We start from the raw sequence: 115343 nt of genomic DNA on the forward strand, positions 1-115343 counted from the left end.
GCCGTCCTTTTGAATGGGGCGCAGACATCGTAACACATTCTACAACAAAATACATGGATGGACATGCCACCAGCGTAGGCGGCTGTATCGTTGACAGCGGAAACTTTGACTGGGAGGCTCATGCTGAGCGGTATCCGGGGCTTACCTCACCCGACGAATCCTACCATGGCATTGTATATACCCAGAAGTTTGGAAAAAAGGCCTATATTACGAAAGCGACTACTCAGCTGATGCGAGATCTTGGTGCAATTCCCTCCCCAATGAACTCCTTCCTTTTAAACCTTGGTCTGGAAACCCTGCATCTTCGGGTTCCCCGTCATTGCGAAAATGCGTTAAAAGTGGCGCAGTATTTAAGCTCAAGGGAAGATGTGGCCTGGATCAAATATCCGGGTCTTGAGGGGGACGAATATCATGAACTGGCAAAAAAATATATGCCTGATGGCACTTGCGGCGTAATCTCTTTTGGCTTAAAGGGAGGAAGAGAAGCTGCGGTTAAGTTTATGGATGGACTGAAACTGGCGGCTATCGTGACTCATGTGGCAGATGCGCGTACTTCCGTTTTGCATCCGGCAAGCCATACCCACAGACAGCTGACGGATGAACAGCTTGTAGAAGCAGGAGTTGATCCGTCCATGATCCGGCTGAGTGTTGGGATCGAAAATGCAGAGGATATTATGGAAGATATCAGACAGGCGCTGGAACAGTAAAAGAAAAGTATGAGGAGCGGGAAGACTGCGATATCAGCGGTTTTCCCGTTGTTTTTGACGTCTTTGAAAAGGATACAGAGCCTTCCGGATGTTGCAAGATAAAGAGGCAGGCTGTATAATTAAAAAGATGTGATTGTTGAATTGGCAGCATAGGAGGTGCACAAGATGAAACTGATCAGGAGAATGCTGAGGATTATTTTTGGCCGGACTACATTTGCGGTCATTTCTCTTATCATACAAGTGGCTATTCTTTTTGCGGCATACCGCTTTTTAAGCCGTTACCTCGCCTATTTCTATGGTGGTTCTGCTCTGCTGGGTGCATTTGTTATCATATATATTCTGAACAAAGAGGAAAATCCCAGCTTTAAGCTGGCCTGGATGATCCCAATCGCGGCTGTTCCTGTGTTTGGAACATTCTTTTATCTGTTTGTGGAGCTGCAGATTGTGGGAAAACTGGCAAATAAACGGCTGCGGGTCAACATGGAAGATACGGAAACCTATCTGACCCAGAGCCCAAGGGTCATGGAGGATTTGTCCAGAATCAGCAGGCGAAATGCCAATCTGGCTTACTATATCAAACATTCAGGCCATTACCCGGCATATAAAAATACGAATGTACAGTATTTTCCGCTGGGTGAGACCATGTTTGAAGAGATGAAGAAGGAACTGGAGGGTGCAAAGCGGTTTATTTTTATGGAATTTTTTATTGTAGAACGCGGAGAAATGTGGGAAGCCATATTGGAAATTCTGGAGAGAAAGGCAAAAGAGGGGGTGGAAGTCCGGTTCATGTATGATGGCATGTGTTCCCTGACCCTGCTTCCATTTAGCTATCCAAAGGAATTACAGGCAAGGGGAATTAATGCAAAGATGTTTTCTCCCATTAAGCCTGCGTTCACCACTTACCAGAACAACCGGGACCATAGAAAGATCCTGGTGGTGGACGGCCTTACCGCTTTTACCGGAGGAGTAAACCTGGCAGATGAATATATTAACCGGCGTGTGCGTTTTGGCCATTGGAAGGATACTGGAATCATGCTGAAGGGGGATGCCGTTACCAGCTTTACCATGATGTTTCTGCAGATGTGGAACATTTCTGAAAAGGGGCCTGAGGACTATGGGAAATATTTAAGAGATCCGGAATATTTTTATCCCTTGGAGCTTAGCATGGATGGATTTGTGATTCCTTACGGGGACAGCCCTTTGGACCAGGAATCGGTTGGGGAACAAGTTTATTTGGACATCATAAACTCTGCCAGACATTATGTCCACATTATGACGCCATATCTGATTCTGGATTATGAAATGATCCAGGCTCTTACGTTTGCCGCCAAGCGGGGCGTGGAGGTCGTTATCGTTATGCCGGGGATACCGGATAAGAAATACGCGTTCCTGCTTGCAAGGTCTCACTATAGGGAACTGATAAGGGCCGGGGTCCAGATTTACGAGTATATGCCAGGCTTTGTCCATGCAAAGGTATATGCAAGCGATGACATCAAGGCAGTAGTCGGAACTATTAATATGGATTTCAGAAGCCTTTATCTTCACTTTGAATGTGCAGTCTACCTGTATCGGAATGAAGTTATTCGGGATATACAGAGAGATTTTCATGACACTCTGGCCCAATGCCGCAGAATTACCATGGAAGATTGCAGGAATTATCCCTGGTATGAAATTTTGGCAGGACGGGCGCTCAGACTGTTTGCACCGCTTATGTAGAACAACAGGAAATATACTGCAGTTTATGTAAAAACGCGTCGGAAGTATAAACTTCCGACGCGTTTTTAAAATCATAGATTTTTAAAAATACTTTGCATCAGTAATTATTGGGAAACCTGGAAAATGGTCATGTGTGCCTGAACTGGGGTCGCACCGTAAGAAACGGTCTGCCCTGTTGTGTTAACGAGTGCAATGGTAGATGGGATTGCGCCTACAGTAATCAGGGTGATTCCGCTTAACTGGCCTGTTACGATTGGCGAGCATGATGCTATACCGCTGCTTCCATTGATCTCTAAAGAAAATTCCACAAAAGTAGCTGGGCCTGCGCCATTAGTAGTTACCCACCATGATACATAGTAATTTTGCTCTGCATTAAGTGTTGCAACGCCTGTTGTTGTATTATAAGAAATATTAAGGCTCTGGTTGTTTAAAATGGTATTGAAAATTACACGGTTTCCATTTGCTACTGAGGTACCTCCAGTGAGCTGCAGGTCAAATCCACGTAATTGCGTAAATGGTCCTGCAGGTCCAGTAGGTCCGGTAGGTCCAGTTGGCCCCTGAAGTCCTTGAGGTCCCTGAGGTCCTTGCGGTCCCTGAGGTCCTTGTATTCCTTGCGGTCCCTGAGGTCCTTCTGGTCCTTCTGGTCCTTCCGGTCCTTCCGGTCCTTCTGGTCCTTCCGGTCCTTGCAGTCCTTGTGGTCCCTGAAGTCCTTGTGGTCCCTGAGGTCCTTCTGGTCCTTCCGGTCCTTCTGGTCCTTCTGGTCCTTGCAGTCCTTGTGGTCCCTGAAGTCCTTGTGGTCCCTGAGGTCCTTCTGGTCCTTCCGGTCCTTGCGGTCCTTCCGGTCCTTGCAGTCCCTGTGGTCCCTGAGGTCCTTGCGGTCCTTCCGGTCCTTGCAGTCCCTGTGGCCCCTGAGCACCAGTAGCACCGGTTGGTCCAGTCGGTCCAGTTGGTCCCTGAGCGCCAGTAGCGCCGGTTGGTCCGGTTGGTCCAGTCGGTCCCTGAGCGCCTCTAGGTCCAGTCGGTCCAGTTGGTCCCTGAGCGCCGGTAGCGCCGGTCGGTCCGGTTGGTCCAGTTGGTCCCTGAGCGCCAGTAGCGCCGGTCGGTCCGGTTGGTCCAGTTGGTCCCTGAGCACCGGTAGCGCCGGTCGGTCCGGTTGGTCCAGTTGGTCCCTGAGCGCCAGTAGCGCCGGTCGGTCCGGTTGGTCCAGTCGGTCCCTGAGCGCCAGTAGCGCCAGTCGGTCCGGTTGGTCCCTGAGCACCGGTAGCACCAGTCGGTCCAGTTGGCCCCTGAAGCCCTCTAGGTCCAGTCGGTCCAGTTGGCCCAGTTGGTCCCTGAGCACCGGTAGCGCCAGTCGGTCCAGTTGGCCCCTGAAGCCCTCTAGGTCCAGTCGGTCCAGTTGGCCCAGTTGGTCCCTGAGCGCCAGTAGCGCCGGTCGGTCCAGTTGGTCCCTGAGCGCCAGTAGCGCCAGTCGGTCCAGTTGGCCCCTGAGCACCAGTAGCGCCGGTCGGACCAGTCGGTCCGGTTGGTCCCTGGGCACCAGTAGCACCGGTCGGTCCAGTCGGTCCCTGAGCACCGGTAGCGCCGGTCGGTCCAGTCGGCCCAGTTGGTCCCTGAGCGCCAGTAGCGCCGGTCGGACCAGTTGGGCCCTGAGCACCGGTAGCGCCGGTCGGCCCAGTTGGTCCCTGGGCACCAGTAGCGCCGGTCGGACCAGTTGGTCCCTGGGCACCAGTAGCACCGGTCGGTCCGGTTGGTCCAGTTGGCCCCTGAGCGCCAGTAGCACCGGTTGGTCCGGTTGGTCCCTGAGCGCCGGTAGCGCCAGTTGGTCCGGTTGGTCCGGTTGCGCCGGTCGGTCCAGTTGGTCCTTGTATTCCCTGGGGTCCCTGCGGCCCTATTGGTCCCTGTGGTCCGGCAGGTCCCTGCGGCCCTTGAGGTCCTTGCGGTCCAGTCGGTCCAGTCGGTCCCTGGAGGCCTCTAGGTCCGGTCGGCCCAGTCGGTCCCTGAGGCCCAGTCGGCCCAGTCGGTCCCGTGAAGCCCCTAGGTCCAGTTGGCCCGGTCGGTCCCTGAGGGCCTCTAGGTCCAGTCGGTCCGGTCGGTCCCTGAGGGCCTCTAGGTCCAGTCGGTCCGGTTGGTCCCTGAGGGCCTCTAGGGCCTGTTGGTCCTGGACAGCCTCGGGGGCCTGGGCAACAGCATTCATCACAGCAGCGTCTATCATCCCAATTTCTGCAATTATTCATTATAACTCCCTCCTGTTAAGGTGTGATATTGTGATTTTCTGCTTATAAGCGTTCTATACAAGATAAAAATCAGAATATAAAGGACTTTCGTTCTCCTTTATACCTTATGATATGTATTAAATGACAAGTTTGTTAGGAAATGGTTGAACTTAATAATAGCGTCAAAATCACTGCGAATTGGAAAGGAAATATTCCGGATGATTGTAGGTGGATTACTGGATTTATAGATAGCGCGAGCGTCAAAGCCAAGGCTTGCCCCATAGGCTTATAGAATTTGTCACAATATAAAATACTCCTTTTCGATAAGCGCAAAACTTATCAAAAAGGAGTGTCTATCATAAACGAACAAGCCGTTTTATTCTTATGGTATAAGGTCAAAAGAACTTTCATAATAGATACCGATCAATAGATATTAGCTTTTATTTCATCAATCAGAGCATTTAGCCCCAATTCATTGCAATCGTTAATAAGTCCCATAGTAATAAAATTGCCGAAGAATTTTTTTGCCTCAGTTTTATCATTCATATTTAATGATTGGATTGTTTTTTCAATCAAACTCAAAATTTCATTATTAATTTCACTATTTTTAGTATAGTGCATAGATAACTTTTGCAGTTCCTTGATGACTGGTTCGTTCAGACCGCCTGCCATAAGGTTCATCGTTTGTGTACCGGAAGAAGATTCCTTTTCTTTGTCGGAATTATCTATGATCTTTCCATCCCCAAGAAAGCTGATTTGAAGGCTTGAGTTCGTATACCTTTTTGAAATAAGATCGCTGATCAGGTCGTAGGCCTGACGGGTAAATTCCTCATTATTACAAACAAAAGAGTAAATTTTACCGGAGCTGATTTCAAAATTGATACCTAAGGAACTTTCCTGCTTCCGATTCCAGTAAAACCAGGCGGCGGGGTAAAGGATCAGAGCCAGCAGTATACCGATGATGCTTGCAGGGCTGGTACCAGACAAAGCTATGAGTAATAAGATGAGAACAAAATGGAATGGAAAAGTTTTATCCGAGCAGCAGTTTCCCAACCATATATGAGAAATATTTGCGGTTTTGATCATATGATTTTCCCATCTAATCGTATTTTCTTCAATAGTTATGGTAGAGTCTGTAAATCTTATATTTGTTTGATTTGTCATGAAATTCCCCTCTATACAATTCCACTATTATTTTCAATGATAGATGCTATAAGAACTGGATTTGTAATCATAATGGTGCCAATGGTATCAAAGCCCATAATTTCCACATAAACGCTGTAATTGCAGCATCTGCACCCCATGGAGTCAAGATCATAGGCTATGAAAGAAAAAGTATTTGTTTCCCTGCTATTCTCATTTCTGCTGTAAACCAGGCTGGAACTGACAGGAGTCGGAGCCGCCTGATTGCTATCTTGCTTAAACAATTGAAACCTTAGATGCATGCGGGCGCTGGAGGTAAGTATATTGCAGGAAAAATTTAAATGAATTACAAAATTCCTGTAGCTGCTGGTATTTATATTAAGTGAAGCTACGTTATATGTAGCGTTTTTTTCTGTATGTTCAGGTAAAATGATTCCTCCCTTAGCGGAACTCTTTATTAAAACCTGGTCTTCGGGGGGTAAATCACAAGAACTCATCTGATTATTTTGTATATACTGGCTTTGGTTAGGTTTTTTGGGCTGGATTGGCTGGGGAAACTGCGGATTCCTATTGGCTGTACTGCGATATGAAAAATTAGGACGGCATGACATACTGAATAAGCGGTTATACATAATGGGCCCGGCTCCTTATTTGAATGCTCATAGATAGAGCATTCAGCCGGGTTTGGCCAAATACTCTATCTATGATAGAAAGTTATTTTATGCAGCTATTGGACATACAGCCCTTGTACCCATCATTTGAACCCGGAATTAGAAGCAGTCGTTATCTACGATAATTGCAGCAAGGGTTGCATTGTGAATTGCAGTAACACCAACCGTAGCAACGCCGGCAACTGTAGCAACAACGCTGTAAGTGCAGCAGTCATCGTCGCACATATCACAGTCACAAACGAAGAAGGAGAAGGAGTCGCTTTCAGTAACAGCAACAAGCCGTGAGAAAGTCCAGATAGGTCCTACGGGAATAGGAGTCAGCACACCTCTGCACTGTTTGAATACCTGGAAATTCAGAGTTAAAACAGCAGCTGTCGTTACGATATTACTTGCAAATTCAAATTTAATGCAAGGGTTCTTTAAACCTTTTGTATCTACGTTTACCGTAGCCAAAGTAAATGCTGCGCCTGCTACTGTTGCTACTGGCAGGGTTACGCCTCCCTGGCTACCGCATTTTAAAATTGTCCTGTTTGGCTTTAAGTGCTTTCTTGACCGTTCACATGTTAAATTACATGTGCAGTCTTCACATTCATCACAATCGCATTCACATATTCTCATATCAAGATCATTCATGATGTGACCTCCATTTTGCTTAATAATTAGGAATGTTTCGTTATACCATCATGGTATACTACATTATATTATAAAGAAGAAAATATGCTACAACTCAATAGACAATATCTCTTACGATGTCATAATTTGGCCACTATTTTCTGCAACTAGCGGATCTTTAAGGTCAAATCCTTATGATCCATAGTAACCAGTAACCGGTAAACATCATGTTTCCATGAAGTTTTTAAACGTTCATCCGTTATTGGTATCACTTCTTTTTGTATCCTTAATGCACCTTCGATAATAAGGCTGCCCAAATCACCGATCTGTACGGTATTTTCACTTATCACTGGTTCCTCGTAGAACATAAGGGACAGAACAGGATATGGGATATCTCCTTCGTAATGATCGGATATAGTGATTTCTTTTCCCTTTTCCAGTACAGCGTTTCTGGTGTAGGATTTAATCCGTTCATCCGGGTAGGCAGCTTCTAAATCCATGGAAATATGGCAGACAGAGGTTCCTAATTGATGGGTCACATGTTTTGCCCGGTAATCAGATCCATCCCTTTGCATGATCTGGGTCCCGCCGTCAAAAAAGGTAGGCAGATTGTGATACCGGGACTGCATGGTCCAAATGTCATACCGGTCTTTTGAAAAGGTTTTTTTCGTATAGGTCTCTACCCCAACGTCTATAAACATGGGTTTCCCATCCTTGTAAATGGTAAAGCTCCCTGTGTCGTTGTGATTATGGCTGTCGTCATTATCCCCGGCTTTTACGGCCAGATAAAGATGCTCATCTCTGGCGATGAAAAGCCCAACGCTTTCATACCAGAAATCCCGGTGGGCAATGGGAGATTTGGCAAAGGAAGTCATTTCCTTATGGGTAAATACAGTCTGTAAACGGTAAAACAGGTTATGCTCCTCAACCGTTAAGGGATCTTCACTGCTTTGGTAATCCTCTGCGGCAAAAGACATAAGCTCCTCATTTTTCGTCCGCTTGCCAAAGAGGTATTCCCTGGCTCCGCATCGTCCGGCAATGGGAGAGCAGTCGGCGAAATTCACGTAATAAACATCATGAATGTGAGCGGTCAGTATGTAGGAGGCAATGTTCCTGATTTTTTCGACTTCGTACGCAGGATTAAAGGCATTATCTGAAATTCCATTTAAAACTTCAAGGCAGTTAAACAGGCATAATCCTGCGTGACGGTAGTATTGGGCGCCTTCATCGCAGCAACCGTCTTCTCCATATTCATCCAGAAAATAATCAATACTTTTGCATGCCTTTTTAAATATATCCTCTTTTTGGTCTTTTGGCAGCTCTCTTGTGAAGGCGGAGAGAAGTACGTTCTGGGTACACCAGACTGTCCAGTTATTCATGTGGCTGGCCCCGTCACCCATCCACCAGAAGTGTTCATTAAGGTAAGGAGTGAAAATCCTCTCCTCAAGGTTTTTATTGATCATCTTTGAGAGGAAGGGAGTGACGGAATCCAGCTCCTGCCTTAAAAGATACTCTGCCACGGCCAGTACGGAGGCGGTTTCCGCTGCAAACAGATCAATGACAGGGCGGGTAACATCAGGAAGGATAAAGGGTGGTGTGTCGCGGATGTAGGAGTTATGGGCAGGAAGCTGCCATGCGTTTTCTTCGCAGATCAAAGAAAGCCCGTTGATGATATCATCAAGAAATCGTCCCCTATATTCTGCGCATTCAGCCAGGACCAGAGCATCAAGAGCGGTCCTTCTTAAGAACAACTTATCCTGAAAACGGCTTCTGTTTCCGTTTCTGGTAAACTCCATGTAATCCACAGCAGTCAGTGAAGGATAATCGAAGTTTAAAAATGCTTCTCCGTTTTTAATGAGGCGGCTCATGAGATCCTCAGGCAGAGAATTCCAGGTATCCCGGTCAGAGGCCTGGGGAAAGGGAGAAAAGCAGGACAAAGGTTTCTTTAACGCATTTGCAAGTTCTGTAATCATGGCATGTACACTCCTTATTTGTTTTCGTCAGGGTTGACGGTATTTTGCTGTATAAATTCACGGGGAGAAAGCCCGGTGACTTTTTTAAAAACTTTACTGAAATAAAAGGCGCTCTCAAAGCCAAGCTGATCAGCGGCCTCATAGATTTTCATATCCTGCTCCAAAAGGAGGGCCTTGGCCCGGTTGATCTTAGCCTGGGCAATGTATTCTGAAAAGCCGGTCCCGCAGTTTTTCTTAAACAGGATGCTTAAATAATTGGGACTTAAGCCGAATACTCCGGCCACTTCGTTTAAGGTGAGTTTTTCTGATACATGGTTATTGATGTACTTTTGTACATTGGTTATAACATGAGCTTTGTAGGTTTTTCGTTTGGATTTCAGCACTTCACAAAGGCCGTCCCGGAAAATCGTCATCCACTCGGCGATCTGCTCCACATTGGTAAAACGATATATGGAGCGGTACCCGTCACTGTAGGAAGAAAAGATCTCTGACATATTTTCTTCTCCGTCGGGAAGAAGGGAAAGCGCTAAGTAAAGAATGTTGCAGGCTCCGTCTGCGGCCTGGGAAAACCGAAGGGGATGTGTTTCAAACAGCTGGATGATTTCGGTCAGGGTACGGAATAAGACATCTGTATCAAACTCATTAAAGGCCTTGGTTATCTCGCTTTTAAATACGGAGATGTTAAAAGCATTGCGGATCGAGGCTGCATCATTGCCGGTGAACATCACGATGGGCTGTGCGGTACCGGTACGTCCAAATGCCTGGCGGGCTTCCTGGTAGGATTCGCTGATTTTTAAGGGCTGGCTGACCGGAGTTCCGATTCCCGTGAGAACCGAAACGTTAAAATAATTCCGGATCATATCTGCCACATTGCGAAATGCATCAAAAACAGCTTCTGTTCTATAATCTGCCAAATCGGAGAGGTGAAATACCACTGCAAAGTGCTTCATATCAAGACTTACCACATAGGCGGGAAGATGCCTGCTGATAATTTCCTTTGCCATTTGCAAAGCGCTGTTATAAAGGTTCATGAGTTTTCCATAATCCATTTCCCTGCTGGTTTCTTCCTGGATTTGGCAAAGGGCGGTAAAATAACAGGTTTCCGTAAAGTCCAGCCTTAAATCTCTGGACTGAAGCTCAAACTGTTCCTCACTGTCAAAAAGGTTATGCAGGAGCCGCATAAAAAATTTCTCATAATAGCTCTGTAATAAGGGACGTCCTGTATCCCTGTATCCCATGGAGACCTGAATGGTTTCCAGGCGGGAGAGGGCCTTTTTTACGGCTTCCTCCAGGGCCTTTGCATTTAATTCCAGCTTGATTAAGTAGTCTACGGCCTCATAGGTCATAGCTTCCTTGATGAGCTGGAATTCCTCATAGCTTGTTAGAAAAATAAACAGGGGGATCTTTCCATAGGTTTCCCGGCAGGTCTTTGCCAGGGTAAGCCCGTTCATAATTGGCATGCGGATGTCGGTAATGACAATTTCCGGTGAATATTCTGTGATCATCTCAAGGGCATCCTGCCCGTTCATAGCGGTACCGCAGATCTCAATGCCGTAATCCGTCCAGTTTATCATGGATTTTAATCCGATCTGAACCAATGGCTCATCATCTGCAATCAATAGTTTTATCATATATATTACCTTTCGGCTGTTTGATTTTCTGTATAAAGGGCATAAGGTATTAAAATGGTCATGGTAGTGAAGCTGCCAGGACAGCTGTCAATGGTGATTCCATATTCCGGGCCAAAATCATATTGGATGCGCCTGTTTACGTTGCTGATCCCAACTTGCCGGAAAAATTCTATTTTGTTCTGGCTGTCGGTCTTCTCATGGAGAACCTTATCAATGGTATCTTTGGACATTCCTATGCCGTTATCGGTTATATCAATTTTAAGTGCTTTTTTGAGACCCAGATTTATGCTACGGGCTGAAACAGTGATCTTTCCAGCTGTTTTCGCAGGCTCTATTCCGTGGAACAGAGCATTTTCAATGATGGGCTGGAGGGTAAAACGGTGAATTTCACAATTGTATAGATCCTCTGTCTCAATGAAATATTCGATGGTGACACTTCCGCCGTAGCGATATTTCTGGATCAGGAAATAATCCTTTACCAGTTCCAGCTCTTCCCTTAAGGGAATCATGGAAGTGGTACCTTTTGAGACATTTTTAAGGAGCCTGGCCAGGGCTGTGGTCATATCTGCAATTCCGTCTGCATTCTGAATGGTTGCCATCCACTTGATGGAATTTAATGTATTATATAGGAAGTGGGGATTGATCTGGCTTTGCAGAATCTGGTATTCCAAATCCTTTTTCTGTTTTTCATCCGTTACCCGTTTTTCCATCAGGGTATTAATGTTTTCTGACATATTATTGATTCCCTTGCCGACTTCTCCCAGCTCATGATTCCACTCAATGGCCGAATCCCTGGAAAAATCCCCGGTTGAGATATCATGGATTTTACTGCTGAGCCTGTGAATGGGGTTCATGATGATCTTATTTAACAGGAAGGCGAGGAGGACGCCCAATGAGACAATGGTAAGGCAGATTCCAAGGATTAATAGGGTGTATAAGTTTTTCTGTTGGCCAAGCTGCTGCTCAGAAAGTACCTGAGATAAACTCCAGCCGGCCATACCCTCGATGGGCCGTTCCACCAGGGTCCGTTTTTTTCCATCGTTCATGGTAACGGAGAGAACACTGGTTCCTTTGGAGAGAGAATCGTTTCCGGCCAGTTTTACCGGATTGGTGTAGGGCATTTCCATTTCCTTTAAGCCGTTTGAATTAAAACCATAGATTTTATCTCCCATGGTAATAAATAGAATACTGTCCTCGGGAAGAGGATAGGAGGCCAGATAATCGGTGAAGATCCGGGAGGAAATTTCCACATAAGCCCAGCCAATGACTTCAGAATTAAATATGTTGGAAACCGGACGTACTATGGGAATAAATTGGTCCATGCCTATATTGGAAAATGGATCTTTTACCAGGCCGATCCAGAGAAAATCGTCGGATCTGTAAAGCTTATCAAAGAAAGGTTCATTTTTAATAATCCTGGCTGCGTAGGAGGAGGAGGAGTTTGCCAATGCCGCTATTTGAAGGAAATTGTTTTCATTGGAAGAAGAAACGATGACCCGGGACATGTATTCATAAGACCTGGTGTTGTAATATTCTTCCTTTAAACGGCTGTGGGAGGAAAGGGCTATAGGGCGCAGATTATCAAAGTCCCTGGCGGCGGTGGCAAGCTTTGGCTGGTCCTTAAACGCTTCCAGATAATCCTGAACCGCACTGTTGGAGCAGCACCATTTGCTGAAATAGATGATATCCTTCATATCAGCATCAATGTTGTTGCTTACAACTGAAAGGCTGAATTCCGCAGACTGAATCTGGTTTTTTCTTAAGAAGGACTGGAAAACTGAGAAACAGACAGTTGTAGTCAGAACGGTGATGAGCAGCGTAATGGCTGCCGTCAGTACCATGATTTTTCCTCTCATGGTCTTTGGGATGAGCTTTTTCCACATGATAAAATAAAGTCCCTTCTTTCAATGGATAGCTTGTGATAATGTTTTTAACATCTACAAAGGTAGCCTATTTAATGTAAAATGTCAATGAAAAATCGGCTGCTTTTTATATACAAACGTGTTAATTTGTATACAAAAGAGAAATATTACTGCTTATCATAAAAAAGTGCATGTTTTAACAAAGTGTAAAAGAAGTGTGAATAAAAAGTGAATATTATGAAAGATAAATTCCATTTTTAAAACCGAAATCCAGCGTTATAATAAGATCCATGGTAAACCACGGGAATTATGCTGGGTTTACTGAAAAACAATCAAATCAGGAGGGATTACAATGAAAAAAAGAACACTGAGTATTGTTCTGGCCTGTGCTATGGCAGCAGCCAGTCTGGCCGGATGCGGCGGCGGTTCCAAGGAAACCACGGCAGCTTCCACAGAAGGTGCTGCAGCGGATGCGACGAAAGCCTCAGAGGCAGCAGGAGGGCAGACTACATTAAAATGGTCCGTATGGGATATCGGCTTAACAACCTATTACCAGCCTCTCATCGATGCTTTTGAAAAGGAGCATCCGGATGTGAAGATAGAAATGGTTGATTTAGGGTCCACCGATTATCAGACGGTTCTGGCAACAGAGCTTACCGGAAGCGGTTCTGACTTTGACGTAGTTACCATAAAGGATGTTCCTGGCTATATGACGCTTGTGAACAAAGGTGTTTTAGAACCCCTGGATAGCTATATCCAGTCTTCAGATGTTGATCTGACACAGTACAAAGGCCTTACGGATCAGATTACGGTTGACGGAAAATTATATCAGCTTCCGTTCCGCAATGATTTCTGGGTGATATTCTATAATAAAGATATCTTTGACAAAGCAGGCGTTGCTTATCCAACCAATGATATGACATTTGAACAGTATGATGCTCTGGCAAGAAGCCTGACCGTAGATACTCCCGGACAGGAGGTTTATGGCGCTCATTACCATACATGGAGATCCGCCGTACAGCTTTTCGGCGTTCTGGATGGAAAGAACACCATTCTTGACGGAAAATATGAATTCTTAAAACCGTATTATGAAATGGTTCTTGGAGAGCAGGAAGACGGAGTATGCCAGGACTATGCTACTTTAAAGACCAGCGGCTTACATTATTCCGGCGCATTTGCCCAGGGAAATATTGCAATGATGAACATGGGTACATGGTTTATCTCCACCTTAATGGATAAGGTACGCACCGGCGAGTACACAGACTGCACCAATTGGGGTATTGCTAAATATCCACATGCAGATGGAGTAGAACCAGGCTCCACCCTTGCGACCATTACCACTTTAGGAATTCCGGCCAAAGCTCCTCATAAGGATCTTGCCTGGGAATTTATCAACTTCGTATGCGGAAAAGAAGGCGCAGAAATCCTTGCATCTACCGGTACGATTCCGGCCGTTATGAACAGCACAGTTTCTGATCTGGTATCCAGTGCAGACGGATTCCCTAAGGATGACGGAACCAGCGTAGAAGCTCTTAACACCTCTAACTTGTACTTAGAGATGCCTGTAAATGCAAAGAACTCCGAAATTGAGACTGTATTAAACGAAGCCCATGATGCGATCATGACAGGCGGCATGTCCGTAGATGAAGGCATTGCCCAGATGAATGAAAAGGTAAGTGCAATTCTGGCTCAGTAACAGGTAAACAAAAACGATATCACAGAGGCGGGCAGCAAAAAGCCCGCCTCATTTAAAGAAACTTCCGATTTGATTTGACGATTGAAATAACAGCGTGCCCCGCTTCATCGGGCGTCAACGGATATGAAAGCATATCCAGTTGATTCTATAGACGATAAAAACGGGAAAAGGAGGATAAGCAATATGGCGAAGACAATAACAGAAGCGCAAAAACAGGAAAAAATCGCGGAGTTAAATAAGAAACGGGATGCTTTAAGCCTTTTATTGAGAGAGACTGAAGGAACCCGTAAGCGGGATGTCCTGATTGCGAAAATCGAGACAATAGATGAGAAAATAAAAAAGGTGAGGACAGGGGAACGGTTCACACGTCAGGAAAAGAGGGATATGGTTGCATACTCCTTCATCGCCCCCAACTTTATCGGATTTGCAGTATTTACACTTGGCCCCATTATTTTTGCTTTTATTCTGGCATTTATGAAATGGGATGGCAACAGCCCCTTGGAATTTGCCGGACTTAAGAACTTCATTGATATGCTTGGAAGTGCCAGATTCCATTCGTCCTTTATCAATACCATTGTATACTGTATTGCAACGGTTCCTCTGACACTGGCCTGTGCCTTAGGACTGGCCGTGGTCTTAAACCAGAAAGTAATGGGAAGAAATTTCTTCCGTACGGTGGGATTCTTTCCCTATGTGGCGTCTTTAGTGGCGGTGGCAGCTGTATGGAATATGCTGTTCAGCCCCCAGAAAAGCGGTCCCATAAACATGATCCTTTATCATCTGGGCGTCAATGCAAAAAGTCTTCCAAAGTGGTCCGCGGATCCTCACTGGGTGATGTTTACCATTGTACTGTTCAGTGTCTGGAAAAATATGGGCTACTACATGGTTATCTATCTGGCCGGACTGCAGGGGATCAATGGAGAGCTTTATGAGGCGGCAGGCCTTGACGGCTGCAATTCCTGGCAAAGGTTCCGGTATATTACATGGCCCCAGCTTCAGCCCACCACCTTCTTTGTTACCATCATTCTGACCATCAACTGCTTTAAGGTTTACGACATCGTTTACATGCTGGCAGGGGGTTCCAACGGTATTGTAAGTTCCCAGGCAATGGTTCTGGTTTACCACATTTACGAAGAGGCGTTCCGCAACTGGAATTTAGGTTATGCAAGTGCGGTAGCAATGGTGCTGTTCTTAATGGTTCTTGCCATCACGCTGGTTCAGTTCCGCGGCGAGAAGAAATATGCAAACTAAAATAAGGAGGAAACGAAATGAAAGTAAAAAGCACAAATTATAAAATCAGCAGATGCCTCCTCTATGTGGTTTTGATCATTCTGACAGCTGTTATGCTGATTCCATTTGCATGGATGTTCTCGGCTTCCTTAAAGCTGGATAAGGACGTATTTATTTTCCCGATCCAGTGGATACCGGAAAATCCAAGATGGCAGAATTATCTGGATATCTGGACAAAGATCCCGCTTATGACCTTTGTATTAAACACGGTGAAGATCACATTGATCGTTACCTTTTTACAGCTTTTGACCAGCAGCTTTGCTGCCTATGCATTTGCAAAGCTGAAATTCAAGTACAGCAATCTCTTATTCATGGCTTACATTGCAACCATTGCGGTTCCGTGGCAGGTATACATGGTTCCCCAGTTCATGATGATGAGAAAATTCGGGCTGAATGATTCCCATCTTGCGATCATTTTCCTTCAGGCGTTCTCTGCCTTCGGCGTATTCATGATGCGCCAGTTCTATCAGGGGATTCCCGATGAACTGTGCGAGGCTGCCAGAATCGACGGCATGAGCGAGTATCAGATTTATGGAAGGATCATGCTTCCATTGTCAAAGCCAGCACTGTCTACCTTGACCATCTTTACCTTTGTAAGTACCTGGAACGACTTTTTAGGGCCCCTGATCTATCTGAAAACAGAAGCGAAAAAGACCCTGCAGTTGGGGCTTAAGATGTTTATCAGCCAGTACAGTTCCGAATATGGCCTGATCATGGCTGCATCGGTACTTTCCCTGATCCCGGTCCTAATTGTGTTCCTGTCCCTGCAGAAATATTTCGTAGAAGGCATTGCAGCAACCGGAGTGAAAGGATAAAGAAATGGAAACAATAAAAAATTTCGTGGATAACATCCATAACGAGGCTTATAAGGACAGCTACGCCTCCCCCTGCCTGGGGACCGATTCCTATGTGATCCCAGGCGGCAGGACAGAGCAGTCCCTGGACGGAGCCTGGAACTTTTCCGTCGATATGTATGATAACTGCTTAAGGGCTAAATGGTTTCTGGAGCAGGAGGTGAATCCGGAGGGGCTTAGGGTTCCTCTGGATTATGGCTTTGACGACTGGGAGGAGATCCAGGTACCGGGAGTATGGAACCTTGCGAAGCCGGAATATTTTTATTATGAGGGACCGGCGGTATACAGCCGCCGGTTCTCTTTTAAGGATTCTTCCAAAGGGCATGTGTTCTTGCGGTTCGGGGCAGTATCCTATGAGGCCAGGATCTTTTTGAACGGAAAATTCCTTGGTGTCCATAAAGGGGGGTCAACCCCATTTTGCGTTGAAGTTACGGAAGACTTAAAAGAGGATAACAGGCTGATCGTGGTTGCTGACAACACCAGACGGCAGGATCAGATACCAAGTGAGAATACGGACTGGTTTTTATACGGCGGCATTTACCGGAGTGTATCTCTTCTTTGCGTACCTCAGACTTATATTAAGGATATGAAGGTATCCCTTGCAGATCGGGAGAAAAAGGAAATCAGTGTATCCGTGACTCTTGGAGGTTATGAGGACTTTGAGGAAAGGGAAGCAGTATTTTCCATACCAGAGCTTCAGGTGGAAGAAGCAGTTCCCCTGGGAGCGGATGGACGGGGACAGCTGACGCTGGAACTCAGCGGACTTTCTTTATGGAGCCCGGAAAATCCTAAGCTGTATGAGGTTTTCCTGAATATTCGTTCCGGCAGTAAAGCACTGGATCAGGTGAAAGACCGTGTGGGCTTTCGTACCGTGGAAACCAGAGGCAGAGAAATTCTTTTAAATGGTACGCCGGTTTTCCTTCGGGGTGTCTGCCTTCATGAGGAGACAGAGGACCGTGGAAAGTCGGTTACAAAGGAGGACATCCGTCAGGCATTTGACTGGGCCAAAAAGATGAACTGCAACTTCCTCCGTCTGGCTCATTATCCTCATACGGAGTGGGTTTCGGAACTGGCAGATGAGGCGGGCCTTCTTCTATGGGAAGAGATTCCGGTTTACTGGTGGATCGATTTTACAAATCCCCGGACCTTAGAGGATGGGAAAAACCAGCTGACCGAAATGATGAACCGGGATTATAACCGGGCCAGTGTGATTATCTGGTCCGTAGGAAATGAAAATCCTGATACCGATGAGCGCTACCACTTTATGAAGGAGTTAGCAGAAACAGCAAAGGAATTTGATTCCAGCCGCCTGGTATCTGCCGCTTGTCTGGTGGATGCGGTGAACTTAAGGATCTCCGACAGACTGGAAAAGCATTTGGATGTCATTGGATTTAATGAATACTATGGCTGGTATGATCCGGATTACGAAAAGCTGGCTGATATTTTAGAAGGGTCCAGGCCTGAGAAACCGGTTGTCATCAGCGAATTCGGCGGAGATGGGTATCTGGCTTCCGGTACGGAAGGCAGCAAGGTACGGGGCTCTGAGGAAGAACAGAAGGAAATTTATAAAAAGCAGGTTGAAATGTTTGGAAAGATCGATTATATTCAGGGTACTGCGCCCTGGATTCTATTTGATTACCGGACGCCGAAACGGCTTGGAAAGTATCAAAAGGGATACAACATCAAGGGTCTTGTAACAGCGGACCGGATGCGGGAGAAGCCTGCCTTTTTAATCATGAAGGAATATTACGAGGAGGTAAGAAAACGTGAACAGACAGATGGAGACTTTGCTTAAAGAAAAAAAGGAGCTCACAGAGGTAAAGTGCCTGGAGGCCATGGATTTCGCTGTAAAGCAGGTGAAGGATAATTTAAAAGAATTTACGGATTCCTTTAAAAAAGCTTACAGCGAGGATGGATTCTATCATCCAACTCCCAATGTAAACTGGACCACCGGCTTCTGGACCGGACAGATATGGCTGGCTTATGAGTGGAGCAAGGCAGAAGAACTGAAAACAGCCGGACAGATCCAGGCGAAAAGCTTTTTAGACCGGATCGACCGCAAGGTGGAAGTGGATCATCATGATATGGGGTTTTTGTATACCCCTTCCTGTGTGGCTGCCTATAAACTGGTGGGTGATGAAACCGCAAAGGAAGCGGCAATCAAGGCGGCAGACCAGCTGATCAGCCGTTTTCAGCCGGTGGGTGAGTTTATTCAGGCCTGGGGGCCCATGAACCAGCGGGAAAATTACCGCTTTATCATTGACTGCTTATTAAACCTTCCTTTATTATACTGGGCCACGGAAGAAACCGGAGACCAGAAATACCGCGGGATAGCAGAAAAGCACATCCATACTGCCATTGCAAATGTCATAAGGGAGGACTATTCCACCTGGCATACGTTTTTCATGAACATGGAGACAGGGGAGCCGGATCATGGGGCCACCTGCCAGGGATATAAGGATGGCTCTGCCTGGGCCAGAGGACAGGCCTGGGGAATCTATGGATGCGCCCTTGCTTACCGGTATACAAAGCGGCCGGAATACATTGAAGATTTCAAGCATGTGACCGGATATTTCTTAGACCACCTTCCTTCAGATCTGGTACCTTACTGGGATCTGGAATTTGGTGAAGGCTCTGAGGAGCCGAGGGATTCTTCCTCAGCTTCCATTGCAGCCTGCGGAATGCTTGAAATGGCAAAGTATATGGATGAGTCTGCCGCCGCCTGCTACGTATCCATAGCAAAAAAGATCATGGATTCCGTTGTGGAACATTATGCGGTTAAGGATTTACAGGAATCCAATGGAATGGTGCTTCATAGCACGTATTCCAAGAAATCTCCTTACAATACCTGCACACCGGAAGGTGTGGATGAGTGCAATATCTGGGGAGATTATTTTTACATGGAGGCCTTAACCAGGCTGTCTAAGGATTGGAATCCATATTGGTAATAATCGAAATAATTCGAAACGAGGCGAATATAGATGAAACTTGAAACAAAACAGGATTTTAGGCAATGGATGTTCCAGGTGTTAAATCCTTTAAAGCCATTGTACAGCAAAGGGTGTGCCAGGCTTTCCCTTGGAGACAGCGGTGTCACATATCCTAAGGTGAGCATAGAGATGGAGGCATTTTCCCGGCCATTGTGGGCACTGGTTCCCCTGTGGCTTGGGGGAGGCAAGGGATTTGAGGAGATTTATCAGAAAGGCCTTGCAAGCGGCACCGATCCTTCTCATCCGGAATACTGGGGCGGTTTTAAGGATTATGACCAGCGGTTTGTGGAAATGGCGGCCATTGCCAGCGGCTTGATTTTTACTCCGGAAAAATTATGGGAGCCTTTAAGCGGGGAAGAAAAACAGAATCTGGCAAAATGGCTTTACGGAATCAATGAATATATCATACCTGACTGCAACTGGCAGTTTTTCATGATTCTGGTGAACGTTGCATTGCAAAAGCTGGGCTGCCGGTATAGCAAAGAACGGCTGGCTTCCGGTCTTGAAAAAATCGAAAGTTATTATATAGAGGATGGCTGGTACCGGGATGGAGGTTCCAGTCAGAAGGATTATTACATTTCCTTTGCCATTCATTATTACGGGCTTTTGTATGCGGTGGCAATGGAGGAGGAAGAGCCGGAACGGTGCCTCCTGTTTAAGGAACGGGCAAAGTGGTTTGCCAGAGATTTTATATATTGGTTTGACGAAAACGGATCCGCTCTCCCTTACGGAAGAAGCCTGTCCTACCGTTTTGGAGAAGCAGCCTTCTGGTCTGCCTATGTATTTGCAGGCCTTGATGATATTCCGGCAGGAGTTGTAAAGGGAATCCTGGCACGCCATTTGAACTGGTGGACGGAGCAGAAGATCTTTGACCGTGACGGCGTGCTGACCATTGGGTACGGATATCCCAACTTAGTCATGGCGGAACGCTACAATGCGCCAGGCTCCCCTTACTGGGGGATGAAGACCCTTTTGTGCCTGGGGCTTCCCGATGATCATCCCTTCTGGTCTGCAAAGGCGGAGGACTTACCAAAGCTGGAGACGGTTAAAATGTTAAAGCAGGCGGATATGGTGATGCATCGCCATGGAAAGGATGTGATTGCCTACCCGGCAGGAGTTTGCGAGAAATACGGACACGGCCATGTACCGGAGAAGTACTCCAAGTTTGCCTATTCGACCCGGTTTGGATTTTCCGTTGCAAAAAGCCAGATCGTGCTTCATGAAAATGCTCCGGATTCTTCCCTGGCCTTTGTCATTGACGGAGATGATTACGTATTCGTCCGGAAATACAGTGACTCCTTTGAGGTTTTGGAAGACCGGGTGGTCAGCAGATGGCATCCATTCCAGGGGATTACGGTTACCTCTACGATTATTCCGAAAGAGTACGGCCATTTAAGGATCCATGAAATTGAGAGCCAGTATGACTGTACCGCCTATGACTGCGGTTTTTCTGTGGAAAAATTCACAGAAAATTATGAGCAGAAGGAGGAAGGGAAGGGAGCATTTGCATCCTCTGGAGAACAGGACTGTATGGTATCCGGCGAAGGCCCGGAGGCGGCAGGCCTGATAATAGAGGCTGATCCCAATACCAATGTGCTTTATCCCAATGCTTCCATACCGGCAGTTTCCTATCGCATTAAAAAAGGGGAAACCATTCGGCTGGAAACAAAGGTGGAAAGTATGATCCGATAGAATGATGCATTGATTTTAATGTTTTTCCGCTGTATAATAAAGTCATAAACAGGCAGCAGCGAGGAGGGCGTAAGAAGATGTGGATGAATAAAAAGCAGAAATTAAAGGCTTCTTATTATAACAGCTTCTTCGCCCTCATCGTGATTCCTATTCTTTTTATAATCTTACTATCCATCTTCATTATCCGTACCATGATGGTGGATTCCGCAGTTTCCAACATCCGGCGTGCCCAGGATAATATCGCCTCCACTCTGGGCGGCGAAGTAAAGGATGCTTCTCTTCGTTTATCCCATTTCGTATATGTCAACGACAATGAAGTTATAAAAAATGCAGCAAAGACCAATACAAAAGATGTGGCTGAAAAATACCTGTATACGAAGATCCTGACCGAATCCTTTCACTATGCCATGGTTCCGGTGCAGGACATCCTGTCTGCCGTATTTTATATGAAAGACGGGGACCATACGTATATGAAGGATGACATCACCTTAGGCATGGAGGAACTGAGGGCCTCCTCCTGGTATCAGGAGGCTTTGGCAGCACCTAACGTTGTAAAGGTAGGTTTTTATGACCGCAGTGTAACCAATTCCAGAAAAAATGCCTATACCCTGACCATTGCCGCAGGCCTGTCACCCGGAATGGATGTAGACCGGGACGGGGTCATAGAGATGACGGCGCTGTTTGTCTCTTCCAGGACCGGAGGGCTGATAAAAGATTATAATAAGGAACGGCTGCTTGGATCTACCATGATTGTGGACAAGTCAGGAAAGGTTATTTTCGACGCAGAAGGTACGATGGCTCTTTTGCCCCGGAATATTTCCCTGGAGCAGTCCAAATTCCGGTATCAGGCAAATGGAAGACGATTTATGGGAGTGGTGACCGAAGAACCGGTAACCGGCTTAAAGATCATCAGCGTCGTGTCATATGAAGCCCTTATAAGAAGCTTTAACAGGACTGCAGCCGTTATTGTAGCGGTTACACTTTTCCTGTTTGCACTGTTTTACCGTTTTTCCAGCTATTTCTTAAAAAGCATCATTGACCCCATCCATCATACGGTTGAGGGCATGAAAAAGGTGGAGGAGGGAAATCTTCTGGTTCATGTGGAACCAAAAGGGCAGGAAGAGCTGCGCCTGATGATCCATTCCTTTAACCGTATGACAAGACGTTTAAAGCAGCTGATACAGGAAAATGAGGAACAGCAGCAGAAAAAGCATGAGGCAGAAATCAGGGCGCTGCAGTCTCAGATCAACCCTCACTTTCTGGTGAATTCCTTAAATTCTATCCGGTTTATCGCACAGATGTCAAAGTATGAGTCCATTGCCCGCATGGCGGAGGCGCTCATAAAAATATTATCCTGCTCCTTCCGCAGCAATACGGGATTTTATTCATTAAAAGAGGAGCTGGAGGTTTTAGACAGTTTTATCTATCTGATGAAAATCCGTTATTCCGACGGGTTTGATATAAAATATGAAATAGAGGAATCCTGCCTTTCCTGTCTGGTTCCGCGGCTTATTTTACAGCCTGTGGTGGAAAATTCCATAGTCCATGGTTTTAGCGGCCTGATGGATGAAATGGGAATCATCTGGATGACGGCTCGTGAAGCAGATGGATTTCTGTTCCTGGAGATCCGGGATAACGGAAAGGGAATGTCTGAAGAAGAGTTGAGCCGGATCCTGAATGGGGAAGAGGAAAAGGAAGGGAAAAAGGATCATGTAAGCATCGGAATCACTAATGTAAAAACCAGGCTCACGCTTAATTATGGCGAAAGCTGTGAATTTGAGATGGAAAGCGGAAAGGGCCGGTTCACAAGAACCTCCATCCGCATTCCCATAAGAAGAAAGGAACCGGAAGACCAATGAGAAATGTCCTGATCGTGGATGACGATACTATAGTACGGATTACCCTGCGCTCCCTGATCAACTGGGAAGAGATGGGGTATCAGATTGCCGCGGATGCCATTCATGGCCAGCAGGCATTGGAATATATCAAGGATCATCCGGTGGATTTAGTAATCACCGATATGAAAATGCCGGTTATGGATGGGATCGGCCTATTAGAGGAGTTAAACCGCTTAAAAACCATGCCGGCAGTACTGGTTTTAAGCGGTTATGATGATTTCAAGCTGGTCCGGGATGCCTTCCGTCTGGGGGCCTGTGATTACCTGTTAAAGACCGGATTAACAGAGGAAATCCTTGCAGCCATGCTGAAACGTTTGGATGAAGAGGTCTTTCACGATCACAGCAATGAAACAGGGGAGGAGAAAAATCCGGTGGTAAAAGTCCCGGATTCTGTCCTTCTGGTAGATATGGCCATGGGAAGACGGTCCCTTGATGAGACTTTTTTTTACCAGGAATATCTGGTGATGCAATTTGAAATAGAAGACTTTCATAAGGCATCTGCCCGTTTTGGAGAGGATTTTGAAGAAGAACTTATTAAGCCCATGTTAGAGCTGGCCGGACAGATCCCCAGGGTGGCTTCCCGCTGCATTCTTGGAGCAGTGGCGCCTTCCCGCTATTGTTTGCTGTACCGCATCACCGATCCGGAGCAGTATAGGGAAAATGCAGTTTCCGCCTGTAAGCAGTTATGCAATGTATGGAAGCACTTTATGAACCTCTCCGTTTCCGCAGGGATCAGCAGGCCGGGAAATGGCACAAAGGATTTCTTAAACCGGTTTGAAGAGGCGGGAGAGCAGTTAAGGCTAAAGTATTTAAAAGGGAAAGGGAAGATCTGCGATCCATGGGAAAAAGATACGGTCTCCTTCCAGCAGGTCCGGCAGGCCGGACAGGATTATGAAAAGCTTTTAAAGGGTCTGATGGTAGGCGATGAACTGGCCGTATGGACGGAAAAGAAAGGCTTCTTTTCAGAACTTTATAAAATGGAATTAAAAGCTGCCAAAGAGGTCTGTCTCCATCTCATCTGCAGCATAGCCTGGCAGCTTTCGGATAACCACGATGATATCAGCGCCCTGTTTGCGGAAGAGGTCAATTATTATGAGAAAATCGGCCGTTTGGATGAAATGCGGAGCCTGGAATTATGGCTGAATAATTATTTCCGCTGGATCATGGATTATAATGCCCACCATGCAGACCGGAAGCAGGCGGATATGATGATCCGGGCAAAACGGTTCATTATGGACAATTATGCCAATCCGGAGCTTACACTGGGAAGTGTGGCAAGTTTTATTGGTTTGAATGAAAAATATTTCAGTACCAGATTTACGAAAGAAGAAGGGATGACCTTCAGCAACTATTTGACCGAGGTCCGCATTCGAAAGGCAAGGGAGCTGATGGAGACAACGGATCTAAAGATTTATGAAATCAGTCAGAGCGTTGGCTATAACAGTGTGGAGCATTTTACCAGAGTATTTAAAAAACTGTGCAAAGTAAGTCCGGGCGGGTACCGGAAATAAAGACCTGACGATAGATCAAGTTTTCAAACCATATCTCATGGAGAAGGCTGTTTTGAAATGGTAAGATAATATCATCAAAACAAGGGAGGTATTACAGAAATGAGAAAACGAGTGTTGGCTTTGGGGCTTTGTGCAGCAATGGTAATAGGGGTTATGACCGGCTGTTCCTCATCAAATGGAACCGGGGAAACTCCAAAAGAAACCACGGCGAAAGGTCAGGATGAGGCCCCGACAGAAGCGGGAAAGCCGGAGGCAAAGGAAGACTTAAAAGGCAGTCTGGTATTTGCCATATGGGACAATAACCTGATGGATTATATTGATGAAAATGATATGGTTGGGAAATTCCAGGAGAAGTATCCCAATGCAGATATTGAAGTAGAAAAGATCAAGGATGATTCCGAGTACTGGAATGCCATGAAGATGAGAACATCAGCAAACCAGCTTCCTGATGTTATGTTTAACAAGCCCTTCACCTTATCCAGGTTCAAGGACTATCTGGTGGATTTATCCGGGCTGGGAGCAGCGAAAAACAACGAGCTGGCCTCCGGATACGCAATGGATGGCAAGGTTTTGGGAATCCCGATGACAGCGGGTTATGAATACGTTTATTATTGGAAAGACATGTTTAAGGAAGCCGGTGTAGAGGTTCCCACCACATGGGAAGATTTTGAGAAAACAGCTCAGACCCTTCAGGATTATTATGGGAAGAACGACCCGGATTTCATGGCTATCGCTCTTGGCGCAAAGGATGAATGGCCGGATTATCCTTACATGGAATTTATGCCTGCACTTCAGGGCGGCAATGGACAGAACTGGAACGACATGGCAAAGACAGACGCTCCGTTCGCAGATGGAACCGACATTAACAAGGCATACAATAAGGTTAACAGCTTATTCAGCAAAAATGTGTTCGGCAAAGATCCACTTGGCATGGGCAACGATCAGGTAACATCCCTGTTTGCCCAGAAAAAAGCGGCTATCATTGCTCTGGGAGACTGGGGCCTGCAGAACATTCAGAGCGGTACCGATGATGCTTCGGAACTTGGAACCTTCTACCTTCCGGTAAGAGATTCCAAAGACGATCCTTTCCGTGTTATCGTACAGGGCGACTCCTTTATGGGAGTAACCACTCACAGCAAGAATCCGGAGCTGGCAAAGGCTTTCGTAGAATGGTTTTACAGCGAAGAATGGTACCCGGGATATATCAATTATGTAACCAGTGCATCTTCCATGAAGAACTTCCCCAAGGAAAAGGACCCGATCCTTGCCCAGGCAGATGAGCAGCAGCCGGATAGGGTACTGGTTATGTATGATGGCGGCGGAGATAATTTCCAGGCGATCCAGAACGATATCGCATTTGATTACAAGAAGCTGGGTGCCCAGATGTTTACCAATGGCTTTGATTTAAAAGCGGAACTGGATGGACTCAATACAAAATGGGCGGAAGCCAGAACCAAGCTTGGAATAAAATAAACAGAGTGGAAAGGGGGACAGGGTGATGGAAGCCCTGTCCCCCTTTTCTTCCAAGGACTTAAATCAGGAGGTATCTATGAATTCTCTGGAAAAACAGAAAAAAAGATTTATTGTATGCGCCCTTGTCGTTCCTATGGTACTGCTCATCGGTTTTGTGGTGTTTCCGGCCTTTGACTTAATCCGCATGAGCTTTACAAACTGGGACGGATACTCCAAAACCTATGATCATATCGGTTTTGGCAATTACACAGCCATGTTTCGGAACAGGGACTTATGGTTGTCCCTCCGCAACAATGGGGTGTATTTTTTCGGGCATCTGATATTCATTCCCATTGAGCTGATGTTTGCAGTGCTTTTAACCTCAAGGCTTAGGGCGTCAAAATTCTATAAAACCATGGTTTTTATGCCATATATCATCAACGGGGTTGCTATTTCCTATGCCTTTTCCTATTTCTTTTCTCCTATAAACGGAGCATTTGATGAGATATTAACCTTATTTCATCTGGAGAGCCTGATAAGAAACTGGCTGTCCGACCCTAAAATCGTCAATTTCGTGCTGGCCTTTGTCTCCCTGTGGAGATTTTCCGGGTACCATGTCATCCTTTTTATGGCCGCCCTGCAGTCTCTTCCCCAGGATGTACAGGAAGCAGCCAGAGTGGATGGAGCAAATGCGTGGCAAATGTTCAAGTACATTCAGATACCGTCTATTATGCTCATGGTGGATTTTGTCCTTTTCGACAACATCCGGGGCGCTCTTCAGGTGTTTGATATCCCCTATGTCATGACCAGCGGAGGACCGGGATATGCCTCCTCCACCTTTACGCTCTATACCATTGATACGGCCTTTAAATACAGCAACTTTGGCCTTGCTTCCACCATGGCGGTGGCGATTATGGTCATGATCGTTGTCATTTATCTGGTCCAGAACAAGATCATTCACGGAATTCTGAAGGGGGGAAGAAAATAAGATGAAAAGACGAACAATGGAACAGGGATTAAAACAGATCATCTGCATGGGAATGGTCCTGGTCGTTCTGGCACCTATCCTTTTAACCCTGTTTGCCGCTTTCAAGACAAAGGCGGATATGGTGAATACCTCTCCCCTGCTTTTGCCGCCTATGGAACGGATCACATTTTCAAACTTTCAAAAGGTGGTGGGAGATAAATATCTCCTGATAGGTTTTAAGAATACGGGCATCATACTTGCAGTCAGCATTCTGTTTAATGTGCTGTTTGGAACTATAACCGCATTTATTCTGGAGCGTTTTGAGTTTAAGCTTAAAAAAGTGATCATGAGCCTTTTTTTTCTTGGCATGCTGATTCCCAGCTTTGTAACGGAAATTGCCAGGTTTAAAATCATTAACGGCATTGGCCTTTACAATACGCTTGGGGCACCCATCGTGATTTATGTGGCATCGGATCTGATGCAGCTTTATATTTACCGGCAGTTCATTTCTACCCTTCCGGTGTCTCTTGATGAAAGCGCGCTCCTGGACGGCTGTTCTTATTTCGGTCTGTTTACGAGGATCATATTTCCTTTGTTGGCGCCTGCAACAGCTACCGTGGTGATCATCAAGGCAATTACCATCATCAATGATATGTATATTCCATACTTATATATGCCAAAGAACAAGCTTCGTACATTAACAACCTTTTTGATGAATTATGCCAATGCCCAGCAGGGATCGTGGCAGAAGCTGGCGGCAGGCATCATCATCATCATGCTGCCGACGATCCTTATCTATATTTTCTTTCAGAAATATATTCTGGCGGGAATCGCTGCCGGGGCGGTGAAAGAATAAAAGATATAGGAAATCGTAAGAAATGCCATGGATTCTTTTAAAGTGGTGGATTATAATGGACTTAATATTTATAGAAGGAGGTTTCTTTCAATGGATCAGAAGACCGCAAAACTGGAATGGCTGGAGGATCCGCGGGTTTTCGCGGTAAACCGGCTGGCTGCCCATTCCGATCACTGCTATTATGAAACGGAAGCAGAAGCTCTAAGGGAGATCATGAGACTGCGCCAATCCTTAAATGGGACATGGAGATTTTCTTATGCAGAGAATCCCGGGGAGCGGAATGAGCATTTCTACGAAAGTGATTTTAATCTGGACAGCTTTGGCACCATTGAGGTTCCGGGACATATGGAGCTTCAGGGATATGGCGGATGCCAGTATATCAATACCATGTACCCATGGGATGGTCTGGCTGACATCAGGCCTCCCCATGTTGACTGGCAGAATAATCCGGTAGGAAGCTACTTAAGGGAGTTTGAACTGGAGGAACCGCTAAAAGGGAAACGACTGTTCCTGTCCTTTCAGGGAGTGGAAACAGCCTTTTATGTATGGCTGAATGGGACCTTTATCGGATACTCAGAGGATTCCTTTACACCCTCTGAGTTTGAGATTACGGATGCGGTACGGCCAGGATCCAACCGCCTTGCCGTGGAGGTTTATAAAAGAAGCAGCGCCAGCTGGATCGAGGATCAGGATTTCTTTCGGTTCTCCGGGATTTTCCGGGATGTATATTTATATGCAACTCCCGAATGCCATGTGGAGGATTTATTCATTCATGGGGACGTATCCGATGACTACCGGGATGGCCTGTTCCGCGGAGAACTGACCCTTACAGGAGAAATAAAGGGAAGTATCCGTGCTGTATTAAAGGATAAAGCTGGAGAAACAGTTGCCTCCTGGGAACCTATTCCGGCAAAGAAAGTAGTGGAATTTACCGCCTGCATATCCAATGTCCATCTATGGAGCGGTGAGGATCCATACCGGTATGAACTCACCATCATCTTGTACGATGAGCAGGGAAATGTGAAGGAGATCGTTCCTCAGAAGGTGGGATTCCGCCGTTTTGAAATGAAAGACCGGCTGATGTGCTTAAACGGAAAGAGAATCGTATTCCGGGGAATCAACCGTCATGAGTTCAATGTAAGAAGGGGCCGCTCCATTACAGAAGAAGATATGATGTGGGATATCCGGTTTATGAAGCGCCACAACATCAATGCGGTCAGGACCTGTCATTATCCGGATCAGAGCCTGTGGTATGAGCTTTGTGATGAATATGGAATTTACCTCATTGATGAGGCGAATTTGGAAAGCCATGGTTCCTGGCAGAAGATGGGAGCCTGTGAACCATCCTGGAATGTACCCGGAAGCCTGCCTGAGTGGAAGGACTGCGTGGTGGACCGGGCAAAGTCAGTGCTGGAACGGGACAAAAACCATCCCAGTGTGCTGATCTGGTCCTGCGGAAATGAATCCTATGCAGGAAAGGACATTCTTGCTATGTCAGAGTTTTTCAAAGAACGGGATCCCTCCAGGCTGGTTCACTATGAGGGCGTGTTCTGGAACCGGGAATTTGACCGTACCAGCGATATGGAAAGCCGGATGTATGCCAAACCATTTGAGGTAGAGGAATACTTAAATACAGATCCAAAGAAGCCCTTTATCCTTTGTGAATACATGCATGCCATGGGCAATTCCCTTGGCGGGATGAAAAAGTACACGGATCTGGAAGACAGGTATGAGATGTATCAGGGCGGCTTTATCTGGGATTATATTGACCAGTCTCTGATGAAAAAAGACGCTTACGGCAAGGAGCATATGACCTATGGCGGGGATTTTGGCGACAGGCCCACGGATTACAGTTTCTGCGGAAACGGGATCGCTTATGCAGACAGGACCATCTCTCCAAAGGCTCAGGAGGTAAAATACCTGTATCAGGATATCCGCCTGATTCCTGACTCCAAAGGTGTTTCCATAGAAAACAGAAGATTATTTACAGATACCTCTGACCTTGAGTTTGTATATTCGGTCTTAAAGGACGGGGAACCGGTTTATCAGAAGAGCTTTGATGCATCGGTAAAGCCTTTGGATACAAGGTATGAAGCCGTCACGGTACCTGATTTCACAGAGCCGGGGGAATACGTCTGCCAGGTTTCGGCTCTACTTAAAAATGATACCTTATGGGCAGATTCCGGTTATGAAACAGCCTTTGGCGAGGCGGTCTCAGTCATAGAAGGGCAGCAGGAGAAATGCTGCGGACAGCCTTTGAAAATAATTCATGGCGACGTCAACCTCGGCGTTATGGGAGATGGCTTCCGGATCCTGTTCTCCAAGCAGGAAGGCGGTATCGTTTCCCTGGTTTATGACGGAAAAGAATGGGTCGGAAGACCGATGATGCCGGTGTACTGGAGGGCGACTACGGATAATGATAAAGGAAATAAGTTTTCCGTGGCAAGTTCTGTGTGGTATGGAGCAGGCAGGTTCCCTTGTTATGAGAATTGTGCGGTGGAAGAGAAGGAAGGAAGCATAAAGGTGACCTATACCTATGAGCTTTCTACTGTTCCCAAGGCATCAACAGAGGTTACCTACGAAGTAGATGGAAGGGGAACAATTCATGTAAGGGCCGTATTCCGGGGGCAAAAAGGATTGCCAGAGCTTCCTGCCTTTGGAATGAGGCTCATCACACCGGAAGCAGCTAAGAAATTCACCTGGTATGGAAGAGGTCCTGAGGAAAATTACTGCGACAGGAATGAAGGGGCGAGGCTGGGAATCTATGAGGATACTCCGGATAACAACCTTTCCCGTTATCTGGTGCCTCAGGAGTGCGGCAACAGAACCGGAGTCCGTTGGCTTAAGGTATCGGACATGGAGGGTCATTCCATCAGTTTTAGCGCAGCAGGTCAGGCGTTTGATGCTTCCGTACTTCCTTATACGGCGGAGGAACTGGAAGCGGCTACCCACAGAGAGGAGCTTCTGTCACCAAGATATACGGTAGTGAACATTTTTGGCGCCATGAGAGGCATCGGCGGCGATGACAGCTGGGGAGCGCCGGTTCACCGGGAGTACTGCATAAGCGGGGAAGAAGAGCTTGTAACAGAATTTATTATTGAAAGAAAATCATAAATGAATGCGGCAGACGGCAGGGGTTTGAGAAAACACTTACGGTCTGCCGTCTTTATTTTTTGTGAGAGAAAAAATTAAGTTGTTGATAAAAACAATCAGGTAATCGTGTCCTTTTTTCATGATATTGTATTATAATAGGATTGGAATGGCTGGGGTGGCTGGAATGGGTTGCTGAAAGAAATAATCTTACAATCTTGAGTTCATGAGCCGCATACCACGCTTTACCAGGCATCAACCGGATAGGAAGGTATATCTCAATGATGCATTCGTGTATAAACTGAATTAAAAGGACAGAGGAGGATACAGGATGTCTACTGCAATTATTTGTGCAATTTTAATTGTACTTTGCTACTTTGGATTAAGGAGCACCATAAATAGGACGAAATATGGTTGCTGCGGAAGCGGCGGCAGCGAAGTGAAGAAAATTAAAGCTGCTGATAAAAATATTTCCCATTATCCCTATACGCGAACCCTGGAGGTAGAAGGAATGACCTGCGGCAATTGCAAAAAGAGAGTGGAGAATGAGTTTAATAGCCGGGAAGGATTATATGCTTCCGTGGATTTGAAGAAAAAACTGGCAGTCATACATATGAAAGATCAGATGCCAGAGGAGGAGCTGAAAGAGATAGTGAGAAAAGCTGGGTATACTCCCGGGATGATCAAATAAATGCATTGACTGGTATGATAGGATAGACAGGTCATAAGATATACGAAAAAAGATTGATTGCAGTAAGCAGCGGACAAAAAAGGTTTTATTTCAAATCCATGATTGCCTGCTGCTTTTTTGTTTTTATAGTCCTAAATTATTAAAAAAATAGATTGTTTTTCCTTTTCATACATGGTAAGTTGATATCAGACAGGAGGGGATCTGATGATAAAAGTAACATTTTATGATTCTGTTGAAGATCATTTACTGGAGTATGCAGTCATTGCTTCACGGTATCAGAATAAATGGATATTCTGTAAGCACAAGGACCGGGACACCCTTGAAATCCCTGGAGGACACCGGGAAAAGGGGGAAGATATCGTAACGACTGCCAACCGGGAACTTTATGAGGAGACGGGAGCAACAGAATATATCCTGAAGACGGTCAGTGGATATTCGGTTCGGAATCTTGATGAGAGCGAGGAGAGCTCAAAGGAATCTTTTGGAATGCTGTTTTATAGTGAAGTCAAAGAACTTGGAGAAATGCCGACGGGGTTTGAGATAGAAAAGATACGGCTATTGGATGAGATGCCTGATTCCCTGACGTATCCTGAGATCATGCCGGTATTGATGGATAGGATTCTTCTCTGTTTTCTTAATGGCCGGGTAGAAAAGCCGCAGATACTGGATAATTAAGATTAAGAAGGGCTGGATGATCATGATTATTAATTTTGACGAGATAGAGGAAACCATACTTCCCCGTTTTAACGGCGGAGAAAAAGAATTTAAGGCAAAAATGCTTGTAGATAAGAACAATAAGATTCTCTATGGAAAGCTGGAGCCGGGCGCATCCATAGGAATGCATACCCACGATACAAGCAGTGAAATCATATATTTTCTAAAATGCTGTTTGACGGCGGAGAAGAAGCCATACAGGCAGGACTGTGTCACTATTGTCCCAAAGGCTATGCTCACAGCATGATCAATGACAGCGGGGTTGACCTGATTTTCTTTGCGGTTGTTCCTCAACAATGACATACTGTTGTCATATTTGGGATGGTATAATGCCAAAATATGAAGGTTGTATGCAAACGTTTTCAAGACAGTGGGCTGACCGTGAAGAAAACGTCAAAGCGAAAGGATGCACCGGTAACCTATGCACGTAAAACCTATTGAGTGAGGGGATATTATGCTGGAAAAGATACCATCACAAGAAGAAATGACTTCCCTGATAGGGGAGACTTTATTAGAAGCATGGAAAGACCTTTGTGAAAGAATCGAAGAGAAGTATGATATGGAACGCCAGTGGAACAGCGGCGGCAAAAGGTGGAAGTACGAGTACAAATACCGCAGAGGCGGGAAAACCCTTTGTGCATTGTATGCCAAAGAGGACTGCTTTGGATTCATGGTAATTCTGGGACAAGCGGAACGGGAAACCTTTGAACGGGAAAGGCAGAACTATTCCCCGGAGGTCCAGAAGGTATACGATGATTCAACGACCTACCACGATGGAAAATGGATCATGTTTATGATAAAGGATCAATCGCTTTTTGATGATATGATGCAGCTGTTAAAGATAAAAAGAAGGCCCAATAAAAAGTAATAAAAATGATTCGGAGGAAATATATGAGGTATCAGTGGATTGATGAATACTTGAAATCAATGAAAGGTGTATCAAGTGATTTTAAGGAGGAATGGAATTGGACCAGGTATCTTCTTGGTGATAAGATGTTTGCGGCGGTGTGCAAGGATGACCAGGGCAGGGACTCTTTGATCACATTAAAACTGGAACCGGTAGAAGGGCAGTTTTTAAGGCTGCAGTATGAGGATATCATCCCCGGCTATTACATGAATAAGGTTCACTGGAATTCCATAAAAGCAGATGGAAAGGTTCCTGATGATTTGTTGAAAGATTTACTGGAAAAATCATACCGTCTTGTATTAACCGGGCTGACGAAGAAGAAACAAAGGGAATTGCTGGGAGAGTGAACTTTCTATAGAATTCCCCGGTAAATAAAGAGGGGAATACAGGTGGAGCACATATGAAATACTTTGGAGAAAGTTTAAGCGATGTGCATAAAGCTTTAAATAAAATAATCCGTAAGGAAGATGAAATCGAGCGAGCAAAATTTCTCTTTTTAGACCTGCACAGGGAACTTCACCTTTCAGAAATGTCAGAAGGGGAAGAAAACGAAGTGGACAGACTTTTTGGAGATCTAAAAGCAGATGAGTACGCCATCATGCCAACCGATAAGGATGAAACCATAGCATGGGTTTTATGGCATATTGCCAGGATCGAAGATCTGACCATGGGGATCCTGGCGGGAGGCGGGAACCAGCTCTTTGATGACGGGTGGAAACAAAGAATGAACTCTCCAATCACTGACACCGGCAATTCCCTGTCAGACGACGAGATCATGGACCTAAGCCGAAAAATCAATGTTGCAGAGCTTCTTCATTACAGGAACGAGGTCGGAATCAGAACCAGGAATATAGTTAAAAATTTATCATCAGCTGATATGAGAACGAGAGTTCCGTCATCAGGTCTTGATAAAATCCTTTCAGAAGGCGGAGTGACAAAACAGGAAGATTCTGTTTGGCTTTTGGATTTTTGGGGTAAAAAGGATGTGGCAGGGATTTTACTGATGCCGCCTACCCGCCATGTTATGCTTCATCTGAATGACTGCTGCAAGTGGAAGGAATTTTTCCGGACGAAGAAGCGGTATCATGGGGTGGGTGACGGCTCTAATCAGGAGCTGCTTCAATAAGTTTTTGACCGCAGTCAGGAAGAACTGCGGTTTTTTATTTAATGAGAATACCCTAAAAATCTTATGCTGAAAAAGAAGTGAAAAAAATATCATACTATTAATAAAATCAACTCGAATTGGGATAGAAGAAATTCAATAGCATTGATAAATTGAATCCTGTTTAAGAGATAGGTTTCTGAAAGAATTTATTTAATATGGTGAAATAATTTATAATGTTAAAAAAATAAACATTAAAAGATAATTAAATATCAATAATGTTAAAAATATATTTAAATTGACAGATTAAATTGCAGGGGTATAATGGATACATAAATAAAGATATCTGAACCAAAGAAAATAAAAGAGAGGAGATAAAATTATGCAGAACGTAGAGCTTCAAAAGAAATATCAGTTATTCATAGGCGGACAGTGGAAGGATGCTTCCGATGGAAAAACATTTCCAAGTATCTGTCCGGCCGATGGTAGGGTGCTGACTGAGTGCGCAGAGGCAACAAAGGAAGACGTTGATGAGGCGGTCCGGGAAGCATGGAAGGCTTTTGAGACCTGGAAGCATGTACCGGTAAACCAGAGAGCTGCCATTCTGAATAAGATTGCGGATATCATAGATGAAAATAGGGAACATCTTGCCATGGTGGAAACCCTGGACAACGGGAAACCCATAAGGGAAACAATGGCGGTCGATATTCCTCTTGCAGCTCAGCATTTCCGTTATTTTGCAGGCTGCATTCTTGCGGAAGAGGGCAGTGCCAATATGCTGGGAGAAAATACCCTGAGTCTGATCCTCAAAGAGCCTATCGGCGTGGTTGGGCAAATCGTTCCCTGGAATTTTCCTTTCCTGATGGCAGCCTGGAAGCTGGCACCGGTACTGGCAAGCGGCTGCTGTTCAGTCTTTAAGACCTCCAGCACCACTTCTCTCAGCGTTCTGGAACTGGCAAGGCTGATCCAGGATGTGATCCCGGCAGGGGTGTTTAATGTTATTACCGGAGCAGGTTCCAAGTCCGGGCAGTATATTTTGGAACATGAAGGTTTCCGGAAGCTGGCATTTACCGGCTCAACGGAGGTAGGAAAGAACGTGGCCCTTGCAGCAGCGGAAAAGCTGATTCCGGCTACTTTGGAGCTGGGAGGTAAATCAGCTAATATTTTCTTTGAGGACTGTAATTGGGAGATGGCCATGGATGGCTTACAACTGGGCATTCTCTTTAACCAGGGCCAGGTGTGCTGTGCGGGTTCCAGGGTCTTTGTGCAGGAAAGCATTTACGACAAGTTTGTGGAAGAAGCGGTTAAACGGTTTAACCAAGTAAAGGTCGGCCTTCCGTGGGATGAAAATACCCAGATGGGAAGCCAGATCAGCAAAGGGCATATGAAGGAGATTTTAAGCTACATAGAGATAGGAAAATCGGAAGGTGCTGCTGTACTTTGTGGCGGAGAGCAGATTCTGGAGGATGGACTGGAAAACGGAGCATTTTTAAGGCCTACACTCCTTGGCAATGTGACAAACGACATGAGGGTAGCGAAGGAAGAGATCTTCGGACCTGTGGCATGTATTATTAAGTTTAAGACAGAGGATGAGGTTGTGGCCATGGCCAATGACAGTCAGTACGGACTGGGCGGAGCAGTATGGACCAGGGACATCAATAGGGCAATACGGGTTGCCAGGGCGGTGGAGACCGGACGTATGTGGGTTAATACCTATAATTCCATTCCTGAGGGAGCTCCTTTCGGAGGATACAAGACTTCGGGAATCGGCCGTGAGACACATAAGGTCATTCTGGAGCACTACACCCAGACAAAGAATATCATGATTAATTTAAGTGAATCTCCTTCAGGTTTTTATCCGGTTAAATAAATAGAAAGAAGGCAGAAAGCGGCTTTGGTGGGCACAGTTCCTAAGCCGCTTTTTTGCATGGAAAAAGGATTGACCGAATCGAAAAAATGTAATAGAAAAAGAAAAGTGATATATTGCTTGACAAAATAAAAAATTGGCAGTATTCTAGTAATTGTACAATAAATACCAATAATTCTAAGAAAAGGAGGCAGATACTATGAAACGCAACTATTATGCAAATGGAATGAATAGAATAGAAAAATTATTTTATATTAATTCAGTCTGCCTCAGTGAAGATAGAATCTCGTGATGATCGACGTCAAGGGATGAGTGACGGCTCTAATCAGGAGCTGCTTCAATGAGTTTTAACCGCAGTCTGAATTGACTGCGGCTATTTTTTTGTAATTTACCGAAAAAGACCGCACTATGCAGTTTTTTTCGGTTTTTTTTTACATATAAGGGCTGAAAACCCATTCATGCTTGCAGTAAATAAAGGAGGAAAAGTATGAAAAATCTATGGAAGTATGGAAAGAAGTACAGTTTTCTGTATGTTTTGGCGATTGTGGCTATGGTCGTCAGCATCCTTTTGGATGCAACGGCTCCCCAGATCACAAAGCATATTATTGACGATGTGATTGTGGGGGGAGAGATGCAGATTCTCATGAGGCTGCTTTTAGGGCTTGTGGGAATTGGACTTGGAAGAGCGGTACTTCAGTACACAAAGGAATTTATATTTGACTATGCCGCATCCGGGATCGGATGCAATTTGAGGAAGGATTTATTTGACCACATCCAGACCCTGTCCATGGGGTATTTTGACAGCCATAATACAGGAGAATTGATGGCCAGAATCAAGGATGATGCGGAACGAATCTGGAACGCTTTCGGATTTGTGGGAATGCTGGTGTTAGAATGTTCCATTCACACGGTCATTGTTATTGTCTGTATGTACCGTCTAAGTCCCAGTCTTACTCTGATTCCGCTGGTAATTCTCCCTCTGATCGCCTGGTATGCGGTTAAAATGGAAAACGGTTTGGGAGAGGTTTACGATAAGATCAGTGAGCAGACTGCCGAATTAAATACGGTTGCACAGGAGAATCTGGCCGGGGTCCGTACCGTTAAAGCCTTTGCCAGAGAAGGTTACGAGATCGAGAAATTCAGGAAGCACAATAAGCGGTATTACGATTTAAACATGAAGCAGGCCAAACTGATCGTCCGCTACCAGCCTAACATCTCCTTTTTGTCTAAGGTTCTTTTAATGGCAGTAATTGTTGTAGGCGGTATTTTGGTCATTAACGATAAGATGACCATTGGAGATCTGGGGGCATTTTCCGAGTATGCCAATAACATTATCTGGCCAATGGAAATGGTGGGCTGGCTCAGTAATGATATTGCAGCAGCGGTGGCCTCCAACAAAAAGATCAAAAAGATCATGGAGGAGCAGCCGGTCATCCGCAATCCAGAGAACCCGGTCCTGCCGGAGACGATCCAGGGAGAACTGGCCTTTCAGCATGTAGACTTTGAACTGGATGGAAAGAGTATTTTAAGCGACATTGATTTTACCTTAACAAAGGGAAAAACCCTTGGCATCATGGGAGTCACCGGTTCCGGAAAAAGTTCCATTGTCAATTTGATCGAACGTTTCTATGACGTAACAAAGGGAGAAATCCTTTTAGACGGGATCAATGTAAAGGATCTTCCTTTAGCATTTTTAAGAGGCCAGGTATCGGTGGTCATGCAGGATGTATTCCTCTTTTCGGACAGTATTACGGAAAATATTAAGACTGGAAATAAGGATGCAACGGAATGGGAAAGCGTGCAGCAAGCTTCCATTTCTGCAGGAGCCCACGGCTTTATTCAGAAGCTTTCCGAGCAATATGATACGGTAATCGGGGAGCGGGGAGTCGGGCTTTCCGGGGGACAGAAGCAGAGGATCAGCATAGCCAGAGCCATTGCAAAAGAAACGCCTCTGTTAATCCTTGATGATTCCACCTCAGCTCTTGATATGGAGACAGAGAAAGAGATCGAGGCCCATCTTACGGAATTAAAGGACAGTTCGAAAATCATTATCGCCCACCGCATTTCAGCAGTGCGCCGTGCCGATGAGATCCTGATCTTAGATGAAGGACGGATCGTGGAACGGGGAACCCATGAGGAGCTTATGGAAATGCGTGGACAGTATTATAAAACCTATCAGGTACAGTATGGAGAGGAGGAGATGAAATGGCAGTCAATTCAAGCAGAATAGATGAAGATCAGAAGGAAGTTTTTAAAAAGGATACCCTGCTTCGCCTGTACCGATATCTCCTGGATTTTAAAAAGGAGATCGTCATCGTTCTTTTTATCATGGCTGGAACCATAGCCATCAGTATGTCAGCACCCCTTATGATGGAATATGCCATCAATTCCTGTGTGGCTAAAAAGGATATGACAGGCCTTTTATGGCTGGGATCTGGTGCAATCGTGCTGTTCCTTTTATTCCTTGCAGGCACCAAGATGCGTATGCGCCTTATGGCGGACGTATCAAACCGTGTGCTTTTGAATATCAGGGAAGAGCTTTATCAACATATTCAGACCCTTGGTTTTGGCTTTTTTGACAGCCGGCCAACGGGAAAGATACTTGCAAGAATTATTGGAGATGTGAATGCTTTAAAGGATGTGTTATCAGACAGTGTGACTCAGCTGATACCGGATCTGATTACGGTCGTCTGTGTGGCTGTCATCATGCTGATAAAGAATTACCGCTTGGCGATGGCGGCACTGCTGACGCTTCCTATATTGGCTGTTGGCATGTTTCTGATTGAGACCACGGTTCATAGAAGATGGCAGATCTACCGTAAAAAAACATCAAATTTAAATGCTTATGTACATGAAGATTTATCCGGGATCCGGATCATACAGAGCTTTGCGGCAGAACCAGAGACAAAAGAGGTATTTCATGACCTGGTTAACCAGCATTATAAATCCTTCATGGATGCGGTTATTGTAGCGGATGGCTTCGGCCCTCTGGTTGAAGTAACCTGGGGACTGGGCGGTTTCCTGCTGTATTTTATAGGAATCCGGATTGTTGGAGTGGAGAATATCGGAATCGGTACATTTCTTGCGTTTTCAACCTATATCGCTATGTTCTGGAGCCCGATCCGGAATCTGGCTAACTTTTATAATAAACTGACCACCAATATTTCCGCAGCAGAACGTATTTTTGATATCATTGATACGGAAGCGGAAATTACTGATCAGGAGGGAGCAGAGATCTTACCGGAAGTTAAGGGTGAGGTGGTCTTTGAGCACGTATCCTTTGCTTATGGAGATGAGCCGGACCGGCTGATTCTTGATGACGTTAATTTTTCCGTTAAGCCTGGAGAAACCATTGCGTTAGTAGGGCCAACAGGCGCAGGAAAGACCACAATTGTAAATCTGATCAGCCGTTTTTACGAAACAACTGGCGGAAAGATTTTTGTTGACGGACACGAAATAAAAGAAGTGACCTTAAATAGCTTAAGGAGTCAGATGGGAATCATGACCCAGGATAATTTCCTGTTCTCCGGAACCATACGGGATAATATCAAATACGGACGTCTGGATGCGTCTGATACCGAGGTGACAGAGGCGGCCAAAGCAGTCAATGCCCATGAATTTATCATGAAGCTGGAAAACGGATATGATACGGTAATCAGCGAGAGAGGGGCAGGCCTTTCTATCGGACAGAGGCAGCTTCTGGCGTTTGCAAGAACCATGGTTTCAATGCCTGGGATTTTGATCCTTGATGAGGCTACTTCCAGCATTGACACCCATACTGAGCTTTTGGTACAGCAGGGAATCGATGCACTTCTGCGGGGCAGGACCTCCTTTGTCATTGCCCACCGCCTTTCTACGATCCGCAAGGCTGACCGTATATTTGTTATTGACCAGGGAAATATCATGGAGGCCGGAAGCCATGAGGAACTCATGGAACTAAAAGGCGCCTACTACAAACTCTACCAGAGCCAGTTTTCCTAGGGCGTATCTGGAAACTGCTTATTGCAAGATGTGCGCATACTTTGTGGGGGATTTGTTCCAATTGAAGGTGTTGCAGTTTCTGTACCAGCTGAATTAGGGGCTAATATACCACAAAGTGGGCGTGCGGATTTAGGCAATGATCTTTCAAAAATACCATGGTTTGGAAAAAGGATTGACCGGACGGTCGAAATGCAATAGAATAGAAGGCGAGGTGATATAAGATGACAGAAGGAGCATTGGTTTTAGAAGGGGGTTCCCTAAGGGGCGTATTTACGGCCGGGGTTTTGGATGTATTTATGGAACAGGGAATTGAGATGTCCTATGTGAACGGAGTATCAGCCGGTTCTATGTGCGGCATGAGCTATGTAAGCAAACAGATCGGCCGTACCATTAAAGTGGATTTGGATTACGTCAATGATAAACGGTTTTTAAGCTTTCGGAATATGGTAAAAAACCGCTCCATTTTTAATTTTGATTTCCTGTTTGGGGAATTGTGCGATACACTGGTTCCCTTTGATTATGATACTTTTGAGAAGTCCCAGCAGACCTTTGAGGTGGTTGCCACCCGCTGTAAGACAGGTAAGCCGGAATATTTTGAAAAGAGTTCCTGCGATGATTTTATCAGCGCTGTAAAGGCTTCCAGCAGTCTTCCTATTTTATCCAGCATGATCCCGATAAAAGGAAAAAAGTATCTGGATGGAGGCTGCTCCATGTCCATTGCATATCAGAGAGCCATTGATCTGGGATATGATAAGATCGTTGTGATTCTCACCAGGGAGCACGGATATCGGAAACCTCAGCTTGACAAGTGGACGAAAAAAGGGTATGAACGCTATTTCGCCCCTCTGCCTGAGCTTATGAAGGTGTTAAATGAGGTCCCGGACCGGTATAACCGGATGCAGGAGGAGATTGACCGGCTGGAAGAAGAGGGAAGAATCTATGTCATCCGTCCGGATAAGCATGTTACAGTTCAGAGAACTGAAAAAGATAAGCGAAAGCTGGAGGCCCTATACGGGGATGGGCGGCGTCTGGCGGAAGAACATATGGGGAAGCTGAAAAAGTATTTAGAGATTGAAGAGTGAGAATGAAAGAGAAACACCTTGCAGGCATACCTTTATGCCCTTGAAAGAAGGGCAGTAAAGTGGGAACACCTTACAGGCATACCTTTATGCCCTGAAATGATGGGCATGAAAGAGGAAAGGAAAGTACGGTATAATTTATGAGCATTTATGATACATTGAATCCAATGCAAAAGGAAGCGGTACTCCAAACGGACGGACCGCTTCTTGTGCTGGCAGGAGCCGGGTCCGGTAAGACCAGGGTTCTTACACACCGCATTGCCTATTTAATAGAAGAGAAAAGCATCAATCCATGGAATATCCTGGCCATCACTTTTACCAATAAAGCGGCAGGTGAGATGCGGGAGCGTGTAGACCGTCTGGTGGGCTTTGGTGCGGACAGCATCTGGGTATCCACCTTTCATTCATCCTGTGTGCGCATTCTCAGGCGGCACATTGAAAGCCTTGGTTATACGACGAATTTCACCATATATGATTCCGATGACCAGAAAACTCTGATGCGCCATGTGCTAAAGGGTCTTGATATGGATCCCAAGATATATAAGGACCGAGCGATGCTTGGATTTATTTCCACGGCAAAGAACGATCTTGTGACGGCCCAGGAATTTGAACTGAATGCCGGCGGTGATTTCAGGCAGAAAAAAGTGGCGCAGATTTATAAAGAATATCAGAGCCAGCTAAAAAAGAACAATGCCCTGGACTTTGATGATTTAATCATGAAAACCGTGCAGCTGTTCCAGAACAATCCGGAAATCCTGGATTATTATCAGGAACGTTTTAAATACATTATGGTGGATGAGTATCAGGATACCAATACGGCCCAGTTTAAGCTCATAAGCCTGCTGGCTGGAAAATACAGAAATCTCTGTGTTGTTGGAGATGACGACCAGTCCATCTATAAATTCCGCGGCGCTAACATTGAAAATATCCTAAACTTTGAAAAGGCTTATCCGGGAGCAAAGGTGATTAAGCTGGAACAGAACTACCGGTCCAGTCAGAGCATTTTAAATGCAGCCAATGAGGTGATCCGCCATAACCGGGGGCGAAAGGATAAAACTTTGTGGACCGCCAATGAGGAAGGTCCTCTGGTACAGTTTAAGCAGTTTGATAACGCTTCGGAAGAGGCAGATGCCATTGTCCGGGATATTTTAAACAGCGCTTCTGACTACCAGGACTGTGCTGTCCTTTACAGGACCAATGCCCAGTCCCGTCTGATAGAAGAAAAATGCCTTCAACATAATGTTCCGTACCGTATGGTGGGAGGCGTAAATTTCTATCAGAGAAAAGAGATTAAGGATATCCTGTCCTATTTAAAGACCATTGCCAACGCACAGGATGATTTAGCCTCTTTAAGAATCATCAATGTGCCCAAGAGGGGGATTGGAGCGACCAGTCTGGGAAAAGTGCAGGCTTTTGCTTCTGAACATGGATTTTCCATTTATGATGCTTTTTGCCGTGCAAAGGCTGTGCCGGGACTTGGTAAAACGGCGGAGAAGGTTCTTAAATTTACGGTACAGATCGAGGATTTCCGTGGAAGGCTTGAAGAAGAAACGTATTCGATCCATGAACTGATCGAAGATGTCCTTGATGAAACCGGATATCAGAAGGAATTAGAGGCTGAAGGTGAAATCGAGTACCAGACACGTCTGGAAAATATAGAAGAGTTGATCAATAAGGCGGTCAGCTTTGAAGGGGAGCATGAGCATCCCAACTTAAGTGAGTTTCTGGAAGAGGTAGCCCTGGTAGCTGATGTGGACCGGATGGATGACTCGGAAAACAGAGTAACACTTATGACTCTTCACAGCGCCAAGGGACTTGAGTTTCCAAGAGTGTATTTAAGCGGCATGGAAGACGGGCTGTTCCCAAGCATGATGTCCATTTCCTCAGATGATAAGGAAGATGTGGAAGAAGAACGCCGGCTTTGCTATGTGGGAATTACCAGAGCTCAGAATTTCCTGATGATGACGGCGGCGAGACAGCGTATGGTCAATGGAGAAACCAGATATTCCAAGGTCAGTCGATTCATAGATGAAATTCCTGATGTGCTTTTGGATTCAAAAAAGCTGGAACCAAGACTGTCTGCCTCTCGTACGGATTACGATGACAGCGGTCTCCCATGGGGAAAAACGAAGTCATCCGGCCGGACGGCGAGTGTCAGCAGTTTTGGACCTGGAAACAACTCATATGCATCAAAAACCGCAACGCCCATATCAACCCCTGGCTTTGGCAAGGCATTTACCGTAGAAAAATCAGCTTCTTTAAATTATAAAGAAGGGGACCGGGTCAGCCATGTGAAGTTTGGGGAAGGCGAGGTGTTGGAAATCAAGGACGGCGGAAGGGATTTTGAAGTCACAGTCCAGTTTGATCAGGCCGGCATCAAAAAAATGTTTGCTTCCTTTGCCAAGCTGAAACTTGTACGAGTTTGATCTAAAAATACATAATTTATTAAAAAAAAGCAAAAATGATAGTAAAAGAATCAATATAATGGTATAATAACTGCGACAGGCAGAGAGACTAAAACTTAGCCGGAAGATATGAAGGAAATGCCTTACAGGCATCCCTTTACACCCAATAACGTGTGGTGGGTTCTGCCCTGAACAATGGGCATAAAATAGCAAGGCTCTCAGAAAGGACGTGGAGTTATGAACAGATTTGATGCAATGAGTAAAGAAGCCATGAGTAAGCTGGAAGATCTTATGAGCTCAAGCAGAGTAAATGAATTGCTTCATAGAAGGGAACAGGAAGAAAAGAAGAAAAACTGTATCCTCTGGATACTGGCTATCATAGGTGCAGTGGCGGCGGTGGCAGGAATTGCCTATACCGTATACCGTTTCTTCACACCGGACTATTTAGAAGATTTCGAAGACGATTTTGATGATGATTTCGACGATGACTTCTTTGAAGATGATAAACCGGGCGAAGGTTCTGAAGAGTAGGATCGGCATTATAAAGAGAGAGCGTGCCTCAGATAGTGAGACACGCTTTTTTGCTCGATTGGAATTGGAAAAAGTCATATAGCTTGCAGCATTTGCCAGATGCGGGAATGGAAAAATTCCTGCATCTGGCGGGCCGCCTGCAGAAATAAAGATAGAAGAGGAGCACGCATAGTGAAAAAGGGTGAGATATACGAAGGTACGATTGGAAGATTTGATTTTCCTGATAAGGGAATCATTGAACTTCCGGAGGGGAAAATTACGGTAAAGCATGCACTTCCCGGCCAGAAGGTCCGGGTTATGATAAACAAAAAAAGAGGAGGGCGCTGTGAGGGGCGGATTCTTGAGGTATTGGAGCATTCAAGCCTGGAATCAGCAGAGAATCCATGTCCTCATTTCGGAAGCTGCGGTGGCTGCGTTTATCAGACAATTCCCTATGGGGAGCAGCTTAAGATCAAAGAGCAGCAGGTTAAGGCCCTTATTGACGGAGTCTGTGAGGATTATGAATTTGAAGGGATTCTGCCAAGTCCTGTAGAAGCGGAATACCGGAATAAGATGGAATTTTCCTTTGGTGATGAATATAAGGATGGCCCTCTTGCTTTGGGAATGCATAAGAGGGGAAGTTTTTATGACGTGGTGACTACTACGGAATGTAAGATTGTCAATCCGGATTTTTGTGACATCCTGAAGGCAGTAAAGGAGTATTTCGAACAATTGGGGACCGGTTTTTATAAGAAGATGCAGCATACGGGATACCTGCGTCATCTTTTGGTGCGCCGGGCTGTTAAGACCGGTGAGATTTTAGTGGCCCTGGTTACTACAACGCAGGAAGAGGTGGATTTGAAGCCACTTACGGATCTGTTGCTGGGGCTTTCTTTAAATGGGAAGATTGTGGGTATTCTCCATATTTTAAATGATAGTCTGGCAGATGTGGTTAAGAGTGACAGGACAGATATTTTATATGGACAGGATTATTTTTATGAGGAGCTTTTAGGGCTGAAGTTCAAAATTTCCCCGTTTTCTTTTTTCCAGACCAATTCCCTTGGAGCGGAAGTTTTGTATGAAACGGTCAGAGGATATGTGGGAGAGACCAAGGATAAGGTGGTCTTTGATTTATATAGCGGAACCGGTACGATTTCTCAGATCATTGCTCCGGTCGCTCAAAAGGTGGTTGGTGTGGAAATCGTTAAAGAGGCGGTGGAAGCGGCTAGAGAGAATGCAAAGCTGAATGGTCTTGATAATTGTGAATTTATTGACGGGGATGTACTTAAGATTATTGATGAGTTGAAAGATAAGCCGGATTTAATTATTTTGGATCCGCCGAGAGATGGGATTCATCCTAAGGCGTTGGGGAAGATTATTGATTTTGGCGTGGACAGGATGGTTTATGTTTCTTGTAAGCCGACTAGCTTGGCTAGGGATTTGGTTGTACTTCAAGAGAGAGGGTATCGGGTGGAGAAGGTTTGTTGTGTGGATATGTTTCCTTCGACGGCGAATTGCGAAGTTTGTGTCGAATTAAGTCGAAAATAGATAATAGATAATAGATATTTAAGACGTGAGCAGTTATGTTCACGTCTTTATTGTATCTGTCAGTGTATAATTACGAATAATGTTATGGAAAAATAGATATGGAAATAGTATATAATCCTGTAAAATAACAAAAACCATTATTTCCCAGATAAATATTATGATATAATGTGATTAGTGCTATTAACTACGACAGGAGGAAATAGAAATATGGCAAAGTATACTGATGATGAGATACGCAGTATGTCAAAAATAACATGTAGAATTGCAGGAGATTATTTGGGAATTACTCCGATGGCAGTCAGCATTGGCATGAGAAACAGTCTTTTGCCAATAGGCTTTGCAATACATAATGAAGAACGGGATAGGCGTTATTCTGAAAGTTGGTCATATCACATTATTCCTGAAAGATTAATTGCTTATAATTATGGAAAGATTAACGAAGTCCAGGTTGTGAATATTGAAAATAATCTGACTACAATTATAGAAAAATTTGAAGAAATGAAGCAAGATCTGCTTTTTATATTAAGCGAAAACGCAGAGTAGAAGAATTAGAATTGTTCGAATATGCATTTTCGCTATCACAGTATAAAGATGAAGAGAAAAAGTATGAAGGGAGAAGGAGTTGGCATGAAAAGTAGGCATATAATTGTTTTGACAAGGCAGCAGCTTTATGATGAGATCTGGAAACTATCGGCGTCTGGAGTTACGAAGAAGTATAATTTACATTATGGCAAATTGATAAATAGCCTAAAGCAGGCTAATATCCCATATCCTTCTTCTGGATATTGGACAAGATTATCCTTTGGAAAAGATGTGTCAGGAGAAGTGGTACCGTTATCTGGTTCCGGCGATGAGGCGGTACAACTGATACTTGCGGATGCAACAGTTCCCAGAAAACGAAAGGAAAGACCTGAACAGTCCCAAAAAGCTGAAGTAAGAGAAGAGCAACTTCAAGTTGAAAAAGTAGATATATTGCCTGTAGCAGAATCAATTGAGATACCTGATATGGTATTGCCTTTTTTACCAGAGGAAGAGCGAACACAGTTTACTGAATTAATAACCAGCTTGGAAATCAAACAAAATGCACATTTGCATAAGCATCTGGTGACTTATAAAAAAGCAATAAAGGAATATAAGGATTTCCAGAAGCAATATAGTTTTCCCATTAGAAATAGGCATTATTATAATCAAGGTAGATCAGTGGAGCCGCCACATTTTATAAATGATGTTTCAGATGATGGATTAAACCGGGTTATTCAAATATTGGATGCATTATTTAAGGCTGTTGAAAAATTAGGTGGAGTGGTTCAGGATGATCTGTCTATGAAAATAAGACAGAATATGGTACATGTAAAATTTGCAGAGGCCCAGGACAAAATTCCACATGAAATTACCAAGCAGGAAGCCAAGGAATTGTTGGAATATAAAGAGGCCAAGAAATTTGGTCGAGATGTAAGGGAACCAAGAATAAAGAAATATGATAATGTATATAATGGCAAGTTGCGTATTGTGTTTGATGATAGTTCCTATATAAGAGACGGTGCTGAAGTAAAATTGGAAGACAGACTGAAGGATATATTGCAACAGTTATATGAATGTTCAGAGGCACACAGAATTGAGCGGGAGAAACGGGAAGAACAGCATAGGCTCTATCTGGAGGCAAAGCAGCGTGAGGAAGAGCAGAAGCAGAGAAGGAAATTAGAAATGGAGAAGACACAGGCCTTGGAGAACATTGCCAAGGATTATCAAATTGCGTGTGAGATCCGAAATTACATATCAGCAGTAATGAATAAAAATGATTTGACGGCTGAAAATCTGGAATGGATTGAATGGGCGAAAAAGAAGGCTGATTGGTATGATCCGATTGTTGCGAGAGAGGATGAATATCTAGGACCGCGGGAGCATTCGCGGTTTGATGATGAGAAGGATTTGATGAAGAGCAAAAGGAATAGTATGTATGGCTGGTAATTAAAGTATTAAGAACTTTAGCTCAATATTTAAGAGATGTATTATGGAAATAAATTGTAGATTATATGACATCTTTCCTGACTATAAGGAAATAACTTATACCTATGACTTCGTATATAATTGGAAGCATTATCTGGAGAGTATTGTTTCTGATTATTCTTATAACTATTTCAGATGCTTGGAAGGGGCAGGTAATACACCACCTGAGGATGATGGGGAAGGAAAGTGGATACCAGAACTTTTTGGAAGTTATTTCTGATCCGGCTCATGAAGAACATGAATCTAATGTAGAATGGGGGATAATGCAGGGTTACTCTGAATTTAAAATTGATGAAGTAAATAGAAGATTAAGATTACTGACAGATCACCTTTATTAGAAGCATTAAAAATCTTTTATGAGGGAAATTAATATGAAGAATGTCTATCTAATAGGAGTGACGATGGTGTCGGGAAAACCGGTGTCTGCCAATTGCTCAAAACAAAATTGCAGAACAGTGTTTATCTCGATGGGGACTGGTGTTGGGATATGCACCCCTTTCAAGTAACAGAGGAAACGAAAAAAATGGTTATAGATAAGTACATCTTTTTGCTCAAAAGAATTTATAAAAAGGAAAAGACAATTGCTTATTTTATTGTAAATCCATATGAAATGGCTATGGGGGACGCGAAAAAGGTAAGAATTCAAGATGGTAAGAAAAGTAAGAATATTGGATTATAACCTATATAATAATTAAGAAGAAAGTAAGCGGCAATTTTTATAAAAAATGTAAGGGGCAGATAATGTTAATTTTTATGCCATTTCTGCATTGAAAATAAAAGAATGGATTTTGAAATTGAATACTGTACGCTTAGAAATTATAATGAATTATGTTTATTTCCGTGATATACTTAATTATCAGGAGGTATATAAATAGTGGAACGAGAATTTTATGAAAAGATAAAAGAAATTTTGTTAAATGCCCGTGTTAAAGTATATCAGATGGCAAACTTTGCTATGGTAGAAGCATATTGGAATATAGGGAAGAGTATCATTGAACAACAGGGTGGAGAAGTTAAGGCCGAATATGGTGCTGGGCTGTTAAAGGAATTATCGAAGCAAATGACAAGAGATTTTGGAAAGGGATTTACTGTAGCAAACTTAAAGAATATGCGACAATTTTATTTGACGTTTTCGAATGGCTACGCACTGCGTAGCGAATTAAGTTGGACTCATTATCGCTTGTTGATGCGGGTAGAAAATGAGAATGCACGTCAATTTTATCTAGATGAATCCATAAAATCAAACTGGAGTACGCGACAGTTAGAACGGCAAATTAACTCATTCTTTTATGAAAGATTACTTTCTAGCCAGCATAAGCAGGTGGTTGCAAACGAGATTCGGCAATTGGAACCAGCAAAAGAGCCAGAGGATATTATTCGTGATCCGTATGTTCTTGAATTTTTAGGGTTGAATCCTAATGATGATTTTTTTGAAAGCGATTTAGAGCAGGCACTTATTACTCATTTACAGAATTTTTTGCTGGAACTAGGGAGAGGTTTTTCTTTTGTTGCAAGGCAGAAAAGAATAACGTTTGATGGGCGCCATTTCAGAATTGATTTGGTATTCTATAATTATATTTTGAAATGTTTTGTATTGATTGATTTAAAAATTGGAGATTTGACCCATCAAGATTTAGGGCAGATGCAGATGTATGTGCACTATTATGAGAGAGAACTGATGAATGAAGGAGATAACCCTCCGATAGGAATTGTACTTTGTGCAGACAAGAGTGAGTCTGTAGTAAAGTATACGCTTCCAGAAGACGAAACACAGATATTTGCTTCTAAATATAAACTATATTTGCCAAGCGAAGAAGAACTGCTACTGGAATTAAAGAAGGAGTACGAAGCGTTGGAGGGAAATAGATAGGACGCAGAAAGCGAAAAATGGTCAACAAGCTGTTGGCTGCTTAGAGATTTCCAACAAGGAAAAATTCCGCCTTCCTGGCATCATTTTTACACACTCAGGAAATGTGGAAACTTGCGTCGAATTGTGTCGTAAATAGTAATTGATTGAAATGGAGGTGTTTTAATTGACTCAAAAAACTTTAATAAAGTGTAATATGTATAAACTATTGGATGATCGAAAAGATAGCTCTATAGCCAAAAGCTTAGCGGGCTATTCATTAATAATGGAAGGACAGGTTGCAACAATATTAGAAAATATTAAAGTTAACTTTTCAGAGTTTACTGACCATGGAGTGCAGCATTCTTTAAGAATTATAGAGTATGTATATAAAATTCTAAGTGAGGAGATAAAAGCAGAATTCTCTGATATTGAAATTTTTTGTTTTGTCATGTCTGCATTTTTTCATGATATGGGAATGACATTGGCTGATGTAGATAATAAAGAGGAACAAAGAAACAATCACCATCTATATGCAAGAGAACCAGTTGAACAATATTGTGACATATATTTAAATTCTATACAAGAATATAGGAGAATACGCGAATGTGTTTCATTTGTTTGTGAGGCACACGGAAGAGACATTATTGAACTTTACAGTGATGATAGGTTTAGAAAAGTGGATTTAATTCAAGGGCAGACATTAAGATATGGGCTGCTAGCAATTTTGTTGCGTATAGGTGATTTAATGGATATTGAAGAGGGAAGAACTAACGAATTTAATATGCATTTAAATAGTTCTTATTTTAGAAATCCAGTTTCAAGTCAACATCATAAAAGAAGTTTGGAAATAAATACTTATAATTATAATGCAAGTAATATAATTATTATCATTAAAACAGAAAATAGAGAACGATATAAAATATGGGATGAATGGCTTAAGTATTTAGATAATGAAATAATGTATGCTAATACTCATTATTTTTCAGGAAATAATAAACAGATGGGACATTATAAATTTCCAGAGGTTATAAAAAATATAGAGCCTGCTCCCGGGGCTGATTTTCTTGTAGAAGAGATTAGGTTCCAAGTAGATGAAAAGGGGGCTTTATGGGATATCTTAACAAATTCAATATATACGCATGAGTTTGATTATATTAGGGAATTAATACAAAATGCCATTGATGCTACATTGTTAAAATACTATACAGATACAAATTTCAATATTGAATCTATTTCACCGAAAGCTTGGAAAATCTCAGATAAAGTCTATATAATATATGCACAGAGTACTTCAACACTTATAGTGATTGATCACGGGATTGGTATGAATGAAGGCGAAATAAGAAGCTACTTATTTAAAGCTGCTGACTCTGGATACAAATATAAGAAAAAAAGAGAGGAATTTGAATTCCCTTCAATCGCTAAGTTTGGGATAGGATTTGTTGCATGCTTAACAAAAGCTTTGAAAATTGAAATTATTACACAAGCTCATAACAGTGCTCAGATAAAGGCAGAAATAGAAGAGAAAAGTACAGTGGCTTTTATAGAGAAGGCAAAGGAATGTGAAACGATAGGAACGATAATAAAATTAAATATTAAAAACAAATTCTCTTTTGAAGAATTAAAAAAATATGTTTTGGAGACATTTGTTTATCCTAGTGTGAACTTAGAATTAATAGATTTTGATAATTTTAATATTATAAATGAAAAAACAAAATTTGGAGAGCGTACAAGATTTAATTTAGATTTGTATGAAGGTATTTGTAATATAATTGACAATGTAAAAAATTTAAATGATATACGTATGCTTTATATATCTGACTATGTACAGGATAATTTATTGCTTGCAAAAATTTCATCTATTTTAGATAATAATATTAATGATTTAAAACCACTGCTATCAGGGATTACGTATAAATCTATTGTAAAAGAAAAAATCGAAAATATAATTAATGAGAAGGATTTCGGAAGACAAAAAGTGCATGATACTATATTAATGTCTAGAAAAGAAATTGAAGAGTATCTACATGAATATCCTATTTTTAATTTTGAAATACTAAACTCACTAATTGATAATATTACTAATTATGACTTTTTAAATATAGAAATTGATAATAGTTTTGGCGTAAGTAATATAAGTCGGATTTATAAAAAAATAAAAACTAATAGTAGAGGAATTCTTTATATACGTACTAAAATATTTGATTCTAATTTAGGTATTGAATGGCAAACTATTAGTAGTTTTATATATAATAAAGGGAGAATTGAAAAAAATTTACTGAGGTTATCAGGAGATTATGAGAATATTGAGGATGAAGCTATTATTAGCTTGAATGAACTGGGAGATGCGGATTATGAGATTGGAATGCTTTATGAGGAGGAAAATGATGAGTACTATTATGAAAGAGTAAATATAATGCAAAGTGAAAATTATGATGATTATGATACATTAAATAATTATGATGTCATTTTTATTAACAATAATGAATATTTAATTGCGTATAATGTCGATTCAAAAAAAATTGAAGATTTGAATTCAACAAATAATGTTTACAATGCATATAAATTATTTGAAAATACTGTAATGCCAGTCGATAATGAGGGAATAGGATTCCAGATTGAAAATTCAAAATTATATCAAGATGGTATATTCATGGAATTCAATCCGCAGATTATAGTGCCTTTAGGTGTAGGATGGAGTATTTGTAATTTGACTGCAGGGTCAAGGTTTGAATTAAATGCATCAAGGCATGAGCTTAATATGAGTAGAAATATTATTGACGTTTGGATAGGGACATATGGTGAAATTATTCAAAAAAGTATAGCGGAACATTGTGTTCGGACTTTTAAAGAATTGGGTTTAGAATATTCTGTTGAAAAATTATTAGCAGCCAATCAAGATGATACATATATTTCAAAGAAGAGTTACGATAGTATGAAGAAAATACTAGACAATATAATTTGTAGAGATGATATAAGGATCTAAAAATGTGGAATCTAAACGAAAGTTTTATGCGATGATTTACCAAAGTACGCCATTGAGTGCACCAATCTAAGATATAAATTTAATGAAACAGAAAATTATTAATATGATATTGGATAATTCCAGGATATCGCAGGCAATGATGGCCGATGAACTAAATATTTCTATCAGAGCTGTGAAAAAAAGCATGAAGGAATTGATGGAGATGAGACTGATTAAAAGAGTCGGCTTGTCGTATATGGAAGGTAAAAACTCAGGATAAAAATGATAGGTTATAGTAGGCCATTAGACAAAGAAATTTTCCGCCCAGGCCCAACTATATTTTCCCGTCATCATTATCGTACACTCAACAAATGTGGAGAGCGTGGTTCTGATGCAACGCTGTGGTGTGGAAAGCAAAAAATAGAATTAAACCACAAGATGTTGTGGTTTTTATGGTGGATTGAGTGAAGAACATGATATACCATCAGATGAAGAACGAAGAAATATTCGAAAAAAGGCTTCCTGCACAGAGTTTGGACAATTATGCCCGGCGTACTTTGTAAGTGAACCATTAACGGAAACGAGTATTGAAAGAAATAAAAACAGAAATATTCCACACGCCACAATTATTAGGGTGCTTTTAGAGATAGAAATACCTGTCAATGTTGCGGGAAGATATTACTTAATTGCGAAATAGAAATAGATCATATTATCTTTTATTCAAAGAGAGGAACTTCAGATGAATCTATAGTTTAGCAAAATTAGTCAATGCCTATAAGAGCCAGGATACCTTTGCAGCGCTTGTGGAAGGCGGAACAACTGGAGCATTTGGCTATGGGGATTACAATTCAATATAGTGCTTAGTATTTTTCTCTATTTCCGTGCTGTACAATCCATAGCAATGTTTTTCGGTTATGATATTAAGAATGATAGTGCTGAATTAGTAATTGCAAGTGAAGTGTTTACAAATGCTTTAAGCCCGGCACAAAACGATGAGTAGTATTTTATAGATTTGAAATAAGGCATATGTGCAGAATTGAATAAGAAATCTATTTACATGGGCCTAGATATCGTAAAGCAGTAAGTAGTTGCAGTAACTGAATTATCGAATCGAGTGTTTGCAGCTATTTTGAAGCAATAATTTCCTGGAGAGCATTGGGAGTTGAACCAATTGGAAAATAAGAAAAGGATTTGGGAATGTGAAATATTAAAATGAAGTTCTGTCAAGACCCAATCATGCTTTGATTATATGATAAATCTTGCTAATGTTTGTTAAGTTTTTTGTATATGTAGAGGGTATTGATGGTAGTAATTATTTAGATATGATGTTAATAGAAAAAGAAAATGTTGGTTATAAAATCGTACCTTCGTATAACATTGACAGGATACGCGAGAATTGTATAAATAACATTGATAAGAATTTATAACACACTTTATAAAAAGTTTTTTGATATGGGGATTATGAAATAGAATACAGCAAAGAAAAACTAATTAAGTCAACACAGATAATAAGGGATAAAATTTAGTGGGTCTGCGCTTTAAAATTTGAATTTATTGGGGAGAAGAGATGTTAATAATTGATGTAGAACACGACACTGATTCATCTAAGGATACTTGGGAAAAATTGTTCCAAGTAATTTATAAAGAAAAATTTGGAGAATATTTGGATCTTATCGATATTCAAGATAAGGAAACTTCAAAACCTAAACGTTAGTATGCTAAAATTAATAAAAGTCAATGTCCTGAATTGAGGAATGAATATCCTAAATTTAAAATGGCAGGGGACTGCGACTTTAATTTTAACGCGAAAAAAATTGAACTATACAGAAAATTACTGAGTGATAAAGAAAATGATCTTTTAACAGAATGCGCAAATATGCATCATTGCTTATATAACTTTTCATTTATGCCTATTACGGGAAATATGCAAGGTGTCAAGGGAAATGATAAATATGATAGATTTGATAAGTTTGTATATTTATTATCAATTTTTTATGACCAGGCCTCTTATGAGGATAAAGAGAAATGTAAAATAATTGATGAGATATTTATGTAGGTTTAGTACTGTTTTTGAGTATTGTAGAGAAATATATTTTATAGATGAGTCTTTTACTACGAAGTTAATAAAAAATGGTGAAAAAGATATTCGAGATGAAGAAGCCACTATTCAATATATGAATCTTGCCAAAGAATATTGGGGAATAAGAAGTTCTTATTTTAGAGAGAATTTTAATATTTGTTTTTAAAAAGATATAATAGAATTGTTAATTAATTGTCTATTATATTTTTATGTATAATTGTTATAAGCAGAATGTTCTCTTCATTAATATTAATGGAGAGGGTTGATCATGCTAAAGATAAAAGCTTTAGAGGGGGAGAAAAGGTGATGAAGAATGAAAGATCTCATTTCATATATTAAAGGCTATTCAACCAGAGATTTTATTTATTTTTTTGCAGAAGAGTCTATCTCCATATTTAATAATCAAGTGGAGACACCAGTAAAAGGTTTAAACTGCACCAAGACATACCCATTAAATGCCATTTTACATGGTTTTATGCGTAAGAAAGTAGATGTCATGTTATCAGCTTGGGATGTTCAAAGTTTAGCATATTTATCTATTTTATATGCTAATGACTATAGAAAGAAAACAATTCAAAAAGATGAAGTAGGCACGATTGTCAATATGTATAGGGGGTACGAGAATGAGCATTCTGGAAGTGGGCATTTTAAAAAAGCAGAAATAACTGACATTTTTAAATTTATTATGGGTATGACATATGAGCAATTTAAATATCAGAATCTGGCATGGACTTATCAGAGTTTTAATAGAAATTATCATATGCTGATTGGTTCTGAAAATATCAATAGAAAACAGATTGTAGATATTAATAAAATAACAAAAGAGTTGTTTGGGCTTAATGTAGATGAATTTTTAACAGCAGAATTAATAATTTTATGGCTGTGTAGCAAACATCCTGACCCATTAAGCGCTCCAGAGCAGACATATCGAAAAAAACATTCAAGCATTCTTACAAGAGAAAATTTACAAAAAGTTATTGGATATTATTCTGTTCCATATAGTGAGGTTAGGGAATCACAATTAAAGAAGCAAATATTTTACCGTAAGCCATTTGTTATTACCAAAAAGACAGGAGAAACGATTGCAATAAGTTTTTATTTGGTTCAGATGTTGCTGGCAGACGGATTATATTGGTTGGTCAGAGACTATTATCAGGAAAATAATTGGGGATTAAAGTTTATAAATGCCTTTGGAGAAATGTTTGAAGATTATTTTGAAGAAATAGCAAATCTATATTTGTCCAGGGAAATGTGGAATAAGATTCCGGAACAAAAGAAAAAAAGTGCAGATTATTTTATTGAGGTGAATGATGCGTATTTTTTGTTTGAATTAAAATCTGGTTTGCTGGGAATTGGAGCAAAACAGCAAGTGCCAGATGTACAGCGGATAGATAAGTTTTATAATAGAAACATACGAGAAGCATATGAACAACTTAAAGCATCTGAACAGGCATATGAGGGCCAAAAGCCAGTGATTAAGGTGTTTTTATTATATGAAAATATGACAAATACTCAAATAATTATGTCATCCATACCGGAAATATTTGTAGAGGATAGAAGATGCTATATCATGTCAATTGATGATTTGGAAATGATGTTAGCTACATATAAAAATGATAGGAACAAGTTTGATAGAATAGTAAGAGCATTAGCAGATAACATAAATAGTAATATTCATTATAAAAGTGTATTAAAAGTGCTAAATGATTATGAAGCCATTGGTAATATGCATTTTATTGATGAAAGAGATTATTATAAAAAAATAATGGAGAGGTTGGAGGGAGAACTTAAATAATAAATGTGGATAGGATGCGATAGTTGATACAAATGAAAACTGAAAAAACGGAGAAATATAACTGTATAATTGTATGTAAAATGGGGGTCAGGTAGTTGGAGAGTCTATGGTAGAATGGTTACGCCTGTAATTAAAAAAAAGAAATTATCATCACTGAATACCAATTTGGCGATAGCATTAATACAGGAGAACAAATACGATGAATATGAGTGTACAAGACCGGATGATTCTATGCAGAAAATGGATAAATAGGTGTTTTAGATCAAAATTTGAAATAAATATTATAGTTTGTGAATTTCAAGTATTTCTGCAATAGACAGGAGCATATAAGATGAAGATTTCAAAAAAATTAACAGTTGTTGATTTGTTAACTGGTATAGGAGGCAGAGCTTTAGGGTTTCAAGAGGCGGACTATGATGTGGTTTGTGCTGTTGATGCAGATCCTATATGTAGAGAAATATATAGTCAAACAATTAGAAATAGCAGGTTCATTCTATCTGACATAAGCAAGATATCAGCAAAGGATTTACCAAACACGGATTTAATTATTGCAAAATTAGTTATGAATACATTTAAAGATGCTGGTAAATTAAGAGAGGAGGAAGAACAGAACAAGAATGATTATATATTTGATATTATATTAGAAAAAATTCCTATGGCTTTTGTTTTAGAAATTCCGAGTATAATGATTACAAACAAAAAATCATCTGAATTTAGGAATATGTTAGGAGCGAAAGTATTTCGTAAATATTCAATTTCATACCAAATAATAAATGAAGCCGATTTCTCGGGTTTTCCGGTGATCGGCAAACAATCATATATGGTAGGAATCAGGAATGATCTGTATGATGAGGAGTTTTACTTCCCTTATGGAAATAAGGATAAAAATATAATATATCAAGAGCAGTCGGTAACAGCTGATAGTTGGTATAGAAAAATAACATTTAACCCCAATATAGAATTGGATAAAGATAAATATTATATACGACAGGGTAGAGAATTTTATGAATCAGGCACAGTACATATGGGGTTTTTCAGAGAAATGTATTTAATGGATTCTATTGGATTAAGAAGATTTACACATAATGAATGCGCTCATATAAAAGGGTTAAAAAAGTACAATTATAATAAGTGTACTAATAAACAAGATATGTATAGGAGAATAGCATATGCTTCTAATGTTTTTGTATGCTATGAAATAGCATTGGCTTTGAAAAAATATCTGCAAAATGGTTTATCTGTACATAGCAAAGTTAATGATATGAGAAATCAAAAAAAAGAAAAGACTAAGGAATCAAAGCTTCCCAATAATTTATCCGATGATATTATTTATCCGAAACATAAGATTTTAAGTATGCATGTTGATAGTTTAAAAGGATTAAAGAATTTAGATATTTCTTTAGATAAAAACTTGACAGCAATTATGGGGGTTAATGGCGCGGGAAAATCTACGATTTTGCATGCTTTAGCTTGTGTTTATGGACCATATAAATTAGGAGAAAACCATAAATTTTCTTTTTTCTTTACTCCTAATCCTGATTCAAGTTGGAAAAATAGTAAATTTTCAATTACGTACTGGGATGAAAATTTGCAAAAAGAAATAACAAGAGAATATAGAAAAAATACTGATAGGTGGGCACCACGGTATTCTGATAGGCCGAAAAGAGACGCATATTATATTGGCATTGAAACATGTATACCAGAGATAGAGAAGGAGCAACAAACTTCATATATTGATTATAATACGATTCTTGCGAACGATAAAGTTTCGTGTAAGATAATTGAGTCAGCAGCTTATATTCTGAATAAAAATTATGATAATCTTAATTATCATAAAACGAAGAAAAAAGAATTAATCGGTGTACATACAAAAGATAATATGCGATATTCATCTTTAAGTATGGGGGCAGGAGAACAAAGAGTATTAAAGATTTTAAAAACAGTATATGCAGCAAATGCATATTCGGTGATTTTAATTGATGAAATTGACCTCTTATTACATGTATTAGCTTTGAAAAGATTGATAAAAAAATTATCGGATATCGCAATAAAGAAGAATCTGCAAATTATTTTTACAACACATTCAATGGAGGTGAGAAAATTTCAAGATATAGTAGATATTCGGTATCTAGATCCATTGGAAGAAAAAACAATGGTGTATGACAAAATCAATCAGGATATAGTATATGAGCTGAGTGAGGATGTCAACAAAATAATAAGAATATATGTTGAGGATATACTGGCTGAAACAATAGTAAATGTTGTCGCGGGGACTTTAGGAATATCAAGAGCTGTAAAGGTTGTAAAGATAGGGTCGGCTAGTAATGCATTTGTTTTAGCTGCAAGTTTAATATTGCAGAAAGAAAATATAAGAGATATTTTGATTTTGTTAGATGGTGATGTCTATAGAAGTCAAGGTGAAAAATTAGATGCAGTAAAAAGAGTACTTTCTGGTACAGAAAAAGATCATGAGGATAAGGTGAATATGGCAGCTGCGTTAATACGTCAACTCATACTTCCTGAAAAGACAGAACCAGAGAAACACATTTTTGATATGCTTATTGAGATGCAGGACAATGATGAGATTGTAAAAGTAGCTAGAAAACAGAAAGCCGTATCAAATAGCCATCAATGGCTAGATAACTTGGTAGTTAGAATAGGTAAAAGTGAAGAGCTAATTCTAGATAAAATTATAAATCTGGTGGCTGAGCATGAACGATGGGAGGAGTATGTAAACGAAATTCGTGAATGGCTAATTAATAAAAAAGAGATTTTGCATCTATAGTTTATTTATCTAGGCAGGTTTGCGATATTACTAACTGATACTTAAACGGTTAAATCGCTAGTTGTAAGCGGGTAAAAAATTAAGAAGAAGTTTAATTAGTAAAGTTATGTAGAGGAATAAGGGTCGGTTCAAATAGAAGTGGCTATTAGAAAATTTTGCAGCAATTCAATATGAAAATATTGCTTGAGCAGTAAATTTTACAAGCCAAGGTCCGACTACGCCCTTCCGTCATCCGAATCACCCCCTCAAGTAACGTTGAGTGCGTGGTTCTGATGCGGCGTTGTGGTTTGGAGAGGGAATAATAAGATTATACCACAAGATCTTGTGGTTAATAAGCTAAAAATGAGCGAAAATCGGGCTGAAAAAGTGCATATTTCAACCCGGTTTTTTCATTGTTTTTACTGATGCTAAGTGAAGATGCAAGGGAATGGCCTTCGTAACCACAGTTATAGGTAGTGTCAAATATTTTTCGCAAATTCTTTTTTTGCCGTTAGGTAGCCGTTAGGTAGCCGGTAGTTAACCGGCTATGATATCAGACTTTTTCTGGATATCCATTTCTCGGAGATGGTTCATATTCATATAGCGTTTGATTCCCCACTGGGTTCCCGCTACGTGACGGAGCCTGGCACATACTAGCATTAAGGCACTCTGACCATCGGGAAAAGCCCCGATCGCTCTTGTCCTTCGTTTGATCTCACGATTGAGACGTTCGATCGTGTTATTAGTTCTGATTCTTGTCCAGTGCTGAAATGGGAAATCCATATAAGACAGGGTTTCTTCAATACCATCTTCAACTTTTTTGGCAGCTGATGTTAGCTTCATTTCACGTAGTTTTTCTGCTACCTGTGCAGCTTTTTCGCGAGCAGATGATTTACATTCCTGGGAATGAATGGCTTTTAGCATCATAGATACTTCCTTCATTTTGTTCCGGGGTGTTACGGAAAAAATATTACGGTAGAAGTGAACGGTACACCGTTGATACATAGCTTCTGGAAATACTTCTGGAATGGATTCCAGCATTCCAAGGCACTTGTCGCCGACAATGAGGCGGACTCCTGAAAGCCCACGTTCTTTTAGCCATATAAAGAATGTCTTCCAGCTTTCTCGATCTTCTTTCATTCCTTCAGCAGCACCTATGATTTCGCGACAACCATCTTCATTGACGCCGATGGCGACCAGGATTGAGACGTTCTGGATCTCACCTCCCCAACTTCGCTTTAGGTAGACACCATCAACATAGACATATGGATAAGAACTGGTAAGTTTGCGGCTTCGCCATGTTTCAATGTGCTCATAAGCTTTCTTATTTAGGTTACTTATTGTTCCAGGAGAAACTTTGGTTCCCCATAATGCCTCGGTGATGTCCTCAACACGGCGAACAGAAACACCCGCAAGATACATTTCAATGAGTGCTTCTTCTACAGAGCATTCTCTGCGACGATAGCGTTCGATGATGGCGGTTTCAAACTGAACCCCCTTTAGCTTGGGCATCTTTAGGTTGACCTCGCCAGATGTGGTCTGAAAGTTTCGGTTGTAATGGCCAGAACGATACCCTTTGCGATCACCCGAGCGCTCATATTTTTCAGCATTGACGAGTTCATCTGCTTCATGATCGAGCAAAGCATTGAGGGTTTCCTCAACGCTGTTGCGTACTAAATCTTTCAATTCATTATGGATAAGTTCCTGATTTAATTGTATAATGTTATCAGACATGTTCTATAGCCTCCTTTGATGGGTTTTGTGTGGTAACTTAATTCTACCAAACGGCTATAGACCATGTCTATTTATTATGAAATTGAATTTGCGAAATTAATTATACCTTATCCAGTTATAGAATCAGGCAGGCTATACATTTAAATCAATGGAGAGTAGTCTTGGGGCGGGATACTTGGTAAATCAAGGGTAAAAAGGTACATTTTCAGTCTGGTTAGAGTGGTTTGGAGGGAGCTGGAATAGGATGTTTAACCCGATAAAGGAATCCTCCTTCATAGTGACTTGAGGATTCAGTATACCAGTCAAAAATTCAAAGCCTGTCTGGAGGCCAAACATATGATTCACTCTTTAAGCCGGAAAGGAAATCCGTATGATAATACCAGCAAGAATCCTTCTATATATTAGGGAATTTTTGCTGCACGGAACTGAATGCTGTGATATCAGTAATAAAAGCTATGAGGATAGGATTGATGAGGTACAAAAAGTGGCTATAGGCCATGTAGAGAGCGGATTTTTCGATAGCAGAGATAAAGAAGCTGTGGTAAGTCAGATTTTTAATTATGTTGATGCAGTTGAATCAGTGTATATGGAAATTGGAATGAAGTGTGGAGCAGCGCTTGCTGTTCAGCTTTTAGGTGGAAATAAGGTGCAATAATGGTTATCCTATTTTGAAGAAGTCAGGTATCGGATCACCATATACGCCTTATTAAAGCAGTGGGAGTGGGGAGCAGGAGATTATTCTGCTTCCCTTTTTGTGTTAGAATGCGATGATGTATATTATGAAAATTCAGAAATTTGTAGTAAAGGATCTTTAGGAAAAAAATGTTTGAGTTTGATTGTTCAAATAGAAACAGAAATTTTATTAACTATTCTTTAATAGTGACACAGCGTGCTCTTATAGTTGATTTCTGTTAAGAAAATGTATATAATTTAAATGCAGGAAAATTTTGGTAAATAATTAGTTATACATTATTAGTGAAAGTAATCGTGCTTGCATTACTTTTATAATACAAATAATAATAAAGACGGGGGATAAGAGAGTGAAGATTGAAGAATTAAAGGACATTATGCTAGAGATTGCTGAAATAATTCAAAACTACCCAGAGCAATTACAGGAAAAGGTTTTTGATATTATAACTGAGAACATATTTGGTAAGTCTGAAATAATTGAAAGTATTTCTGAATCAACTGAATTAGAAAAAGAAAGCAATACAGAGAAAACGGTTATTGCAATCGAGAATGACACTAAAAATAACGATAAAAAGAGTAAAAAGCGCAATGGGGTAAAGGAAACCTATCAAATTAGTAAAGATTTAAATCTAGCACCAAAGGATGCCAAATCATTAAAAGATTTCGTGAATGAAAAAAATCCAAAATCAAATATCGAGTTTAATACTGTTGCTATATACTACCTAGATAAACTTTTGAATAAAAAGGAAATAAATATTGATGATGTATATTCTTGCTATAAGAATGTTGGTAGAAAAGTACCGAATGCATTGAAGCAAAGTTTAACTGATACGAGTTCTTCAAAATATGGTTACATAGCTGTTTTAAATAGTTATTTTAGTATTCCGATTGTAGGAGAAAATTTTGTAGAGCACGAATTGCCAAAAAACAAAGGAGAAAATTAATAAGACATGGAGTTAAATGAATTTTATGAAAAAATACCTGATAATGATAATTTGCCTACAAGTGGATTGATACCATATTTTATGTATTACTTATTATTGAATAAGGATGTTGTATCGGCAAGTGAGATAAAAAACTGTTATAATAATTTGAGAATTAAAGCTTATAGTAATATTTCAAGTTGGCTAGTGAAAAATTCAAAAGGAAAGAGTCCTATGCTAATAAAATACCAAAATGGTTATTCTTTATCCAGAGGTTGCTTAACTAGGATATCTGCTGAATTGAAAGAGTTTAAAAAGGAAGATACTAAACCAACTTTAGTAGTTAATGTTAGTCATGAATCGAAGGAGATAACAGAAATGGTAGTAAATAAAGTGTTTATTGTCCACGGACATGATGATTTAGCAAAAGAACAAGTAGCCCGTACAATAGAGAAGGCTGGATTTGAAGCCATTATATTACATGAAAAAGCTAGTGGTGGCAGGACTATTATAGAGAAAATAGAGAGGTATTCAGATGTTTCCTTTGCAGTAGTTTTATATACGCCATGTGATTTGGGGCGCGGTAAAGAATGCGCAGAGGATAGGTTTCGTGCTAGACAAAATGTTGTTTTTGAGCATGGTTATTTGATTAGTAGATTGGGCAGAGAGCATGTATGTGCGCTTGTGAAAGAAGACGTTGAGCCCCCCGGAGATGTGTCTGGAGTTGTATATATCAGAATGGATGATGCAGGTGCATGGAAAATGGGACTGGCAAAGGAAATGGAATTAGCGGGGTTAAGTGTTAATTACAGTGACTTTGCTTAAATATTAAGAACAGTGTTTTAAAATAATCTAAACTGTCCCATCTATATAAAGTGTTAAACTAATGATATATTTAAAGTATCAATTTTGTAGTGGCAACAAAAAATCAGTAAGTCAAAATAATATATGCAATGCATTGAAACTAAACAAATGTAATTAGTAACACGAATGGATAGGCCGAAGTCACATGATAGATCGACAGATTGAACGTGAACGGAAGAGGCGTAACTTTATTCAATCTGATTCGGTAAATTATTATATGCTCTGTGGTCACTAAACCTGTAAAAAGATTGCCATGAGAAGTAAAATGATGTTATTTGGCAAGTATGGCTCCTCCAAGGAGTAACCATTCCCTTCTGGCATCCGAATCACAGCTTCAAGTAATGTGGAAACAGTTGTACTTCTTTCGCACAAAAAGCAAACACTCATATCAACGTAAATGTAGAGTTTGGCGAAGACGATGGAAAAATCCCTGTTGGAAAAATAGCTGAAAAGGCAGAAGAAGAACTGATTCAAGTGGTGGGCATAAGGACAACAAAAATAAGAGCGGGCTTGGAAGTTACCATTATCATTGTGGTGGATACCCACCTCATTTACACAGTGGCGGAGTTTGACCTTATAAGACTAAAGTATCAACAACTGCATCAACAACTGCTGTAGAGACGGTATCTAAAGACACAGAAACAGTAAAGGCGGTACAGGAAGCACTGAATGAAAGAGGATATGACTGTGGAACGCCAGACGGAATTATGGGGAAGAAGACTAAAAGTGCATTGATGAAATTTCAGGAAGACAATGGTTTGACTGTAGATGGAATCATTGGTGAGCAAGTGACAAAAGCACTGGAAATCAACCTGCAGTAATAGCATAATGATATATTTAGTACCGATTATATATCGTTGGAACAGGGCTATTTACCTATTCCATTTAAAATTGTATCTGTTTTTGCTGTTGGAAGATGTCATCGATTCTAAAATTAGTAAATTTACAATTTCCGCGTTGTTAATCAAAAAAAAGAGTCAAAGGCTAGTCTTATTGATTCATAAAATGGAAATGCTTATGCTGTTGAGAATGGTGTGGAGAAACAGCCGATAGTAGAAAACAAGGGACAGGGATAATAACCTGTGCCTTGTTTTCTATTGTGTGTTTTGCTTTGAACACACAGTGTGGAGGATATCAACGGTAAGAACATTTGTTTGCTTTATCCATAATAATATGGTATATTATCTCTATAGGTCGCAATAAAATAATTGTGATGAAGATGATGATGAATTAAGTTTGTTTACAGCTGTCAAAGATTGAAAGGAATAGACTTTTAAGAGAAGTTTATCAAAAAAGGAGGTAGCGGGTATTTCTCGTAATTAAAATGCGTATGAACAAATTTGATAAGAAATATAAATCTGTTAAAATACCGGGCCAAATATCTTTTTTTGAAGAAAAGGAAAATCAATTAAAACAGTTTCTGCAAAATGTCACGCCTGTTTCCTATGAAGGCGAGGTTTTTGCTGAGATTGAAATTGACGGAAGAACAAACAACAATCAGGCATTTTCTACACCTCAGCCACAAGTAGTAAATCCTATCGTTGATGAGAATCGTAAGATATTTAATGAAATGAGACAAATAGCAAGAGATACCCAGCTTCCTTCTAATTTCAATTCTCATTTTTATAACAAACAAACACGGATTAGTAATTCAAAAGTATTCTATAAACAAGCTGTTTTCATGAAGGATTACGAGGATGATTACAATGGCTATGTAGAGTTTTCAAACTATTTTCCTTATTACCAGCAAATGAGTTATGCGCAGCTCAGAACATATTTTACATGGCGGACTGATGTAAGAAAAGGTAATGTCACAAATGTTTCATTATCATATGCCTTTGTTTATATTTACGAGCTGATTCATAATATCGGAGTGGCTGACTCGCAGGAGGGACTTGATAAGCTAATGTTTTTCTGGAGAGCTTTCAAGCGTTTTGACTCTTCGATTGATAAATATATGATTAAGTGGATAAAGGACTACCATATTTATTATGATCTCCCGAAGCCATTTAAGGAATTTGTCTGTGAAAACAATCTACAAGCACATTATGCAAAAGTATTCATGTACGAAACAGACATGAACGATAACTTTGATCTATTTTGCAATGTTTCAAAGTATGATATCAGAAAATCTGTTTTTTTTACCGATGATACAAAAGGGCAGCTCAGTGATTGTTTTTGTACGGTAATCCATAAACTTAGAGTTGTTTTTAATAGAGCTGGTATTATTTTTGACGATTTGATTTTTTATCCGACGAATAAGATGTCTGTGTGGACGCCTTTCCAGGATGCATTGTTTTATTCAGCAATTAAGAGACCGGATAAGAAAGTTGTGTTTTCCGATAAAGAAATATATATATGTTCTAAAAACAATTGGTCTTTTAGTTCCACATTATTTATGAATAGCGGTCGGCAACTCATTGGCTATATTATGAAACAAACAGAATCCGAGTTACGAAAAGTTACAAAATTCAAACACAAGCTGTCTGCTGATATTCATTTAGTTGACAGTGAGCTTATAAAAAAGCTTGAATCTGTGGGCCTTTCCCTTAATGATATAATTCACGAAGCAGTAAATGAGTATTACTAAGAAGCAACAAAAATTGTTGTATCCGTGGATGAAACTTCTCTTCATAAAATAAGACTTGAAGCTGATGACACTCAGGAAAAACTAATCGTGCCAGATACCGAGCCCATGATGTATTTTGAATCAAGCACAGTAGAGGCTAGTCCTGTTATATCTCAGACTGTTTTTGCCGATGCCTCTGTAGCAATGCAAGACAATTGGACAAGTCTTTTTCATATACTCGGGGAAATAGAAGTGGATGCGCTTAAATTTATACTTCAAGGGGATACAAATCTGAAACATTTTGCAGATGCCAACGGAGTTATGTTGGAAGTGTTGGCTGACAGTATAAATGAAAAGGCAATTGATACTATTGGTGATAACATTCTTGAACTTGACGATAGTTTGACTATATATGAAGAATATATAAATAAAATTAAGGAAATGGTGTAATATAATGGAAAATAAATTGCCGTTAAGGATAGCCAATATACTAATAAATGCATTAAAGGGAGGTGTCGTTCCCCGCATAGGACTTGAATACATCACCGTAGGGCGAACACAGGAAATCGCAGCGATTTTACATGATATTGAAATGATTGAGGATGGAAGTGCTTCTTTTCGATTTATTGTAGGTAAGTATGGCAGCGGTAAGAGCTTTTTGCTTCAAACCATACGCAATTATGCTACAGCAAAAGGCTTTGCTGTGGTTGATGCTGACCTTTCTCCTGAACGACGGTTTGCGGGAACTAAAGGGCAGGGACTTGCAACATACAAAGAACTGATCCAAAACCTTTCAACGAAATCAAAGCCGGATGGTGGTGCACTGCCGTTGATTTTGGAAAAATGGATCTCAGGCATACAGTCGTCTATAAGAGCACAGTCCGATGCTGAAGGCGAAGCGTTCAATCGATTAGTTGAAAAACAAATATATGCCGTAGCTGGTTCTCTTGAGGGCATGGTCAACGGTTTTGAGTTCGCCAAGGCAGTTGCTGCTTACTGGAGAGCATACCAAGAAGATGATGCCGCAATGAAATCAAATGTACTGAAGTGGTTTCGCGGTGAATATGCATCCCGCAAAGAAGCAAAGGCAGATTTGGATATTAATTTCATTGTTACGGATGAAACATGGTATGATTTTTTGAAATTATTTGCTATTTTTTTAGTAAACGCCGGATATAAAGGGCTATTGGTTTTCATTGATGAACTTGTCAATATCTATAAGATTCCAAACTCCATCACAAGACAAAATAATTATGAAAAAATTCTGACTATGTATAATGACGTGTTACAGGGCAAAGCAAAGCATATTGGATTTTTAATCGGCGGTACACCTCAGTGCATTGAAGATAAATACAAAGGTATGTTCAGTTATGAAGCTCTTCGGTCTCGCCTTGCAGAAGGACATTTTGCCACTGACGAGATGAAGGACTTAACTGCTCCCATTATTAGGCTGCAAATGCTTACGCAAGAAGAGGTGTATGTACTCGTTGAAAAACTGCGGGACATTCATGCACAGCTATACGACTATACACCTACGATGAGTCACGAGGATTTACTGTACTTTCTGACCGTGGAATATAATCGTGTTGGTGCAGGCACACATATCACTCCGAGAGAAATCATCCGTGATTTCATCGAACTTGTCAATATTCTGCACCAGAACCCAAATAGAAGTGTGTCTGATATTTTAGGCAGCAACAGCTTTGAAATGGCCAAGGGTGGTCTGTCCGATGAAACGATACAAAGTGATTTTTTAGATTTCGAGGTGTAAACTAAGATGGATGTATTTAACAGACTTGCTCCTTTCATACAGGATTTCATATATCAGAACAAATGGGAGGAATTACGTGGAATTCAGGTTGCCTCTTGCGAGGTCATTTTGGGCAGCGATGACAACTTACTGCTTTCCTCTGGCACAGCCTCTGGAAAAACTGAAGCGGCTTTTTTACCTGTGCTTACGGAGCTGTATGAGAAACCTTCCCGTTCGGTAGGCGTAATGTATATTTCACCGCTGAAAGCTCTTATTAACGACCAGTTCAAGCGCCTTGAGCAGTTACTTGCTGATTCACATATTCCTGTTTGTAAATGGCACGGTGACGCATCACAAACAAAGAAAAATGAGTTAATCAAGCATCCAGAAGGGATTATCCAAATTACCCCGGAATCACTTGAAAGCCTTCTAACCAATAAGCGTGGCGCTTGCCTCCAAATGTTCTCTGATTTGCGATTTGTCATTATTGATGAAGTACATCAGTTTATGCGCGATGCACGCGGTGTTCAGCTGTTGTGCATCTTAGAACGTCTTCAAAAGCTGACTGGTGTAAATCCAAGGCGTATCGGCCTTTCTGCAACGCTCGGTGATGTGTCTTTGGCGCAGAACTGGCTCAATACAGGAACTGGACGCATCTGCGCTGCTCCCATAGCGGAAGATGGAAAGAAGCGTATCAAACTTCATGTGGAACGTTTTGTTAACCTGCACGATGAGCGTGATATCGCTGACAACGACTCTAGCGATAACAAGGTTGTAACGGGCGGGAATATGGGTGATCGCGAGCATTTCGAATATTTATTTAAGATGACGCTTGATAAAAAGACTATCATCTTTACAAACAGCCGGGAAGAAACCGAACTTGTTATGGCAAATCTTCGTGAAATTGCATTACAAAAAAAAGCGCCCGATGTTTACCGGGTTCATCACGGAAATGTTTCTGCGTTGCTTCGCGAAAACACAGAGGATGAGATGAAATCAAGTGATGATAAAATTGTCACCGGTGCAACCGTTACATTGGAGTTAGGTATTGACATTGGTTCGCTCGACCAGGCGGTACAGGTCGGCGCTCCGCTTAGCGTTTCCAGCTTTGCACAGCGGCTTGGCAGATGTGGACGCCGGGGTCAGGTTCCACAACTGCTATTCACCTTTGTTGAAGATATCCGAATTAATCCAGCTGATACACTGGGGCCTATCAATTGGGAGTTTATCCGAACGATTGCTATTATTGAGTTGTATATAAAGGACCATTGGATAGAACCAATTTATCCGCATCATCATGCGTATAACCTTCTGTATCATCAAACGATGAGCCACTTAAAAAGCAGTGGTGAACTTTCCCCTGCAGCTCTTGCACAGGCTATCCTTACTTTGGGTTGCTTTCGCCACATTCCCCAGGAGGATTATAAACAGTTATTGACTCATCTTATCAATATTGAGCAATTACAGCGAACAGAACATGGGGGCCTGATGATCGGCAGAGAAGGAGAAAAGATTGTAAATAGTCATCATTTTCTCACGGTTTTCCTTGCACCGGAATATCTGCTTGTTAAAGATGAAAACCGCACAATCGGTACTGTTGATAAGATTTACCCAGTTGGCACTCGTTTTGCGTTGGCGGGCATGACATGGGAAACGGTTGATGTCAATACAAAATCAAAGGTTATTTTTGTTAAAAAAGTACCAGGTATTTCAGTCGTTGACTGGGACGTGGATTTCGATGTGGAGCTGCATACTGTTTTAGTAAAAAAGGTCCGCAGCATTCTTCAAGGTGATTTGTCGTATCCGTACTTGAGTGAAAGGTGCCGTGAACGATTAACGGAAATACAATACATTGCTCGAAATAGCGGTATTTTAGAAAATCTGGTTACCCCTCTTTCCGATATAAAATACGCGGTGTTCCCTTGGGTGGGGACACGACAGCTATTAACTCTTCATTATGCATTGTTGAAAAGGAACATAAGAAGTAAACATCCTTGGATTACTTGTGTCTATTTAGAGGTGAATTTTACTGGGACAAAAGAAGAATTGGAATATATTATTTCCGATATTATAAAATCTGATTTAGATTTATATGAGCTTCCTTTACCTGAGAAAGTGCAGATTAACGGTAAATATAACGAGTTTATTCCTTTTAACTTACTACGCAAACAATTTATAGAGGACTATTTGGATTTTGAAGGGTTAAAAGAGGCAAATCCCTGGTATAGTTAATAGAATATGAACGGTGCGAGAAGCCGAAGGAATCATAGAATTCTGATAATGATGCTGGAAGGTATGGTCTTATGTCCGCTGCGTGATTTATTAAACCAAGTTTTTCTGCTGTAATAATATCCCGGCAACATGGTGTAATTGCGCAGCGGTATCAATGTATGAATGATTTTCGTGAAGTATTATCTGCAGCCATACTGGGAGTGTTATAAAGTAACGTCTGGTGCTGGTGCTCTTAAAAAGTAATTTAGATAAATTGTTTTCCATCATATCACCTCAAAAATAAGGTGCGTGGAATGGAAAATAATAATACAGGAAGTATCTGGATGTCGATATAGATTTGCCAGGAATGCATTACAGGTGATGGAAATATGATGCTAAGAATAACAAGGGAGGTTTAAACCTCCCTTGCGTCACCGGATGATGCCTAATTGGATGTAATTCTAGGTTTAGGGCCTTCACCCGGAGGAGTATAAAATGGATCAATATAATCGCTATTTGATGCGGTTTTCGAACGATGATCGGTATGGGTAACATTTTTATTACTGACATTATTATCTGTAGCACTACCTTGTTTGTTGGAAGATATATCTTTGCTATTCAAGATTGATGCTCCTTTCGTTTTTTAGTAGTGTCTGTAGAACAAAAAATAATATACAAAATGATAAGAACTCTAAAAGAGGTAGAATGTAACTGTTTTGGCTAACTCAACCGCTGGTTCGTTCAACATTTTATTGAGATTTGGTAATCTAAAGGCAAGAAAGGAGGATTTCCCTATGGATCAGATTAAAATCGGAAAATTTATTGCTTCTTGCCGAAAGGAGAAAAATCTGACACAGGCTCAACTTGCCGAGAAATTAGGAATTACAGACAGAGCGGTATCAAAATGGGAGACAGCGAAAAGTATGCCAGATACCGGATTAATGCCAGAACTATGTGAGCTTCTTGGAATAAGTGTTAACGAGCTAATCAGTGGGGAAAAGTTAAATCTTATGGAAGATTACAGAAAAAATGCAGAATCAAATTTGCTGGCACTCAAAGAAATGGAGGAGAGCAAAAATAGAGAGCTTTTAAAGCTGGAATGGGTTATTGGGTATATGGGAACAATACCATATTTGATTTTGATACTCACAGCAAGTTTCGGCAACGTATCGACTATCATTCGTGCTATTTTGATTGGATTGGCTATTGTCCTCTTTATACCGGCCATATATTTTTCCCTAAAACTGGAGCGTGATGCAGGATATTATGAATGCCAACATTGCCATGAGCGATATGTGCCTACTTTAAAACAGGTAGTGTTTGCACCACATAACGGAAGAAAACGCTATATGAAATGCCCAAAATGTGGGAAAAGGACTTATCAAATAAAAGTGCTGACGAAATAATAAAAAATTCAATTAATCATGAACTACTAGCTATCAATATAGTTAGTAGTTTTTTTATACATTAAACTGATAGTTAATAATTGGTCTTTTACAAATAATATAGCGAAAGCAGTATCTTTAATTATAAACTTTATTTTGTCTCTTTTGAAGTAAACCTTCTGGTCCAAAGGCCTATCTTTTACACCAGCTGCGAACCAGGTTCTTGTCTGTAAGCCCAAACCGTTTGCATTTTATATCCACCTTCGCCATTCAGATAAGCTTGTACTACTTTCAATTTTTCTTCAAATATGATTTTTGCCATAAAAATATCCCGAAAAGTAAGAGTTTCAGGTCTGACTTTTTGGGGTCTGTACAAGCTATTGCTTTTTGTTTTGTAAATTTCGGATCTCTGAAGGTGTCATTTGGAATTTCTGAGCAAATACTTTCCGGAATAATTTATAATTGGTAAATCCATGAAGTTCCGGGTTTTGTTTATTATGATTAAAAAAGAGCAGGTCCTTCTCTCAGTTATCCGGCAATATTTGGAAAAAACATGAATATTATTATGCTTTTTGCTAATATATCACAAGAAACAAAATGACAGCAATAGTATAATAGACTTATCAAAAAATATTTAGGAAGAATCAATATTGCGGCAAGTAGATCAATCGATCAATAAAAAATAACAGAATAGCAAAAAAACAAAGGCTTAAGAGGATTCGTCTGCTTAAGCCTTGTTTTTTTCTAGGCAAAAGAAGTACTGTGTATTATAATGAGAGTCAGAAATGGGGAAGGTTTATGTATCGTGTGATTCTTGTTGATGATGAATTTTTAGTCCGTGAGGCAGTAAAGGAAACCATGGACTGGGGCAGCAGGGGATTTGAACTAAGGGGGTGTTTTCAGCATGGGGAGGATGCCATGGATTACATCCGTGATAATCCGGTAGAGGTAGTTCTGACGGATATCTGTATGCCTTATATGGATGGCCTGGAATTAAGCCGCCTGATTTCCAGGGAATACCCGCATATCTGTGTGGTCATATTAAGCGGTTATGATAATTTTGAATATGCCAAACAGGCCTTAAAATATCGGGTAAGAGAGTATATTCTGAAGCCTTTTTCTCTTGAAGAGCTGGGACAGGCCCTTGACGGCATCCGCGAAAAGCTGGATCAGGAAAGCCGGGAAAGAAGAAGGTTGCTTAAGAATAGAGAGGTTTTAAAGTCAAAGCTTCTGATGCGCCTGATCTGCGGGAACAGTTCTGCTGCCGAACTGGAGGCAGAGCTTAAATCCTATGGCATTGCCCTTCGTGGATCTAAGTGTATGGTTGCTGTCGGGGATGCGGAAATCAGGGGAGAGGATAAGGAGTCAGCAGAACTTTTGTGCTTTGCTGTTTATAATATTGCAGCTGAGATCATTGGAAGATCAGGGATTGGGTATGTGATTCAGAAGCTGGATCACCAGCTGGTTTTTCTGCTGTTGGGGAACTTTCATGAACGATGGGGGGAAAAGGCAGAAAAACTGTTTCAAATGATCTCAGATAGCGTTAAAAATTGTATGGGTATCAGGCTTACCATTGGAATCGGAAGTCCTGTAAACAGTACGGCGCAGCTTTATCTGTCTTATGAGGAGGCAGAGGATATGCTGGAATACCGCTACAGCCAGGAGGCAGGAGCCATTCTGTACAGGGAAAGGGCTGAGAAAGCGGCTGTTTTCGAAGAATGGGAAAAACTGCAGGAGGATTTACTTAACGCGGTCAGGGAAGGAGAAAAAAAGAAAGCAGGAGTGGCTCTTTTCAGCCTCTGCCTGCGGATACAGGAATCCTTTTTAAAAAAGGACCGTGCCAAAAGCATCATCATTCATACGCTCTCTGAGGCCAGATCCATGCTGGAGGTAATGGGTATGGAAGGCTTTGAGGCGTATGAGCAGGTAAATAAATATATCTCGCAAATAGACGGAAAAAAGTCACTGGAGGAAGAACGGACGGCTTTGGAGGCAATTTTCGGAGGACTTGTAGATGCAGTGGCAGAGGTAAAGGATAGGAAGGGGAATGAGCGGGCGGTACTAGCCGTAGATTATATAAGGAGCCACTATGGCGAAAGCTCTTTAAACCTTCAGTCCATATGCAGCTACCTGGCTATGAGTCCCAGCCGTTTCAGCGCCATGTTCCGGGAATGTATCGGAAAAAGCTTCGTAGAGGTATTAAGTGATACCCGCATGGAAAAGGCCAGAGAACTCCTGGAAACTACCAGCTTAAAAACGTATCAGGTAGCCGAGAAGACCGGGTTCGGAGATCCCCATTATTTCAGTCTTGCCTTTAAGAAGGCAACCGGAAAGACGCCTACAGAATATGCAAAGGAAAAGAGGAGATAAATGAGGTTCCGTTTTCAATTTAAAAGCATCCGCTCCGGCATGCTGATCTGCTTCCTTCCCATCATCCTTTCCGCCCTGCTTCTGATCTACGGCTTTTCCTTCCGGTATACCGAAAAAAATGTCCTAAACAATTCCGTAAACGGCACCATGCAGCTGATTGAGCAGGCTAACCATAACATCGATTCCTATCTTGATTATATGGAGAATATATCCTATCTGATGTCAGGCGATAAGGATCTGCTGCGGTATTTGTTTTCGGAAAGGGATCCGATCCGCAGGGAAGAGCTAAGAAGCAGCGTACTGGAACGTTTTCGGCTGGTAAGGGAAACACGGGATGATATTTACAATATTGGCGCCATGGCCGGTCCGAACAATATCCTGATAAATGACGGAACCCAGACTTTAAATCCTTATGCGGATATTCTTCACGAAGCCTGGTACCGGGACGCTTTGGAGGCCGGTAAAGGGATGACGGTTCTTTCATCCTCCCGGGTGCAGAACATCATCACGGACGAATACCCCTGGGTAGTGACCTTGAGCAGTCCCTTAAGGTACCCGGGCAGCACGAAAAATCAGGGGGTTTTCTTTATTGATTTAAATTACAAGGCCATTGAGGAGCAGTGCGAACGAATCGATCTGGGGGCAAGAGGATATGTATTTATTCTGGACAAAAAGGGGAACATTCTCTACCACCCCAAGCAGCAGTTGATCTACAGCGGCTTAAAGGAAGAACAGATGAAAGAAGTGCTTGAGTGCAGGGAGGAATATTTCTTAAGCGGCAAGGGCATGCAGCAGAAACTCTATACCATAACTGCGTCCCAAAAAACAGGATGGACGGTAGTGGGAGTGGCCTATACTTCAGAACTTTTAAAGAACCGTTCCCAGACCCAGCTGATTTATACTCTGGTTACCCTTCTGCTGTGCCTGGTTCTGGCCGCAGCCGTGACAATTCTTTCCCGCAGAATAACAAAGCCCATGATTCTCCTGCAGGATTCCATGAAAAGGGTGGAAAAAGGAAAATTTGAACAGGTGGATCTAGCCCGAATTCCTGACCATGAAATCAGGACCTTAGGAAAAGCCTTTAACATGATGGCAGATGAGATTCAGAAGCTGATGGCGGAAAACATCCGGGAACAGGAGGAAAAACGCAGGAATGAAATGAAGGCCCTGCTGTCTCAGATTAATCCCCATTTTCTCTACAACACCCTGGATTCCATTGTGTGGATGGCCGAAGCCGGAAAGAACCGTGAAGTGGTCCATATGACCATGGCCTTAGCCAGGCTTTTAAGGCGGTCCATCAGCAGCGATCAGGAGCTTTTTACCATAAGGCAGGAAACCGATTATGTAAAAAACTATCTGGATATTCAGCAGATGCGCTATAAGGACAAGCTGGATTATGAAATGGTCATTGATGAAGCGATATTGGAGAAACCGGTGATTAGGCTGGTTTTGCAGCCTCTGGCTGAGAACGCCATCTACCACGGCATAAAATATAAGGACGGCAGGGGGCTTATCCGGATTGAGGCCTACCCGGAGGGAAGGGATATTATACTGAAGGTAACGGATAACGGAAAAGGGATGACTGAAGAACAGATGAAATCCATTTTTCAAAAGCACAAGGTCAACTATGAGAGAAATGGAGTGGGAGTGTATAATGTGCAGACCCGGCTGAAACTGTATTATGGCAGGGAATACGGTCTCTGCTATGAAAGCTGCCCCGGCGGGGGTACTGCGGCTATTGTCCGTATTCCGGACATGGAGGGAGGCGGTGAAGGTGAAAAAGAGCACGGCATTTAAGCTGGGAGCATACCTGCTTTTTCTGGGAGCAGTCTTTGGAATCTGCTATCAGCTTTATGAAACAACCGGAGAGAAGGCAGGGCCAAGGATTATTCTGATTCCCAAAAAGATTGACGAGAGCAACGAATTCTGGTCCTCCGTTATAGCGGGAGCCCAGGTTGCATCAAAAGAGTATAACGTAGAATTAAGCCTGATGGCTCCGGAAACGGAATCGGATGTAGAAGGGCAGAACCGGCTGATTTTGGAGGCGGCGGGCAGAAGGCCGGATGCGATTTTAGTCAGTCCCTGTTCCTATGAGGGAACTACCTCCAGCATCAGACAGGCAGTAAATCAGGGGGTCAAGGTTATTCTCATTGATTCCAATATCAATGAAAGTTTGTCGATTCCTCTTGTTGCCACGGACAATGTGGAAATTGGAAGAAGGCTGGGGGAGTATATGAAGGAACTTCTTCCGGAGAATCCCAAAATCGGTCTGGTAGGGCATGTAAAAGGCAGCTCTACTGCCATAGACCGGGAGAAGGGAATACGGGCCGGCCTGGGGAAAGAGGCTGAAGCCATTGAAGAAGTGGTATTCTGTGATTCTATCTATCAGGAGGCCTATGATGTAACCTTACAGCTTTTAAAAAGGCGTCCTGAAATCAATATTATCGCCGGATTCAATGAGTATTCATCCCTCGGTGCCGCCAGCGCAGTACGGGATCTGGGGCTTAAAGGTAAGGTGAAAACCTTTGGAATTGATAGCTCCGTATCTCAGATTCAGCTTCTGGAATCCGGTGTATATCAGGCTCTGGCCATTCAGAATCCGTTTAATATGGGGTATCTGGGGATTGAAGAGGCAGTTAAACGCATAGAAGGAAGTAAAACCGATCTGTTTTTAAACTCTGGCTCCAAGCTGGTTACTGTAAAGGATATTTATACCGAAGAAAATGAAAAGCTGCTGTTTCCTTTTCTGGGAAGCAGGGCAACGAAAAAAGAAGAAATCAACAGCCAATAGAATGTAGAAGGAAAAGAACCTTCCAAAAAGGGTTAAAATACTTGAAAAAGTAATATTTTAACCTATTTTGGGAGGTTTTTCAATTTTTTTAAAACTCTTATCCTGATATACTGATGCAAGATTAAAGAGACGGAGAGGAACGGAGGGAGATCAGTGGGAGAGGTTATTTTGACCATGAAGGATATTGATAAGTCCTTTGCAGGGGTTTACGCGCTGAACAGAGCCGGTCTGGAGCTGAAGCGGGGAGAGGTCCATGCTCTTATGGGTGAAAACGGCGCAGGAAAATCCACGTTGATGAAAATATTGACCGGCATTTACAGCAGGGACGAGGGAATCATTGTTTTTGAAGGACAGGAAGTTCAGTTTAAAAACCCGAAGGAAGCCCAGGACGCAGGAATCGTAATCGTTCATCAGGAGTTAAATATGATGAATCATCTGACCGTCGCCCAGAACATCTTTATCGGAAGAGAGAGGATGAGCGGAAGGCTTGTTGATGACAAAAGGATGGCAGAGGATGCAGCAGAGCTCTTTCGTAAGCTGAATATAAAAATAGATCCAAAGGAAAATATGGGGCGCCTGACGGTAGGGCGGCAGCAAATGTGTGAAATAGCAAAGGCTATTTCCACAGAGGCCAAGGTAATTGTATTCGATGAACCGACGGCGGCCCTGACGGAGTCTGAAATCAGTGAGCTGTTCAAAATCATCCGGGGCCTGCGTGACAAAGGAATCGGAATTATATACATATCCCACCGGATGGATGAGATCAATCAGATCACGGACCGTGTTACCGTCATGCGTGACGGCGAATATGTGGGAACTCTGGTTACTGAGGAGTGTACGAAGGATGATATCATTCGCATGATGGTGGGGCGGACCGTTTATGAGGCGCCTAAGACAATAAGCAGCGTGCCGGAGGATGCTCCTGTGGTTCTTAAGGTGGAGAACTTAAATGTAGGAAGAACCGTAAAGGATTTGAGCTTCGAACTTCATAAGGGTGAGATTCTGGGCTTTTCCGGGCTTATGGGAGCTGGGCGCACGGAGGCTGCCAGGGCTATTTTCGGAGCGGATAAAAAGGATAGCGGAGAAATTTTCGTCAATGGAAAAAAGGCGGATATCCGTTCTCCTAAAGATGCGGTAAAGGCTGGAATCGGTTATTTATCTGAGGACCGGAAACGGTATGGCGTTATTGTGGAAAAGTCGGTGGTGGTAAATACCACCATGTCTTCTGTAAAGCAGTTTACCAGAGGGCTGTTTCTTGACAACAAGGCGGAGGTAAGGACCGCGGAGAAGTACGTGAAAGCCTTAAAGACCAAGACTCCTTCTGTGCATCAGCAGGTGAGAAATCTATCCGGAGGGAACCAGCAGAAAGTGGTTATTGCCAAATGGCTTACCAGGGACTGTGAAATCCTGATTTTTGATGAGCCAACCAGAGGGATCGATGTAGGTGCGAAAAGTGAAATCTACACGCTGATGAATGAGCTGGTCAAACAGGGAAAATCAATTATCATGATTTCCTCAGAGCTGACCGAGGTTCTTCGGATGAGTGACCGTATTCTGGTAATGTGTGAGGGGCGCAAGACGGGAGAAATAACCATTGATGAGGCGACCCAGGAAAAGATCATGCATGCTGCTACCATAAGAAATTGACTAGGAGGAATTATGAAAATGGAAGACAAAAACAATCAGGCAAAAAAAGAACATGGAAGCCTGCTTCAGGCAATCGGTACTCAAAAATTAGTCGCAATTATCGCATTAGTAGTGTTATTCCTGTTTTTCTGGTTTTTTGGGGAAAATTTCGCAAAATACAGCACCGTTATCAGTATCCTGGATTCTTCTTATTATATTGGATTCATGGCAATTGGCGTGACCTTTGTCATCATTACCGGAGGTATTGATTTATCCATAGGAACATCCTGTATCTGCTGCTCTCTTATAACAGGAACCCTGTTTACCAAGGCCGGATTGCCTATGCCAGTGTGCGTGGTTCTGGCTGTTCTTCTGGGAGGATTATTCGGACTGGCTAACGGAATTATGGTATCGGTTATGAAACTCCCGGCATTTATCGCCACATTGGGAACAATGATGATTACCAGAGGCTTAGGCTCTATTGTCACCAATACAGCTACCGTAACCTTCCCGCAGGCAACGGCTTCCGGAGGAGCTTTTCGAAGCCTTTTTAAGCTGAAGGCGCCGGGGCTTCCCCAGGCAGGAATACCAACAGGCTTTATTTTGCTTATCATTCTGGCTGTGGCTATGGCTGTTCTTCTGAATAAGACACGACCGGGCCGCTACATTCTGTCTTTGGGAAGCAATAAAGAGGCCACGCGGCTGTCCGGTGTGGATGTGATGAAATATGAAACTCTTGCCTTTGTCATCAGTGGATTATTTGCCGGCCTGGCAGGGGTATCCTATGCGGCCGTATATTCTACTCTGATGCCTGGTACGGGTAACGGTTTTGAACTGGATGCCATTGCAGGAGTTGTTATCGGCGGAACCAGTCTGGCGGGCGGCGTAGGCTCTATTGCGGGAACCCTGATTGGCGTATTTATCATGGCTGTTTTAAAAACCGGTCTTCCTTTTATAGGGGTGCAGCCTCATTACCAGCTTTTAATTACCGGATTTGTCCTTGTGATAGCAGTTTTTGTGGATGTGCTGAACCGGAGAAAGCAGGGAAAGGCTTAAAGAGATTCCATTTATTATTAAATAATCTTCCGTTAAAAGCGGGAAATTATAAAAAAATATTTAGGGAGGTTTTCAAATGAAACAAAATCGTTTACTTGGTGCATTCCTATGCGCGGCAATGACTTCTGCAGTTCTGATTGGATGTTCCGGAGAGACAAAGGCTCCGGCACCTGCTTCTACAGAGGCTCCGGCTACGAAGGAAGAGGCTTCAAAGACCGAAAGTCCGAATGCAGCGGAGAGCGGTACAATTGACTACAGCAGTATATCGGTGGAGATCGTGGCAAAGGGATTTCAGCATGATTTTTGGAAGGCAGTTAAGATGGGTTCAGAGCAAGCGGCAAAGGAATTAGGTTTAAAATCTACTAATTTTGTAGGACCGGCCAGTGAAAGCGCCGTAGCTGAGCAGATTGAGCAGTTAAACAATGCGGTTAATAAACAACCCAGCGCCATCTGTCTGGCGGCCCTTGATACCCAGTCTTCTATGGATGCCATTTCCAATGCCCAGGCGGCAGGCATCCCTATCGTAGGCTTTGACTCCGGTGTTCCGGATGCGCCAAAAGGCGCCATTGTAGCCAATGCTGCAACGGATAATTATGTGGCAGGAGGACTGGCAGCTGAAAAGATGTACGACATCATCAAGGTACAGGTAACAGATCCTGCCCAGGTAGTAAGAATCGGTGTGGTTTCTCAGGATGCCACCTCCCAGTCTATCGGAGAGAGAACCGGAGGCTTTATCGATAAAATGCGCACCCTGATCGGAGAAAGCAACTGTGCGGTGGAAGGACATGACAAGTACAACGTAAAGGCTGACGGGGCAAAGGTGATTATTGACGTGGGAATTCCAGCAACCGTGGATGATGCAGCCTGCGTAATCGTGGCCAGTACGTTGTTAAATAAAAACGATCTGATTGCCATTTATGCTTCCAATGAGTTTACGGCAAAGAATTTGGTGACTGCCAATGAAAGCCTTCAGAAGCTGGGACCGGATAAAGTGATCGGTGTAGGTTTTGATTCCGGCTCCATTCAGCTTGATGCCGTAAAGGCCGGGATTTTGGCAGGCTCCATTACCCAGAATCCGGTACAAATCGGTTATCAGGCGGTTATGCTGGCAGCAAAGGCGGCAACTGGACAACCGGTTAACGATATAGACACAGGCTGTCTATGGTACGACGCCTCGAATATGGACTCAGCAGAAGTAGCGCCATGTCTGTATAAATAAAACATAATTTAAAAGAAAAGAAAGCCGTTTCCGGTTCCTGCTTTTAGGAAGTTGGGAAATGGCTTTCTTTTCATTTTACGCAGCGTCCTACACAATGGATATATCAAATCTTAGCTTAATCGTCTGTTCCCTCTATAAAAAAGTCCACCCGCCTGTTCTTTCTTTTGCCTTCATTGGTAGAGTTATCTTCGACAGGATAATATTCGCTGTAGCCTATGGCAGAAAATTTTTTCGCTTCAATTCCGGAGGTATCCAGAAGCCACCTAAGAACGTTAACGGCACGGCTTGTTGAAAGCTCCCAGTTACTGGCATAGAGATAAGTATTGATTGGACGGTTATCCGTATGGCCTTCTATCCTGACCATTTTAAAGGAGTCCTGGTATGTTACCAAAATTTCAGAAATTTTCTGAAGCACAGGTTCTGCAGCGTCATCGATTTCGGCTCTTCCCGAATCAAAAAATACGGAAGCCGCAACACGCAACAAAATCCGATCGTTCCCCAGCTTTGTAACGCTTAATTCATTGGTAAGCTGTTCTTCCTCTATATATGTTTTAATGTATTCATAGAGCTTGTTGAACTCTTCTGCATTCGATACGAAATTGTTTTGCTGCTGGATTGCAGCCGCTTCTTTTTCTCTTTTGTTTTCCTGAATCGTAAGTGCCTGATTCATCATGGCAAATGCAAACAAAATTACGAAAATAGCAAGTAAATCAGTCATCAAATCACTGTAGCTGTCTTGCCAACTTGCCTCTTCCTCCTCATATTCCTCTTCAATCCTATGGAATCTGCCCATAACGAATCAGTCACCTCCTTGATTTAAAACGAGATTTCGTTTTTTCAGCATCTTCCCCTTCCGTATCCAGGGCTATATTTGCAAATGCCTGCAATTCTTCTCTGATCAGCCTTGGATTTTTCCCCTGCTGTATTCCAGCCAGTCCCTCAATCAACAGCTCTCTTCTTGTTTCCTCTTCTTTATTCATAAATTTCAGCCTCTTAGCCAGAGGAGCAAAGATGACGTAGGCGACAAAAGCTCCGTAAAAAGAAGAAACCAGTTCCAGCGCCATCATGGGGCCCAGCGTACTTGCATCATCCAGATTATTCAGCATGGGGATAAGGCCTACATAGGTTCCAAGAAGCCCCAGTGCAGGAGCCGTAGCCGCTATCATATCCAGCATTGCGGCACCCTTTTGATGCCGCTGTTTCATGAAATAAGTAGAACCTTCCAATAAATTTCTCAACTGATCTTCATCCGCACCATCAATGATATGTTGAATTCCCATCTTCAAGAATGCATCATCAGTTAAATCATCAATATGATTATCAAGAGCCAGAAGCCCATCCTTCCGGGATATTTCAGCACATCTGACTAAAGAAGTAATATCCTTTTTTAAATCAAAATGTGAATTTGAAAATGCCTTTTTAGTTACAGTCCCTATGGTTTTAAGCCTTTGAGGAGGAAATGCCATTATAGTGGCTCCTATGGTTCCACCGAAAATAATAAATGCCGAGGGTACGTTCCAAAATAATTCTGCATGACCAGATACAAATACGGATCCGACTATCAAAGATGCACCAAATACAAGTCCGATCAATGTTGAGCTTGTAAATTTAAACATTTAAAACCTCCTAACAGTAATTTTCAGAAGTATAAACCTCTTAGGTATTTTGCATGACAATCTTATATCGGTTGATTAAACATAGGATTTAATGGCAGTTAAGTGATCAAATGTTTTCTTTATGCTATCTTTATATTACTACCGGAATTGATATCCTTCGTTAAGACAAAATGCTTTTTATGAAGACAATTTTTGTTATGAAATCTTCCCAGAACCCTTGACACAAAGTAGTGTAAATGATATATTTACAGTTATAAACTGTAACTGATTAAAGTACAGAATCAAAAACCTTCGCATTGCAAAAGAGATATAGAATTAGGGTTTTCCATTGATAAGAGTGTGGGGACGATGCCCTGATGGTTCTATACGCGGGTTGGAATTGCATTTGGCTATGCAAGGGGACAGCTTTCCGAGGATATTATGAAAAGCATCAAAGAGCAGACGATGAAAGGAGAGCGGAATTGAATCTATGGGTAAGTACAGGGAAAGAAGAAGAAAAATTAAAAGAAACAGAAATATAGCAGTGGGCGTGATGCTCTTAGCAGCCCTGTCAGCAGGAGGATATCTGTATTCCAGGGCCGGTTCCAACAGCCCGCAGTTAGTGGGAGAGACAGAAAAGGGAACTGCCGCGGACCTTAAGGATAAAATCCTTACCGCAGCCAGGGTGGGACAGACAGACTTGACCGGGCTTACGGTAATGGAGGCTGAAGAAACCCTGAATGAGCGTTATCAGTGGGAGCTGATTGTCAGTGACGGGAAGGATTCGGTTTTATTGGACAATCTCATAGAACCACAGCTTCAGGCGATTATAAAGCAATTGGAGGGAACGCCCCCGGATCAGACACAGCAGTATGAAATTGATTATGAGGCATTAAGAGAGCCATTTATCAGTCAGGCGGCTTCGCTTGCAGAACGCTGGAATAAAAGTGCAGTCAATTCCGAGCTGGAGTCTTTCAATAAGACAAGCGGAGCTTTCGTGTATACAAAAGAACAGAACGGCCGGGTTCTGGATCGGGAAAAGCTGGTGGAACAGCTGATGGAAGCGGTAAAATCAGAGAATTACCAGGCTGAAATCATGGCTGATTTTAAGGAAACATCTCCTGAAATGACTCAGGCCCAGGCAAAAGAGCAGTATGAGGTCGTTGGAACCTTTACCACGACGACGACGGAAAATAAAAACAGAAATCAAAACATCCGTCTGGCAGTAGATTCTCTCAATGGACTAATTCTTAAGCCGGGAGAAGAATTTTCCTTTAACAATACCACAGGGAACCGTACAAAGGAAAAAGGATATCAGCCCGCCGGTGCATACCGGAACGGAGTTCTGATTGAAGAACCGGGAGGAGGCGTGTGCCAGGTATCCACCACTCTGTATCATGCCATCATTGAAGTCGGCTTTAAAACCACGGAGCGCAATGCCCACAGCTTTGCACCGTCCTATGTGGAAAAGGGACAGGATGCTATGGTCAGCTTTGACGGCTACGCAGGTCCGGATCTAAAATTTATAAATACCAGCGGTCATACCATGGCGGTCCGGGCTGCACTGGACGGGAAAAGCTTAAAGATCTCTCTGGTGGGGCTTCCTGTCCTGGAGGATGGGGTAAAAGTGACAATCCGCTCCGAGAAGGTTCGTGATTTGGAGCCGATGGAGCCTGTATACGAAGAAAATCCTTCATTGCCCTATGGAACGGAAAAGGTAGTCGATAAGGGCTCCACCGGCGGCGTTTATAAAAGCTACCGGGTGTATAAAAAGGGAGATACTGTGATAAAGGAAGAGCCGCTTCATAATAGTACTTATAAAGGGAAACCTGCAGTCATTAATCGGAATACCACGGTGCCTCCTGCGGAAACCGAGTCCCAGACGCCTCCTGAGACACAGCCGCAGGCCACGGAAGTGCAAGAGAATTCTGAGATCGGACCTGGGGGTGGAGGTTCTGAGACTATTGTTCCTGATACGGACATACCGGTGGTTCCGGCAGCAGAATAAGATATGGAAAAAGGTACTTCAAACGTTTTACAAACGCTTGGAGTACCTTTTTTTGTAAATCTACCGCTGTCAGTCGATAAAGCCTGGTTATATTTTCGGTATAGAATGCGGCATGAGTTAATGCAACAGCAACCAGTTTAAAATTAGTTGCAAAGGAAACTAATTTATGTTAAGCTAGAGATAGTTTCCTTTGAAACTATATTGAAAGAGGTGATTAATATGGAAAATAACGTTACCATAGGGCAGGTAAATGCCGCAATCTATCGCAATATACAAATTCTGCTTAGTAGTACTTTAAATGATTTAGATATAAAAAATGGACAATATGACTTTTTCCTTGTTATTTCTTTGAGAGAAGGTCTGTCACAAAAAGAATTAAGTGAACATTTGCACATAAGCAAATCTACTACCGCAAAAGCAGTGAAAAACTTAACGGAAAAGGGGTATGTCATAAGACAAAAAGACAAAGAGGATGGCCGGTTAGAACATTTGTATCTGACAGATAAGGGACGGGAAAAATCTCCTTTTGTTCAGAGCATATTTCAGAAAATTATTGACGTATCCACAAGAGATTTATCTCAAACTGAAATTTCACAGCTCCTATCCCTCATGCAGAAGGTCTTGAATAATATTATTTCTGAGAATATGCTATTGTCAGAGAAAGAGTACGAAAATGAATAAAACAAAGCTCTGGACAAGAAATTTAGTTATCATAACATTAGTAAACTTCTTTATGTTTTTTTCATTTCAATTATTTCCTTCCGCATTACCGCCTTATTTGAAATCACTTGGGGCGAATGACAGTGTTTTGGGATGGCTGCAAGGAATCATGACAATTGCCACATTACTTATTCGTCCCTTTGCCGGCATTGCATTGGATAAATACGGGCGAAAATGGATTTTTGTTATGGGATTAATCGGTATGCTATTAACAACAACGGCGTATTGGTTTTTTCCTTTGATCGAAATTATCATAGTCATCAGATGCGCACACGGAATGGTTTGGGGAATTGCCAATACAGCGTGCAGCACGGCAGCTTCTGATAACATACAAAAAGAACGTTTTTCTGAGGGTATGGGATATTTTAGCCTTGCGAGCAGTATTGCTATGGCTCTTGCTCCGGCGATTTCCTTGTCGCTTGGAATGAAGAATAATATTATGCTGGCAGCTGTATTTTTAATAATTGCTATTTCTTTGGTTTTTGTCATGAATTTTAATAACCGTCCTGCTGTACAAAGTTCAATGGTTCCAAGACCATCTTTGTATGCGAAAGAAGCTGCGCTACCATCTGTTGTTATATTTTTAATTATGATTACATGGGGGGCCATCATTACCTTTTTAGCGCTGTATGGATTGCAAAAATCCATTTCAGGAACAGGAGCGTTTTTTACTGTATATGCTATAAGTATGCTGATTACCCGTCCATTCTTTGGAAAGCTGGTTGACCGCAGGGGCTTTGGCATGGGTGTCTGGTCGGGGGTACTTCTTATACCGATCGCATTACTGCTGCTTTCGGTAAGCAACAGCTTAATTACTATCCTGATTTGTGCGGTGATCTATGGAACCGGCATAGGTGCAGCTCAATCCAGTTTACAGACAATGGCAATTATTAAAGTCCCTAAGGAAAGAACTGGTGCCGCAAATGCTACATTTTTTACGGGTTTTGATGGTGGAATCGGAGCCGGTGCAGTTTTGGCAGGTATCATATCTACTTTTGCAGGATACGAGATGATGTTTGCATTGATGGCTATATTCCCATTTTTAGCGGGAATCCTTTATTATATTGATATAAGACTTAAAAGGAGAGCAGAAAAGTAGTATAATTACCAATAGCAGGAGAATCTTGTTCTGTTGTTGAAGCGGCAAGCAATGACATCAAGGAGCAAACGGTACAGTTGGGTGTTACGTTTGGTGATGAAACAGAAGTGAAAAAAGCGAATGCACTCCTTCCATCGGGCCATTACCATGGAGCCCATGCGCTGCCGAGATGATAGATAAATTTGGTGTTGGTGGTATATCACAGCCCCGCAGCATCATCCGCCCGTTGGGATTCAAGCATATATAAAATTCCTGAATAGAATTAGCATAATACGGGTTCACTTTCTTCTACGTATGCGAGGTTACCTAAATTTTCATTTCACAATTAAGCCGTACCATTTAATATCGGTTATATTTTGAGTGATAAAATAGAAAGTTGATTTTCAATATAAAAAAGAGGGAAAGGAAATATGAATATGGATATTGCTGTTTCGTATGAAATTCCAAATGCACAGGAATATAATAATTTACGAATAATTTCTGGATTGAGTCCAAAAGATGAAGCGGCATCAGAAGCAGGATTGAAAAATTCTATCTTTATTGTTACTTTAAGGGACTCTGATAAACTAATTGGCATGGGAAGAGTTATAGGGGATAAAGGATGCTTTTATCATATTGTAGATATTGCTGTTGCCCCCTCATACCAGGGAAATGGACTAGGTAAACTGATTATGTCAGAAATAAATACATACCTGGAGAATAACATTCCGAAAAATTCTTATGTTAGTCTGATTGCTGATGTTCCGGCAGATGAACTATATAAAAAATTTGGATTTGAATATTCGGCTCCAAAGTCTGCTGGCATGGTGAAAAAAATGTAACTGGAGGAAACAGAGAAATTGAAAAAGGTTTTGGCATCGAAATATAAATGCCCATGCTGCGATTATTATACATATCCTGTTCCTACAAAAGAGGCTGTTGGTTTCATTTGCCCTGTATGTTTCTGGGAAAATGATGTTTTTATTTCTACGGAAAATGAGTCAAGTGATTGTAATCATGGATTAACAATTCTGGAAGGGCGCAGCAATTATAAAAAATATGGTGCTTGTGAGAAGACGATGATATCAAATGTCCGTTCTCCGAAAGAATGCGAGATAACAGGTACAAAATAGCAGGAACTTTAGTTCTTGGACAGAAGAAATCCTATATTGGGCGGCTGCCATTTGACAACCCTTTGTTGTTAAATGGCAGCCGCCTTTTAAAAAATCATTTCTTCCAGAGGCCATGGAGTCTATAGCATAAGTGGGTTTAGATAAAACTGAAAATACAATGTTGATGATTTAATGATGTTTACTCTTTATTTCATTTAAACTGAGAACTCTTTATCAGTGACCATTTGCTTTCATTGCAAAAAACCGTGCATTAAGGCCTGTTTTCTATGAATATTTATCGATAATAGAGCGATAATAAACCCCAAAGTATCTGCAATGTTAAAAAATAATAATAGAAACTGAAGGTGGAGAAGGAATGGAAGTTAAAGAGAGAATTGTACAGGATAAAGGCTTAGATCACACACTTAAATTATTGGAAGAAGGATATCTTTTTATCAAAAATAGAATGGATCTTTATAAATGCAATATTTTTGAAACCCATATCATGGGAGAAAAAGCAATTTGCATTAGTGGAGAAGAAGCATGTAAGATTTTTTATAATGAAGAGCTATTTCAACGAAAAGGTGCAATGCCAAAGAGAATACAAAAAACACTGTTTGGAGTTAATGCCATTCAGGGGATGGATAATAAAGCACATATTCAGCGAAAACTATTATTTATGTCGTTAATGACTGAGGTTCATCAAAAGGAACTTGCGGAGTTTTTTGAGAAAGAAATGGAAGCTTCCGTTCATAAATGGGCGGATATGGAAGAAGTTGTACTATTTCACGAAGCTAAAAATGTTATTTGCAAGATAGCGTGTTACTGGACCGGAGTTCCATTGCCGGAATCTGATGTAGAAAGCAGGGCAGATGATTTTTGCGCAATGGTTGATGGACTGGGCGGAGTTGGACCCAGATACTGGAAAGGAAAGACGGCACGGAACAGAACCGAGGAATGGATAAGAGGAATCATAGACGATGTGAGACAAGAGAAGCTGATAGTTAAAGATGATTCCGCACTTCATTTAATGGCTTTTCACAGAGAGCCTGATGGCAGCCAAATGGAGTTGCAGATGGCGGCAAAAGAGCTTATTAACGTAATAAGACCAATTGTCGCTATTTCAACATACATTACTTTTACAGCTTTAGCAATGTATGAACATCCTGAGTGTCATGAAGAACTGATGCGTGGTGATAACAATTATTTTGAAATGTTTGTACAGGAAGTTCGCCGATACTATCCGTTTACCCCATTTTTAGGAGCAAGGGTACACAAGGACTTTGTATGGAATCAGTATGAATTTAAAAAGGGAGTACTTGTACTGCTTGATGTTTATGGGATGAATCATGATTCTAAAATATGGAGTAATCCTGATGAATTTCGGCCGGAGCGCTTTAAAGAACAAAAGGACCGGACATTTAGTTTTATCCCTCAAGGCGGTGGTGATCCAGGAAAGGGGCATCGCTGTCCTGGTGAAGGTATTACGATTGAAATGATGAAAGCGAGTTTAAACTTTCTTGTTAACAAAGTTGACTTTGAAGTTCCAGAACAAGACTTAAACTACAGCCTTTCAAGAATACCCACTTTACCTGAAAGCGGATTTATCATGAAAAACATTAGAAAGAAATTGTAACAGACACATTGCAAGGGCGGATTAAGCGGATTGAAGACAAGGGAACTGATTATCAGTTATTGATTTGGGAAGTTCAATACTAACTAAAAGGTTCCCCTAAAAGGATAAGATCAGTTTTTGCTGCCGACTAACCCGCTCCTTGATCTGATTCAGAAACGAAGCCGGTCCTAGTACCCGTACCACTGGGCCAAAGGCCAGCACCTGAATTAACAGTTCGGTTTCCCTGGTTTTATCATAATAGATGGAACAGCGATACTTACCTGTTTCATCTACTCTTTCAACCTTTTTCTGATAACAGGAAAAATGAAGCATGGTTCTTTCCAGAGCATTTCGCTCATCTGAAATTTCCATAACAATCGGTTCCTCACAGAGAGCATCTTCTGTAAATCGGTCCATATCAACCGGCTCTTCGATATAATATCCTGTTTCTTCTATCTTTAATATTCGTCCGATATGTAAAATATCCATGCGCCAGCCAATTCGTCGGCGATAAAGGGCGCAGAGCCGGAACTTGCCGTCTTTGGCGGAATATTCAATCCTGCAGGGTAGATAGGTAAACTCCATCAGTCGTCCCTTAACCGAGTAATAGGAGATTTTAAGTGTCTGGTGTTGTTCTATTGCTTTCAGAATCAGCTGAAAGTGCCGCCGAAACGAGGAGTTAATCACATCCCGATCCTGATAGTGATCAAAGTATTGAAAAGCGGATGGAACATACAGTGGGGCGGTATCTTTCAATAGCCGCTGGAGCAGTTCCAACTGTTCGTCAGTGAAAAACAGGCCGATCCGTTCATCTTCTAGCAGTGTCTTCAGCCAGGATTTTTGAAGCGAGGTAAGTGGAAAGCGGACTGGCTGCGACAATCGGGAAGCAAAATTCTTACCACTGTCGTCCGGTGTAAGCAAAGCCCAGTCGCCATCAAGCAGATGAGGAATGATCGTAAGCACGCTTTCATCGTAACCATATTTCTCGGCAATTCTAGTCATTTCGGCCGGACTGATCGGTGCCTGGGATGCTTCCTCCAATATTCTGGCAACAACCTGATAATAACAATTATATATTTCTGAAAAGAGTTCCATGTTACTGTCCTCCTAAAGACATGGTTTCGCTGGTTTCCTCAGCATACATCTTTTGCATTCGCTTCATATCATGCCAGAAACGTAGTTCTACCTGCTTATTTGAACAGGTAAAATTAAGAATGCGTCCGGTAAAAGTTCTAATCCAGGGAATCATCTCAGCACTGTCCCAACACTCAATCGTATATTCGTAGATATCTGGCTGGATTCGTTTCAGCTGGCCCTGGCGGCCTTCCCGATTAAGCCTGTTGATCAAATAGCCTTCCGTCATTTCATCCAGGCTTATCTGCATGCAAACTCGTTCTGGCTCCCGGCGGCATCCAAAGGAAACACCCCAGGTATAGCGGCTGTTCTTCTCATAGCCGGTTAAATATCGGTCATAATCCGGTTCTGATTTAAGCGGTGAAACACTCTGAACGCTGTCCAGCCGGTAAGTCGATAGACGCCCGTTTGCCAGCCTACGGACACACACGTAGCGGCGGCCGGTCTGGGTACTGACCCGGATTTTTAGCGGAACACACTCAAACTTATTTATATGCCCGCTTCTGATATGCTTGATCTGTATTGAAATTTGCTGTTTTTCTTTAATGGCAGTAAGCATTGGCAGCAGCACCTCATCCTCCAGGGTATGTGCCAGATAATCGTGGCGAAACCGAAAATGATCATTCTGGCACCGGAGTGAATCCAGGATGGTACTTCCGACAAAACCAAATGGGGCGGCGGTCTGAAAATAAGAAGCTGCTTCTTTGAGGCCATTATATAAATCCGGATGGTTGGTCAGCCAATCCGGGTATGCCGTATATAAATGCTGCCGGCCTTCTTTTTTAACCATAAACAGCCCGTTCTGCTCATATTCCATTAGTTTCTTACGAACCGTCTGTACTTCAAACAGAACCTGATAACGTTCCATCAATTCATCGTTTATGGTATCCACATTGCGGGATTCCCCATCCTGCATCATATCCAGCAAAAAAAAGTGCAGCATAATATCATTATTTGTAAAGCTTTTGGTTTTCCATACATTAAATAACGGATTACTGTCGATCCGGTTGCTGTCCATAGTGATGGCAACCGATTTTTTATGGCTGGAATCATAGTCGTACTGAATATAATCAGCAAACCAACTTTCAATCCGTCGCCGCTCATTGTCGTAAGTTCGCCGGCCGGATTCCGGATAATCCATCCGCGATTTGAAACCATAGACATAGAAATCCCGTACATAAGTACGTACTTTATTAAAATGTTTGATCAGTTCGTTGAATTCCGCCATGGTTTTGTACTCCTGCTTCAATATATTCATTGAGTCTATTATATAAGGACAATGGTTAAGTTCGCAACTTTTTTTAAATGATAAATATAAAATACGGTGTTATGATATAGCCATGGTAAAAAATGGAAACGGGGGAATGAAAAAATGTTTGTTATTTATAATGAAAGAACAAGAAAGCCGATCAAGGTCTGGCTGGAAAATATAGATCAGATAGAAGAAAGCTGTTTGGAGCAGGCGTATCACCTGGCCGATCTGCCATTTGTACATAAGTGGGTATGCCTGATGCCGGATACGCATACCGGCATGGGAATGCCCATCGGTGGCGTGCTAGCCACCAGCGGCGTCATTATTCCCAACGCAGTTGGCGTGGATATCGGCTGCGGAATGAACTTTGTCTCTACCAATATTAAGGCTGCCACGCTTAAAGAAGTAATGACAGGTAACGGCACGTTGGTGCAGACTATCATCGCAGATATTATGCGAAATGTTCCTGTGGGTTTTAAATCCCATAAAGAAAAACAGCTATCCCAGGTACTGGATCAAGCTCTTACTCGGGTGGAACAATACCAAAGCAACCCGGATCTGTTTCCTTTGATTGAATCTGCTTATTACCAGGTAGGCACCCTGGGCGGTGGAAATCATTTTATTGAACTGCAGGAAGATCAGGATGGCTACTTAGGAATTATGTTACATTCCGGCAGCCGCCATTTTGGCAAGAGCATCTGTGATGCTTACCATAAGAAAGCCAGAGCCTTGAATACGACATGGTATTCACAGGTGCCCGATGAATATCGGCTTGCGTTTCTGCCGGTTGATTCAAAGGAAGGGCAGGAATACATTACATGGATGAATCTGGCTATGGACTATGCCTTTGAAAATCGGGCCCGGATGATGGAACACGTGAAAAATATTGTTGCCTCTAAAATTCAGAAGTATTTAAACCAGGAGGTTTTGTTTGGTCACGAGATTAACTGCCATCATAACTATGCAGCTTTGGAAAATCACTATGATAAAAATGTCTGGGTACACCGCAAAGGTGCCACCAGAGTCCGAAATGGGGAACTGGCAGTAATTCCTGGTGCAATGGGATCCTACAGCTATGTGGTCAAAGGAAAGGGAAATGAAGAGAGTTTTTGTACATCTTCCCACGGTGCTGGCCGGGCTTATTCCCGTAAGGGCGCAATGGCTGCCTTTAGCTGTGAAGAGGTCTTAAATGATCTGAAAGAACAGGGGATTGTCCTGGGTAAAACGAAAAAGGCAGATGTGGCAGAAGAAAGCCGATTTGCTTACAAAGATATTCAGACTGTGATGGAAAATCAGACCGATTTGGTTGAGATTGTCTCTCAGCTAAAGACCGTCGCAGTGGTAAAAGGGTAATTACCTGCTATATACCAGCATTTAGAGCTGGATGGTGCCGGCTGTGATACAGTTCGGTATGCCGCAGGAATTATATAAATGCGAGGTGGAAGGAAAATCCACAAGATCGCTCAAATTGATTGTTGCAGGTTCAAATCCTGCCGGTTATGGAACCGTATCTCAATGGTAGAGAAATCAAAAGACACCTGCTAAGTGTCCCACTTTATGAAATGTAAACATGGTATCTGCCTGCCAGCGGAACCAGATAACCGACTAGCTCCGGTAACCCGGGGACGCCGGTATCGGTCCCGTAATGCGGTTATGGCAACAGAGAAGCAGCCTCGCACTGATCATTCGCTGCAGTACAGTTTTCGGTTCTCATGCCCGGCCAGAAGGAAAGTCAGAAGACGGCTTTCCGGGCGGCCGGGAACCAGATCAGAAACCAGGCTGAAGCCGATCGGTCCGCAGCATCTCTGTGGCAGATATCAGGCTACATTCCCAAACAACATCTATAACAAGCGTGAATAATAAATAAGAGGTGAAAGCTATGAAATATATAATTAATCAGAACCAGTGCGGTTTTTTAATGAAGGATGGTATTTTTATCAAAACCTTATACTGCGGAAAATACTGGTACCCGGGAATGCTCGGTTATCAAGTTGTAATAGAAAAAATGGAAGGTTCCGTCGGTTTTGGCACATTGCCTGTAGAGGTATTATTGCAGGATCAAACATTTGCTGATAAAGTTTTACATATCAAGATCCCCGAGGGACACATCGGCATTCTGCGATTAAATGGTGTGGTTCAGCAGGTGCTGACCGATCCGGTATATTTGTATTGGAACAATTGGAATCGATATGATTATGAACTGTTGGATATGAGAGAGCCGAAAATGAAGGCGGAGATCACCAAATCCTGCCTGGCACATATTCCGTTAAAATATTATAAGAAAATTGAGATTAAAACGGGCGAAACAGGTGTTTTGTATTTTGACAATCAGATGGTGGGCGAATTAGCGGCCGGTACCTACTTTTATTGGACTTATGCCAAAGACGTAGTATGCCAGGTAGTTGATTTAAGAGCAAGATCCTTAGAGATCAACGGCCAGGAAATCCTGACAGCCGACCGAATCGGTATCAGAGTCAATCTGTTATGTACTTACCGGGTCACTCAGGTGAAAAGAATGCTTGAGACCATTAAGAATCAAGAAACTCAGATATATGCCTGCGTGCAGTTGGTGGTCAGAGAATTTATCGGCAAATATCGGTTGGATGAGATTCTGGAGCAAAAAGAAGAAATCTCCTGTTTTATCTGCACACAGCTGAAAGAAATGCAGGATGAATACTGCATCGAATTTTTGACTGTAGGGATTAAGGATATTATCTTACCGGGAGAGATCCGGGAGATTATGAATACTGTGCTGATCGCCGAGCGGAAAGCTCAGGCCAATGTTATCACCAGAAGAGAGGAAGTGGCTTCCACTCGGTCACTTCTGAATACGGCAAAGCTAATGGATGAGAATAAAACGCTGTATAAATTAAAGGAGTTAGAGTGTCTGGAACGAATCTGCATGCAGGTCGGCAATATCAACATAGCCGGCAGCGGCGCACTGCTTGAGCAGCTGCGGGAGCTGATGGGCGGATACGTATAAACATAAATGACAGATTTCACAAATGGGCTGCCCTTGGCACGGAAATGTGCCAGAGGTGCCTGTTTGTGAAATTTACGCCTTAAGCCGATACCCCGCACCCCGCACCGTCTGGATATACCGGGGGTTGCCTGGATCTTCCTCTATTTTGTCCCTCAGACGGTTGATGTGGACGGCGACAGTGGCATTATCGCCCATGGCCTCCATACCCCAGATACGCTCGTAAAGCGTTTCCCGGTTAAAGACCACATCTTCGTTGAGTGCCATAAACAGTAAAAGCTCATATTCCTTGTTTTTCAGTTCGATTTCAATGTCATTTACATAGACTCTGCGAGTATCGGTGTTGATGCGGATATTGCCAAAGGTAATCTGTATCGGCGCGGTCCTATCCGATTTCTTCAATCTGGCATATTGAGCCAGGTGCGCCTTAACCCGTGCTACCAGCACACTGGGAGAAAAAGGCTTCTCAATGTAGTCATCTGCGCCAAGTCCGAGTCCGCGTATCTTATCAATATCCTCCCAACGGGCCGTGACCATCAGGATAGGAATGTCCAGTGTCTCCCGCAGCTTGCGGCAGATGGTAAAACCGTCAATACCGGGAAGCATAAGATCAAGCAGGATCAGATCGTAGCAGCCCTGTAATGCTTTTTCCAAACCGATATTTCCATTCGTCGCAATTTCCACCTCAAAATTATGGATTTCAAGGTAATCTCGCTCAATTGCTGCGATTGCTGTATCATCTTCTATAATCAGTATTTTCTCCATATTATTCCTCCGCTTTTGGCAGCCAAATTACAAGTTCCAAACCACCGTTTTTGCCAGCTTTTGCGTCAATCGTTCCATTCATGCGTTGTATCGCATTGGCGGCGATCGCAAGACCAAGACCGCTTCCGCGATGAGGATCCTGCCGGGAAGGATCGCTGCGATAAAACACTTCGAACAGGTGGGACAGTGCTTCGTTTGGAACACCTGGTCCATCGTCACAAAGGGAAAGGCAGTATCCGCCGTTTTCTTCCCACAGGGAGATGGTCAGAGTACCTTTATCCTTCGTTTTATACTTGGCGCTGTTCTCCATAATGTTGGTCATCACACGCCGAAGCTGGTCCGGGTCAGCCAACACCGCAGCCGGGACAAGAGCATTGGCGGATAAAACCAGTCCCTTTTCCTCATACTCTGTCCCTAATGCCCGTAGGAACTGCCGTACTTCATCGTCAAGCCGTAGGAGCTCCGGGTTATCTGGGTATTCACCAAGCTCCATCTTGGAGAACAGGAAAATCTTGGACAGCATACGGTCAATGTCTTCTGCTTTGCTTTTGATGATTTCTAAATATCCTTTTTGGTTTTCCGGTGTTTTGGCAATACCATCCAGAAGCCCTTCCACATAAGCCTGTATAGAAGTCAATGGACTGCGCAGGTCATGGGAGATACCGGCCAGCAATTCCTTGCGGCTTTGCTCATGCTGGTCAGTCAGCTCTACCGAGGCTTTGAGCCGGGCGGCCATTTCATTGAAATCGGCACAAATAGGTGCGAACTCGTCTTGACAATCATATACAATGCGGTGCTCTAAATTTCCATCGCTGATCTGTCTTACGCCGTCAGAAAGAATGTTCAGCGGCTGTTCGATTTTCTGGAACACAAACTTCGTAAGAAATCGGTTAGTAAGCAGGATAGAGAAGAGTATGGCAATCAAAAGAATAACCGCCTGTATTACAAGGACAACTTTCAGGATACGATAGGATAGCTTTGAAGGGCTGGCAAAAATGGCGATGCGGTAAACGGCGCCATTATTTTCGACTTGCTGAACATATAGCTCACGATTCCCGTTGGAAACAAAGCCTTTTCCTCCCAATATCGCTTCAGCTTCCATCAGAATTCTATCTGCATCGGTTGCACTCCCATACTGATAGAGAGTTTTACCGGAAGAATCCACAGATAACGCTATGGAGTTTCTGTCCAGTATCCTGCTGATCCCAGCCAGATCCTCCGCAAGGTTTGCGTTCTTTTCTTTTTTCAGTGATTTCTCGACGATCATGGAAATGCCCCGGCTGGCCTTATAAAAGTCTTCGCTGTCATTAAAACCAAGACCCGAGCCAGATGTGACGACAAACCAGAGAATGCCAGCACAAACAATTCCAATAAATGAAGTGATTACTACTGGTACAATGATCATCAGAATATTGGAAATAACAAGCCGTTTTTTTATTGTTATATTTTTATAAAATATTGCTTTTATTTTCATATAAAACACCGCCATGTAAACAATATTTAAAAGTATAGCATAATTTTTTTTATTAGTCTTTAACCCTGCATAAACAATTAAAAAATATTTGCTGCTTTCTTATATCGCATGAAATGTAATTTTGCCATATCAGGGTAACTGTTTAGTTTATGAAGAGTTTAACTTCAATTTAACTGGACTTTATGTTTAGATAATATAACTTATCTGAACTGGCATAGCAAGTGGAAGATAAAAGGACTGATGTTCAGCCTGTCCATCCGATGATGAAAGTGGTGAATGTTCGATGATATGGTTAATAAACGGAAAATAAGACTGGATATAAATGGAGGAAAATATGGAGGCACCAATGCAAGGTCTGTCTGCGCAGGAAGTAAAGGAACGCAAAGAACGGGGAGATTTGGGAAAACAACCAGGTTCCATTACAAAAACCAAGGCGCAGATATTTAAAGAAAACATTTTTACATTATTCAATTTGCTCAATTTTATTATTGCGGCATTGCTTTTTGCTGTCGGTGCTTATTCCAATATGATTTTTATTGTCATTATTATTATCAATGTTATAATCGGGATTGCACAGGAACTAAAAGCGAAAAAACTGATAGACGAGCTGTCGATCTTAAACCGGCCAAAGGCAAAATTGATAAGAGATGGCAGAGAGATCGTTGTTGAAACCGAGGACATCGTTATAGATGATGTAATGGTACTGGAAAGCGGACATCAAATCTGTAATGACGGGATTGTGCTTGGCGGTATGGCAGAAGTTAATGAATCGCTGCTAACCGGCGAAAGTGATGCCATATTAAAGACAGAGGGCAGCGAGCTTTATTCCGGAAGCTTTGTCGTTACTGGAAAGTGTTATGCGAAAACAACGCACGTAGGCAGTGAAAATTATGCCGTGAAGCTCATGGAGGAAACAAAAAAAACTAAGAGTGTTTCGTCTGAATTGCTCGGTTCCATGAAACAGGTGACCCGCTTTACAAGCTTTCTTATTGTGCCGTTGGGGATTCTGTTGTTCCTTGAAGCAATCATGCTCAGGCAAGTATTGGTTTCGGATGCGGTCGTATCTTCTTCGGCGGCACTTTTGGGGATGCTTCCCAAAGGATTGGTGCTCCTGATTGCTGTTTCGCTTGCAAACGGCGTTATCCGTCTGGCAAATATGAAGATTCTGGTTCAGAATATCTATTCTCTGGAGACACTGGCGCATGTGGATGTTCTGTGCCTTGATAAAACGGGAACCATTACAGACGGTAAGATGAAGGTTAAGGAAGTGCTTCCGTTAAGGGATTTTCCGAATAAAAAACTGTCACCGCTGATTCAGTCTTATCTTGCTGCGAGTGATGATAATAACGCAACCTTTCAGGCTCTTCAAGAACATTTTGGAACAAATTCTGTGTACCAGCAGACATATAAAATTCCATTTTCCTCCCTTCGGAAGTGGGGCGCGGTCAGCTTTAACACTGCCGGAACAGTATTCATCGGTGCGGCTGAGCGGATTATGAACGTATTGCCTGCGGCTGTAGAGCACCAGATTGAAAAGGGCTGCCGTGCTGTTATAATAGGCATTTACGATGGTGAATGGCAAAATGAAAGAGAACTGCCGGATGAGATTGAACCGCTGTGCGCCGTTATTTTAGAAGATAATATTCGAAAAGGCACTGCAAAAACACTGGAGTATTTTCGCAAAGAAGGCGTTGACGTAAAAGTTATTTCCGGTGATCATATCAAAACAGTGTCTATCATCGCGAAGAAAGCAGGATTAAAGGATTGGGAAAATGCAGTCGATCTGTCCTCCTTTGGAGAGGACATGGATTATGACAGCATATGCATGAAGTATACTGTATTCGCCCGGGTGACGCCGAAACAAAAGCAGTTGCTTGTGATGGCTATGAAGCGCGCAGGACATCAGGTGGCGATGACTGGCGATGGTGTGAATGATCTTTTAGCCCTTAGAGAAGCAGATTGTTCTATCGCAATAGCCGAAGGCAGTGATGCCAGCCGCCAGATTTCACAGATCGTATTGTTGGATTCAGATTTTGCAAATCTGCCGCAGGTGGTGTTGGAAGGAAGAAAAGTGATTAATAATGTGACCAGAACAGCAGGGGTATTTTTTATTAAAACGATCTATTCTTTGCTGCTGTCTATTTTCTTCCTGCTGTTTAATATGCCTTTTCCGTTTATTCCAATTCAAATTACGCTGATTGACGCTTTTATTGAAGCGTATCCATCGTTTCTGACAATTTTTGAATCGAATACGAAGAGAGTCCGCAGCTCTTTCTTAAGGACAGCATTGGCAAATGCAGCACCATTTGCGCTGACTATTACAGCCGGAATCATTTTTATCAGCCTTACCTTACCATTTGATACACAGCAAAGGCAGACGATTATGTACATGCTTTTAATTCTGGTATCTATGCTTTCGGTTATTAAAAGTTGTATTCCATTTACAAAGCTGCGTGTATTTATTTGTGTTACAATGGTGTTAGGGGCATTTGGGGCGCTGTGGATACTGCCTCAGTTGTTTGAAATTTCTGTCATAACAACAGCGATGTTGTCTTATATAGGGAAAGTGTTTGTGGGACTGTTGCTAATTTTGACACTTCTGATCTGTATAACCCCCAAAATTGAAAAGCATGAAAACCTTGGCTGAATTCCAGCCTGACGCTGATCTCACGAGGTGAATACATGGAAAATTATTCGCAAAAAGAGCTGGATGCTGCATTACAGCTTATATTTACTACCATCAAAAATTGTGAAAAAATGCAATTAAAATTTGCAGAAGGTACATCGCAGCATTCTCTTTTAAAGAATAGAATTAAGGCTTTGTATATTTCAAAAGCTTTAATAGAAAAAGATAGTAATATAGGAATGTATACTAAAACTGATTTAATAAAAGCATTACCGCCTGTTCTGTCAATCATAAGCAAAACTGAGAAGGCTCAAATTAAATATGACAAAGAAACTATTCCGTACAGACGATTCACTCCGATCATACATGCAATGAATATTTCCAAAGACTTTATAGAGAAGGAGATATCGAATCGAACACCGTAAATTTTGCCAATAAAAGCCGCTGGTTATACTGTCTGAGTATGAATTTGGTGTCAGCATATTAGAAAAAGATTTTCTTTAGCCACTCTTTGTTGACTTTTCAAGTAAATAATAGTACAATAATAAAAAATAATTCGAGGTGAAAAAATGATTAATTTTTCTTGCTAATTTTTCCAGTACACTTAATACAAGGCGAAACAGGGCTGTCCTGTTTGTTTTGTTGTACTCATGCAAGAAAGATATTCTTTTTTCTCTTAATTTATACACTTGTGTTGTGCTATAATTTTTAGCTTAACTGCGTATATTTATGAGCTGTAAGAATAATTAATTCTTGCAGCTCTTATTTTTTATAAAATTTTATAAGGAGGATTAATAAATTATGATAAATACAGACACTTTGATAACACATGTTAATATCCATATAGAGTCGGATACTGCAGGCGGCACATATATGGAGTAATAATAAGGTCGCCTGATTGTTCCGACTTTGTTATTTATATGATTAAATTCAGAGGAGGACAAAAATATGTCTTTAATAAATGTAGCAAATCTAACCTTTGCTTATGAAGGTAGTTATGATAATATTTTTGAAAATGTAAGTTTTCAGATTGATACCGATTGGAAATTAGGCTTTACCGGAAGAAATGGCAGAGGGAAGACTACCTTTCTAAATCTTTTGCTGGGCAAATACGAATATAGCGGAAGCATTTCTGCGAATGTGACGTTTGAATATTTTCCTTATGAAGTGGAGGAACAAAGTAATTTCACCATAGATATCATAAGGGAAATCAGTCCAAATTCAGAGGATTGGGAGATAGTTAAAGAATTATCATTATTAGATATGGATTATGACACTTTGTATAGGCAGTTTTATACACTATCGAAAGGTGAGCAGACGAAAGCACTGTTGGCTGCCATGTTTTTGAAGGAGAAATCCTTCTTACTGATCGATGAGCCAACCAACCATTTGGATGCTGAAGCCAGGCAAAAACTGAGTGATTACTTGAAAAAGAAGAAAGGATTTATCCTGATTTCCCATGACAGGTCTTTTTTAGATAATTGTGTAGATCATATCTTGTCTATTAATAAAACGAATATCGAAATACAAAAGGGAAACTTTTCTTCATGGTGGAGAAATAAAGAATTACAGGATAATTTTGAGCTTGCAGAAAATGAAAAATTAAAAAAGGACATTAACAGACTTTCAAGCTCGGCGAAACGGACCTCCACCTGGTCAGATAATGTTGAAAGCAGTAAGTTTGGAACCACTAATTCCGGAAGCAAATTAGATAAAGGATACGTTGGACATAAAGCTGCAAAAATGATGAAGCGTGCTAAAAATATAGAATCCAGACAACAAAACATGATAGAGGAAAAGTCAAAGCTTCTTAAAAATATTGAATCAAATGAAAGCTTAAAATTAGCACCGTCTAAGTTCCATGATAAAAAGCTTGTGGAGTTAACAGATGTTACAATTAATTATGATGATAAAATTGTCTGTGAAGGAATAAGTTTCACCATTGAGCAAGGTGAAAAAATTGCTGTTCAAGGAAAGAACGGCAGTGGAAAATCAAGCATCTTAAAATTGATTTATGGAGATGACATCCCTCATAGTGGAATTGTAAGAAAGAACAACAACTTAATCATTTCCTATGTCTCACAAGATACATCAGATTTATATGGTGATTTATCTGAGTATGCGGATAAGAACGGCATTGACGAGAGCTTATTTAAATCAATGCTTAGAAAGCTTGATTTTTCAAGAGAACAGTTTGAAAAGCATATCGAGGATTTTAGCGGAGGACAGAAGAAAAAGGTATTACTTGCTAAAAGTCTTTGTGAACGGGCACATTTATATATTTGGGATGAGCCATTAAACTTTATTGATGTCATTTCCCGTATGCAGATTGAGAAATTATTAACAGAGCATGAACTGACAATCTTGTTTGTTGAGCATGACAGAACATTTTGTGAAAATGTGGCAACAAAAACAATTAAATTATAAAGTGGAAAAGGAAATTAATATGTATAAAGAGTTAATAATAGCAACACACAATAGGCTCCATGCAAAGCCGGATGTTTTGGGCGACGCTTGCATGGAGTAGGATAAGTCGCTAATCATACTGGCTTTGCTTCCTAACGATTTAAAGTGAGGAGGAAGCCTGCGTGAAACAGACAAAAACAAAATATAAAATAATGAAACAAATAGTATCAGATATGAAATTACCTGATTATAGATACGAACAGATTATAAATGCTGTTTTTCATCAAAGAATAGATAATTTTGATAATATGCAGATACTGCCAAAAGCGTTAAGGATGGCTTTGGTAAATGAGTTTGGAAATTGTGTATCAAGTGTAAAACCTGTTTTTATACAAGATTCCAAACAAGCTGAAAAATTGCTGTTCGAATTATCTGATGGAGAAAAAATAGAAGCTGTTGGACTAAAATATAAGCAGGGATGGGAATCGTTTTGCATATCTACCCAATGCGGCTGCGGTTTTGGCTGTCGCTTTTGTGCAACGGGAAGTGCTGGTTTTAAACGTAATCTTACGGTTGATGAGATCACTGACCAATTACTTTATTTCCTTTTTAATTCTCATAAACTCAATAGCGTATCGTTTATGGGAATGGGTGAAGCTCTTGCAAATCCGGAGTTATTTGACGCCGTAAAAATTTTAACGGATCAAAGTTTATTTGGATTAGGGCAGCGAAGAATTACTGTTTCAACAATTGGCATTATACCGGGAATTCAAAGATTGACCAGAGAATTTCCACAAGTGAATCTGACCTTTTCCCTTCATTCACCATTTGATAAACAACGAAGCGATTTAATGCCTATAAATAAAAGATTTCCATTGAATGAAGTAATGAAAGCATTAGATGAACATATCATTCATACGGGTCGGAGAGTGTTTATTGCTTATATTATGCTTGAAGGAATGAATGATACCAAAGATCATGCAGAAGCAGTTGTAAGTTTATTGAAAAGCCGCGGTTCATGGGGACATTTATATCACATTGATCTAATCCCTTATAATTCCACGGACAAAACAGCTTTTAAATTTCAATCTTCAAGTGCTATCAGACAATTTGGCGGCATTCTAAAGAAGGCCGGTATAAGCGTAACGATTAGAACGCAATTTGGCTCTGAAATTAGTGCTGCATGCGGACAGCTGCATTATGAAAGTGAATTATGATGCTGGCCGCAAATTTTATACCAGGCATCTACACTTATGATTATGAGCCAATAGTAGAAAACAAGGTACAGGAGTAATAATCTGTACCTTGTTTTTTGTATGTTGCAGGGATTCGGGGATCAATCCTTCGGTGATCTGCTTGCTGTTAATATAATTCGTTTGGAAATATTTATGATTTCGTTATTCCTTTCATTCATTTTTATGCTATCATTAAATTATTCTATATGTTTTTGCGGGGGAGGAAGAGTGAATAAAAAAGGCGGAGTAAAGTTAAGCAAAATGCGTTACTTGTATTATGGGTTGTGCATTTTGATCGGCTGCTTTGTATTGTGGATCGCTTTGATGGAAGGAAAGCGGCTGCATTATTTGGATATAGAAATTATGCCAGCAAAGCAGAGCTTTGTAATCAATGTTGGGGCAAATAGCGAGGATGTTGATATCTTTGCTGCGGAAAAAGATGTTCATGTTACGGTCAGCTATACCGGAAAATTGCAAGAGCATCAGACGAGACAGACAATAGAGGGAAATATCAGGGAAAAAACATCAGACAGCACGCCGATCCATCTTTTGTTGTTTGGCTTTGACAACACAGATAATTGGCAATGGGAACTGTTAAGTTCTGTGGGCTTGTCTTCAATTCACTATAGTCAGGGAGAGATGGCAAATATTCGGGTGTACCTTTACGTGTTTGCCGTTGCCATATTTGGGGTACTGGGCATTTTTCTGCTTTTTAAAAATAATGGTAAAAAGAGAAACTATACAAAAGAAAGATTACTGGAATTTACGGATGACGCAGAGAATCAGGCAGCATTTGAGGCGGGGAAGCGGTGGTTTTTGATTCATGACAGGAGACGATACTGGAACCGATGTCTGATATTATTATTCGCCTTCGGATCAGGTTTTTACATTTTCCAGGAATATTTCTACAAGTGGGTCTTTCTGAATTCATTAGACTACATAGGAATTGTTTTTATAGTAACTCTGGTGATTTTAAGCTTAGGCGGTGCCTTGGAAGCTTATTGGGCAAAAAAGCATATGGAGGTACTTACAAAAGAGAACCGGCCCCTTACTGCGGCGGCAGCTTTTTTAATGGAGGCAGCCTATGGTCCCTATAGGCTGCAGTCCTACTATAAAAAACAAGTACATAATGCTGCCGCCGGACTTGCCAGGGCTGGAAAATATGAGCAGGCGCTGAAGCTGGCTGATTTTGGCTGGAAGGGCGTTCAGGAAAAGAAACTGATGCAGCTGGCTCACAGCAATCTATGCTACGTATGCTTCATAGGGCTGGGAAGGCAAGAAGATGCCGAAACAGAATATTCACACCAGAAGCAGCTTGTTAAAAATCATCCCCAATTAAAAAGGATAGGAGAGGCGATGCTTCTGTTATCTGAAATCAGGAAGGCATATACAGATCAGAAATTTGGGCAGGTGGAAGCCTATGTAAATGTATATTGTGATCGTTATCCAGACGCATATCATTGCATACCGCTCATGCCTATTCAGATGAATGTTTATGAACAAGCAGGTGAAATGGAGAAGGCAAAAAATATATGCGGTAATCTGCTTTCCTACAGCCCTGAAAATATAGCAGTCAGGGAGGCGATGGGATATGGAGCTTGTACCTATGTGGAATCTACCGGCTTCCTGAAAGATAAGACCGGACTTGTGTGCCGGATTGTTTTAACCGGAGTACTTGGCATTTACACGGTGCTGTTTGGAATCCTTATGTTAATGGGTTCACATCATTGGGGAACAAGTAAAACGAGAGTATATGAAGAGACGAAAGCCGAAGAACTCATACAGCAAACAAATGCTACCGAGAAGGCAGAAGAAGAGCCGATGGAAACAGAGATGTCGGAAACGGAGCAGGAGCAGACTGTTCAGGCTTCTAACTCCCAGGCGCCAGGCTTTAAGCTGGATTTGCCAAAAGAATGGAATCGCCTGGCTGTCAGAAATGAGTTTAAAGGAGGGTGCAGCTACCATCAGAAAAAATCTTATGATTTGATGGGGGATGGGGTTTTATTCTATATTCAGACGTACTCGGACTGCAGCTATGTTAATCTGCCAGACTATGATATATGGGGATATGATGGTCCCTATGTATATGTAATGTCACTGCCCACAGATGTGACGTTTTATATGGAAGACAGTTCCATAATGGAAGAATACAATAAAATGCATCGTGAAATCAGTCAAATACAGGATACTTTCCGGATTCAGTCTGATACTGCAAAATATGACGGCTCTGAATTTGTATTTCCTAACAGCAGCGATAGCCTTTTGCAGGAGCCGGATTTATGGAATCTTTCAGCCAGTCAGCTGCGGATTGCAAGAAACGAGATTTATGCAAGACATGGCAGGCGGTTTGCTGATGAAGAATTGCAGAGGTATTTTAATCAATGCAGCTGGTATGAAGGAATGATTGATCCAAAAGATTTTGAGGAAGATGTGCTGAATGAAACAGAACGTTTCAATATCCGTTTGATTCAGGAACAACAGAAAAGTATGGAGTAGGAATTTGGAGGCTGTATCCCATGCAAGAGAATAAAGGAAGAATGAGTTGGAAAGCATTTTGGCTTTTATTGATAAATCCTCTGACAGCAGCGGTATATCTTGTGTTTTTGCAACGCTTATACCGATTGTGCCAGTTTGGAGGAAAGAGAAGGAATATACCGATATTAGCAGGCTGTATGATATTTTTCTGTATGATGCTTTTGATAGCGATTATAGCGGCTATTAAAAAGGGGAGAAGGACAGAAGAACAAACTAATATTGTGAAAGAAACCGAATTACGAAAGAAGAAAAAAGGCCGATGGTTATATAGAAGTTATATGTCAGTGCTTCTGTTATTTTATATTGGAACTACATTGTTTTACGGAGAGAAAATTGTACTTAGCGCCAGTAATTTTAATGGAAAATTATCATGGTTTTTATATGAAAGAACCCATAAAAGGACTGTAGAGATTGTTCATGATAATGTTTTTTCAGGTGGAATCGATAATATGATAGCGGATTTAGGGCAGAAGCTTCAAATGCCGGAAGTTTTATATGTCGCTACCAGTTTTAATCTTCATTTCAAACCAGATGGAACCATAACTTCGTTGGAAACCTATTTATATGGAAATGATGACAGAGGAAATTTAAAGACCTATTTAATCAACTATGATGGGAGCAAGTCAAAACGTGCGACTGTTTATTTGGATGGATCAGTATCGGAGCAGGGCAAAGACCTTAAGAAATTGCAGCCGATGGTTGAGATACTAAAACAAGTAGATCTGGAAGAGGCCGTACAACAATGGGGGGAAGAAGAATACGGAATCATTTATTATGGAGTGCGGGATTGGGGAAATGATTCTACGGGAATCAATTGGGTGGATTTAAATGAGGGCAGGCCGGCGAATGCTGAGACCGGATCCAATATTCGAGGGTATACAGTTTCTGTATTTGTACCGGGCAAAGAAAATGAAATTACGCCAATACGCTATCTGGCGGCATCAGAAGAGGAAGAGCAATCTGACAGAGAAGCATTGTCTGAAGAGAAGCCTGCCGCAATCAATCCAGATGAAGAATTTCAATTTTTAAATGGTGACCGGTTCCGTCTGAATGTAGTAGATGCCGCTCTTGGCAGCCGCTATTACACCCTGGAGTACAGTGATGATGGCGGAAAAAGCTGGAAGGTTGTGAATCAAGATCCGTTTTTAGGTCAGGCCGGGGTGGCCGCAGGCATTGCCTTTATTAACGAAAAGCTGGGATTTTTCTGTCTTTCACATAATGGCGGCGATGAGGCAGAGCTATACCGGACAGATGATGGTGGAAAAACGACAGAGCCAGTACAGCTTCCGTATTCCGTTATGGAAAAAGATCCGAATCAGGATTCTCCGTTTGATTTCCCCCAAATGCCATATGAAGAAGATGAGATTTTGAAAATGGTGATAGGACAGGGGGCTGATGGGGGACAAGAGGTTCTTTACCATTCAGAAGATGGAGGAATCAGCTGGGAATTTGTCATGGAGATCAGATAAGTAATAGAGAAATAAAAATTCCTTTGGGGAATATGCCGGTGCACAGCTGAGACGCCTTCAAAATGCAGGATATGACAGCAGAACTGCGAAATGGGATTGACGTGCTGCTGGAAATTAAAAAAAGGAGCGACGAAAGAGAAAAATGCATGCAGATTCCGATTATCCGGGATTTCATCATCGATGAAATAGGAAGACAAAAGGCCTATGTGGAAGGTATTTCAGATGACAGAAAGCGTGACTGGGAAAAACTAAATGATATTTTTCTATAGATTTTACGATAAGTTTCAATAAAAGCAGCACCTGTTTATGTAGGGGCTGCTTTTTTAGTGTTCCTGGAGGGCAAACATTTAACGAGTAAAAGTATCTGATCCGAAAATTCAAATAACTATCTGGAATTAACACCGCAAGCTATTGTAATTTTATTCACAAAGTGATAATATAAATCATAAGTAGTAAGTAGTAAGTAGTAAGTGGTAAGTAAACCAAATTATTAATACAGTTAAAGGAGGAATATTATGGATTTAACATTATCAGAACGTTTTGCACTAATTGGCTTTAACGGTAATGAGAGCGAGTATAGAGAAACTGCTAAGCAGAATGTATTAAAAGTATTAGCTGCTGCTGTATTTTTGGAGGAAAACTACAACCCTGGGACGGGTAAATGGAACTTTAATGAAGAAGGAATGAAAGATGCCATGAAAAAAGCAGATAAAAAAGCATTGGAACGAACTTACGCGGAACGATTACAAAGTAAACAGCTGCTTTCTAAGGTTCCTAATTTGTTAGGCTGTGATTTATATTACGATAAAAATATTAAGCTAAAAACCTATGTAAGCGATTCAAGGGAGTATGAATGCCAGTTAGATTTATTAAGAGCTGAGTTTTTTGAAGAAGGACCCATCTCAGAGGAAAGCATTATTTTGGTATGGCTGTTATTAGAGTCCCTTTGCTTCTTTCAGGTCTTTTCTGTCTATGAACAGAATATAATCACAGCGCGGATGACAGGCATTCGCAATGAAAGTACCTTGGCAAAAGCACTTTATCCCATTGGGGTACGTTCTTTATGGGGGGCTGTAGTGGCTGGTTTTTTACGTATGAAAAGCCAGGCAGCTGCTACTGAGACAGGAAAAGGCTTTAATTTCATATTCCCATTCTTTGAAAGAAAACAATCGATCTTTATCGATACGGAAGAATATTTTCCAAACGCACAGATGCGATTGAAGAATGTATTGGATCGAATATCTTCACAGGGGCATGTATATGAGGTACTTCGAGAAGGGGCAGTCCCGGTTGTTAAAATTGATAATATTAAATATGAACTAATCCCTGAAGCAATCAGCGGCAGAATGCCAATTCATGGAGTAAGATTACGACGTTACAATCTGTAAGGAGCTGGATATGTCAAGACAGCGAACAATTGAAAAAATAATGGAATCAGAATATGTATCAATCGGAGAATTGGTACGACTGACCAATACCAGATACAGTACCCTAAAGTTCTATACAGAAGAGGGAATGCTGCCTTTTGAACAGGCAGAAACGAATCTGACCAGGAGATTCAAACGTGTAGAAGCAATCACCCGCATTGAGGAAATAAGGGAAATGCGTCAGAACGGCAAAACAATACCGCAGATAAAGGAACTGCTTCAGGAATCTGTGAAAGACCAGGAATAAATGAGATAGTAATTTCCAGTGTTTGTTTTTAAGTTGATTACCAAAGGTCAATGTGTTCGGATTGGAACAGTGGATTAAAATGTAATTAAGATTAGTAGATCAGGAGCAGAGGTGTTTTGTCTGATAAAAGGGAGGAGCCGGCAAGATCGGGGGAATCCTGCCGGCTGTATGAAAAAAAGTTTTATTTTAAAGGGTTATTGGCCTCTTTACAGTTATTAATATACCTGTAAATTGTGACGGGAGTTTGATAAATCTGTGAAGAGTTTGTGAAAGGAAAGAAAAGTTAGAGACCATGGATTAATTTCTACACTCGAAAAACATCATGCAGGGGCGAAGTAAGGTTCTGGGAATTAGTATCATATAATGAATATGTGATGCAGCGTTTCTTGCCTTTCTCGATAAGAGAAATAAGCGGAAATAAAAACACCCACCCTGTCTGCCAACAGGTTGGGCGGTGTCTGTAAGGATATTTATCCTATAAACCTGGGAGCATCCACTTTTGGAGTGGATGCTTTCTTTTATATTTCTATTCTCTTCCTAAATTCAAAACATTAAGTAATAGTTATAATATTTGAACATGCAGAGCATCGGCTTCATTTGGAATAACCGAATTTTGAAAATTGGTGTGAGCCACGATCACGTCCACTAATAAACCTGGATGAAGTGAACGAAGAGGAACAGGGTTACTGTCTTTGTCTCGAATCGTAGTTATATTGCTGATATTAAATCTTATTTGATTATCTGCATTATTAGGATCGCCAGTAAAGAGAAAAGAGTTATCGATATCTACTTTTGCGATTCGGTCTATAATAAAGTTCAGTGGCGGCTGATCGTAAGTCCTTGCAACAACTAAAGTTGCATCAGCCTGTGGTGGAGTGAGTCCTGCATTAATCGATGAAAATAAGGAATCCACCAACATGCCCTCTTCAATGTCGGATAATAATATATGATAGCCGTATGAATTTAGTATGACAGTGCTAATGGTTACATTAAGTCTTAAGGATTCTGATATGGTTTCATTTTGTTCATAATTGGCGTAGAGAATGTCTAAATATCCGATATTATTATTAATAAGAAAAACCTCATCAACCACTGCATTATGGATTTGCAGCATTCGTCCAATATGCGTGATTGTACCTAAATTACATATGCGCATTCGTGGCCTCTTAAGGATTTTACCAATTTTTATAATATATGCGTAAATAAATTTAAGATACGTGTTATTACAAAGAAAGGGAAATTGATTGATAGAAAATCAAGAGAGTACCAGTTCCGGAAGGCATGATTCCGGCGCAGTGTAAATCAGTCAACCTCCGGAAAAGCTTAAAGGGGTAAGCATAAAATAGCCAGGTACATTTAAAAGAAAACGATAGAGTCACTGGGTCTGCTTTAAACCTGGGACAGTCTAAGAGGAGTCTGATTCGGCTCCTCCTTTTTCTTCCCACCGCCTGTCACTTTCTAATGACAAGGAATGAATGGAAAGTTATACTGCTTAGGAGGATAATGAGACCAGAAGGAAAGTGATTGTATGATACAGGATTTGACACAAAAGCAGATACAGCTTTTGAATTGCCTGATGCATCAGGAGAATGCCATTGATGGGGAAGAGTTGGCGAAACGGCTTGGAATCTCTTCCAGAACGGTAATGCGGTATCTCTCGGTTCTAAGTGAGGAACTGAAAACGTTTGACGTGTCCATTTCCCGTAAAAGGGGACAGGGGTATGCTTTAGAGGGAAACAAGGCGGCATTAAAGCCTCTTCTTACCAAAAAGGAATACCGTCAGAAAGATGGAGATAAACGGATTCATGAGATGATTCTGGAAATCATCGACCGGGATGAGATCACCATTGAGAAACTCAGCGATATCATGTTTTTAAGTTCGTCCACCTTAAATAAGATGACCGCCGATGTAAAGGAATTTTTAAGCAGATACAGGCTGACTCTTGCCGGAAAGCCTTATTATGGACTCTCCATTACGGGTGAGGAAACAGATATCCGCACTCTTTTGGGGGACATCGGCCTGGATTACTGCAATGCAAAGCTTGTGAATACAGGAATTTACAACATTTCTGAGGAAGAGCTTGACCGGACAGATGAGCTGGTGTTCGGATACATTCAGGAATACGGAATGATAGTGGCAGATATGGATTTAAACAATCTGATTGCAAGAATCATCATCGCCCTTTCGCGGAACAGAAAAGGGCGTCAAGTGAACGGAATGAAGCTTGGAGCCTCCATTACCGGCCATAACTATCAGATGATACGTTCTATTATGGAGGCTCTGGGTAAGGAATTCCATATTGCAGTTGCAGAGGAGGAATGTTTCTATGTCATGGTGTGCTCCGGTTTTATGGGATATAACTTAAACCTTGCGGATACAGCAGACTGTGAGGAAATGCGCCGGTTCGTCAGTGATTTTCTGGCGGAGATTTCCGAACTTACAGGGATTTCCTATAATCAGGATGAGAAAGTGATGAATGTTTTAAGCATGCACTTAAAAGCCCTGATGCAGAGGGCCAGAGCCGGAAACTACTCGCCAAATCCCATTATCGGACAGATTAAAAACAGCTATCCTCTGGAAATGAATTATGCCATCCTGATGGCACAGCGCTTTGAGGAGCGGTTTAACGTTTCCATTAATGAGGATGAGATCGGTTATCTGACCGTTTATTTAGGAGTTTATGAGCCCCAGGCCGGAGAGCGGATTAAGGCGGTGATCCTATGTAATTACGGAATCGGCACATCTCAGATGATTCTGGAGAAGATTCAGAGTGAAGTTCAGAACATATTTATATGCAGCGTTTATCCGGTCCGATATTTAAAGCTGGCTTTGGACCGGAAGCCGGATGTAATTATTTCAGCGGTTCCTGTGGAGGAGTATGACGGAACTGTTCCTGTAATCGTTTCCCATGATCTGCTGGGTGAGAAAGCGATTTCCCGAATTCAGGAGCAGATCTGGCAGAAGATCTGTATTGAAAAGGAGCTAATGCGGTATTTTGACCCGGACTGCTTTGGATATATCAGCGCGGAGAACCGGTTCCAGGCCATTAAAGAACTAGGTGCCATGCTGGAACGAAAGAAAGGCATTGGAAGCCAGATGATAAATGCCATAGAAAAGCGTGAAAGGATCAGTTCCACAGAGGTTGGAAACCTGGTGGCCGTGCCTCATGTGCTGATGCAGGGAGAATTCTCTTCCTGTATTGCCATCGGGATTTTGGATAATCCCGTCCAATGGGGTAGTGAGATGGTTCAGATGGTATTCTTAGCCTGTTTTAACCAGTCTGGAAATCAGTATGCCCGGATTTTCAGAACACTGTATAAAGTGGTCCACTCAGAGGAACTGGTGCGCCGCCTCATACAGGCGGATGATTTTTATACATTTCAAAATATTATGTGCGGGAGAGAGGTGTGATGATGACGAAGGAAGTAATCAAAAAGGAATATATTTTTACCGGAATGGAATTTGGGAGTAAGGATGAAGCGCTTCGTTCCATCGCAGAGCAGGCGGTAAGCTTAGGGCTGTGCCGGGATGTAGAAGGAACTTATCAGGGCTTTTTGGAACGGGAGTCCCAGGGCCCTACCGGCATGGAGGACGGGTTTGCAATTCCTCATACCCGTTGTGAATCCGTTATTCAGACGGGAATCATTGTAATGAAGTCGAAAAATGAACTGGAGTGGGAATCCTTTGACGAAAAGCCGGTTCACATTATGATTGCCCTGATTGTTCCAAAGGAAAATTATGGAAATGAACACATCCAGATTCTGGCATCCCTTTCCAGAATGCTGATGAAGCAGGAATTCCGGAACAGGATCATGGAGTCTGATTCCGCCGGGGAGATTTATGAGATCATTCATCAGGCAGTGTCTGTTAACTGATGAATTCTTTCAGAAGTTGGTGTTGCTGGGGGCGCCCGGCTGAAAAGTATATAAAAATTAAGAGAAAAGAGGAAAAATAATGGCAAAGAAAAAATTAGTAGCATTATGCGCATGTACCATGGGACTGGCCCATACCTTTATGGCAGCTCAGGCCTTAGAGGATGCGGCAAAGGAGATGGGATACGACGTGAAAGTGGAGACTCAGGGGGCGGACGGAATTCAAAATGAGCTGACCCCGGCAGAAATCGCTGAGGCAGACATTATTATTCATGCCGTTGCCATCGCACCCCAGAACAATGAGCGCTTTGACGCATATGATATTTACGAAATCGGCCTTCAGGACGCAATTAAAAATGCCAAGGGGATTATTCAGGAAATTGAAAGCATGGAAGATTGAAAAAACGAAAGATAAGGGGGATAAAAGAAGATGGCAATTACAAAGAGGAGTGCATTGACTGGACAGGCAGAAAACAAAAATGCAGGCAGCTCCAATAAGCCTGTACAGCAGAAACCGGAGATTCAGGAGAAAAAGAGGATTTGGGATACATTGTCACGTCACGTAATGACCGGTATCAGCAACATGATTCCATTCCTGATCATGGGCGGACTGATTCTGGCATTTTCACAGCTTATTCCATATGTAATCCTGAGCGTGGACCCGTCCATAGGCATTTTGGATGCCATGAACAGCGGAGCTTATGATGGATTTAACTTATTTCTTTTGAAATTTTCCGAATTATGCGCAAATTTTGGCGGAACGCTGTTCGGATTTGCGATTCCTATGTTTGCAGCTTTTATGGCTAATTCCATCGGCGGCAAGCTGGCGTTTCCGGCTGGTTTTATCGGAGGTTTGATGGCTACGAAACCAACTGCAGTTGTGAGCCTTGTGGATGGAACCTGGACGGCTTCTTCGCCCGTAGCTTCTACATTTTTAGGAGCGCTGATCATCGCCATTGCAGCCGGGTATTTTGTAAAGTTTTTAAACCAGAAGATTAAAGTGAGCCACAATATGCTGGCATTCAAATCCACTTTCCTGATTCCCATGCTGGCGGCTGTGTTTGTCATGCTGGGCATGCATCTGGTTGTAACGCCTCTTGGTGGAATGTTAAATAGCCTGATCAAATCGGGACTTTCAGCAGCCGGTAAGGCCGGGTCTTATGGATATACCATTGCTTTATCTGCTGCTACGGCCATTGACCTGGGAGGCCCCATCAACAAAGCGGCCGGGTTTGTGGCACTTGGATTTACAACCGATAAAGTACTGCCCATCACTGCACGTGTGGTTGCCATAGTCGTACCTTCCTTTGGATTGGGACTAGCGACCTTGATCGACCGTCTGGTAGTAAAGCGCCATGTGTTTGACAAGCAGTTCTATCCTCAGGGGAAGACTGCCATGTTTCTGGCGCTGATGGGAATCTCTGAGGGAGCCATTCCCTTTGCCCTGGAAATGCCTAAGGTAATTATTCCCTCTTATATGATCGGTGCCATATGCGGTTCCCTTTCGGCTACTATGTTCGGTGCGGTGCAGTGGTTCCCGGAGTCCGCTGTTTGGGCGTGGCCTTTGTGCCAGAACATTCCGGGTTATATCGCAGGAATTGTGGTGGGAGCTGTGGTGACGGCTTTGCTGGTGATTTTTATCCGCAACAACATGATACTAAAAGGCAGGCTGACGGTAGATTCCAACGACTGATAGGACAGGAGATGGCGGAATGGAATTCCATCTGAAAAGTGGAAGGCAGTTTATGGAACGAAACGGTCTGGATGGACTGTTGCTGGTATCCAGAGAAAATAAATTTTACACGGCGGGGCTATACAGCGGCAGCGGCTATGTGCTGCTTACGAAAAAGGGCTGCTATTCCATTGTGGATGGACGGTACTATGTCCAGCAAAAGGAGCGGATCGCTGGAGCCCTTAAGGAAATGAATGCCAGGGTTTTGCTGGCGGATAAAAACTGCGGGTACATGGAGTACATAAGCCGGATTGCGGAGGAAGAGTCTGTCAGAAAACTGGGCTTTGAGGCGGAGGCCGTTTCTTTTGCCCAGTACCAGAAACTGAAAGCGGGACTGATGACAGAGCTTGTGCCCGTATCACCGGATTCCATTCGCATGGTGAAGACGGAAGATGAGATTTCCTGTATTAGCAGGGCCTGTGAGATTGCTGACCGGGGATATTCCTATATCCTCGGTCAGATCAAAGCAGGAATGACCGAAAAACAGGTGGAGAACCGCCTGATTTATTATATGAAAGAACTGGGAGCACAGAAAGAGTCCTTTGATGTGATCGTTGCCAGCGGAATCAATGGCGCTATGCCCCACGTCAAGGCAGGGCAAAAGGTCATTGAAGCCGGAGATTTTGTTACCATGGATTTCGGCGTCCGGGTGGGCGAATACTGTTCTGATATTACCCGAACCGTTGCAGTGCAGATGGTTGATCCTAATATGCGCCAGGTATATGAGACCGTAAAAAAGGCACAGGAGACGGCGATCCATGCCATTCGTCCTGGGAAAAAATGCAGTGATATCGACCGGGCTGCCAGAGACGTGATTGAGAAAGCAGGATATGGCCCGGCATTTTCCCACAATCTGGGACATGGTCTGGGGATTGCCTGCCACGAACTGCCTGATTTCGCACCTGGAGATGAAAGGGTTCTGGTGCCCGGTATGGTCATGACTGTGGAACCTGGAATCTATTTAGAAGGGCTTGGCGGTGTGCGCATTGAGGATGATGTGCTGGTTACGGAAGAGGGTTTTCGCCTGCTCACATCCTCGCCCAGGGAACTGACTGTTGTGGGATAAGGAGTCTGGTTATATGGATAAAGAATTTTTAAAAGAATTATGCGAGGCTGGGGCAGTGGCATCCAATGAACACCGGATCAGGGATGTACTGCGGAAAAATTGCATGCCCTATGCCCAGGAGTTGGCTTATGACGGACTTGGCAGCATCATTTTTACCCAGAAGGGAGAAGGCCCGTCGATCCTTTTGGCTGCACATATGGACGAAGTGGGGTTTCTGGTGCGGTCCATTTCCAGCCAGGGGATGGTGATGGTGCTGCCCGTGGGAAATGTGCGGACCTTTTCCAGATTCATGCAGGAGGTGACGGTCACAACTGCTGGCAGCAGGGAGTATAAAGGGATATTAAACGGAGTATATGATGAAGATAAGAAAGAGGCAGCAGGCCTTTATGTGGATCTGGGGCAGGACAGTTTAGAGGAGGTCCTGGATCTTGGAGTGCAGCCTGGAGACATGGTTACTTTCTCTTCCGTTTTCCGGGAATATGAAAATGGCCGTTTTGCCGCCAGAGCCCTTGATGACCGGGCGGGCTGCTGGGTGATGGGCGAGCTGATGAAACGGATGGCTGGGAACGTTCATCCGAACCGTATCAGCTATGCATTTACCAGTTCCGAGGAAGTGGGTACGAGAGGAGCAAAAACAGCGGCAAGAGTAGTGCTTCCGGATATCTGTATTGTATTGGATGCAGCCTGCAATGGCAGCGAGTTTGTGCGTGACCACACC

Annotated in this window: 92 protein-coding genes and 2 pseudogenes (2 of these 94 cut by a window edge); 77 read left to right on the forward strand and 17 right to left on the reverse strand. The window is 42.0% G+C overall.

What is annotated here, in order from left to right; translation table 11 throughout:
- Positions 1-707: the 3' portion of an O-acetylhomoserine aminocarboxypropyltransferase/cysteine synthase family protein gene (locus tag BMX69_RS05405; protein ID WP_100041768.1), read on the forward strand. Its footprint begins 577 nt before the window's first position; only the last 707 of its 1284 coding nucleotides appear in the window; the start codon falls outside the window, past its left edge; it ends in the stop codon at positions 705-707.
- A 165-nt stretch (positions 708-872) separates the two neighbouring features.
- Complete coding sequence (gene cls / locus BMX69_RS05410; protein WP_100041769.1) at positions 873-2423, forward strand: cardiolipin synthase; 1551 nt, start codon at positions 873-875, stop codon at positions 2421-2423.
- Positions 2424-2527: 104 nt separating this feature from the next.
- On the opposite strand, the gene BMX69_RS05415 is transcribed toward cls, so the two are convergent.
- The 7 genes from BMX69_RS05415 to BMX69_RS05445 all read right to left on the reverse strand — a co-directional run bounded on the left by BMX69_RS05415 (position 2528) and on the right by BMX69_RS05445 (position 12549).
- Positions 2528-4657: a collagen-like domain-containing protein gene (locus BMX69_RS05415; RefSeq protein WP_100041770.1), complete on the reverse strand. Its 2130-nt coding sequence runs from the start codon at positions 4655-4657 to the stop codon at positions 2528-2530.
- 402 nt (positions 4658-5059) lie between these two features.
- Complete coding sequence (locus BMX69_RS05420; RefSeq protein ID WP_100041771.1) at positions 5060-5800, reverse strand: hypothetical protein; 741 nt, start codon at positions 5798-5800, stop codon at positions 5060-5062.
- An 11-nt stretch (positions 5801-5811) separates the two neighbouring features.
- On the reverse strand, positions 5812-6411 hold the full coding sequence (locus tag BMX69_RS05425; protein ID WP_330387634.1) for a DUF4489 domain-containing protein: 600 nt from the start codon (positions 6409-6411) through the stop codon (positions 5812-5814).
- A 138-nt stretch (positions 6412-6549) separates the two neighbouring features.
- Positions 6550-7083, reverse strand: a complete 534-nt coding sequence (locus tag BMX69_RS05430; protein WP_054791844.1) for a DUF4489 domain-containing protein — start codon at positions 7081-7083, stop codon at positions 6550-6552.
- Positions 7084-7229: 146 nt separating this feature from the next.
- On the reverse strand, positions 7230-9035 hold the full coding sequence (locus BMX69_RS05435) for a heparinase II/III domain-containing protein (RefSeq protein ID WP_100041772.1): 1806 nt from the start codon (positions 9033-9035) through the stop codon (positions 7230-7232).
- Between the two features lie 14 nt (positions 9036-9049).
- Positions 9050-10666, reverse strand: coding sequence for an AraC family transcriptional regulator (locus BMX69_RS05440; protein WP_100041773.1), 1617 nt, complete (start codon positions 10664-10666; stop codon positions 9050-9052).
- 5 nt (positions 10667-10671) lie between these two features.
- On the reverse strand, positions 10672-12549 hold the full coding sequence (locus tag BMX69_RS05445) for a sensor histidine kinase (RefSeq protein ID WP_100041774.1): 1878 nt from the start codon (positions 12547-12549) through the stop codon (positions 10672-10674).
- Between the two features lie 331 nt (positions 12550-12880).
- Between BMX69_RS05445 and BMX69_RS05450 the strand changes: the two genes are divergently transcribed.
- The 35 genes from BMX69_RS05450 (at position 12881) to BMX69_RS05620 (ending at position 59109) form a co-directional block, all read left to right on the forward strand.
- Positions 12881-14224: an ABC transporter substrate-binding protein gene (locus tag BMX69_RS05450; protein WP_100041775.1), complete on the forward strand. Its 1344-nt coding sequence runs from the start codon at positions 12881-12883 to the stop codon at positions 14222-14224.
- Between the two features lie 183 nt (positions 14225-14407).
- Positions 14408-15475, forward strand: a complete 1068-nt coding sequence (locus tag BMX69_RS05455) for a carbohydrate ABC transporter permease (RefSeq protein WP_100041776.1) — start codon at positions 14408-14410, stop codon at positions 15473-15475.
- A 17-nt stretch (positions 15476-15492) separates the two neighbouring features.
- Entirely contained in the window at positions 15493-16329 is an 837-nt protein-coding gene (locus BMX69_RS05460; RefSeq protein ID WP_038282402.1) for a carbohydrate ABC transporter permease, read from the forward strand.
- 4 nt (positions 16330-16333) lie between these two features.
- Positions 16334-18163, forward strand: a complete 1830-nt coding sequence (locus BMX69_RS05465; protein ID WP_100041777.1) for a glycoside hydrolase family 2 protein — start codon at positions 16334-16336, stop codon at positions 18161-18163.
- Positions 18147-19316, forward strand: coding sequence for a glycoside hydrolase family 88 protein (locus tag BMX69_RS05470; RefSeq protein ID WP_100043778.1), 1170 nt, complete (start codon positions 18147-18149; stop codon positions 19314-19316). The genes BMX69_RS05465 and BMX69_RS05470 overlap by 17 nt, the downstream gene beginning before the upstream one ends.
- 33 nt (positions 19317-19349) lie before the next feature.
- Positions 19350-21050 carry a DUF2264 domain-containing protein gene (locus tag BMX69_RS05475; RefSeq protein ID WP_054791840.1) on the forward strand — a complete coding sequence of 567 codons (1701 nt, stop codon included), beginning with the start codon at positions 19350-19352 and terminating at the stop codon, positions 21048-21050.
- A 77-nt stretch (positions 21051-21127) separates the two neighbouring features.
- Complete coding sequence (locus tag BMX69_RS05480; protein WP_100041778.1) at positions 21128-22909, forward strand: sensor histidine kinase; 1782 nt, start codon at positions 21128-21130, stop codon at positions 22907-22909.
- Entirely contained in the window at positions 22906-24459 is a 1554-nt protein-coding gene (locus BMX69_RS05485) for a response regulator transcription factor (RefSeq protein ID WP_100041779.1), read from the forward strand. The genes BMX69_RS05480 and BMX69_RS05485 overlap by 4 nt, the downstream gene beginning before the upstream one ends.
- 99 nt (positions 24460-24558) lie before the next feature.
- On the forward strand, positions 24559-25932 hold the full coding sequence (locus tag BMX69_RS05490; RefSeq protein WP_100041780.1) for an ABC transporter substrate-binding protein: 1374 nt from the start codon (positions 24559-24561) through the stop codon (positions 25930-25932).
- A gap of 76 nt (positions 25933-26008) precedes the next feature.
- Positions 26009-26899 carry a carbohydrate ABC transporter permease gene (locus BMX69_RS05495; protein WP_092251152.1) on the forward strand — a complete coding sequence of 297 codons (891 nt, stop codon included), beginning with the start codon at positions 26009-26011 and terminating at the stop codon, positions 26897-26899.
- Between the two features lies 1 nt (position 26900).
- Positions 26901-27734 carry a carbohydrate ABC transporter permease gene (locus BMX69_RS05500; RefSeq protein WP_025232673.1) on the forward strand — a complete coding sequence of 278 codons (834 nt, stop codon included), beginning with the start codon at positions 26901-26903 and terminating at the stop codon, positions 27732-27734.
- 90 nt (positions 27735-27824) lie between these two features.
- Positions 27825-30848, forward strand: a complete 3024-nt coding sequence (lacZ, locus tag BMX69_RS05505) for a beta-galactosidase, LacZ type (RefSeq protein WP_100041781.1) — start codon at positions 27825-27827, stop codon at positions 30846-30848.
- 307 nt (positions 30849-31155) lie between these two features.
- Entirely contained in the window at positions 31156-31515 is a 360-nt protein-coding gene (locus BMX69_RS05510; RefSeq protein ID WP_054791839.1) for a heavy-metal-associated domain-containing protein, read from the forward strand.
- 204 nt (positions 31516-31719) lie between these two features.
- Positions 31720-32190: an NUDIX hydrolase gene (locus BMX69_RS05515; protein WP_054791838.1), complete on the forward strand. Its 471-nt coding sequence runs from the start codon at positions 31720-31722 to the stop codon at positions 32188-32190.
- A 16-nt stretch (positions 32191-32206) separates the two neighbouring features.
- Entirely contained in the window at positions 32207-32476 is a 270-nt protein-coding gene (locus BMX69_RS05520) for a cupin domain-containing protein (protein ID WP_330387635.1), read from the forward strand.
- A 207-nt stretch (positions 32477-32683) separates the two neighbouring features.
- Positions 32684-33097: a DUF3788 domain-containing protein gene (locus BMX69_RS05525; protein WP_054791837.1), complete on the forward strand. Its 414-nt coding sequence runs from the start codon at positions 32684-32686 to the stop codon at positions 33095-33097.
- 23 nt (positions 33098-33120) lie between these two features.
- Complete coding sequence (locus tag BMX69_RS05530) at positions 33121-33483, forward strand: MmcQ/YjbR family DNA-binding protein (protein WP_054791836.1); 363 nt, start codon at positions 33121-33123, stop codon at positions 33481-33483.
- 53 nt (positions 33484-33536) lie between these two features.
- Positions 33537-34262: a DinB family protein gene (locus BMX69_RS05535; protein WP_054791835.1), complete on the forward strand. Its 726-nt coding sequence runs from the start codon at positions 33537-33539 to the stop codon at positions 34260-34262.
- A 358-nt stretch (positions 34263-34620) separates the two neighbouring features.
- On the forward strand, positions 34621-36108 hold the full coding sequence (locus tag BMX69_RS05540) for an aldehyde dehydrogenase family protein (protein WP_100041782.1): 1488 nt from the start codon (positions 34621-34623) through the stop codon (positions 36106-36108).
- Between the two features lie 484 nt (positions 36109-36592).
- Positions 36593-38335, forward strand: coding sequence for an ABC transporter ATP-binding protein (locus BMX69_RS05545; protein WP_100041783.1), 1743 nt, complete (start codon positions 36593-36595; stop codon positions 38333-38335).
- A complete protein-coding gene (locus BMX69_RS05550) occupies positions 38311-40086 on the forward strand; it encodes an ABC transporter ATP-binding protein (protein ID WP_100041784.1) in 1776 nt (591 codons plus the stop codon). Before BMX69_RS05545 ends, BMX69_RS05550 begins: the two co-directional genes overlap by 25 nt.
- A 221-nt stretch (positions 40087-40307) precedes the next feature.
- Complete coding sequence (locus BMX69_RS05555; protein WP_100041785.1) at positions 40308-41168, forward strand: patatin-like phospholipase family protein; 861 nt, start codon at positions 40308-40310, stop codon at positions 41166-41168.
- Between the two features lie 137 nt (positions 41169-41305).
- Positions 41306-43591, forward strand: coding sequence for a DNA helicase PcrA (gene pcrA / locus BMX69_RS05560; RefSeq protein WP_100041786.1), 2286 nt, complete (start codon positions 41306-41308; stop codon positions 43589-43591).
- A gap of 216 nt (positions 43592-43807) precedes the next feature.
- Positions 43808-44101 carry a hypothetical protein gene (locus tag BMX69_RS05565; protein ID WP_054791834.1) on the forward strand — a complete coding sequence of 98 codons (294 nt, stop codon included), beginning with the start codon at positions 43808-43810 and terminating at the stop codon, positions 44099-44101.
- A gap of 171 nt (positions 44102-44272) precedes the next feature.
- Positions 44273-45628, forward strand: a complete 1356-nt coding sequence (gene rlmD, locus BMX69_RS05570; RefSeq protein WP_100043779.1) for a 23S rRNA (uracil(1939)-C(5))-methyltransferase RlmD — start codon at positions 44273-44275, stop codon at positions 45626-45628.
- A 207-nt stretch (positions 45629-45835) separates the two neighbouring features.
- The gene (locus tag BMX69_RS05575) at positions 45836-46171 is read left to right on the forward strand and encodes a hypothetical protein (RefSeq protein ID WP_054791833.1); all 336 of its coding nucleotides are present in this window, start codon (positions 45836-45838) and stop codon (positions 46169-46171) included.
- Between the two features lie 63 nt (positions 46172-46234).
- The gene (locus tag BMX69_RS05580; protein WP_242941366.1) at positions 46235-47596 is read left to right on the forward strand and encodes a hypothetical protein; all 1362 of its coding nucleotides are present in this window, start codon (positions 46235-46237) and stop codon (positions 47594-47596) included.
- Positions 47597-47639: 43 nt separating this feature from the next.
- A complete protein-coding gene (locus BMX69_RS25210; RefSeq protein WP_100041787.1) occupies positions 47640-47855 on the forward strand; it encodes an IS1096 element passenger TnpR family protein in 216 nt (71 codons plus the stop codon).
- Between the two features lie 654 nt (positions 47856-48509).
- Entirely contained in the window at positions 48510-49505 is a 996-nt protein-coding gene (locus BMX69_RS05595) for a PDDEXK nuclease domain-containing protein (protein WP_100041788.1), read from the forward strand.
- 262 nt (positions 49506-49767) lie between these two features.
- Positions 49768-52470, forward strand: coding sequence for an HD domain-containing protein (locus BMX69_RS05600; RefSeq protein ID WP_166433179.1), 2703 nt, complete (start codon positions 49768-49770; stop codon positions 52468-52470).
- An 82-nt stretch (positions 52471-52552) separates the two neighbouring features.
- On the forward strand, positions 52553-52729 hold the full coding sequence (locus tag BMX69_RS25215; protein ID WP_100041790.1) for a winged helix-turn-helix domain-containing protein: 177 nt from the start codon (positions 52553-52555) through the stop codon (positions 52727-52729).
- A gap of 180 nt (positions 52730-52909) precedes the next feature.
- Positions 52910-53146: a hypothetical protein gene (locus BMX69_RS24380; protein WP_147297053.1), complete on the forward strand. Its 237-nt coding sequence runs from the start codon at positions 52910-52912 to the stop codon at positions 53144-53146.
- 870 nt (positions 53147-54016) lie between these two features.
- Positions 54017-54163, forward strand: coding sequence for a hypothetical protein (locus tag BMX69_RS24045; RefSeq protein WP_157724391.1), 147 nt, complete (start codon positions 54017-54019; stop codon positions 54161-54163).
- Positions 54164-54842: 679 nt separating this feature from the next.
- Complete coding sequence (locus BMX69_RS05615) at positions 54843-56324, forward strand: hypothetical protein (RefSeq protein ID WP_242941367.1); 1482 nt, start codon at positions 54843-54845, stop codon at positions 56322-56324.
- Positions 56325-56655: 331 nt separating this feature from the next.
- On the forward strand, positions 56656-59109 hold the full coding sequence (locus BMX69_RS05620; protein ID WP_100041792.1) for a DNA cytosine methyltransferase: 2454 nt from the start codon (positions 56656-56658) through the stop codon (positions 59107-59109).
- A 516-nt stretch (positions 59110-59625) separates the two neighbouring features.
- Here the strand turns inward: BMX69_RS05620 and BMX69_RS05625 are convergent.
- Positions 59626-60822: an IS256 family transposase gene (locus BMX69_RS05625; RefSeq protein WP_100041793.1), complete on the reverse strand. Its 1197-nt coding sequence runs from the start codon at positions 60820-60822 to the stop codon at positions 59626-59628.
- Between the two features lie 370 nt (positions 60823-61192).
- Between BMX69_RS05625 and BMX69_RS05630 the strand changes: the two genes are divergently transcribed.
- The 9 genes and pseudogenes from BMX69_RS05630 (at position 61193) to BMX69_RS05665 (ending at position 69850) form a co-directional block, all read left to right on the forward strand.
- Positions 61193-61477 carry a hypothetical protein gene (locus tag BMX69_RS05630; protein ID WP_054790499.1) on the forward strand — a complete coding sequence of 95 codons (285 nt, stop codon included), beginning with the start codon at positions 61193-61195 and terminating at the stop codon, positions 61475-61477.
- A gap of 385 nt (positions 61478-61862) precedes the next feature.
- Complete coding sequence (locus BMX69_RS05635; RefSeq protein ID WP_054790500.1) at positions 61863-62456, forward strand: hypothetical protein; 594 nt, start codon at positions 61863-61865, stop codon at positions 62454-62456.
- 6 nt (positions 62457-62462) lie between these two features.
- Positions 62463-63260 (forward strand): TIR domain-containing protein, encoded by a 798-nt coding sequence (locus BMX69_RS05640; RefSeq protein WP_100041794.1) that lies wholly within the window; start codon positions 62463-62465, stop codon positions 63258-63260.
- A gap of 500 nt (positions 63261-63760) precedes the next feature.
- Positions 63761-63868, forward strand: a pseudogene (locus BMX69_RS25105) (YHYH domain-containing protein); the annotation flags it as partial.
- Between the two features lie 66 nt (positions 63869-63934).
- Positions 63935-64120: pseudogene (locus tag BMX69_RS24670) on the forward strand (peptidoglycan-binding domain-containing protein); the annotation flags it as partial.
- Positions 64121-64629: 509 nt separating this feature from the next.
- Positions 64630-65889: a TerB N-terminal domain-containing protein gene (locus BMX69_RS05650; RefSeq protein ID WP_157724392.1), complete on the forward strand. Its 1260-nt coding sequence runs from the start codon at positions 64630-64632 to the stop codon at positions 65887-65889.
- Positions 65890-65913: 24 nt separating this feature from the next.
- Positions 65914-66318 carry a tellurite resistance TerB C-terminal domain-containing protein gene (locus BMX69_RS05655; protein WP_054790502.1) on the forward strand — a complete coding sequence of 135 codons (405 nt, stop codon included), beginning with the start codon at positions 65914-65916 and terminating at the stop codon, positions 66316-66318.
- 4 nt (positions 66319-66322) lie between these two features.
- Positions 66323-67639 (forward strand): ATP-binding protein, encoded by a 1317-nt coding sequence (locus BMX69_RS05660; protein WP_100041797.1) that lies wholly within the window; start codon positions 66323-66325, stop codon positions 67637-67639.
- 6 nt (positions 67640-67645) lie between these two features.
- A complete protein-coding gene (locus tag BMX69_RS05665; RefSeq protein ID WP_100041798.1) occupies positions 67646-69850 on the forward strand; it encodes a DEAD/DEAH box helicase in 2205 nt (734 codons plus the stop codon).
- Positions 69851-70274: 424 nt separating this feature from the next.
- Here BMX69_RS05665 and BMX69_RS24050 read toward each other — a convergent pair whose 3' ends face one another.
- The gene (locus BMX69_RS24050) at positions 70275-70451 is read right to left on the reverse strand and encodes a hypothetical protein (protein WP_157724393.1); all 177 of its coding nucleotides are present in this window, start codon (positions 70449-70451) and stop codon (positions 70275-70277) included.
- A 172-nt stretch (positions 70452-70623) separates the two neighbouring features.
- Here BMX69_RS24050 and BMX69_RS05670 point away from each other — a divergent pair, with 172 nt between their 5' ends.
- The gene (locus BMX69_RS05670; protein ID WP_100041799.1) at positions 70624-71235 is read left to right on the forward strand and encodes a helix-turn-helix domain-containing protein; all 612 of its coding nucleotides are present in this window, start codon (positions 70624-70626) and stop codon (positions 71233-71235) included.
- A 178-nt stretch (positions 71236-71413) separates the two neighbouring features.
- Here BMX69_RS05670 and BMX69_RS24900 read toward each other — a convergent pair whose 3' ends face one another.
- The gene (locus BMX69_RS24900) at positions 71414-71536 is read right to left on the reverse strand and encodes a hypothetical protein (RefSeq protein ID WP_278280714.1); all 123 of its coding nucleotides are present in this window, start codon (positions 71534-71536) and stop codon (positions 71414-71416) included.
- A gap of 476 nt (positions 71537-72012) precedes the next feature.
- Here BMX69_RS24900 and BMX69_RS05680 point away from each other — a divergent pair, with 476 nt between their 5' ends.
- The 6 genes from BMX69_RS05680 to BMX69_RS05705 all read left to right on the forward strand — a co-directional run bounded on the left by BMX69_RS05680 (position 72013) and on the right by BMX69_RS05705 (position 80276).
- Entirely contained in the window at positions 72013-73584 is a 1572-nt protein-coding gene (locus BMX69_RS05680) for a response regulator (RefSeq protein WP_100041800.1), read from the forward strand.
- Positions 73585-75381: a cache domain-containing sensor histidine kinase gene (locus BMX69_RS05685; RefSeq protein WP_100041801.1), complete on the forward strand. Its 1797-nt coding sequence runs from the start codon at positions 73585-73587 to the stop codon at positions 75379-75381.
- Positions 75359-76375, forward strand: a complete 1017-nt coding sequence (locus BMX69_RS05690) for a substrate-binding domain-containing protein (RefSeq protein ID WP_157724394.1) — start codon at positions 75359-75361, stop codon at positions 76373-76375. Before BMX69_RS05685 ends, BMX69_RS05690 begins: the two co-directional genes overlap by 23 nt.
- 153 nt (positions 76376-76528) lie before the next feature.
- A complete protein-coding gene (locus BMX69_RS05695; protein WP_100041803.1) occupies positions 76529-78022 on the forward strand; it encodes a sugar ABC transporter ATP-binding protein in 1494 nt (497 codons plus the stop codon).
- A gap of 18 nt (positions 78023-78040) precedes the next feature.
- A complete protein-coding gene (locus tag BMX69_RS05700) occupies positions 78041-79057 on the forward strand; it encodes an ABC transporter permease (protein WP_100043781.1) in 1017 nt (338 codons plus the stop codon).
- A 76-nt stretch (positions 79058-79133) separates the two neighbouring features.
- Positions 79134-80276: an ABC transporter substrate-binding protein gene (locus tag BMX69_RS05705; protein WP_054790512.1), complete on the forward strand. Its 1143-nt coding sequence runs from the start codon at positions 79134-79136 to the stop codon at positions 80274-80276.
- A 115-nt stretch (positions 80277-80391) separates the two neighbouring features.
- Here BMX69_RS05705 and BMX69_RS05710 read toward each other — a convergent pair whose 3' ends face one another.
- Positions 80392-81069 carry an OmpA/MotB family protein gene (locus tag BMX69_RS05710; protein ID WP_100041804.1) on the reverse strand — a complete coding sequence of 226 codons (678 nt, stop codon included), beginning with the start codon at positions 81067-81069 and terminating at the stop codon, positions 80392-80394.
- Between the two features lie 10 nt (positions 81070-81079).
- The gene (locus BMX69_RS05715) at positions 81080-81892 is read right to left on the reverse strand and encodes a motility protein A (RefSeq protein ID WP_100041805.1); all 813 of its coding nucleotides are present in this window, start codon (positions 81890-81892) and stop codon (positions 81080-81082) included.
- A 469-nt stretch (positions 81893-82361) separates the two neighbouring features.
- Between BMX69_RS05715 and BMX69_RS05720 the strand changes: the two genes are divergently transcribed.
- The 6 genes from BMX69_RS05720 (at position 82362) to BMX69_RS05745 (ending at position 88425) form a co-directional block, all read left to right on the forward strand.
- A complete protein-coding gene (locus tag BMX69_RS05720; RefSeq protein WP_054790516.1) occupies positions 82362-83879 on the forward strand; it encodes a VanW family protein in 1518 nt (505 codons plus the stop codon).
- 219 nt (positions 83880-84098) lie between these two features.
- Positions 84099-84560 (forward strand): MarR family winged helix-turn-helix transcriptional regulator, encoded by a 462-nt coding sequence (locus tag BMX69_RS05725; protein WP_054790517.1) that lies wholly within the window; start codon positions 84099-84101, stop codon positions 84558-84560.
- Positions 84553-85698 carry an MFS transporter gene (locus BMX69_RS05730; protein WP_100041806.1) on the forward strand — a complete coding sequence of 382 codons (1146 nt, stop codon included), beginning with the start codon at positions 84553-84555 and terminating at the stop codon, positions 85696-85698. Before BMX69_RS05725 ends, BMX69_RS05730 begins: the two co-directional genes overlap by 8 nt.
- Positions 85699-86108: 410 nt before the next feature.
- Entirely contained in the window at positions 86109-86519 is a 411-nt protein-coding gene (locus BMX69_RS05735; RefSeq protein ID WP_100041807.1) for a GNAT family N-acetyltransferase, read from the forward strand.
- 30 nt (positions 86520-86549) lie between these two features.
- A complete protein-coding gene (locus BMX69_RS05740) occupies positions 86550-86810 on the forward strand; it encodes a CPCC family cysteine-rich protein (protein WP_100043783.1) in 261 nt (86 codons plus the stop codon).
- Between the two features lie 355 nt (positions 86811-87165).
- Positions 87166-88425 carry a cytochrome P450 gene (locus BMX69_RS05745; RefSeq protein WP_100041808.1) on the forward strand — a complete coding sequence of 420 codons (1260 nt, stop codon included), beginning with the start codon at positions 87166-87168 and terminating at the stop codon, positions 88423-88425.
- A 96-nt stretch (positions 88426-88521) separates the two neighbouring features.
- Here the strand turns inward: BMX69_RS05745 and BMX69_RS05750 are convergent, their stop codons facing one another.
- Both BMX69_RS05750 and BMX69_RS05755 read right to left on the reverse strand, forming a co-directional pair.
- Positions 88522-89499: a WYL domain-containing protein gene (locus BMX69_RS05750; protein ID WP_054790521.1), complete on the reverse strand. Its 978-nt coding sequence runs from the start codon at positions 89497-89499 to the stop codon at positions 88522-88524.
- A 1-nt stretch (position 89500) separates the two neighbouring features.
- Positions 89501-90796 (reverse strand): WYL domain-containing protein, encoded by a 1296-nt coding sequence (locus tag BMX69_RS05755; RefSeq protein ID WP_242941368.1) that lies wholly within the window; start codon positions 90794-90796, stop codon positions 89501-89503.
- Between the two features lie 114 nt (positions 90797-90910).
- Here BMX69_RS05755 and BMX69_RS05760 point away from each other — a divergent pair, with 114 nt between their 5' ends.
- The 3 genes from BMX69_RS05760 to BMX69_RS05770 all read left to right on the forward strand — a co-directional run bounded on the left by BMX69_RS05760 (position 90911) and on the right by BMX69_RS05770 (position 93773).
- Positions 90911-92143, forward strand: coding sequence for an RtcB family protein (locus BMX69_RS05760; RefSeq protein ID WP_100041810.1), 1233 nt, complete (start codon positions 90911-90913; stop codon positions 92141-92143).
- 300 nt (positions 92144-92443) lie between these two features.
- Entirely contained in the window at positions 92444-92650 is a 207-nt protein-coding gene (locus BMX69_RS05765) for a hypothetical protein (RefSeq protein ID WP_166433180.1), read from the forward strand.
- A 19-nt stretch (positions 92651-92669) separates the two neighbouring features.
- Positions 92670-93773 carry a slipin family protein gene (locus BMX69_RS05770; protein ID WP_242941369.1) on the forward strand — a complete coding sequence of 368 codons (1104 nt, stop codon included), beginning with the start codon at positions 92670-92672 and terminating at the stop codon, positions 93771-93773.
- Between the two features lie 72 nt (positions 93774-93845).
- On the opposite strand, the gene BMX69_RS05775 is transcribed toward BMX69_RS05770, so the two are convergent.
- Together BMX69_RS05775 and BMX69_RS05780 are read right to left on the reverse strand one after the other, a co-directional pair.
- Positions 93846-94535 (reverse strand): response regulator transcription factor, encoded by a 690-nt coding sequence (locus tag BMX69_RS05775; RefSeq protein WP_054790525.1) that lies wholly within the window; start codon positions 94533-94535, stop codon positions 93846-93848.
- A gap of 1 nt (position 94536) precedes the next feature.
- Positions 94537-96009 (reverse strand): sensor histidine kinase, encoded by a 1473-nt coding sequence (locus BMX69_RS05780; RefSeq protein ID WP_100041812.1) that lies wholly within the window; start codon positions 96007-96009, stop codon positions 94537-94539.
- A gap of 334 nt (positions 96010-96343) precedes the next feature.
- Here BMX69_RS05780 and BMX69_RS05785 point away from each other — a divergent pair, with 334 nt between their 5' ends.
- The 9 genes from BMX69_RS05785 (at position 96344) to BMX69_RS05825 (ending at position 107954) form a co-directional block, all read left to right on the forward strand.
- Positions 96344-98656 carry an HAD-IC family P-type ATPase gene (locus BMX69_RS05785; protein WP_100041813.1) on the forward strand — a complete coding sequence of 771 codons (2313 nt, stop codon included), beginning with the start codon at positions 96344-96346 and terminating at the stop codon, positions 98654-98656.
- 35 nt (positions 98657-98691) lie between these two features.
- On the forward strand, positions 98692-99060 hold the full coding sequence (locus BMX69_RS05790) for a hypothetical protein (RefSeq protein WP_054790526.1): 369 nt from the start codon (positions 98692-98694) through the stop codon (positions 99058-99060).
- Between the two features lie 523 nt (positions 99061-99583).
- A complete protein-coding gene (locus BMX69_RS05795) occupies positions 99584-101062 on the forward strand; it encodes an Lsa family ABC-F type ribosomal protection protein (RefSeq protein WP_100041814.1) in 1479 nt (492 codons plus the stop codon).
- Positions 101063-101223: 161 nt separating this feature from the next.
- A complete protein-coding gene (locus BMX69_RS05800; protein ID WP_054790527.1) occupies positions 101224-102258 on the forward strand; it encodes a Cfr family 23S rRNA (adenine(2503)-C(8))-methyltransferase in 1035 nt (344 codons plus the stop codon).
- Positions 102259-102504: 246 nt separating this feature from the next.
- Positions 102505-104772 (forward strand): YARHG domain-containing protein, encoded by a 2268-nt coding sequence (locus tag BMX69_RS05805; RefSeq protein WP_157724395.1) that lies wholly within the window; start codon positions 102505-102507, stop codon positions 104770-104772.
- A 20-nt stretch (positions 104773-104792) separates the two neighbouring features.
- A complete protein-coding gene (locus BMX69_RS05810; protein ID WP_100041816.1) occupies positions 104793-106280 on the forward strand; it encodes a WD40/YVTN/BNR-like repeat-containing protein in 1488 nt (495 codons plus the stop codon).
- A gap of 62 nt (positions 106281-106342) precedes the next feature.
- Positions 106343-106549: a DNA polymerase beta superfamily protein gene (locus BMX69_RS05815; RefSeq protein WP_054790535.1), complete on the forward strand. Its 207-nt coding sequence runs from the start codon at positions 106343-106345 to the stop codon at positions 106547-106549.
- A gap of 246 nt (positions 106550-106795) precedes the next feature.
- Positions 106796-107668, forward strand: coding sequence for a hypothetical protein (locus tag BMX69_RS05820; RefSeq protein ID WP_100041817.1), 873 nt, complete (start codon positions 106796-106798; stop codon positions 107666-107668).
- Between the two features lie 10 nt (positions 107669-107678).
- Positions 107679-107954, forward strand: a complete 276-nt coding sequence (locus BMX69_RS05825; RefSeq protein WP_100041818.1) for a helix-turn-helix domain-containing protein — start codon at positions 107679-107681, stop codon at positions 107952-107954.
- A 562-nt stretch (positions 107955-108516) separates the two neighbouring features.
- On the opposite strand, the gene BMX69_RS05830 is transcribed toward BMX69_RS05825, so the two are convergent.
- Positions 108517-109110, reverse strand: a complete 594-nt coding sequence (locus BMX69_RS05830) for a hypothetical protein (protein ID WP_054790539.1) — start codon at positions 109108-109110, stop codon at positions 108517-108519.
- Between the two features lie 372 nt (positions 109111-109482).
- Here BMX69_RS05830 and BMX69_RS05835 point away from each other — a divergent pair, with 372 nt between their 5' ends.
- The 6 genes from BMX69_RS05835 to BMX69_RS05860 form a co-directional block, all read left to right on the forward strand.
- A complete protein-coding gene (locus BMX69_RS05835) occupies positions 109483-111366 on the forward strand; it encodes a BglG family transcription antiterminator (RefSeq protein ID WP_100041819.1) in 1884 nt (627 codons plus the stop codon).
- Positions 111366-111830, forward strand: a complete 465-nt coding sequence (locus BMX69_RS05840) for a PTS sugar transporter subunit IIA (RefSeq protein ID WP_100041820.1) — start codon at positions 111366-111368, stop codon at positions 111828-111830. The genes BMX69_RS05835 and BMX69_RS05840 overlap by 1 nt, the downstream gene beginning before the upstream one ends.
- A gap of 79 nt (positions 111831-111909) precedes the next feature.
- Positions 111910-112227 carry a PTS fructose transporter subunit IIB gene (locus BMX69_RS05845; protein ID WP_100041821.1) on the forward strand — a complete coding sequence of 106 codons (318 nt, stop codon included), beginning with the start codon at positions 111910-111912 and terminating at the stop codon, positions 112225-112227.
- A gap of 30 nt (positions 112228-112257) precedes the next feature.
- The gene (locus BMX69_RS05850; RefSeq protein WP_054790545.1) at positions 112258-113520 is read left to right on the forward strand and encodes a PTS fructose transporter subunit IIC; all 1263 of its coding nucleotides are present in this window, start codon (positions 112258-112260) and stop codon (positions 113518-113520) included.
- A 19-nt stretch (positions 113521-113539) separates the two neighbouring features.
- Positions 113540-114625 (forward strand): M24 family metallopeptidase, encoded by a 1086-nt coding sequence (locus BMX69_RS05855; protein WP_100041822.1) that lies wholly within the window; start codon positions 113540-113542, stop codon positions 114623-114625.
- 13 nt (positions 114626-114638) lie between these two features.
- Positions 114639-115343: the 5' portion of a M20/M25/M40 family metallo-hydrolase gene (locus BMX69_RS05860; protein WP_054790549.1), read on the forward strand. The gene runs 351 nt beyond the window's last position; only the first 705 of its 1056 coding nucleotides appear in the window; it begins with the start codon at positions 114639-114641; its stop codon lies off the right edge, out of view.

The sequence above is a fragment of the Lacrimispora sphenoides JCM 1415 genome (assembly GCF_900105615.1).
In the GTDB taxonomy this organism is placed as follows: Bacteria; Bacillota; Clostridia; order Lachnospirales; family Lachnospiraceae; genus Lacrimispora; species Lacrimispora sphenoides.

What these genes read in the sequence shown, in the direction of transcription:
- cls (WP_100041769.1), top strand. Translation starts at nt 873, where the DNA reads ATGAAACTGATCAGGAGAATGCTGAGGATTATTTTTGGCCGGACTACA.
- BMX69_RS05415 (WP_100041770.1), bottom strand. Translation starts at nt 4,657, where the DNA reads ATGAATAATTGCAGAAATTGGGATGATAGACGCTGCTGTGATGAATGC.
- BMX69_RS05420 (WP_100041771.1), bottom strand. Translation starts at nt 5,800, where the DNA reads ATGACAAATCAAACAAATATAAGATTTACAGACTCTACCATAACTATT.
- BMX69_RS05425 (WP_330387634.1), bottom strand. Translation starts at nt 6,411, where the DNA reads ATGTATAACCGCTTATTCAGTATGTCATGCCGTCCTAATTTTTCATAT.
- BMX69_RS05430 (WP_054791844.1), bottom strand. Translation starts at nt 7,083, where the DNA reads ATGAATGATCTTGATATGAGAATATGTGAATGCGATTGTGATGAATGT.
- BMX69_RS05435 (WP_100041772.1), bottom strand. Translation starts at nt 9,035, where the DNA reads ATGATTACAGAACTTGCAAATGCGTTAAAGAAACCTTTGTCCTGCTTT.
- BMX69_RS05440 (WP_100041773.1), bottom strand. Translation starts at nt 10,666, where the DNA reads ATGATAAAACTATTGATTGCAGATGATGAGCCATTGGTTCAGATCGGA.
- BMX69_RS05445 (WP_100041774.1), bottom strand. Translation starts at nt 12,549, where the DNA reads ATGTGGAAAAAGCTCATCCCAAAGACCATGAGAGGAAAAATCATGGTA.
- BMX69_RS05450 (WP_100041775.1), top strand. Translation starts at nt 12,881, where the DNA reads ATGAAAAAAAGAACACTGAGTATTGTTCTGGCCTGTGCTATGGCAGCA.
- BMX69_RS05455 (WP_100041776.1), top strand. Translation starts at nt 14,408, where the DNA reads ATGGCGAAGACAATAACAGAAGCGCAAAAACAGGAAAAAATCGCGGAG.
- BMX69_RS05460 (WP_038282402.1), top strand. Translation starts at nt 15,493, where the DNA reads ATGAAAGTAAAAAGCACAAATTATAAAATCAGCAGATGCCTCCTCTAT.
- BMX69_RS05465 (WP_100041777.1), top strand. Translation starts at nt 16,334, where the DNA reads ATGGAAACAATAAAAAATTTCGTGGATAACATCCATAACGAGGCTTAT.
- BMX69_RS05470 (WP_100043778.1), top strand. Translation starts at nt 18,147, where the DNA reads ATGGAGACTTTGCTTAAAGAAAAAAAGGAGCTCACAGAGGTAAAGTGC.
- BMX69_RS05475 (WP_054791840.1), top strand. Translation starts at nt 19,350, where the DNA reads ATGAAACTTGAAACAAAACAGGATTTTAGGCAATGGATGTTCCAGGTG.
- BMX69_RS05480 (WP_100041778.1), top strand. Translation starts at nt 21,128, where the DNA reads ATGTGGATGAATAAAAAGCAGAAATTAAAGGCTTCTTATTATAACAGC.
- BMX69_RS05485 (WP_100041779.1), top strand. Translation starts at nt 22,906, where the DNA reads ATGAGAAATGTCCTGATCGTGGATGACGATACTATAGTACGGATTACC.
- BMX69_RS05490 (WP_100041780.1), top strand. Translation starts at nt 24,559, where the DNA reads ATGAGAAAACGAGTGTTGGCTTTGGGGCTTTGTGCAGCAATGGTAATA.
- BMX69_RS05495 (WP_092251152.1), top strand. Translation starts at nt 26,009, where the DNA reads ATGAATTCTCTGGAAAAACAGAAAAAAAGATTTATTGTATGCGCCCTT.
- BMX69_RS05500 (WP_025232673.1), top strand. Translation starts at nt 26,901, where the DNA reads ATGAAAAGACGAACAATGGAACAGGGATTAAAACAGATCATCTGCATG.
- lacZ (WP_100041781.1), top strand. Translation starts at nt 27,825, where the DNA reads ATGGATCAGAAGACCGCAAAACTGGAATGGCTGGAGGATCCGCGGGTT.
- BMX69_RS05510 (WP_054791839.1), top strand. Translation starts at nt 31,156, where the DNA reads ATGTCTACTGCAATTATTTGTGCAATTTTAATTGTACTTTGCTACTTT.
- BMX69_RS05515 (WP_054791838.1), top strand. Translation starts at nt 31,720, where the DNA reads ATGATAAAAGTAACATTTTATGATTCTGTTGAAGATCATTTACTGGAG.
- BMX69_RS05520 (WP_330387635.1), top strand. Translation starts at nt 32,207, where the DNA reads ATGATCATGATTATTAATTTTGACGAGATAGAGGAAACCATACTTCCC.
- BMX69_RS05525 (WP_054791837.1), top strand. Translation starts at nt 32,684, where the DNA reads ATGCTGGAAAAGATACCATCACAAGAAGAAATGACTTCCCTGATAGGG.
- BMX69_RS05530 (WP_054791836.1), top strand. Translation starts at nt 33,121, where the DNA reads ATGAGGTATCAGTGGATTGATGAATACTTGAAATCAATGAAAGGTGTA.
- BMX69_RS05535 (WP_054791835.1), top strand. Translation starts at nt 33,537, where the DNA reads ATGAAATACTTTGGAGAAAGTTTAAGCGATGTGCATAAAGCTTTAAAT.
- BMX69_RS05540 (WP_100041782.1), top strand. Translation starts at nt 34,621, where the DNA reads ATGCAGAACGTAGAGCTTCAAAAGAAATATCAGTTATTCATAGGCGGA.
- BMX69_RS05545 (WP_100041783.1), top strand. Translation starts at nt 36,593, where the DNA reads ATGAAAAATCTATGGAAGTATGGAAAGAAGTACAGTTTTCTGTATGTT.
- BMX69_RS05550 (WP_100041784.1), top strand. Translation starts at nt 38,311, where the DNA reads ATGGCAGTCAATTCAAGCAGAATAGATGAAGATCAGAAGGAAGTTTTT.
- BMX69_RS05555 (WP_100041785.1), top strand. Translation starts at nt 40,308, where the DNA reads ATGACAGAAGGAGCATTGGTTTTAGAAGGGGGTTCCCTAAGGGGCGTA.
- pcrA (WP_100041786.1), top strand. Translation starts at nt 41,306, where the DNA reads ATGAGCATTTATGATACATTGAATCCAATGCAAAAGGAAGCGGTACTC.
- BMX69_RS05565 (WP_054791834.1), top strand. Translation starts at nt 43,808, where the DNA reads ATGAACAGATTTGATGCAATGAGTAAAGAAGCCATGAGTAAGCTGGAA.
- BMX69_RS05575 (WP_054791833.1), top strand. Translation starts at nt 45,836, where the DNA reads ATGGCAAAGTATACTGATGATGAGATACGCAGTATGTCAAAAATAACA.
- BMX69_RS05580 (WP_242941366.1), top strand. Translation starts at nt 46,235, where the DNA reads ATGAAGGGAGAAGGAGTTGGCATGAAAAGTAGGCATATAATTGTTTTG.
- BMX69_RS25210 (WP_100041787.1), top strand. Translation starts at nt 47,640, where the DNA reads ATGGAAATAAATTGTAGATTATATGACATCTTTCCTGACTATAAGGAA.
- BMX69_RS05600 (WP_166433179.1), top strand. Translation starts at nt 49,768, where the DNA reads ATGGAAGGACAGGTTGCAACAATATTAGAAAATATTAAAGTTAACTTT.
- BMX69_RS25215 (WP_100041790.1), top strand. Translation starts at nt 52,553, where the DNA reads ATGAAACAGAAAATTATTAATATGATATTGGATAATTCCAGGATATCG.
- BMX69_RS24045 (WP_157724391.1), top strand. Translation starts at nt 54,017, where the DNA reads ATGTTAATAATTGATGTAGAACACGACACTGATTCATCTAAGGATACT.
- BMX69_RS05615 (WP_242941367.1), top strand. Translation starts at nt 54,843, where the DNA reads ATGAAAGATCTCATTTCATATATTAAAGGCTATTCAACCAGAGATTTT.
- BMX69_RS05620 (WP_100041792.1), top strand. Translation starts at nt 56,656, where the DNA reads ATGAAGATTTCAAAAAAATTAACAGTTGTTGATTTGTTAACTGGTATA.
- BMX69_RS05625 (WP_100041793.1), bottom strand. Translation starts at nt 60,822, where the DNA reads ATGTCTGATAACATTATACAATTAAATCAGGAACTTATCCATAATGAA.
- BMX69_RS05630 (WP_054790499.1), top strand. Translation starts at nt 61,193, where the DNA reads ATGATAATACCAGCAAGAATCCTTCTATATATTAGGGAATTTTTGCTG.
- BMX69_RS05640 (WP_100041794.1), top strand. Translation starts at nt 62,463, where the DNA reads ATGGAGTTAAATGAATTTTATGAAAAAATACCTGATAATGATAATTTG.
- BMX69_RS05650 (WP_157724392.1), top strand. Translation starts at nt 64,630, where the DNA reads ATGAACAAATTTGATAAGAAATATAAATCTGTTAAAATACCGGGCCAA.
- BMX69_RS05660 (WP_100041797.1), top strand. Translation starts at nt 66,323, where the DNA reads ATGGAAAATAAATTGCCGTTAAGGATAGCCAATATACTAATAAATGCA.
- BMX69_RS05665 (WP_100041798.1), top strand. Translation starts at nt 67,646, where the DNA reads ATGGATGTATTTAACAGACTTGCTCCTTTCATACAGGATTTCATATAT.
- BMX69_RS05670 (WP_100041799.1), top strand. Translation starts at nt 70,624, where the DNA reads ATGGATCAGATTAAAATCGGAAAATTTATTGCTTCTTGCCGAAAGGAG.
- BMX69_RS24900 (WP_278280714.1), bottom strand. Translation starts at nt 71,536, where the DNA reads ATGGCAAAAATCATATTTGAAGAAAAATTGAAAGTAGTACAAGCTTAT.
- BMX69_RS05680 (WP_100041800.1), top strand. Translation starts at nt 72,013, where the DNA reads ATGTATCGTGTGATTCTTGTTGATGATGAATTTTTAGTCCGTGAGGCA.
- BMX69_RS05685 (WP_100041801.1), top strand. Translation starts at nt 73,585, where the DNA reads ATGAGGTTCCGTTTTCAATTTAAAAGCATCCGCTCCGGCATGCTGATC.
- BMX69_RS05700 (WP_100043781.1), top strand. Translation starts at nt 78,041, where the DNA reads ATGGAAGACAAAAACAATCAGGCAAAAAAAGAACATGGAAGCCTGCTT.
- BMX69_RS05705 (WP_054790512.1), top strand. Translation starts at nt 79,134, where the DNA reads ATGAAACAAAATCGTTTACTTGGTGCATTCCTATGCGCGGCAATGACT.
- BMX69_RS05710 (WP_100041804.1), bottom strand. Translation starts at nt 81,069, where the DNA reads ATGGGCAGATTCCATAGGATTGAAGAGGAATATGAGGAGGAAGAGGCA.
- BMX69_RS05715 (WP_100041805.1), bottom strand. Translation starts at nt 81,892, where the DNA reads ATGTTTAAATTTACAAGCTCAACATTGATCGGACTTGTATTTGGTGCA.
- BMX69_RS05720 (WP_054790516.1), top strand. Translation starts at nt 82,362, where the DNA reads ATGGGTAAGTACAGGGAAAGAAGAAGAAAAATTAAAAGAAACAGAAAT.
- BMX69_RS05725 (WP_054790517.1), top strand. Translation starts at nt 84,099, where the DNA reads ATGGAAAATAACGTTACCATAGGGCAGGTAAATGCCGCAATCTATCGC.
- BMX69_RS05730 (WP_100041806.1), top strand. Translation starts at nt 84,553, where the DNA reads ATGAATAAAACAAAGCTCTGGACAAGAAATTTAGTTATCATAACATTA.
- BMX69_RS05735 (WP_100041807.1), top strand. Translation starts at nt 86,109, where the DNA reads ATGAATATGGATATTGCTGTTTCGTATGAAATTCCAAATGCACAGGAA.
- BMX69_RS05745 (WP_100041808.1), top strand. Translation starts at nt 87,166, where the DNA reads ATGGAAGTTAAAGAGAGAATTGTACAGGATAAAGGCTTAGATCACACA.
- BMX69_RS05750 (WP_054790521.1), bottom strand. Translation starts at nt 89,499, where the DNA reads ATGGAACTCTTTTCAGAAATATATAATTGTTATTATCAGGTTGTTGCC.
- BMX69_RS05755 (WP_242941368.1), bottom strand. Translation starts at nt 90,796, where the DNA reads ATGAATATATTGAAGCAGGAGTACAAAACCATGGCGGAATTCAACGAA.
- BMX69_RS05760 (WP_100041810.1), top strand. Translation starts at nt 90,911, where the DNA reads ATGTTTGTTATTTATAATGAAAGAACAAGAAAGCCGATCAAGGTCTGG.
- BMX69_RS05765 (WP_166433180.1), top strand. Translation starts at nt 92,444, where the DNA reads ATGGCAACAGAGAAGCAGCCTCGCACTGATCATTCGCTGCAGTACAGT.
- BMX69_RS05770 (WP_242941369.1), top strand. Translation starts at nt 92,670, where the DNA reads ATGAAATATATAATTAATCAGAACCAGTGCGGTTTTTTAATGAAGGAT.
- BMX69_RS05775 (WP_054790525.1), bottom strand. Translation starts at nt 94,535, where the DNA reads ATGGAGAAAATACTGATTATAGAAGATGATACAGCAATCGCAGCAATT.
- BMX69_RS05780 (WP_100041812.1), bottom strand. Translation starts at nt 96,009, where the DNA reads ATGAAAATAAAAGCAATATTTTATAAAAATATAACAATAAAAAAACGG.
- BMX69_RS05785 (WP_100041813.1), top strand. Translation starts at nt 96,344, where the DNA reads ATGGAGGCACCAATGCAAGGTCTGTCTGCGCAGGAAGTAAAGGAACGC.
- BMX69_RS05790 (WP_054790526.1), top strand. Translation starts at nt 98,692, where the DNA reads ATGGAAAATTATTCGCAAAAAGAGCTGGATGCTGCATTACAGCTTATA.
- BMX69_RS05795 (WP_100041814.1), top strand. Translation starts at nt 99,584, where the DNA reads ATGTCTTTAATAAATGTAGCAAATCTAACCTTTGCTTATGAAGGTAGT.
- BMX69_RS05810 (WP_100041816.1), top strand. Translation starts at nt 104,793, where the DNA reads ATGCAAGAGAATAAAGGAAGAATGAGTTGGAAAGCATTTTGGCTTTTA.
- BMX69_RS05815 (WP_054790535.1), top strand. Translation starts at nt 106,343, where the DNA reads ATGCAGGATATGACAGCAGAACTGCGAAATGGGATTGACGTGCTGCTG.
- BMX69_RS05820 (WP_100041817.1), top strand. Translation starts at nt 106,796, where the DNA reads ATGGATTTAACATTATCAGAACGTTTTGCACTAATTGGCTTTAACGGT.
- BMX69_RS05825 (WP_100041818.1), top strand. Translation starts at nt 107,679, where the DNA reads ATGTCAAGACAGCGAACAATTGAAAAAATAATGGAATCAGAATATGTA.
- BMX69_RS05830 (WP_054790539.1), bottom strand. Translation starts at nt 109,110, where the DNA reads ATGCGCATATGTAATTTAGGTACAATCACGCATATTGGACGAATGCTG.
- BMX69_RS05835 (WP_100041819.1), top strand. Translation starts at nt 109,483, where the DNA reads ATGATACAGGATTTGACACAAAAGCAGATACAGCTTTTGAATTGCCTG.
- BMX69_RS05840 (WP_100041820.1), top strand. Translation starts at nt 111,366, where the DNA reads ATGATGACGAAGGAAGTAATCAAAAAGGAATATATTTTTACCGGAATG.
- BMX69_RS05845 (WP_100041821.1), top strand. Translation starts at nt 111,910, where the DNA reads ATGGCAAAGAAAAAATTAGTAGCATTATGCGCATGTACCATGGGACTG.
- BMX69_RS05850 (WP_054790545.1), top strand. Translation starts at nt 112,258, where the DNA reads ATGGCAATTACAAAGAGGAGTGCATTGACTGGACAGGCAGAAAACAAA.
- BMX69_RS05855 (WP_100041822.1), top strand. Translation starts at nt 113,540, where the DNA reads ATGGAATTCCATCTGAAAAGTGGAAGGCAGTTTATGGAACGAAACGGT.